At 39.0% G+C, this 115,343-nt stretch carries 98 protein-coding genes, 1 pseudogene and 1 CRISPR repeat array (2 of these 100 cut by a window edge); of the genes and pseudogenes, 43 read left to right on the top strand and 56 right to left on the bottom strand.

What is annotated here, in order from left to right:
- Both GQR54_RS04155 and GQR54_RS04150 read right to left on the bottom strand, forming a co-directional pair.
- Positions 1-564 carry the 5' portion of a lytic murein transglycosylase gene (locus GQR54_RS04155; protein ID WP_166376634.1) on the bottom strand. Its footprint begins 453 nt before the window's first position, so only the first 564 of its 1,017 coding nucleotides appear in the window; it begins with the start codon at positions 562-564; its stop codon lies beyond the left edge, outside the window.
- Positions 557-838 carry a YcgL domain-containing protein gene (locus GQR54_RS04150; protein WP_166376633.1) on the bottom strand — a complete coding sequence of 94 codons (282 nt, stop codon included), beginning with the start codon at positions 836-838 and terminating at the stop codon, positions 557-559. Before GQR54_RS04150 ends, GQR54_RS04155 begins: the two co-directional genes overlap by 8 nt.
- Positions 839-993: 155 nt before the next feature.
- On the opposite strand from GQR54_RS04150, the gene minC reads away from it, so the two are divergent.
- The 3 genes from minC to minE are packed head-to-tail and all read left to right on the top strand — an operon-like array spanning position 994 to position 2,778.
- A complete protein-coding gene (gene minC / locus GQR54_RS04145; protein WP_166376632.1) occupies positions 994-1,698 on the top strand; it encodes a septum site-determining protein MinC in 705 nt (234 codons plus the stop codon).
- Positions 1,699-1,703: 5 nt separating this feature from the next.
- Positions 1,704-2,513 carry a septum site-determining protein MinD gene (minD, locus tag GQR54_RS04140; protein ID WP_007583272.1) on the top strand — a complete coding sequence of 270 codons (810 nt, stop codon included), beginning with the start codon at positions 1,704-1,706 and terminating at the stop codon, positions 2,511-2,513.
- Position 2,514: 1 nt separating this feature from the next.
- A complete protein-coding gene (gene minE, locus GQR54_RS04135) occupies positions 2,515-2,778 on the top strand; it encodes a cell division topological specificity factor MinE (RefSeq protein ID WP_007377619.1) in 264 nt (87 codons plus the stop codon).
- Positions 2,779-2,930: 152 nt separating this feature from the next.
- Here minE and rnd read toward each other — a convergent pair whose 3' ends face one another.
- From rnd to GQR54_RS04120, 3 genes are all read right to left on the bottom strand, one after another.
- Positions 2,931-4,061, bottom strand: a complete 1,131-nt coding sequence (gene rnd / locus GQR54_RS04130; RefSeq protein ID WP_166376631.1) for a ribonuclease D — start codon at positions 4,059-4,061, stop codon at positions 2,931-2,933.
- Positions 4,062-4,112: 51 nt separating this feature from the next.
- The gene (fadD, locus tag GQR54_RS04125) at positions 4,113-5,765 is read right to left on the bottom strand and encodes a long-chain-fatty-acid--CoA ligase FadD (RefSeq protein WP_166376630.1); all 1,653 of its coding nucleotides are present in this window, start codon (positions 5,763-5,765) and stop codon (positions 4,113-4,115) included.
- 115 nt (positions 5,766-5,880) lie between these two features.
- Positions 5,881-6,732 (bottom strand): alpha/beta hydrolase, encoded by an 852-nt coding sequence (locus GQR54_RS04120; RefSeq protein WP_166376629.1) that lies wholly within the window; start codon positions 6,730-6,732, stop codon positions 5,881-5,883.
- Between the two features lie 679 nt (positions 6,733-7,411).
- On the opposite strand from GQR54_RS04120, the gene GQR54_RS04115 reads away from it, so the two are divergent.
- Complete coding sequence (locus GQR54_RS04115) at positions 7,412-8,701, top strand: alkaline phosphatase (RefSeq protein ID WP_166376628.1); 1,290 nt, start codon at positions 7,412-7,414, stop codon at positions 8,699-8,701.
- A 95-nt stretch (positions 8,702-8,796) separates the two neighbouring features.
- Here the strand turns inward: GQR54_RS04115 and GQR54_RS04110 are convergent, their stop codons facing one another.
- From GQR54_RS04110 to GQR54_RS04090, 5 genes are all read right to left on the bottom strand, one after another.
- Positions 8,797-9,126: a hypothetical protein gene (locus GQR54_RS04110; RefSeq protein ID WP_007580633.1), complete on the bottom strand. Its 330-nt coding sequence runs from the start codon at positions 9,124-9,126 to the stop codon at positions 8,797-8,799.
- 68 nt (positions 9,127-9,194) lie between these two features.
- Entirely contained in the window at positions 9,195-9,896 is a 702-nt protein-coding gene (gene tsaB, locus GQR54_RS04105) for a tRNA (adenosine(37)-N6)-threonylcarbamoyltransferase complex dimerization subunit type 1 TsaB (RefSeq protein ID WP_166376627.1), read from the bottom strand.
- Positions 9,897-9,905: 9 nt separating this feature from the next.
- Positions 9,906-11,822, bottom strand: a complete 1,917-nt coding sequence (locus GQR54_RS04100; protein ID WP_166376626.1) for an ATP-dependent DNA helicase — start codon at positions 11,820-11,822, stop codon at positions 9,906-9,908.
- A 125-nt stretch (positions 11,823-11,947) separates the two neighbouring features.
- Positions 11,948-13,807, bottom strand: coding sequence for a M28 family metallopeptidase (locus GQR54_RS04095; RefSeq protein WP_166376625.1), 1,860 nt, complete (start codon positions 13,805-13,807; stop codon positions 11,948-11,950).
- A gap of 69 nt (positions 13,808-13,876) precedes the next feature.
- Positions 13,877-16,066 (bottom strand): M4 family metallopeptidase, encoded by a 2,190-nt coding sequence (locus GQR54_RS04090; RefSeq protein WP_166376624.1) that lies wholly within the window; start codon positions 16,064-16,066, stop codon positions 13,877-13,879.
- Positions 16,067-16,553: 487 nt separating this feature from the next.
- On the opposite strand from GQR54_RS04090, the gene GQR54_RS04085 reads away from it, so the two are divergent.
- Together GQR54_RS04085 and GQR54_RS04080 are read left to right on the top strand one after the other, a co-directional pair.
- Positions 16,554-17,837 (top strand): sodium:proton antiporter, encoded by a 1,284-nt coding sequence (locus GQR54_RS04085; RefSeq protein ID WP_007580638.1) that lies wholly within the window; start codon positions 16,554-16,556, stop codon positions 17,835-17,837.
- Between the two features lie 283 nt (positions 17,838-18,120).
- Positions 18,121-19,977 (top strand): cytochrome c/FTR1 family iron permease, encoded by a 1,857-nt coding sequence (locus tag GQR54_RS04080; RefSeq protein ID WP_166376687.1) that lies wholly within the window; start codon positions 18,121-18,123, stop codon positions 19,975-19,977.
- A gap of 111 nt (positions 19,978-20,088) precedes the next feature.
- Here GQR54_RS04080 and GQR54_RS04075 read toward each other — a convergent pair whose 3' ends face one another.
- Positions 20,089-20,325: a hypothetical protein gene (locus GQR54_RS04075; protein ID WP_166376623.1), complete on the bottom strand. Its 237-nt coding sequence runs from the start codon at positions 20,323-20,325 to the stop codon at positions 20,089-20,091.
- A gap of 419 nt (positions 20,326-20,744) precedes the next feature.
- Between GQR54_RS04075 and hisG the strand changes: the two genes are divergently transcribed.
- The 10 genes from hisG (at position 20,745) to GQR54_RS04025 (ending at position 28,683) form a co-directional block, all read left to right on the top strand.
- Positions 20,745-21,644 (top strand): ATP phosphoribosyltransferase, encoded by a 900-nt coding sequence (gene hisG / locus GQR54_RS04070; protein ID WP_166376622.1) that lies wholly within the window; start codon positions 20,745-20,747, stop codon positions 21,642-21,644.
- A 5-nt stretch (positions 21,645-21,649) separates the two neighbouring features.
- The gene (gene hisD / locus GQR54_RS04065; protein ID WP_166376621.1) at positions 21,650-22,951 is read left to right on the top strand and encodes a histidinol dehydrogenase; all 1,302 of its coding nucleotides are present in this window, start codon (positions 21,650-21,652) and stop codon (positions 22,949-22,951) included.
- A complete protein-coding gene (hisC, locus tag GQR54_RS04060) occupies positions 22,941-24,050 on the top strand; it encodes a histidinol-phosphate transaminase (RefSeq protein ID WP_166376620.1) in 1,110 nt (369 codons plus the stop codon). The genes hisD and hisC overlap by 11 nt, the downstream gene beginning before the upstream one ends.
- The gene (gene hisB / locus GQR54_RS04055) at positions 24,047-25,108 is read left to right on the top strand and encodes a bifunctional histidinol-phosphatase/imidazoleglycerol-phosphate dehydratase HisB (protein ID WP_024598085.1); all 1,062 of its coding nucleotides are present in this window, start codon (positions 24,047-24,049) and stop codon (positions 25,106-25,108) included. The genes hisC and hisB overlap by 4 nt, the downstream gene beginning before the upstream one ends.
- Positions 25,105-25,695, top strand: coding sequence for an imidazole glycerol phosphate synthase subunit HisH (gene hisH, locus GQR54_RS04050; RefSeq protein WP_002960265.1), 591 nt, complete (start codon positions 25,105-25,107; stop codon positions 25,693-25,695). The genes hisB and hisH overlap by 4 nt, the downstream gene beginning before the upstream one ends.
- 33 nt (positions 25,696-25,728) lie before the next feature.
- Entirely contained in the window at positions 25,729-26,463 is a 735-nt protein-coding gene (locus GQR54_RS04045) for a 1-(5-phosphoribosyl)-5-[(5-phosphoribosylamino)methylideneamino] imidazole-4-carboxamide isomerase (protein ID WP_010552951.1), read from the top strand.
- The gene (gene hisF / locus GQR54_RS04040) at positions 26,445-27,224 is read left to right on the top strand and encodes an imidazole glycerol phosphate synthase subunit HisF (protein ID WP_024611092.1); all 780 of its coding nucleotides are present in this window, start codon (positions 26,445-26,447) and stop codon (positions 27,222-27,224) included. The genes GQR54_RS04045 and hisF overlap by 19 nt, the downstream gene beginning before the upstream one ends.
- Positions 27,215-27,829 (top strand): bifunctional phosphoribosyl-AMP cyclohydrolase/phosphoribosyl-ATP diphosphatase HisIE, encoded by a 615-nt coding sequence (hisIE, locus tag GQR54_RS04035; RefSeq protein ID WP_166376619.1) that lies wholly within the window; start codon positions 27,215-27,217, stop codon positions 27,827-27,829. Before hisF ends, hisIE begins: the two co-directional genes overlap by 10 nt.
- Before the next feature lie 108 nt (positions 27,830-27,937).
- Complete coding sequence (locus GQR54_RS04030; protein ID WP_166376618.1) at positions 27,938-28,492, top strand: hypothetical protein; 555 nt, start codon at positions 27,938-27,940, stop codon at positions 28,490-28,492.
- 2 nt (positions 28,493-28,494) lie between these two features.
- Entirely contained in the window at positions 28,495-28,683 is a 189-nt protein-coding gene (locus tag GQR54_RS04025; RefSeq protein ID WP_002960277.1) for a DUF1289 domain-containing protein, read from the top strand.
- A 56-nt stretch (positions 28,684-28,739) separates the two neighbouring features.
- On the opposite strand, the gene GQR54_RS04020 is transcribed toward GQR54_RS04025, so the two are convergent.
- Positions 28,740-29,273 (bottom strand): gluconokinase, encoded by a 534-nt coding sequence (locus GQR54_RS04020; RefSeq protein WP_166376617.1) that lies wholly within the window; start codon positions 29,271-29,273, stop codon positions 28,740-28,742.
- Between the two features lie 150 nt (positions 29,274-29,423).
- Here GQR54_RS04020 and gntU point away from each other — a divergent pair, with 150 nt between their 5' ends.
- Positions 29,424-30,767 (top strand): gluconate transporter, encoded by a 1,344-nt coding sequence (gntU, locus tag GQR54_RS04015; RefSeq protein ID WP_166376616.1) that lies wholly within the window; start codon positions 29,424-29,426, stop codon positions 30,765-30,767.
- 92 nt (positions 30,768-30,859) lie between these two features.
- On the opposite strand, the gene gntR is transcribed toward gntU, so the two are convergent.
- On the bottom strand, positions 30,860-31,870 hold the full coding sequence (gene gntR, locus GQR54_RS04010; RefSeq protein WP_166376615.1) for a gluconate operon transcriptional repressor GntR: 1,011 nt from the start codon (positions 31,868-31,870) through the stop codon (positions 30,860-30,862).
- A gap of 225 nt (positions 31,871-32,095) precedes the next feature.
- Positions 32,096-33,367, bottom strand: coding sequence for an aminotransferase class I/II-fold pyridoxal phosphate-dependent enzyme (locus GQR54_RS04005; protein WP_166376614.1), 1,272 nt, complete (start codon positions 33,365-33,367; stop codon positions 32,096-32,098).
- A 564-nt stretch (positions 33,368-33,931) separates the two neighbouring features.
- Here GQR54_RS04005 and GQR54_RS04000 point away from each other — a divergent pair.
- Positions 33,932-35,092 carry a protein kinase family protein gene (locus GQR54_RS04000; protein WP_166376613.1) on the top strand — a complete coding sequence of 387 codons (1,161 nt, stop codon included), beginning with the start codon at positions 33,932-33,934 and terminating at the stop codon, positions 35,090-35,092.
- Between the two features lie 116 nt (positions 35,093-35,208).
- Here the strand turns inward: GQR54_RS04000 and GQR54_RS03995 are convergent.
- Positions 35,209-35,448: pseudogene (locus GQR54_RS03995) on the bottom strand (S46 family peptidase); the annotation flags it as partial.
- Between the two features lie 210 nt (positions 35,449-35,658).
- Between GQR54_RS03995 and GQR54_RS03990 the strand changes: the two are divergent.
- Both GQR54_RS03990 and map read left to right on the top strand, forming a co-directional pair.
- Positions 35,659-35,865 carry a ParD-like family protein gene (locus GQR54_RS03990; RefSeq protein ID WP_024596935.1) on the top strand — a complete coding sequence of 69 codons (207 nt, stop codon included), beginning with the start codon at positions 35,659-35,661 and terminating at the stop codon, positions 35,863-35,865.
- Positions 35,858-36,634, top strand: coding sequence for a type I methionyl aminopeptidase (gene map, locus GQR54_RS03985; RefSeq protein ID WP_166376612.1), 777 nt, complete (start codon positions 35,858-35,860; stop codon positions 36,632-36,634). Before GQR54_RS03990 ends, map begins: the two co-directional genes overlap by 8 nt.
- A gap of 788 nt (positions 36,635-37,422) precedes the next feature.
- On the opposite strand, the gene GQR54_RS03980 is transcribed toward map, so the two are convergent.
- Together GQR54_RS03980 and GQR54_RS03975 are read right to left on the bottom strand one after the other, a co-directional pair.
- Positions 37,423-39,507, bottom strand: coding sequence for a bifunctional diguanylate cyclase/phosphodiesterase (locus GQR54_RS03980; RefSeq protein WP_166376611.1), 2,085 nt, complete (start codon positions 39,505-39,507; stop codon positions 37,423-37,425).
- Between the two features lie 456 nt (positions 39,508-39,963).
- Positions 39,964-41,751: a PDZ domain-containing protein gene (locus GQR54_RS03975; RefSeq protein ID WP_166376610.1), complete on the bottom strand. Its 1,788-nt coding sequence runs from the start codon at positions 41,749-41,751 to the stop codon at positions 39,964-39,966.
- Between the two features lie 203 nt (positions 41,752-41,954).
- On the opposite strand from GQR54_RS03975, the gene GQR54_RS03970 reads away from it, so the two are divergent.
- The 8 genes from GQR54_RS03970 to ilvN all read left to right on the top strand — a co-directional run bounded on the left by GQR54_RS03970 (position 41,955) and on the right by ilvN (position 51,713).
- Positions 41,955-43,490, top strand: coding sequence for a GGDEF domain-containing protein (locus tag GQR54_RS03970; protein WP_166376609.1), 1,536 nt, complete (start codon positions 41,955-41,957; stop codon positions 43,488-43,490).
- A 62-nt stretch (positions 43,491-43,552) separates the two neighbouring features.
- Positions 43,553-44,896, top strand: a complete 1,344-nt coding sequence (gene ppnN / locus GQR54_RS03965) for a nucleotide 5'-monophosphate nucleosidase PpnN (RefSeq protein WP_166376608.1) — start codon at positions 43,553-43,555, stop codon at positions 44,894-44,896.
- A 10-nt stretch (positions 44,897-44,906) separates the two neighbouring features.
- Entirely contained in the window at positions 44,907-45,680 is a 774-nt protein-coding gene (gene xni / locus GQR54_RS03960; RefSeq protein WP_166376607.1) for a flap endonuclease Xni, read from the top strand.
- 69 nt (positions 45,681-45,749) lie between these two features.
- Complete coding sequence (locus GQR54_RS03955; protein ID WP_024591078.1) at positions 45,750-46,133, top strand: DUF3192 domain-containing protein; 384 nt, start codon at positions 45,750-45,752, stop codon at positions 46,131-46,133.
- An 11-nt stretch (positions 46,134-46,144) separates the two neighbouring features.
- Positions 46,145-47,833 carry a hypothetical protein gene (locus GQR54_RS03950; RefSeq protein ID WP_166376606.1) on the top strand — a complete coding sequence of 563 codons (1,689 nt, stop codon included), beginning with the start codon at positions 46,145-46,147 and terminating at the stop codon, positions 47,831-47,833.
- Positions 47,834-48,039: 206 nt separating this feature from the next.
- On the top strand, positions 48,040-49,047 hold the full coding sequence (locus GQR54_RS03945; protein WP_007580684.1) for an isocitrate dehydrogenase: 1,008 nt from the start codon (positions 48,040-48,042) through the stop codon (positions 49,045-49,047).
- Between the two features lie 444 nt (positions 49,048-49,491).
- Positions 49,492-51,216 (top strand): acetolactate synthase 3 large subunit, encoded by a 1,725-nt coding sequence (locus GQR54_RS03940; RefSeq protein WP_166376605.1) that lies wholly within the window; start codon positions 49,492-49,494, stop codon positions 51,214-51,216.
- The gene (gene ilvN / locus GQR54_RS03935) at positions 51,216-51,713 is read left to right on the top strand and encodes an acetolactate synthase small subunit (RefSeq protein WP_007580691.1); all 498 of its coding nucleotides are present in this window, start codon (positions 51,216-51,218) and stop codon (positions 51,711-51,713) included. The genes GQR54_RS03940 and ilvN overlap by 1 nt, the downstream gene beginning before the upstream one ends.
- Positions 51,714-51,805: 92 nt before the next feature.
- On the opposite strand, the gene GQR54_RS03930 is transcribed toward ilvN, so the two are convergent.
- The 15 genes from GQR54_RS03930 to GQR54_RS03860 all read right to left on the bottom strand — a co-directional run bounded on the left by GQR54_RS03930 (position 51,806) and on the right by GQR54_RS03860 (position 63,087).
- Positions 51,806-52,081 carry an HU family DNA-binding protein gene (locus GQR54_RS03930; protein WP_002962474.1) on the bottom strand — a complete coding sequence of 92 codons (276 nt, stop codon included), beginning with the start codon at positions 52,079-52,081 and terminating at the stop codon, positions 51,806-51,808.
- A 210-nt stretch (positions 52,082-52,291) separates the two neighbouring features.
- A complete protein-coding gene (locus tag GQR54_RS03925; RefSeq protein ID WP_166376604.1) occupies positions 52,292-52,831 on the bottom strand; it encodes a DUF3833 domain-containing protein in 540 nt (179 codons plus the stop codon).
- A 1-nt stretch (position 52,832) separates the two neighbouring features.
- Positions 52,833-53,321, bottom strand: a complete 489-nt coding sequence (locus tag GQR54_RS03920) for a chalcone isomerase family protein (protein WP_166376603.1) — start codon at positions 53,319-53,321, stop codon at positions 52,833-52,835.
- 54 nt (positions 53,322-53,375) lie between these two features.
- Positions 53,376-53,876, bottom strand: a complete 501-nt coding sequence (locus GQR54_RS03915; protein WP_166376602.1) for a DUF2878 domain-containing protein — start codon at positions 53,874-53,876, stop codon at positions 53,376-53,378.
- Positions 53,854-55,116, bottom strand: a complete 1,263-nt coding sequence (locus tag GQR54_RS03910) for a cyclopropane-fatty-acyl-phospholipid synthase family protein (protein WP_166376601.1) — start codon at positions 55,114-55,116, stop codon at positions 53,854-53,856. Before GQR54_RS03910 ends, GQR54_RS03915 begins: the two co-directional genes overlap by 23 nt.
- Before the next feature lie 37 nt (positions 55,117-55,153).
- Positions 55,154-55,891 carry a DUF1365 domain-containing protein gene (locus GQR54_RS03905; protein WP_010552975.1) on the bottom strand — a complete coding sequence of 246 codons (738 nt, stop codon included), beginning with the start codon at positions 55,889-55,891 and terminating at the stop codon, positions 55,154-55,156.
- Positions 55,884-57,140, bottom strand: a complete 1,257-nt coding sequence (locus tag GQR54_RS03900; protein WP_166376600.1) for an FAD-dependent oxidoreductase — start codon at positions 57,138-57,140, stop codon at positions 55,884-55,886. The genes GQR54_RS03905 and GQR54_RS03900 overlap by 8 nt, the downstream gene beginning before the upstream one ends.
- Positions 57,137-57,847: an SDR family NAD(P)-dependent oxidoreductase gene (locus GQR54_RS03895; RefSeq protein WP_166376599.1), complete on the bottom strand. Its 711-nt coding sequence runs from the start codon at positions 57,845-57,847 to the stop codon at positions 57,137-57,139. The genes GQR54_RS03900 and GQR54_RS03895 overlap by 4 nt, the downstream gene beginning before the upstream one ends.
- Before the next feature lie 2 nt (positions 57,848-57,849).
- A complete protein-coding gene (locus tag GQR54_RS03890) occupies positions 57,850-58,278 on the bottom strand; it encodes a nuclear transport factor 2 family protein (protein WP_024592207.1) in 429 nt (142 codons plus the stop codon).
- A gap of 1 nt (position 58,279) precedes the next feature.
- A complete protein-coding gene (gene phrB, locus GQR54_RS03885; protein WP_165728010.1) occupies positions 58,280-59,674 on the bottom strand; it encodes a deoxyribodipyrimidine photo-lyase in 1,395 nt (464 codons plus the stop codon).
- Entirely contained in the window at positions 59,674-60,627 is a 954-nt protein-coding gene (locus GQR54_RS03880; protein WP_165728011.1) for a DUF523 and DUF1722 domain-containing protein, read from the bottom strand. The genes phrB and GQR54_RS03880 overlap by 1 nt, the downstream gene beginning before the upstream one ends.
- An 8-nt stretch (positions 60,628-60,635) precedes the next feature.
- Positions 60,636-61,316, bottom strand: coding sequence for a ChrR family anti-sigma-E factor (locus GQR54_RS03875; RefSeq protein WP_166376598.1), 681 nt, complete (start codon positions 61,314-61,316; stop codon positions 60,636-60,638).
- Complete coding sequence (locus GQR54_RS03870; protein WP_010552978.1) at positions 61,309-61,932, bottom strand: sigma-70 family RNA polymerase sigma factor; 624 nt, start codon at positions 61,930-61,932, stop codon at positions 61,309-61,311. Before GQR54_RS03870 ends, GQR54_RS03875 begins: the two co-directional genes overlap by 8 nt.
- 68 nt (positions 61,933-62,000) lie before the next feature.
- Positions 62,001-62,579, bottom strand: coding sequence for an LON peptidase substrate-binding domain-containing protein (locus GQR54_RS03865; RefSeq protein WP_166376597.1), 579 nt, complete (start codon positions 62,577-62,579; stop codon positions 62,001-62,003).
- Positions 62,580-62,814: 235 nt separating this feature from the next.
- Positions 62,815-63,087, bottom strand: a complete 273-nt coding sequence (locus tag GQR54_RS03860; RefSeq protein WP_166376596.1) for a hypothetical protein — start codon at positions 63,085-63,087, stop codon at positions 62,815-62,817.
- Between the two features lie 299 nt (positions 63,088-63,386).
- Between GQR54_RS03860 and GQR54_RS03855 the strand changes: the two genes are divergently transcribed.
- Complete coding sequence (locus tag GQR54_RS03855) at positions 63,387-65,078, top strand: alkaline phosphatase D family protein (RefSeq protein WP_166376595.1); 1,692 nt, start codon at positions 63,387-63,389, stop codon at positions 65,076-65,078.
- A 60-nt stretch (positions 65,079-65,138) separates the two neighbouring features.
- On the opposite strand, the gene GQR54_RS03850 is transcribed toward GQR54_RS03855, so the two are convergent.
- Together GQR54_RS03850 and GQR54_RS03845 are read right to left on the bottom strand one after the other, a co-directional pair.
- The gene (locus GQR54_RS03850; protein WP_166376594.1) at positions 65,139-66,623 is read right to left on the bottom strand and encodes a cellulase family glycosylhydrolase; all 1,485 of its coding nucleotides are present in this window, start codon (positions 66,621-66,623) and stop codon (positions 65,139-65,141) included.
- Between the two features lie 400 nt (positions 66,624-67,023).
- A complete protein-coding gene (locus tag GQR54_RS03845; RefSeq protein WP_166376593.1) occupies positions 67,024-67,374 on the bottom strand; it encodes a hypothetical protein in 351 nt (116 codons plus the stop codon).
- Between the two features lie 185 nt (positions 67,375-67,559).
- Between GQR54_RS03845 and GQR54_RS03840 the strand changes: the two genes are divergently transcribed.
- Positions 67,560-68,189 (top strand): hemolysin III family protein, encoded by a 630-nt coding sequence (locus tag GQR54_RS03840; protein WP_166376592.1) that lies wholly within the window; start codon positions 67,560-67,562, stop codon positions 68,187-68,189.
- Between the two features lie 26 nt (positions 68,190-68,215).
- A CRISPR array of direct repeats spans positions 68,216-72,741; the repeat unit is 28 nt; unit sequence TTTCTAAGCTGCCTGTGCGGCAGTGAAC.
- A gap of 128 nt (positions 72,742-72,869) precedes the next feature.
- On the opposite strand, the gene cas6f is transcribed toward GQR54_RS03840, so the two are convergent.
- From cas6f to GQR54_RS03795, 9 genes are all read right to left on the bottom strand, one after another.
- Complete coding sequence (cas6f, locus tag GQR54_RS03835) at positions 72,870-73,523, bottom strand: type I-F CRISPR-associated endoribonuclease Cas6/Csy4 (RefSeq protein WP_166376591.1); 654 nt, start codon at positions 73,521-73,523, stop codon at positions 72,870-72,872.
- A 27-nt stretch (positions 73,524-73,550) separates the two neighbouring features.
- Complete coding sequence (csy3, locus tag GQR54_RS03830; RefSeq protein WP_166376590.1) at positions 73,551-74,585, bottom strand: type I-F CRISPR-associated protein Csy3; 1,035 nt, start codon at positions 74,583-74,585, stop codon at positions 73,551-73,553.
- Between the two features lie 26 nt (positions 74,586-74,611).
- Positions 74,612-75,553: a type I-F CRISPR-associated protein Csy2 gene (csy2, locus tag GQR54_RS03825; RefSeq protein ID WP_166376589.1), complete on the bottom strand. Its 942-nt coding sequence runs from the start codon at positions 75,551-75,553 to the stop codon at positions 74,612-74,614.
- Positions 75,550-76,833, bottom strand: coding sequence for a type I-F CRISPR-associated protein Csy1 (locus tag GQR54_RS03820; protein ID WP_166376588.1), 1,284 nt, complete (start codon positions 76,831-76,833; stop codon positions 75,550-75,552). The genes csy2 and GQR54_RS03820 overlap by 4 nt, the downstream gene beginning before the upstream one ends.
- Before the next feature lie 2 nt (positions 76,834-76,835).
- A complete protein-coding gene (cas3f, locus tag GQR54_RS03815; RefSeq protein ID WP_166376587.1) occupies positions 76,836-80,249 on the bottom strand; it encodes a type I-F CRISPR-associated helicase Cas3f in 3,414 nt (1,137 codons plus the stop codon).
- Positions 80,246-81,223 (bottom strand): type I-F CRISPR-associated endonuclease Cas1f, encoded by a 978-nt coding sequence (gene cas1f, locus GQR54_RS03810; RefSeq protein ID WP_166376586.1) that lies wholly within the window; start codon positions 81,221-81,223, stop codon positions 80,246-80,248. Before cas1f ends, cas3f begins: the two co-directional genes overlap by 4 nt.
- A 132-nt stretch (positions 81,224-81,355) precedes the next feature.
- Positions 81,356-82,198: a WYL domain-containing protein gene (locus tag GQR54_RS19750; RefSeq protein ID WP_166376585.1), complete on the bottom strand. Its 843-nt coding sequence runs from the start codon at positions 82,196-82,198 to the stop codon at positions 81,356-81,358.
- A gap of 122 nt (positions 82,199-82,320) precedes the next feature.
- Positions 82,321-82,632 carry an MGMT family protein gene (locus GQR54_RS03800; protein ID WP_166376584.1) on the bottom strand — a complete coding sequence of 104 codons (312 nt, stop codon included), beginning with the start codon at positions 82,630-82,632 and terminating at the stop codon, positions 82,321-82,323.
- Complete coding sequence (locus GQR54_RS03795; RefSeq protein WP_166376583.1) at positions 82,616-83,518, bottom strand: LysR family transcriptional regulator; 903 nt, start codon at positions 83,516-83,518, stop codon at positions 82,616-82,618. The genes GQR54_RS03800 and GQR54_RS03795 overlap by 17 nt, the downstream gene beginning before the upstream one ends.
- 122 nt (positions 83,519-83,640) lie before the next feature.
- Here GQR54_RS03795 and GQR54_RS03790 point away from each other — a divergent pair, with 122 nt between their 5' ends.
- Both GQR54_RS03790 and GQR54_RS03785 read left to right on the top strand, forming a co-directional pair.
- Complete coding sequence (locus GQR54_RS03790; protein ID WP_166376582.1) at positions 83,641-84,723, top strand: efflux RND transporter periplasmic adaptor subunit; 1,083 nt, start codon at positions 83,641-83,643, stop codon at positions 84,721-84,723.
- 2 nt (positions 84,724-84,725) lie between these two features.
- Positions 84,726-87,794 carry an efflux RND transporter permease subunit gene (locus GQR54_RS03785; RefSeq protein ID WP_166376581.1) on the top strand — a complete coding sequence of 1,023 codons (3,069 nt, stop codon included), beginning with the start codon at positions 84,726-84,728 and terminating at the stop codon, positions 87,792-87,794.
- A gap of 109 nt (positions 87,795-87,903) precedes the next feature.
- Here GQR54_RS03785 and GQR54_RS03780 read toward each other — a convergent pair whose 3' ends face one another.
- Positions 87,904-88,236, bottom strand: a complete 333-nt coding sequence (locus GQR54_RS03780; RefSeq protein WP_024592175.1) for a PBPRA1643 family SWIM/SEC-C metal-binding motif protein — start codon at positions 88,234-88,236, stop codon at positions 87,904-87,906.
- A gap of 242 nt (positions 88,237-88,478) precedes the next feature.
- On the opposite strand from GQR54_RS03780, the gene GQR54_RS03775 reads away from it, so the two are divergent.
- On the top strand, positions 88,479-88,754 hold the full coding sequence (locus tag GQR54_RS03775; RefSeq protein WP_166376580.1) for a MetJ regulator of methionine regulon: 276 nt from the start codon (positions 88,479-88,481) through the stop codon (positions 88,752-88,754).
- Positions 88,755-88,796: 42 nt separating this feature from the next.
- The gene (locus GQR54_RS03770; RefSeq protein WP_166376579.1) at positions 88,797-89,381 is read left to right on the top strand and encodes a hypothetical protein; all 585 of its coding nucleotides are present in this window, start codon (positions 88,797-88,799) and stop codon (positions 89,379-89,381) included.
- Positions 89,382-89,403: 22 nt separating this feature from the next.
- Here GQR54_RS03770 and rluF read toward each other — a convergent pair whose 3' ends face one another.
- The 10 genes from rluF to GQR54_RS03720 all read right to left on the bottom strand — a co-directional run bounded on the left by rluF (position 89,404) and on the right by GQR54_RS03720 (position 105,035).
- Positions 89,404-90,441 carry a 23S rRNA pseudouridine(2604) synthase RluF gene (gene rluF / locus GQR54_RS03765; RefSeq protein WP_166376578.1) on the bottom strand — a complete coding sequence of 346 codons (1,038 nt, stop codon included), beginning with the start codon at positions 90,439-90,441 and terminating at the stop codon, positions 89,404-89,406.
- Between the two features lie 86 nt (positions 90,442-90,527).
- Positions 90,528-91,598 carry a DUF418 domain-containing protein gene (locus GQR54_RS03760; protein WP_166376686.1) on the bottom strand — a complete coding sequence of 357 codons (1,071 nt, stop codon included), beginning with the start codon at positions 91,596-91,598 and terminating at the stop codon, positions 90,528-90,530.
- A gap of 24 nt (positions 91,599-91,622) precedes the next feature.
- Positions 91,623-92,846, bottom strand: a complete 1,224-nt coding sequence (locus GQR54_RS03755; protein ID WP_166376577.1) for an HDOD domain-containing protein — start codon at positions 92,844-92,846, stop codon at positions 91,623-91,625.
- Positions 92,847-92,937: 91 nt separating this feature from the next.
- Positions 92,938-94,473: a glycogen/starch synthase gene (locus GQR54_RS03750; RefSeq protein WP_166376576.1), complete on the bottom strand. Its 1,536-nt coding sequence runs from the start codon at positions 94,471-94,473 to the stop codon at positions 92,938-92,940.
- Positions 94,474-94,555: 82 nt separating this feature from the next.
- On the bottom strand, positions 94,556-95,857 hold the full coding sequence (gene glgC / locus GQR54_RS03745; RefSeq protein ID WP_166376575.1) for a glucose-1-phosphate adenylyltransferase: 1,302 nt from the start codon (positions 95,855-95,857) through the stop codon (positions 94,556-94,558).
- A 14-nt stretch (positions 95,858-95,871) separates the two neighbouring features.
- A complete protein-coding gene (locus tag GQR54_RS03740) occupies positions 95,872-98,409 on the bottom strand; it encodes a glycogen/starch/alpha-glucan phosphorylase (RefSeq protein WP_166376574.1) in 2,538 nt (845 codons plus the stop codon).
- On the bottom strand, positions 98,402-100,465 hold the full coding sequence (gene glgX / locus GQR54_RS03735) for a glycogen debranching protein GlgX (RefSeq protein ID WP_166376573.1): 2,064 nt from the start codon (positions 100,463-100,465) through the stop codon (positions 98,402-98,404). The genes GQR54_RS03740 and glgX overlap by 8 nt, the downstream gene beginning before the upstream one ends.
- Positions 100,458-102,728 (bottom strand): 1,4-alpha-glucan branching protein GlgB, encoded by a 2,271-nt coding sequence (gene glgB, locus GQR54_RS03730; protein WP_166376572.1) that lies wholly within the window; start codon positions 102,726-102,728, stop codon positions 100,458-100,460. Before glgB ends, glgX begins: the two co-directional genes overlap by 8 nt.
- Positions 102,729-104,723: a 4-alpha-glucanotransferase gene (gene malQ, locus GQR54_RS03725; RefSeq protein WP_166376571.1), complete on the bottom strand. Its 1,995-nt coding sequence runs from the start codon at positions 104,721-104,723 to the stop codon at positions 102,729-102,731.
- Between the two features lie 9 nt (positions 104,724-104,732).
- On the bottom strand, positions 104,733-105,035 hold the full coding sequence (locus tag GQR54_RS03720; RefSeq protein WP_166376570.1) for an isoamylase early set domain-containing protein: 303 nt from the start codon (positions 105,033-105,035) through the stop codon (positions 104,733-104,735).
- A 383-nt stretch (positions 105,036-105,418) separates the two neighbouring features.
- Between GQR54_RS03720 and GQR54_RS03715 the strand changes: the two genes are divergently transcribed.
- On the top strand, positions 105,419-106,363 hold the full coding sequence (locus GQR54_RS03715; protein WP_166376569.1) for a hypothetical protein: 945 nt from the start codon (positions 105,419-105,421) through the stop codon (positions 106,361-106,363).
- A gap of 31 nt (positions 106,364-106,394) precedes the next feature.
- Here the strand turns inward: GQR54_RS03715 and GQR54_RS03710 are convergent, their stop codons facing one another.
- Entirely contained in the window at positions 106,395-106,823 is a 429-nt protein-coding gene (locus GQR54_RS03710) for an Lrp/AsnC family transcriptional regulator (RefSeq protein WP_165741137.1), read from the bottom strand.
- Between the two features lie 195 nt (positions 106,824-107,018).
- On the opposite strand from GQR54_RS03710, the gene GQR54_RS03705 reads away from it, so the two are divergent.
- From GQR54_RS03705 to GQR54_RS03690, 4 genes are read left to right on the top strand one after another with little or no spacing between them, the layout of a single operon-like run.
- A complete protein-coding gene (locus tag GQR54_RS03705; RefSeq protein WP_166376568.1) occupies positions 107,019-108,224 on the top strand; it encodes an aspartate aminotransferase family protein in 1,206 nt (401 codons plus the stop codon).
- Between the two features lie 46 nt (positions 108,225-108,270).
- Positions 108,271-109,305, top strand: a complete 1,035-nt coding sequence (gene astA, locus GQR54_RS03700) for an arginine N-succinyltransferase (protein WP_007580762.1) — start codon at positions 108,271-108,273, stop codon at positions 109,303-109,305.
- 7 nt (positions 109,306-109,312) lie between these two features.
- A complete protein-coding gene (astD, locus tag GQR54_RS03695; protein WP_166376567.1) occupies positions 109,313-110,779 on the top strand; it encodes a succinylglutamate-semialdehyde dehydrogenase in 1,467 nt (488 codons plus the stop codon).
- 36 nt (positions 110,780-110,815) lie between these two features.
- Complete coding sequence (locus GQR54_RS03690) at positions 110,816-111,619, top strand: DUF1338 domain-containing protein (protein WP_166376566.1); 804 nt, start codon at positions 110,816-110,818, stop codon at positions 111,617-111,619.
- A 71-nt stretch (positions 111,620-111,690) separates the two neighbouring features.
- Here GQR54_RS03690 and GQR54_RS03685 read toward each other — a convergent pair whose 3' ends face one another.
- On the bottom strand, positions 111,691-112,971 hold the full coding sequence (locus tag GQR54_RS03685) for a flavohemoglobin expression-modulating QEGLA motif protein (RefSeq protein WP_166376565.1): 1,281 nt from the start codon (positions 112,969-112,971) through the stop codon (positions 111,691-111,693).
- Positions 112,972-113,116: 145 nt separating this feature from the next.
- On the opposite strand from GQR54_RS03685, the gene GQR54_RS03680 reads away from it, so the two are divergent.
- The 4 genes from GQR54_RS03680 to betB all read left to right on the top strand — a co-directional run.
- Entirely contained in the window at positions 113,117-113,374 is a 258-nt protein-coding gene (locus GQR54_RS03680; protein WP_166376564.1) for a DUF3081 domain-containing protein, read from the top strand.
- A complete protein-coding gene (locus GQR54_RS03675; protein ID WP_166376563.1) occupies positions 113,374-113,688 on the top strand; it encodes a hypothetical protein in 315 nt (104 codons plus the stop codon). Before GQR54_RS03680 ends, GQR54_RS03675 begins: the two co-directional genes overlap by 1 nt.
- A 423-nt stretch (positions 113,689-114,111) precedes the next feature.
- Positions 114,112-114,687 carry a transcriptional regulator BetI gene (gene betI / locus GQR54_RS03670; RefSeq protein WP_197119055.1) on the top strand — a complete coding sequence of 192 codons (576 nt, stop codon included), beginning with the start codon at positions 114,112-114,114 and terminating at the stop codon, positions 114,685-114,687.
- Between the two features lies 1 nt (position 114,688).
- Positions 114,689-115,343, top strand: partial view of a betaine-aldehyde dehydrogenase gene (betB, locus tag GQR54_RS03665; RefSeq protein ID WP_166376561.1) — the beginning only. The gene runs 809 nt beyond the window's last position; the window shows 655 of its 1,464 coding nt (coding positions 1-655); the start codon lies at positions 114,689-114,691; the stop codon falls past the right edge of the window.

Here is a 115,343-nt window from a genome sequence, read left to right as displayed (position 1 = left end):
AGTTGGCATAAATTGCGTTTGCCCCATTGCGCCTGCCCATGAGCCTTTAAATTTATCAAGCGTTATGTGGCCCGATTTTAAAATGTCGAGTGCAGCCCAAAGTTGGCGTTTATAAAGCGCTTCTCGGCGTCCATCAAAAGCAAGTGTAACAAGTGACGAAATAACATTATGGCCACCTTGAATAGCGCCAAAGTTACTTTCAAGTCCCCATAGTGCCACTATAAAGCGTGCTTGTACGCCAAACTCTTTCGCTACTTTTTCAAGTACATCTTTGTTTTCTGCATAAAGCTTGCGTGCGCGGTCTATTTTCCACTGTGGTACGCGTTTTGGTAAATACGTTTCAAGGGTTTCTTTTACTTCTGGCTGGTTTTTATCAGCCGAAACCACTTTTTCTTTATACGTTGCTGTTGCAAAAGCATCATCAATTAATTTGGCTTCATAGCCTTTTGCAATGGCTTCTTGCTTTAAATTAGATAAATAATCTTGAAATTCGGCCTGTGTTTTTGCCATCACAGATGAGCTTAAACATACGCCACACAATATAACTGCCAGCTTCTTAATCACTATCGGCTCCATTTTGCTTTCTAAGTTCACTTAACAAGTTTTGCTCTGGTGGAGGTAGTTGTAAATAATAGCCTTTATCACTTAACTCAGCTTTTACAACTTCTAAATCAGACCCGCCTAAATGCTCACGTTTTGCTAAGTTGATAATCATCACATAATGAGGTTGACCAAGCATAGTCATTAAAGGTTCCGGAACTTTGCTAAAATCATCTCTTTTCTCGACAAATAAGAACGCATCCGCTTTTTTCTTACTTTTATACACTGCAGTTAACATTATGGCCCCATAAATTCTTGCTTAACAATGCTGCACACTATAACATGAGAGTAATAATAAGTTAGAAAAATTAGATTAGAAATTTCATCAAAGGCCTCATTCAGCCTACGTTTATCTAAAATTAATTTCTAATCAGACAATTCAATTGAGCGTGTATGTCGGACCAAATTTTTGAGTTAAAAGGGAATCTTTTTACGTTATCAGTTTTGCATCTTTATAGTACTGATATAAACCTTTTAGCAGAACAGCTGTATGTAAAAATAGCCCAAGCGCCTAGGTTTTTTGAAGGTGCCCCCATTGTTGTTAATTTAATGGAAATTAAAAACAGTCCGCTCGATTTTATTCACTTAAAATCACTAATTGAGCGCATGAGTTTTAATGCAGTTGGTGTGTGTAATGGCTCAGATGAGCAACACACTCAGGCAAAAGCTGCTGGCTTATCTGTTTTAAATTATTCACAAGACGTTAAGAACGAACCTGTTAAACAGGAGGCTAATACGTCTATTGTAGAAAAAACAGTGCATTTGCCGGCGCAAATTATTAGCGGTACCGTTCGTTCTGGCCAACAAGTTTATGCAAAGGACAGGGATTTGATAGTACTTGGCGCGGTAAGTCACGGTGCTGAAGTCATTGCCGATGGTAATGTCCATATATATGGCACGTTGCGCGGTCGCGCTATTGCAGGCGCAAAAGGGTTTAAAAAAGCACACATTTTTTGCCAAAAACTTGAAGCCGAACTGGTTTCAATAGATGGTAACTACTGGATCAGTGATTCGCTACAAGGTGAACACTGGGGAAATGCAGTGCAAATACAACAAAAAGACGAATCATTAGAAATTTCAGCTTTGGTTAAAGGATAAATCTCATGGCAAAAGTAATTGTCGTTACCTCAGGTAAAGGCGGTGTTGGTAAAACAACATCAAGTGCTGCAATTGGCACAGGCTTAGCGTTAAAAGGCTATAAAACAGTTATTATCGACTTTGATATTGGTTTACGTAACTTAGATTTAATTATGGGCTGTGAACGCCGTGTTGTTTATGACTTTGTAAACGTAATTAATGGTGAGGCAAACCTTAACCAAGCGCTTATTAAAGATAAACGTGTAGATAAATTATTTTTACTACCCGCTTCACAAACTCGTGATAAAGACGCATTAACTCGTGAAGGTGTTGAACGCGTATTAAACGAATTAAAAGAAGACTTTGATTACATTGTATGTGATTCACCAGCAGGCATTGAAGCTGGCGCTATGATGGCAATGTACTTTGCTGACGAAGCAATCGTGACAACAAATCCAGAAGTGTCGTCAGTTCGAGATTCGGATCGTATTTTAGGTATCTTACACAGCAAATCAAAACGTGCTGAAGAAGGCCTAGAAAACATTAAAGAACACTTACTATTAACACGCTATAATCCTAGTCGTGTTGAAAAAGGTGAAATGCTATCGGTAGAAGATGTGCAAGATATTCTGTCAATCCCATTATTAGGGGTTATTCCTGAATCGCAAGCGGTATTAAGTGCTTCAAACTCAGGCCAACCTGTTATATTGGATACAGAATCTGATGCAGGTCAAGCTTATTCTGATGCAATTAACCGCTTACTAGGTGAAACCGTCGATTTTCGCTTCTTAGACGTTGAGAAAAAAGGCTTATTTAAACGGATTTTTGGAGGTTAACGTGTCTTTACTTGACTACTTCCGCTCGGAAAAGAAAAACAGTGCGTCACTTGCAAAAGAGCGATTGCAGATTATAGTCGCGCATGAACGTTCTCAACGAGGGACACCGGATTACTTACCACAATTAAAACAAGATATTTTAGATGTGATCCGTAAATACGTGAATGTAAGTAGTGATGCAGTTCAGGTTCAGTTTGATCAGAACGAAGACGATTTAGCCGTACTTGAGCTAAACGTTACACTACCTGATGAAGAAAAGAAGTAATTGAAGAAAGGGCGCTTTATAAGCGCCCTCTTTATTTTCGCAATAACTTTCTAAATATCTACGTTTCAATCCCCTTCATGCAACTAAAACTTTTAACTATGTAACACAAAAACTATAGATAAGTATTACACAGTTAAAGAAAATATTTAGTCTTAAGTATCCCATTCTTTTAAAGCGTCTTTAACGTAGGTATATCGCCAAGAGCTAAGTAAATCAGGCTTTATATGACTCTGTTTTTGCTCATTAGTTAACTTCCAATTCCAACTAATCAGTTGATTGACTTGCTTTTTAGAGGCCATAACATCTTCTGGTATATTGTGTTCTTTAGCTACTTTAGTGATTTTTTGTTTTATATCTTTTGCTACTTTTTTATAAGTAGGAAAATCAATTAAGCGCTTAAGTACATCAGGGTGCTGAGCATCTGGAACTTCTTTGGCAGCTTCAATACACTTTATTATATCTACACCAGAGCGATTAACTTCAATAGCTTCAACCCCTGGAATTTGACGTAGAGCGTTTAAACTTGAAGGACCACGTTTGGCAATTTCAGTCATGTTATGTTCTTTTAACACAAAATTAAGCGCCAAATTTTTCTTGATAGCTTTATTTCTTCGCCATACAGCAAGCTCTTTTAACACCGCTAGTTCGTGCGGTTTAAGTTGCCATGCATTTTTAATATCTTTATATAAAAGCTCGTCAGGTGTTTGAAATGCACGTTTTTTGGCAATCAATTCACTTTCGTTTATTACAATGTCAAAGAAGCCAGCGGCATTAATACGATCGATAATCAGCTCAAAACACGGTAATAAGTAAAAAGTATCAGCAGCCGCGTAGTCTAATTGTTTTTTAGTTAACGGGCGTTGCAGCCAGTTAGTGCGTGACTCGCTTTTATCTATTTCAATACCTTGCAGCTCTTTTACCATAAGAGCAAAACCCATACAGTTACCTTCACCGAGTAGCTGCAACGCAAATTGTGTATCAAATAATGGGGCTGGGACAAAGCCTGCGTACTTTTGAAAAACTTCAATATCTTCTGAAGGAGAATGCAGTACTTTTAAAACTGCAGGATCTTTAAGTATTTCCCAAAAATCAAATAGTGAAAGTTCCGCTAATGGGTCAATAAGCGCTAAATGCTCACCATCAAAAACTTGGATAAGTGCAACTTCTGGATACAAAGTACGACGACGCATAAACTCAGTATCTATGGCTAAAACGGGTTTATTTTTAATTTGCTCAACAAATGTATTAAGTTGATTCTGGGTTTCAATCAATTGGTATTGCACTTAATCTCCTACAATAAAAAAGCCGACATATGTCGGCTTTTTTATAGGTTGCTAATCTTTCAAGGCTCTTCGGAGTATCTTACCTACGTTAGTTTTAGGTAACTCATCCCTAAACTCTACCAGCTTGGGGACCTTGTAATTAGTTAAATTATCACGACAGTGACTTATTATATCTTTTTCAGTTAAAGAAGGGTCTTTTTTCACAACAAAAACTTTAACTTGTTCACCACTTACATCATGAGGAATACCGATAGCAGCTACTTCAAGCACACCTTCGTGCATAGCCACTACTTCTTCAATCTCATTAGGGAAAACATTAAAGCCAGATACAATAATCATGTCTTTTTTACGATCTACAATAAAGAAGAAACCTTCATCATCATAAGTCGCAATATCACCTGTAGCAAACCAGCCGTCTTTTAAACATTCAGCGGTTGCATCTGGTCGCTTGTAATAGCCAACCATTACCTGAGGGCCTTTAACACAAAGCTCGCCAGGCTCACCTTTAGCTGCTTCTTCGCCGTTATCTAAAACCAATTTAATATCAGTGTTAGGCGCGGGCAAACCAATAGAGCCATTATATGCTTCTAAATCAAAAGGACTAATAGTAACTAAAGGAGAGCATTCTGTAAGGCCATAACCTTCCATTAATTTTGAACCAGTCACTTTTTGCCATTTTTCAGCAACAGGACGTTGAACGGCCATACCGCCGCCCAAAGACATTTTTAAATGGCTAAAGTCAAGTTCAGCAAAACCTGGTGTGTTTAATAAACCATTAAATAATGTATTAACACCGGTAATAGCTGTGAAATTATGTTGACCCAGCTCTTTAACAAAACCAGGCATATCTCGTGGGTTTGTAATTAATATATTTAAACCACCGTACTTCATAAATGTTAGGCAATTAGCTGTTAAAGCAAATATATGATAAAGCGGTAAAGCAGTAACAACGACTTCTGTACCACGATTTAACACTTTGTCTAAACAACCTGAAACTTGTTGAAGGTTACCAACCATGTTGCCATGGCTCAGCATTGCCCCTTTAGATACACCTGTTGTGCCACCTGTGTACTGTAAAAAAGCAAGATCAGACAAGCTCATTTCAGGACGCGTATATTTAGCTTCATCTGCAGCTAGAACGTCTGAAAATTTAATTGTGTTAGGCAAGTTGAACTTTGGCACCATTTTTTTAATGTGCTTCACAACAAAGTTAACTATATGCTTTTTAAGCCCGCCAACCATATCGCCTACTTGGGTGACCACAATATGCTTAACATCAGTATGAGCAAGTGACTTTTCAAGTGTGTCAGCAAAGTTTGCTAGGATGAAAATAGCCGTAGTGTCAGAGTCTTTTAGCTGATGCTCTAATTCACGTACTGTGTAAAGTGGGTTAACATTTACAACCACACAACCTGCACGCAAAACACCTAAAATTGTGACTGGTGTTTGTAGTAAGTTAGGCATCATTACGGCAACTTTGTCGCCTTTTTTAAGACCCAAATCATTTTGAATATAGGAAGCAACTTTTTTTGTTGCTGTATCTATTTCATCGTAAGACATCGTTTTACCCATATTCGTAAATGCAGGTAAATTGGTGTAATCACTAAAACTTTTTTCGAACACTTCGAGTAACGAGTTGTAATGCTCAGGATCGATTGTTTCAGGCATACCCTCTGGGTAGCGCTTAAGCCAGATTTTTTCCACTCTTAGCCCCTGTTTATAATTATATTTTTATTAACCTTAATCTAAGTAAGGCACTTTAACAATTGAGCAAATACTCTAATGCAGGAATAATCCCACATTTTACGTAAACTTACAATTAACATGCACCATTTTGCAGCATAAAGTCTTGAATATGCTCAAAACATAGTTCACTGCTTTGCATGTGGCAATGATGCCCACCATCTATATTAATGACCTTCAAGCTGTTGTAATAACTAATATACTTTGCCAAATTTTGTTTTACAAACGAATAACCTTCGTTACCTAAAATTAATTGGCATGGTGCAATTAAATCTTTTATTGCACCAATACATTGCGCCTCATTAAACCTAAAACCTGAGTGATTTTTGAGCTTTGGATCTGTTGCTAGCGCAAAACCATCTAGAACCTGTTTTATATTACGTTGCATTAAGAGCGTAATAAGATCACTATTTAAATCGGTTGTTTGAGCGCGTGCTTCATAAATAAGTTCTTTCGATTTATAAATTCTCGACTTTTTATTTTTTAAACGCGCTCTATTAAGTACCGCACTTTTTAACTGTTCACACACACCTTCACTAAGGGTTGTAACACAACCAATTCCCTCAATAAAGGTAACAGACTTTACATAATCGCTAAAGCAGCTAGCAAAAAGTCCTGCAACCATAGCTCCCATTGAATGACCTACTAAATGTACTTTTTTAACACCAAGCGCATTTATAAGTTGGTACACATCATCAATATAATCAACAAAATAATAGTGTGCATCATCACTTCGCCAAGACGATAAACCGTGCCCAACAAAGTCAATGCAATACCAAGTGTGCTTTGGGTTAACGTTGTTTAACATTGGCATAAAGCTATGGCAGTTGTCTAACCACCCATGCAACGCTATGACTACTTCGTTCCCTGAACCTACTTTTAAGCCATGAATATTTAAATTATTGGTTTCAATATTAAACGGCTGCACGGTAAGTCCTTTCTCAATTTAGAGCATCATTATTTATAGCATACAAGTTGTCAGACCACTAACTTATAAAATGGTGCCAGATTTACTATCCAATTATCTTCATGGTAACAAATATAGCACTAAGTAGAAAACCAAACTCAATATTTTCAATAACTTAAAAAGTGCGTAATAAGCAAAATTTTTTTACATATTAATTTTGAGTTCCTTCTAAACAAATAAAAGGTGAGAGCACCATGTATAGATAGCTTATAGCTAGGGCCTGTTAACCTTTCTGGATTAAAATTTGTTCTAACTAGGGACGATTTAATCACGGCGCGAGGTTTGTAACCTAGTGGGCTAAGTAAAAGCCGAGCAACAAAGAGTTAATCGTCCCTAGGACGAACCTTCAGGCAGCGCGTGTTTGGTATTTATGCTGTGTTATCGCCAATTTATGGGGAATAACCACACTACATAGGCTCTGCCTTGCCTAAATACCAAACACACTGCTGCAAATTTAACCTCGAAAGATATACAGGCCCTAGTATAATTTAAATAAATAGAACTAACAGTGTTAACTACAATTCTATGTATATAAAATCAAAGTATAAATTATAAATATCTCAGATATTCATTTATTTATCATCCTATCTGTATACAATATCAGCGGCTATTAAATAAGGTACACTCATAAGGTACAACCATGAAAAAACAGATCAGCTTATTGGCACTTTTATGCACCGCTACTGGTGCTTACGCAGAATCAGCACCTAAAAATGTAATTTATATGATTGGTGACGGCATGGGTCCGGCTTACACCACGGCTTATCGCTATTTTAAAGATGACCCTGCAACAAAAAAAGTAGAAAGCACAGTTTTTGACACCATTTTAAAAGGCATGGCTCATACCTACCCTGACGACCATACTTATGTAACAGACAGTGCAGCGGGTGCTACAGCGCTTAGTAGCGGTCATAAAAGTTATAATGGCGCGGTTGCTGTAGATACAGATAAAAAACCAGTTAAAACTATGCTTGAAATAGCAAAAGAGCGCGGTATGACAACAGCGCTTGTTGTAACGTCACAAATAAACCATGCAACGCCTGCTAGCTTTACAGCTCACAATGAATCTCGTTACAACTACGATGATATTGCCAACGATTATATTGATAATAAGATTGCTGGTAAATTACCCGTTGATTTAATGCTCGGTGGCGGTACTAAATATTTTATTCGAGATGACCGTAATTTAGTTGAAGAATTTAAAGCGGCAGGTTACCAATACGGTGACGATATTAATAATCTGGGCCAAATTACACAAATACCTGCCATAGGTTTGTATGCAAGCAAAGGCCTGCCATTTGCACTTGATATGAACCCAACTCGCCTTACTCAGTTAACATCTAAAGCGCTTGATTTACTAGATAACCAGAACGAAAAAGGCTTTTTTGTGATGATTGAGGGCAGCCAAATTGATTGGTGTGGTCACTCTAACGATATAGCCTGTGCGATGGCTGAAATGGACGACTTTGCTAAATCAATCGAAAAAGCAAAAGCGTACGTTGATAAAAATAAAGATACTATACTTGTAGTTACAGCCGATCACTCAACGGGCGGCTTAACTATTGGTTCGCACGGTCAATTCAAATGGGAAACAGACGTAATTAAGGGTGTTAAGGCAACAGCTAGTAAGTTGACAGACAAACTTATGGAGTCTAAAGACTTAAAACCAGTATGGACTGCTAACACCAATATTGAATTTACAACGGAAAACCAAATCAAACTTGAGCAAGCTAAAAAAATGGGCGAAAAAACGCTTAATTTAGCTGTTAAAAGTATTATTAGTGATGCGAGCTTTACTGGCTGGACAACCGGCGGACACACCGCTGTAGACGTTCAAGTATTTGCCTATGGTAAAGGCAGTGATCAATTTATTGGTTCACAAAATAATACTGATATTGCAGATAAACTAATCGGCTTTATTGAACAGTAAATTCCACCTCGTTTTGAACACAAAAAGCCCGAACGAATGTTCGGGCTTTTTATTGAATTTTATCGCTGTATTTATCTAAAAGGTTTGAATGAGCTTTAAGCGTATATATCAACGCCTATTAAATTTTGTACTTCTGCTCGGCGCTCTAAATTAGCAAATTCAGTATAAGTAGAAATCGCTTTACTTACTTGAGCTGTCGGTTGGTCGTAAATTGTTTGGCTGTATTCATTGCTTTTAGCACTGCTTTTAAACAGTTGATTAGCCAGTTCGACGCCCTCAACACTGCTTTTTACATAATCGGTATTCGTTTTTTGTGCAGCCGGCTGGTCTAATAAACTCTGTGGTTTATTAGTAACAACTTTAGTAGGGCTAACCCTACCCGGAATATCTCCGGTAAAAAAACCTGAACCAATAGGCAGCGTCATTACGCGTCTCCAACCTTAATATTGCATAAAATTATGATTTAAAAACAACCAATTTGCAAATAATATGATTACTCACGTCCTGGTAGCTTTTTCCACGTTACCGTATCGCGCACATATTTAGGTTGAGCGTCACTCGCTTTTACAACGTCACTCGCTAAAAACGCGGCTTCAACATGCGCTAACATATAACGCGCATCAGGCAATGTAATATCAGTATTAATTGTCACATTTTCAAAATCATTAAGCGCATCAGGGTAAGTTTTAAAGCCCGTGCCCACCGCTACAGATGGCTCTGTAGTCGCTATATAATCATTATTTAGTAAATCAGGTTTTATAACGCATTCTTGGTTAACTAAAAGCATTAAATTATTTTGCGCTTGGTAATGTGCAAAGTATATCTCCCCCATACGCGCATCTATGCTTGGGTAAACACTCAGGCTGTCGTTTTGCTCAAACGCTTGTTGCGCCATAATAGCCAAAGTAGACACACCTACAAGCGGCAAGTTAGTTGAATACGCTAAACCTTGTGCTATTGCTACACTAATACGTACACCAGTAAAACTGCCCGGGCCTTGCCCAAAACCAATGACATCTAAATCTTTTAATTTACAGTTTGCTTTAGTTAACAGCTCATCCACAAGTGGCAATATTTTTTGGCTGTGCTGCTGCGGACATTCTTCAAAATGATGAAATGTTTGGCCCTGAAAATGTAAAACAATTGAAAGTGCTTCTGTTGAAGCATCAAGGGCAAGAATATTACTTTTGATCATTTTATTACTCTAATTAATTTGTTTTAAAAATGTATTGGCATCTTCTAAGCTTCGCGTGCGGCGCATCGGCGGTAAGCTTTTTAAAAATACTTGGCCATATTGGCGTGTAACTAAGCGATTATCGCATATTACAAGTACGCCTTTGTCTTTACTATCTCGAATTAAACGCCCTACACCTTGTTTTAGCGCAATAACAGCCTGCGGTAATTGTATGTGTGAAAAAGGGTCTTTCCCCTGCATTTGGCAATCTTGCATTTTAGCTTGAAGCAATGGATCATCAGGGGCCGCAAATGGCAATTTGTCTATAATAACACAGCTTAACGTGCTACCGCGTACATCAACGCCTTCCCAAAAAGAAGCCGTGCCGAGTAATACTGCATTACCATGGCGGGTAAATTTCTCTAAAATAATACGCTTAGACATTTGCCCCTGCATATAAACTGGGTAGTCTATTTGTGTGGTGAGTCCTTCGGCAACTAAGTGCATCATTCGATAGCTGGTAAATAACACAAAACAACGCCCTTGCGCTGACTTTATAAGCTCAAGTGTTAATTTTACAATTGCATGGGGCATATTATCAGCGTGCGATTCTGGTAAGTAACGCGGTAAACACAGCAGCGCCTGATTAGGGTAATCAAACGGGCTATCTACCATCATGCTTTGCTTTGGTTTTAAACCAAGGCTTGCATTAAAATGCTCTAGTTTGTTGTCGACCGAAAGTGTAGCTGATGTAAATACAAAGCCTGCGCCCGTGTCTTGCATCATTTGAGCAAATTTAGCTGATACATTTAATGGCGTTATATTAATCGTTAAATAACGGCGCGTTGTTTCATACCAGTAACTAAAACCGGTTTGAGCCGTATCAAAAACGCGTTCTAACTGCCCTTTAAATGCCAATGCACGCTCAAACGGGTGCTCTATTTTATCGCTTCTATCTAGGCAAAGTTTAAGTACTTGATAAACAAAATCTAAATCACTGATAACACGATGAAGTGCCGCACATATTTGTTTATCGCTTAGCTTTTCTCGCCAATCGCCTCTACTGCCATCAACACCAAACTGTAATCGTAAATCAGCAACGCTTGTTTCAAGCTTATTTAAGCTTTTACCAAGTTGTAGCATATCGGGAATTTCGGCTCTATAAATAGCACGTAAATCATTAATTAAATCCACCAGCTTTTTAGTACTTACACTTTCACCAAAATAGTCACTGGCAATTTCGCTTAACTGATGGGCTTCATCAAATATATACGCATCGGCTTTTGGCATAAGCTCAGCAAAGCCACTTTCTTTTACGGCCATGTCAGCAAAAAATAAATGATGGTTAATAACAACCACATCAGCATCAGCTGCTGTTAATCGCGCTTTACGTATATAACAGCTTTGAAAGTCTGGGCATTCTTTGCCTAAGCAATTATCGGCTGTTGAATTGACATAAGGCAGTACTTTGGCGTCTTCTTCTATACCAATACAATCGGCTAAATCGCCCGACTGGGTTTCACTGGCAAACTTAGCCACCATGGCTAGTTGATGCATTACGTCGGAGTCGTCAGTAGGTACATGCGCAACATGCTGATTTAGTCGGTAAGTACATAAGTAATTGGCACGCCCTTTTAATAAGGCGGTTTTTTTAGATGCACTAAGCGCTTTTACTAATTGAGGCAAGTCGCGGTGATAAAGTTGCTCTTGGAGAGCTTTAGAACCTGTCGATATTATCGTTCGGCCTTTTGATTTGAGTGCTGGGGCTAAATATGCAAATGTTTTACCTGTACCCGTGCCTGCTTCAACAACCAATTGCGAACTGTTTTTTAATGCATCAGCAACGGCTACAGCCATATCAATTTGTGGTTGACGAGGCGTATATCCATCTAACGATAACGCCAAAGGTCCGGTTGCACTAAACAGCTGTTTGATAATACCAATCACTTTAAAATAAATAATACGCCGATTTTACGTAAGCTAAACATCAAGGGCAAGTAATTAAGTGATAGGCGTTATTTTATAAGTAAGGGAGCCTAGCTCCCCTTATTTAACCTGAACTGTAGTTATAGCTATCGAGCGCTAATGGTTAAGGTCATGCCGCTTGCCACACTATAACCTTTTAAATCTATGTGCCACTTACCTTCTTGAGGGTTTGTAATACTGCACGCTTCAGCATTGCCATTTTTATAAGGCCTGCACAAGTAAACCGACTCAGATGATTGATTATTAAAATTTAAATACAAGTCAGCATCACCCGTACCGCCGGACATGCTTACATTCAGTGAGGAATACCCGGGGCCTAAATCTTGTATGAATCTAGTCCAGTTCCCTGACGATACATTAACATTTGCCTCTACCGTGTTTATCGGCTCAATAATCGAAGCTTCATTGTAACTTCCCTTGAGAGAAACATTCGCTATCGCGTTCCATGCTTCTAACATTACATAATAAACACCGACTTGAGGGCTGCTAATATCACAACTTTCGCTACTTGTTGATGTTGTACTTTTACAATCGAAGCTATTAAGTGTGGGAGGCGTATTAAATTTTACATATAAATCTGCGTCTCCGCTTCCACCTGCTGTAGTAAAATTTAAATCGCTAACATTATTTGGTACTTGCAACGTATAAATAAGTTGTGCCTTAGCATTAGCCGTTATTGCTGATACTGTTACACCATTTTGTAGCTCATTGTTAGCAGGCGGAGCTACATCTCCCGCATTTTTGGCCATTTCGGCCAAGTAACTAACAGCAAGTTTTGCAAATTTACTGGCATGATCAGCATCAAACACTTCGTCATTTTCAGTATGAATTAACGTATTAATATCGTTCATTCTCGATTCAAAAGGGATCGATGCAGCAAAACCTTGTTGATACCAGGATGCATGATCAGAGCAACCATAACCACACTGATCAAATCCGTACGTAATATCAGGTAAATAAGTCGTAATTAGCTGACCTAAATACTGATTTTGAGCCGCAGTTGTGTAGTCAGTCATCATTACTATATCTTCACTGCTGCCATTGTTACCTGTCATATCAAACTGCACCATACCAACAACATTTTTTCCCTGAGATTTAAATGCAGAAGCAATATCTTTGGAGCCTCTTAAACCCACTTCTTCAGCAGCAAAGGCCATAATTTTAATGGTTTTTTGCGGCTTATAGTTTTGCTCTACCACAGCGCGAAGAGCTTCGGTTAGTACTGCAATGCCTGACGCGTTATCATCGGCGCCAGGTGAGCGTCCATTACTTGGATTAGATTGATTTATGGAATCTAAATGCCCGCCAATAATCACAATATCATCCGCTTCTTCATTACCGTTAATAGTCACAAGCACTGATGATTGTGACCAACTATGTGTAAAATAATCTACCGAAATATCACTTCGTGAACTTGTCAGTTGCTGCCAATAGCCTTTTAGCCACTGGGATGCATCAACGCCTGTTTGTGATGTGTAATAACGATTATTAAAATTAGTTAAAGTATTCACTGTATTCGTTAAGTTATTAGCGCTTATCTGATTAATTAACCCTTGCACTGTTTGGCTATTATCAATGGAGTAAGCAAAAGCTGTACTTATTTTCTGATTTTGAACTGATGCTAGCTGGTCGGTATACTGTTTAGCTTCTGTTAACGAATCATGAGCAACAAACCCACCACAACGATTATAGTTATGGTGCATAAACTCGCTCAGTTGTGCAATATTTTGCTTTTCTACCTTTAGTAAATTTACAGTATTGAGCTTTGTATTTTGTACGCTTAATATTTGCTCATTTCGTGAGAGTGCTCTTTGATTTTGCTGATAATGTTTTGCAGCAACGGGGTCAATACTCACCCAAACACTGTCATTACCTTGTGCGTGCGATTGAAAAGCATTCACAAAGGTACACGCACTAAACACCACTACTTTAATTGAATTATTCATAAGTATCTCTTGTTATAAAATACAACTTCAAGCTATAAAAAAGGGAGCTCATGCTCCCTTAAAGTTAGTTTAATTCGCTGAAATACTTAGCGTTATACCATTAGCCGTACTATAGCCTCGTAAGTCTATTGACCATGTACCCGCTTGTGGGTTATCAATAGAACAGCTTTCATTATTGCCATTTTTATATGGGCGGCAAAGATAAGTGCTTGTACTTGAAGCCGAACCAAAGTTCACATATAAATCCGCATCACCAGTGCCACCAGAAATAGTCACATCAAGTGCAGAATAGCCCTCCCCTAGCGTTTGTGTAAAACGGGTCCAGCTACCAGAGGCAACGCTTACATTACTTTGCGTTTTATTAATTGGTGTAACACCGCCGCCAGTGCCTCCATCGTAACTACCTGTTAAGGATACGCCAGAGATTTCATTCCACGCTTCCACCATCACATAGTAAGTTCCACTTTGAGCATTACTAATTGAGCAGCTTTCTGTGCTAGATGAGGTTGTACTTTTGCAATCAAAGTTATTTAACGTTGGTTTAGATGCAAACTGTACATAAAGATCTGCATCACCAGTGCCGCCATTCGTGTTAAACGTTAAATTGCTTGCGCCAGCAGGCACCTCCAACGTAAAGAAAAGTTGCTCTTTAGCTGAGCCACTTATCCCAGTGCGAGTTACACCATTGCTTAGGGCTTCGTCATCACTTGGTGGAGTCGAACCACACGAACTGCCTGAGCTTAAGTTAGAACTGACACCCACCGCATTCAGCGCGGCTTGAACATCACTAGGATCGTAATTTAAATCACAAGCAGCATCCATTACACCATTGCCTGCTAAATCCCAGTTTGTGCTTGCGCTCCAATAAAGCTGATTTGCTCTCGTCATTACAATAAATGCTTTTTTAGTATCCCAACCTGGTGTGGTCGCTAAGTTATAAAATGCTTTATTGAATACGCCAGAACTATTATGAACATCCATACCTGAGTAATAACTTGATTGGTTGTCTATTGAATTACCATCTTGCGTTGGGTTATTCATGTAGCGCAATGCACCATTGCCTTTAAATATGTCTTTACCAACTAACCAGTCATTCGTGCCTTTCATGTAAAATTCAGCGGCTTCACCTGCCATATCTGAAAAAGCTTCATTTAAGCCACCAGATTTTCCGCTATAAACAAGTCCTGAGTTTTGCTCAGTAAATCCATGGCTAACTTCATGGGCCGACACATCAAGGCTAACAAGTGGATAAAAAGTGTTTTGGCCATCGCCAAATGTCATTGCACTGCCATCCCAAAATGCATTTTCATAGTTACTTGAATAGTGCACTCGCATTTTTAGCTGAAACGAAAATGGAGGTGTACCGATCCAGTCGTTATACATATTAAAAATTACATTGCCAAAATAATGTGCATCGTTGAGTGGTGAATACGCGCCGTTTATCTCCTTAAATGTATTTTCAGGACATGTAAATGAATAAGCACTCGTTCCACTTGTGCCGCCATTTAAGTTTATCGTACGAACATTCGCGTTATTCATCGTGCAATTATTACCTGACTGACTAACGTCTAAATTATCAAAGTCAGTGCCGTAAATGTACTTCCCTGTTTTTAAGTTACCACCAGGGCCTGTAGCATCGGCATGTTGTAGGTTATCTAAGCTAAATAATAGCTCACCCGAGTTCGCATCAATGATTTGATATGGACGAGATGGATTACTTCCATAAGTAACATAAGATACCTCGTATACTAGATGCGCTTTACTTTGATTGTCTACCCAAATGGCTAGTTGTGATTTTTCGTTGTGTTTTTTTAGTCCAACCGATTTGGCTGCTGCCGATGATTTTTGTAAACCTTTAGCAATGGCAAGCTTTTGATTGAGCTTCGGCACCACCGTATTTATATCACTTGATATATCGTATACGGCTGCACCGTGCGCATGCTTTAACTCACCATTGCTGCTAAACGTTAGACTTAACGTATCGCCAATTACAGGCAAGCCATTGTAAGTTTGTTGATAACGACGAGTAGTATCACCGTTATTGCTTTTTATTTCTTTTAATACAACTAGTTTGTTTCCTACTCCTAAACCCACTAATTGATCCGGGCTCTGCATTGCAATAAAAGATGCACTATTTTGCATTGCATTGCTTAGATCTGCTTCTTGGTTTAGGTATCTCTTATTCGCAGCTACTGCACTTGACGCTTGTACTAATGTAAAAGCAGCAAGAGTTGCTATTGTGATTTTAGATAAATTCACGTTTATGCTCCGTTAGATTTTTAGTTTGTAGTATTTTTGTATTAACCGAGAACGCCTGTCCCCGATAAGGGATCAGCTTATGTTACAAATTGACTTTTTGTAAATTAAACATTTAATTTACAAATAAAGTATTAGATAAATAATTAAACCCAAAATTTACAAATGGTTAACAGTAATATCTTGGCTACAGCTCTAACAAAAAGGAACAAAGTGTAAACATTAAGTTACTCTTACCTACAAAGTCACACAAAAACATCGTTTTTTAGTTAAATTAAAAACGAAAAAGCAGTTATAAACCTGCCATTAAAAATTTAATTACAATCGATAACACTGGCAATTTCACGTTAACTAAATGTCTCTACTGGACATAATAAAAAGTAACGAAATTGCCATAAACACTGTGACTCTTGCTAGTTACAGGAGTAACATACGCGGGTTTATAATCCTCCTTTTTGTGTGTCGTTTAAAAAATAGTTAAGGTTAATCAATGAATGCTTGGTACCTCATTTGTTTTCTCTCTGCAATTGCAATTTTTATAGCCTTTGCAAACCAGTACATCCTCAAAATGCAAACTACCATTGCCATTACTACCGGCTCTGTGGTTATTTCTTTATTACTGATTATTGCAGTAAAATTATTAGGCGATCAGAACGCATTAGCAATGACCCAAATTGTTTCCAGTATTGACTTTAACGAGTTACTACTTAAAGGCATGTTGGGGTTTTTACTTTATGCGGGTGCGCTCGAAATAAACCTACTTGCCCTGCGTAAGCAGCGGTGGGAAATTACTGCCCTGGTATTGTTTTCAACCATTGCTTCCACATTTATAGTGGGTTATTTGAGCTTTTATTTATTTTCAGTTTTTGGTTTTGATGTCCCTTTTATTTATTGTTTACTGTTTGGTGCGCTTATTAGCCCAACCGACCCTATCGCTGTACTTGCTATTATTAAACAAATGCGAGCGCCAGAAGGCATCTCAGTTCAAGTAGAAGGTGAGTCGCTATTTAACGATGGTATTGGTTTAGTTATATTTACCACTATATTTTCTGTTGCTTTTTATGGCACAGATGCACAATTTGGTGACATAGCAGAGCTATTCTTTGTTGATGCAATAGGGGGCATTGCGTTTGGTTTAGTCATTGCATTAGTTGGCCACTTTTTAATTATTAATAGCCGCGATGTAAATATTCGCTTATTAATTACCTTAACTATCCCAACAGCAGGTTTTGCTGCAGCAAATATTTGGGAAATATCTGGCGCACTTGCCATGGTAACCAGTGGCATATTAATGGGTAATATTACCCGCACTAAAGCAACCGAGCGTACGGGTCCCGAAGACACGCGCTACGTAAAAGATTTTTGGCATGCAACCGACAGCTTTCTAAACGCTCTACTGTTTTTAATAATAGGTATGCTAATAGTCACTATGCCAATCACGCTTGGCGAAATTGGTTTAGGGTTATTAATGGTACCTGTTGTACTGCTAGCACGCTTTATAAGTGTAGGCGCACCATTTGTAATTTTTAAACGCTTTAGAACTTACGATAAACACAGTGTTAAAATTTTGACCTGGGGTGGACTACGTGGTGGCCTTGCTCTGGCAATGGCGGCAGCAATCCCACGCGAGCAAGTTTTTGTAGGCGGTTCAGACCTACATAACCTAATCGTTATTGTTACTTACGTAGTGGTTATATTTTCTATTATTGTACAAGGATTAACTATTTCGCCGCTTATTCAAAGCAGCATTAAGTCAGCTGAGCAAGCCAAGTAATAAATGCTTTGTCTGCAACGCATTCAGTAACCAAGTTATTATAAAAACCACTTGGTTACTGTTACTCATGTGTTACAAAAACACTTTAAAGTTCTATAAATTGTTATTCTTTTTATTTATCTGCTTTGTTTAAATTAATCCGCTTGAAATGCAAATGAAAACAATTATAATTTTGACTTTTCCTCTACAGGGCTTTTCGATGTCCATAAATAATTCTCACATGTTTTTAAATTTGGTGTCTCTGAGCAAACGACAATTTCAATGTTTTTTTATGCTTTTTATAATGGTCATGGCAAGCTTTAGTGTTTCAGCCTCGCCTAATGAGCAAACAAAAATAAAACAAATTGCACAGCTTGCAGAGTATGTAGGTGTTGATTACGTGGCAGCTGTTGGGAATGGTGAAATACTTGATCCTGACGAATATCAAGAAATGACTGAATTTTCGCACGTTATTATTGAGCAAGCTGGACAGCTATCAAGCCAAACAAATGAGTTTGATACAGTAAAGGCACAAGCTAAAGCCCTGCATACAGCGATTGCCAATAAAGCGAGTGTTGCCGATGTACGTGCAGCAAGCTCAGCGCTTCGTGAGTCGCTACTTACCTTTATGCCGCAACTATCGTTACCTGCATCACTACTTCCTGTTGAGCAAACCAAAGCGCTTTTTGCTGCTAACTGTTCAATGTGTCACGGCCCTAGTGGTCAAGGCGACGGCCCGCTTGCAAAAAGCTTATCGCCAGAGCCTACCAACTTTACCGATGAAGAACGCGCAACTAACCGCTCATTAATGGGTTTATTTGACGCTGTAAGTAACGGTATTAACGACACGCCAATGGTTGCTTTTACTCAATTTAATGAACAACAACGTTGGTCTTTAGCTTTTTATGTAGGTAGCTTGGCATTTAAAGATGTTCAAAAACCACAAAATCTAGAGCAAAACATTACCGCTTCGCAGATTGTAAACTTAAACCCTGCACAATTATCGGCAGGTCAAAGTGAAGCACAAGCACATTACGTTAAATGGCTTCGTGGTAATCCAGAGCAACTATTTACCGGTAAAAAGAATCCGTTAACGGTTACTCGCACACAGTTGCTTGCAGCGCAAGCCGCGCATGCTAAAGGCAATTACTCACAAGCAAGTGATTTAGCAATTAGCGCTTACCTAGATGGCTTTGAGCTTGTTGAAAACAACTTAAATGCCTACGACGAAACACTGCGTAAAAACATCGAAGTACAACTGATGAACCTGCGCCAAACATTTAAAAACGAGAAAGATGCAGCCATCGTTGACGAAAAAGTAAGTTCAGCGCTAGCTCAACTCGCTAAAGCAGATAGCATGCTAAACGAAACCAAACTAACTGATGGTGCACTCCTCTCAGCGAGTTTAGTTATATTACTACGCGAAGGCCTAGAAGCACTCCTCGTTATTATTGCCCTTATGACCGTACTTATTAAAACTAAACGCCAAGACGCACTTAAATATGTACATGTTGGTTGGGTAACCGCACTTATTGCTGGTGGCTTAACGTGGGCTGCGGCGCAAACATTAATAGAAATAAGTGGTGCAAGTCGCGAAGTTATGGAAGGTGCTGGTGCATTGTTTGCCGCTGTAATTTTACTTTATGTTGGCGTATGGATGCACAGTAAAACCAGTGCGCAGCAATGGCAAAAATACATCAAAGACAATATAGATAAGCGTCTTGAGTCGGGTACATTATGGGGTTTAGCAGGGCTTTCGTTTATAGCCGTATACCGTGAAGTATTCGAAACCGTACTGTTCTATCAGTCTTTATTAACGCAAAGCTCGCCTGCTCAATATTCATCTATTGCTTCGGGTTTTGCGATAGCTGTAGCAATACTGGCTATTATTACGTGGGTATTAATTAAGTACTCAATTAAATTACCGGTTGCTAAGTTTTTTGCAATTACCACTTACCTATTATTTGCACTCTCGTTTGTACTTATGGGCAAAGCCGTTATTGCATTACAAGAGGCCGACATAATAGGTATTGCGCCGCTACCAATGAGCTTTGATATTGCATGGCTTGGTATAAAGTCAACATGGCAAGGTATTGTGGCTCAAATATGTGTGTTCGCTATATTTAGCTTTTATATATTTAAAAGCAAAAACCAAGAGTAATGCCAATCTGCTTAAGAGTTTAAGCTAATTGGCGTAAGCAAAATACATAGTAAAAAGGCCCGCAGGGCCTTTTTGAGTTGATTGCTTATGTATTTAGTAAAGTTGGTATTATCAAGCCCATGTATCTAAATGGGTGTTTTCGTCATCATCTAGGTTGGACTTTTTTTTACTATTTTGATCATCAAGCATATTGAGCTGTTTCTTTTTTTGTAACTCACGCCTTTTTTTATTCTCTAGTTCAACTTTTTCAGCGGCAGCGCCACTTTGCACACCCGCAATATGAAAAGCACTTTTTGACTCAACTTCTAGCCTAGTTATTCTTCCTAAATAAGGGATCATAATATCCATAAGTACTTCCTTATTTTTTCATTTTATAAATTAACCACTTGGTTTGAGTGGTAAACAACCAATTGTTGGCGAAAATTGCGCTTATTATCTTAATATTATCGACAGTTATAACATATGCTTTAATTAAGCTAAAAAAAACTTGCCATAATATAGCTGTTTATGTTTTTATGAATGCGAAATTTATTTAAACAGATAACAACTGCACGTTAACAAAACAACGGGCAGTTACATAGGATAAAAAATGCGCTTAAACCTGACAACAGTACATCATCACCACCATTCACCGGAATAACCTGTCAGGTCTTTCGCTGAGAGGTTATTCCTAAAAGGAACCTCTGGCGATTCAAATAACATTGATTCATTTTCGCCCTGAGGTTCCCCTCGGGGTTTTTAGTTTTTAAATTAAAGGAAAATGAATAATGAACAACAGTAATCGTCTACGTATCGCCATCCAAAAAGGCGGCCGCCTATCTAAAGATTGTCAAGATCTGCTTAAACAGTTAGGTGTTAAACTCAACCTTCGTGAACAACGCTTAATTGCACACTCAACTAATATGCCAATTGACGTACTACGTGTGCGCGATGACGATATTCCGGGTTTAGTAATGGACGGTGTATGTGACTTAGGCATAGTTGGCGAAAACGTACTAGTAGAAGTTCAAGCAGAACGGATGCGCCAAGGTGTTCCAAGTGAAGTAACCAAACTTTCAAAACTAGACTTTGGTTACTGTCGCCTTGCACTTGCATGGCCACAAGAGCTTGGCGCTCGTGATAAGAGCTGGTTTGAAGGCAAACGTATTGCGACTACCTACCCAGAAATTTTAACTCAGTGGTTAAAGCGCGAAGGTATTAACGCAAGTACAGTAATGCTTACGGGTTCTGTTGAAGTAGCACCGCGTGCGGGTTTATCTGATGCAATTTGTGATTTAGTATCTACTGGCGCAACACTTGAAGCTAACGGCTTAATTCAAGGCGAAACAATTTTAGAATCAAACGCGTGTTTAATTCAAAATAAAGATCTTCAAGATGCTGATAAACTAGCACTAATCAATAAGCTTATGCCGCGCCTACGTGGTGTTAGACAAGCTAAAGAAAGCAAATACATCATGCTACACGCACCAAAAAACAAACTTGATGAAATTTGTGAAATTTTACCTGGTTCTGGTCAACCTACTCTACTTGCCCTTGCTGGTAACGATGAATACGTAGCACTTCACATGGTAAGCAGCGAAACATTATTTTGGGAAACAATGGAGCAGTTAAAAGCCCTAGGCGCTAACTCTATTTTAGTTATGCCAATTGAAAAAATGATGGAGTAAGTGCCATGCTTCGTTGGAATGAGGAATCTTCACAAGTACAAGCAGCGGCGCTAATGCGCCCTGCAGTTTCTGCCAGCGCCAAGGTTGAAGCTATATGCAAAACTATTTTAGCTAACGTAAAAGAGCAAGGCGATGAAGCCTTACTTAGCATGGCTAAAGAGTTTGATAATAGATCTAACCCTCGCTTATGTGTTCCGCTTGATGAAATTAACGCATCAGAGCAAGCACTAAGTGCAGAGCTTAAATACGCAATTGATACCGCTTATGCAAACGTTAAACGTTTTCACGAAGCGCAATTGCCAAAAGATATTAAATTATCGACCCAACCAGGCGTTGTATGTGAACTGAAATATCAAGCCATCGAAGCAGTCGGTATTTATGTACCCGGTGGCAGTGCTCCACTGCCATCGTCGGTTATTATGCAGGGTGTATTGGCGCAATTAAGCGGCGCAAAAACCGTTGTACTTGCTACACCAGTACAAGGTGATAAAGCCATTAACCCTGCTATTTTATATGCAGCTAAGTTATGCGGTATTACTACTTTAATAGAAAGTGGTGGCGCAGGCGCAATTGCAGCAATGGCGTATGGCACCGAATCGGTTCCTAAAGTGAACAAAATATTTGGCCCAGGTAATAGCTTTGTAACAATGGCTAAACAGCTTGTTGCGCAAACTATTCCGGGTATGGCAATTGATATGCCAGCAGGTCCGTCTGAAGTACTTGTTATTGCAGATGAACGTGCGAACCCAGAATTTATAGCCGCCGATTTACTCTCACAAGCAGAGCACGGTGCAGACTCGCAAGTTATTTTATTATGTAACAGCGAGAATATTATAGAACAAACACAGCAGGCGCTTACACGGCAACTAGCTAACTTAAGCCGAAAAGACACGGCCGAAAAAGCGCTCGCTAATTCATCGCTTATTTTAGTTGATTCAATTGAGCAAGCATTTGACGTATCGGCGCAGTACGGACCAGAGCACTTAATTTTACAGTTAGCTGATGCAACACCATACCTAGATAAAGTTAAAAACGCAGGCTCAGTATTTGTAGGTGACTACACGCCAGAATCAGCAGGCGATTACGCATCGGGTACTAACCACGTATTACCAACGTATGGCTACAGTGCAACGTACTCAAGCTTAAACTTACTTGATTTTTTCCGTACTTATACAGTGCAAACAATAAGTAAAAGTGGATTAACTGAGCTTTCGAAAGCTATTTTACCACTTGCAGATGCAGAAGGCCTTGATGCCCACGCTAATGCGGTTTCAATTCGTTTAGAGGCAATTAAAAATGAGCAGTGAGAGCGCACAAGCGACAAGCTTATTACCTAAAAATATTGCAGCCCTTGCTGCATACAGCTCTGCAAAAAGTGAAAAGCTAACCGGTACTACGTGGCTAAATGCTAACGAAAGCCCGTATGCTAAAAATCTTGAACTGAGTATTGAAGATTTAAATCGCTACCCTGATCCACAACCGCAACTGGTTATTGACCGTTACGCCGCTTATACAGAGCTTGAAAGCGAAAATGTATTAATGACGCGCGGCGCAGATGAAGGCATTGAGCTTTTAGTGCGCACATACTGTGAGCCAGCTAAAGACAGCATCGCGTTATTTTTACCAACCTACGGTATGTACAAAGTAACCGCCGATACACACAACGTTGGCATTAATGCGCTTACGCAAGAATTATTATTAAGTGGCAGTGCTGACGAAATAGTCGCAGCTGTTGGCAGCTCAAAACTAGTATTTATTTGTAACCCAAATAATCCAACGGGCAGCTTAACGCCACTTGATAAAGTAAAAGCAATTGCAACGGCACTAACGGGTAAAGCACTGGTAATTGTTGATGAAGCCTATATAGAGTTTTGCCCAGAGCAAAGCGCGACTAAGCTTGTTAATGAATTTAGCAATGTAGTGGTTTTGCGTACGCTTTCTAAAGCCTTTGCACTAGCAGGCCTCAGAACAGGCTTTACCCTTGCACAAGCAGCAACTCTTGCGCCAATTCGTAAAGTCATTGCGCCGTATCCGGTATCTGGCGTAATAGCAAGCATTGCAGCGCAAGCAATTGCACCTGATGCAATTGCATCAATGCGTCGCCAAGTGACTATTTTAAATAGCTTAAAAGCTAAATTGGTAGATTGGCTAAACGCCTCCCCTGCTGCATTAAAAATTCTCACTGGTGGAGGTAACTTTGTTACTTTAAAATTAGCCGATAAAAACTACTTTAAAATTGCACTTGAGCAAGGTTTGGTTATGCGCGCTTTTACGCTATACGGTGAAGACGACTGGCTACGAATTTCAATTGGCAGTGAACAAGAACTTGAACAAGTAAAAATTTGGTTAGATGGCTTACAAACGCCAGCTACCGCAGCATCTTTAGCAGGAAACGAAGTATCATGAGTAACCCCTATTTATTTATCGACCGCGACGGCACTATTATTGAAGAGCCGATTACCGACAAACAGGTAGATAGCCTTGAAAAGCTAGCATTTTTACCTGGCGTTATCCCTGCGTTATTACAATTACAAGCTGCAGGTTACCGTTTAGTTATGGTATCTAACCAAGATGGTTTGGGCACAGATAGCTTCCCGACTGCTGACTTTGATATTGCACAAGACAAAATGATGGACATAATGCAAAGCCAAGGCATTAGCTTTGAGACCGTATTAATTTGCCCTCACTTTAACGAGCAAAACTGCGATTGCCGTAAACCTAAAACAGGCTTACTTACCGAGCTTATGCGCTCAGGCAAAGTAGATTTAGCACGCTCTTTTGTTATTGGCGACCGTGAAACAGATATTGGTCTTGCTCAAAATTTATGTTGTGAAGGTATTTTATACGACGGCGATTGGAGTGCAATAGTAACTAAATTGACCACTGCAAACCGCGAAGGTCGTGTTACACGCAACACTAAAGAAACCCAAATTGATGTAGCCATAAACCTAGATCAAACTAAAAATGGCAGCATTGACACCGGACTTGGCTTTTTTGATCACATGCTTGATCAAATTCGCACGCACGCAAACATTGGTTTAAACATTAAAGCCAAAGGTGATTTACACATAGACGAGCACCACCTTGTTGAAGACATTGGTATTGCCTTAGGTGTCGCACTTAAACAAGCCCTCGGTACTAAATCGCAAATTGCACGCTATGGTTTTGCGCTACCTATGGATGAATGTAAAGCTGAAGCACAAATTGATTTATCGGGCCGTGCATCGTTTGTATTAAACGCTAACTTTAGCCGCGAAAAAGCAGGCGATTTAGACGTACAAATGGTTGAGCACTTTTTCAAGAGCTTAAGTGATAACGCCGCCATTAGCCTTATTTTATCGGTAAGCGACGGTAACTGCCATCACCAAGTAGAAGGTTTATTTAAAGCATTTTCACGCGCTCTTCGTATGGCAGTAGCACAAGACACGACCCAACAAACAGCCAGCTCTAAGGGATGTTTATGATTGCCATAATTAATACCGGTTGTGCCAATATAAATTCAGTACGTTTTGCGTTTGAACGCTTAGGGCAAACACCAACAGTAATTACATCACCAGAGCAATTAGCGGGTTTTGAGCGCGCTATATTGCCAGGCGTAGGTCATGCATCGGTTGCTATGAAACGCCTAGTCGATAACGGCTGGCAACAAGCTATAAATGAATACCAGCGCCCGCTTATGGGTATTTGTTTAGGTATGCAGTTACTGTGCGAAAGCACCGAAGAAGGTAACGTACAGTGCCTAGGTAAAATACCAGGACAAGTAAAAGCGCTTGATGTAGGCAATTTAACGTCGCCGCATATGGGTTGGAATAACTTAAGCGTTAACAAAGAGCATGCGTTAACTAAAGGGCTAACGCTTGATGAGCAAGTGTATTTTGTTCATAGCTTTGCGCACACTGTAAACGACGCCACACTCGTGAGCGGCGAGTACGGTCAAACCTTTTCAGCCATTGTTGCTAAAGACAATTACGCGGGCATGCAATTTCACCCAGAGCGCAGCGCAAAAGTTGGCGCACGTTTATTACAAAATTTTGTTGATTGGCAGTTGTAAGCTGTCCATTAACTAACAAAAAAGAGATTATTTGTGATTATTCCAGCATTAGACGTATTACAAAATCAAATTGTGCGCTTGTACCAAGGTAAATACGACACAGCACAATTTTACCCTTTCGAACTTGGCGCGCGTTTAAAAGAATACGCCGACAGTGGCGCAGGTAAACTACACCTTGTAGATTTAGAAGGTGCACGCGATCCAAGTAAAAAGCAGTGGAAACATATTCAAGCTGCAACCAAAGCACTTAACGTACCGTACCAAGTAGGTGGCGGTATCCGCTCAGAGCAAGATGTAAGTGATTGGCTAAAAGCCGGTGCAAACCAAGTTGTTATTGGTTCAATGGCAGTAGAAAAACGCGAACAAGTAAAAGCCTGGATTGAGCAATTTGGCGCAGAGCACTTTGTAATTGCTCTTGATGTAAATAAAACAGCCACGGGCTGGGCACCTGCAACGCACGGTTGGTTAAGTGAATCTGAATTTGGTTTACTTGAGCTGGTAGATTTTTACGTGGGCTTAGGTGTTATTGACTTTTTATGCACGGACATCAGTAAAGATGGCACCATGACGGGTCCATCATTTGAGCTTTACGAAGATCTAACTCGCCACAACAGCACAATTAAAGTGCAAGCCTCAGGGGGCGTAAGCTCACTTGACGACATTAAAAAGCTTAAAGAGCTAGGTGTGGGCGGCGTTATTTTAGGTAAATCATTGCTTGATGGCGCATTTAGCGTTGAGGAGGCATTGGCATGTTATCAAAACGCATAATTCCATGTTTAGACGTTAAAGACGGCCAAGTAGTTAAAGGCGTTAAGTTTAAAGGTCATGAAGTTGTTGGCGACATTTTGACAATGGCTAAAGCCTACAGCGAAGCTGGCGCCGATGAACTGGTTTTTTACGAAATCAGTGCAAGCGTTGAAAAACGCCTACTTGATGTAAACTGGGTAGAGAGCATTGCACGCAATATCGATATTCCATTTTGTGTAGCGGGCGGTATTAAATCGGTCGCTGATGCAGCGCGTGTACTTGAGCGCGGTGCTGACAAAATAAGTATTAACAGCCCTGCTATTGCACGCCCTGAACTTATTAAAGAATTACACGATGAGTTTGGTAAGCAATGTGTAGTAGTCGGCATAGACAGCTTTTTTGATGAAACTACTGGCGAGTATTTAGTTTATCAGCTTACTGGCGATCCTAATGCATCAAGCCGTACGCGTTATAAAACACAAGAATGGGTTAAACGTGTACAAGATTTAGGCGCAGGCGAAATTGTATTAAACTGTATGAACCAAGATGGCGTTCGTAACGGTTACGACAACGAGCAGTTAAGTAAAATTCGCGAGCTATGTAACATTCCTTTAATCGCCTCTGGCGGTGCGGGTAGTATGCAAGATTTTGTTGATGTATTTAAACAAAGCAAAGTAGATGGTGCATTAGCCGCCAGCGTTTTTCATAAAAATGTGATTAACATTGGCGAACTAAAACAATTTTTAACAGATAACCAAGTGGCAGCAAGATTATGCAAGTAACACAACAAAACCAAGCTCAAGTCGATTTCGCTAAAAGTGAAATGATCCCTGCTATTATTCAAGATGCCCGCTCTGGTGTTATTTTAATGCAAGGCTTTATGAACAGCGAAGCACTCGCTGTTACGCTTGATACCAATAAAGCGACGTTTTACTCCCGTTCAAAATCGCGTTTATGGACTAAAGGCGAGTCATCAGAAAACTACTTAAACGTAGTATCTGTGCATACCGATTGTGACTACGATTCAATTTTAGTACTTGCCAACCCAGAAGGCCCAACGTGCCACTTAGGCACACAAAGCTGTTTTGGTGATGAAGCAAAACCAAGTTTAAGCTTTTTAGCACAGTTAGAAGATGTGATTGTAGCGCGTAAAAACGACGACCCTGAAAAAAGCTACACAGCGTCATTATTTGCAAAAGACTTAAGCCGTAGTTGTCAAAAAGTAGGTGAAGAAGGCGTAGAAGTTGCCCTTGCCGCTATGAAACACGATAACGATGAGCTAACAAACGAGTCTGCTGATTTAATTTATCACCTTACCGTATTGCTACAACGCCAAGGCTTAGCCCTTGAAGATGTAGTTAAATGCTTACAAGGTCGCCATAAATAGCATTAGTTGTAACTAACAAAGAGGCTCATATTTATATGGGCCTTTTTATTTTTACAGTAAATCACGTGTGATATAGTGCGTGGCTAAATTAATCGGTTACTGTGAACTATGAAAAACTATATTATTCCTTCTATTGTCGCATTTATTTTAGTTATCGCGTTTATTTTAGCGGGCTGTACCAGCAAAACTAATCAGACTACAACTACAGCAACCACTACTACAACGAATCAGTCTGTAAAAACCACAGTAACACTCGATGAATGCAGCACCATAAATAACCTAATAAATGGTTATGAATCTGGTTTTAATTCAATAAAAACAGATAAAGTAAATAACCAGTTTACTAATAAATGGCGTACTAATACTCATATTATTGGAGCAACCTGTACGGTTACTTTAAATAAGTCAGAGCAAACAAGCTACCAATGCCAAACACCTGTTAATACACAAACGCAAACCGTAAAGTCCCATCAAAAACTGGCTAAGCAATTACGCCAATGCTTAACCACAACAGGTTGGTTTGAAAGCCAAAAAGAAACAGCAAGTTCAATTTACAGCACCTTTGTACTTGATACTAAAACCCCTGTCATTACACTCTCTACCAATCAAGAAGGTAATGGGTTCACTACTCGCTTTGAAATTGCACCACCGTTAGGACTTTAATAATGCGCCAATTAAATCAAAACAAAAAACCATCTAAATTTAAAACTGATTGCCTAGGAATATGCGAAAGGCGCAGCGGTTACTGCACCGGGTGTGGGCGTACCAACGAAGAAATTTTTGATTGGATAATATTATCTGAAGATGAAAAAAAAGCGATTTTAGAAACACCACGAGCAGATGCTAACTCATAACAAATAAAGCCCCTAAATGTTAAAAGTTTTTAGTTAACTGATTAACTAAAAACTTTTTACTTGTTGTGGCTATTCATTTTAGTTGCGCTAATACAACTTTCGACTACTTGCTCAAATGAGTTATTAATATCTATATTTATAACATTGGGCTCATCTTCTTTTGGTACTTCTAGCGCTTCAAATTGGCTTTTGAGTAAATCAACAGGCATAAAATGCCCTTTTCTGTCCTGCATACGGTTTTTAACCAGCTCAAAATCACCATAAAGATGTAAAAAGGTAATACCTATATTTCCGTCACATATTTGTTCTCGGTATTTCTTTTTTAATGCAGAGCAGACTATTACCGCAATTTCATTTTTCTTTTCAATGCTAAATGCAGCATCACGTATTCTTTCTAGCCAAGGCACACGATCAGCATCGTTTAAAGGCTGCCCAGATGACATTTTTAATATATTAGCCTTGGGATGTAAGTCGTCTCCGTCGATAAATTTAGCGCCAATGCGCTTTGCTAATGCATCACCCACACTTGACTTTCCTGTGCTTGAAACCCCCATTACAATATAAACACGACCTACATTTGTGTTACTCATGTATTTACCCTCGCCTTAATTTAATAATTAATTATTTTCAATGTATATATTATATTGAGTTACGGGTAACATGTTACTCGTAACAAATGCGAAAGTGAAGTTAAACACACACTAAACATCATAATTCACACTGAATATAAGTAGGGAAAAATGTCAGATTTATCATTAATACTAACAGCGGCAGGCTCCATATTTTTATTGCTTTTCTTAGTAATGAAAGTACGACTACATGCTGTCGTCTCTTTGATCCTTGTTTCTATGATTGCAGGATTATTCTCAGGAATGAGCCCTGAAATAATTGCCGCTACAATTCAAAAAGGAATGGCTGGAACACTAGGCTTTGTAGCGGTGGTGGTCGCTTTAGGCGCCATGTTTGGCAAAGTAATGGAAGAAACCGGCGCGCTGGATCGTATTGCCCACACACTTTTATACCGTTTTGGAGAAAAAAACGCTAATTGGGCGCTTACCTTTACGGGCTTTATTTGTGCCCTCCCCCTGTTTTTTGATGTGGCCGTTGTACTTTTAATCGGTATTGTTTTTGCTGTGGTAAGAAAAGGCGGTGGCAGCGTTGTTAAAATTGGTATTGGGCTACTTGCTGGGATAGCGTCTTGTCAGGCGTTTCTTATTCCTGCGCCAGGGCCGATTTTGGTTGCCTCTCAATTAGGCGCTGACTATGGTTATATGATTTTATTTGGCCTTATTGCTGCCATACCGGCAATGATTATAGGAGGTCCAATTTGGGGCTCTATTATTTCTAAATCTATTCATGTAGAACTCCCACAACACGAACAAATCGACGATAACCAAAGAGTTGGTAAAGGCACACCTAGTTTTGGATTAGCATTAGGTTTGATTGCTTTGCCATTAATTATGATTAGTTTAAATACTATTGGTAGTCGCTTTGCTGAAAAAGACTCTGATTTATATAATTGGTTAGCCTTTATAGGTCATCCATTTACTGCAATTTTAGTTGCCTGCCTAATGGCATTTTATTTGCTCGGCGCAAGGCGCGGTGTCCCTAATGCTAGAATCATGGAAATTTGTGGTAGTGCCTTACAACCTGCGGGAATTATTATTCTTGTCACTGGTGCCGGTGGGGTATTTAAACAAGTATTAGTTGATTCAGGAGTAGGTACGGCACTGGGTAATTACTTAGCTGGCTCAGGCTTACCGATTGTAATACTCGCTTTTGTATTATCAGCCGCTGTGCGGGTTATTCAAGGCTCAGCGACAGTAGCTATGCTTACAGCGTGTGGCTTAATCATTCCAATGCTTCAGCCTTTAGGCCTTGATGGAGCGCAGCTTGCCGCTGTCACTATCGCTATTGGTGGGGGCTCTATTGTGCTCTCCCATGTAAACGACTCAGGATTTTGGTTAGCGAGTCGCTATCTCGGTTTGAGCGAAATGCAAACTCTTAAAACATGGACGGTAATGGAAACCATTATTGGTACTGTTGGCGCACTTGTCGCTATGATTATTTCTCTGTTTTTGTAAAATTACAGTGCGTAGAGCTATCACACATATAAAAATTACCTGAGCCTTTTGTTATTTAGGCTCAGGTAATTAAGCTCATGTAATTTGAGTATTTAAACACTTTTACCTAGATGAACTATATAACCAGTATCAATTACTTGCTTATAATTCATGCTCGTATCCAAATCGGAATTAATCCGGCTCAACAATTCTCTTCCCGCAACATTACCTATCTGATAACGAGGTGTGATCACACTTGCTAATTGAGGCACCATTGCTTGGCCAATATCATGGCCATGAAAACCCACAACCCCCATTTGGCTAGGCACTAAAATGTTGTTTCGCTGGCACTCAAAAATAGCCCCAATTGCTAAATCATCATTAGTACAAAACAAACAGTCAGTATCTGGATAGTCAGTACGCGCTTTTTGTAAAAGTTCAGCGCCTAAACTGTAAGATGAAGCTTGATCAGTCATCACACTTTTAGGCGTAAAGCCTTTAGCTAACATAGCATCTGAATAGCCTTGAAATTTTAGGCGTGTTCGTACATCGAGCCTTGCTCCAATATAAACAATATTACAATAGCCTTTATTTAAAAGTGCTGTCGTCATATCAAAAGCGGCTTTAACGTTATCAAAACCAACCGCTTGCTGCATAGGAGAGTGATGAGTATCCATTATTTCAATCACAGGTACGCCTGACATTTCAATCATTTTTAGCGTTCTGTCTGTGTGTGTGGTTTCTGATAAAATTAAACCATCAACGTGGTACGACAATAAATACTCAACCCGTTTTTCTTCAATTTCAGGGTTGTAACCATAATGGGCCAACATTGTTTGGTATCCTGCAGGCCCTGTTACATCTTCAATGCCTTTTATAACTTGAGCAAATACGTGGTTCGTTAACGATGGAACGAGTACACCAATAGAGTAGCTTTTAGCATTAGAGAGTAAATCAGGGGCTTTATTTGCAATGTAACCTAGCGTATCAATAGCTGCACTAATTTTAGTGCGAGTAGACTCTGATACTTTTTCGGGATTACGTAAATAACGACTCACCGTCATTTTGGTTACACCAACCGCATCGGCAATATCTTGAAGAGAAGAACGTTTGTTTTTTTTCATCACACACAATTAAATAAAATGTTACTTGTAACATACCAACTATTGTGAAAAATCACTACTTTTAGCCATTTTTATTTAGGTTAAAATAATAAATATTTAGCCTACCGCCTGTATTTAAACTGTTGCTAACTGAATGGTTAAAAAAGTTTAGAAAACCTAAACCTTTTTAACAAACGATACTGTATTTACAGTAAAGCTGAACAAGCATTTCTAAATAATGTAATTTTAAGCTTTATCGAGCGCTTGGCTTACATCGGCAATTATGTCTGCAATGTTTTCAATACCAACCGACAAACGAATTAAATCGCGACTTACGCCCGCATTAGCAAGTTCTTCATCATTTAGTTGGCGGTGTGTGGTTGACGCAGGATGGCACGCAAGCGACTTGGCATCGCCAATATTAACTAAGCGTAAAATCATGTTTAGCGCATCAATAAAACGAGTACCTGCTTCTAGACCACCTTCAATACCAAAGCTTAAAATACCCGATGCTTTGCCACTGGTAATTTTTTGGCTCATTTCGTTATACGGGCTTGATTTTAATCCTGCGTAATTAACCCAAAGCACTTTTGGATGATTTTCTAAATACTCAGCCAGATGCTGTGCATTTTCGCAGTGGCGATCCATTCTTAAGCCTAAGGTTTCAAGGCCGATTAAAATGTCAGATGCGTTTTTAGGCGCAAGCGCTGCGCCGGTATTTCTAAGTGGCACTACTCTACAACGCCCAATAAATGCAGCTTCAGCAAAGGCTTCGGTATAAACCACATTGTGATACGACGGATCGGGCTCGTTCATCATTGCAAAACGTGTAGCATTCGCTTTCCAATCAAATTTTCCTGAGTCGACAATCATGCCGCCAATAGCAGTACCGTGCCCGTTTATATACTTTGTAAGTGAGTGAACCACTATATCGGCGCCCAGCTCAAATGGGCGGCATAAATACGGCGTAGCCACGGTATTATCAACAATAAGCGGCACACCTTTGCTGTGTGCAATACGTGCTAAACGTTCAATATCAACAATATTACCTGCAGGATTACCAATAGATTCACAAAAAACAGCGCGGGTGTTGTCGTCAATTGCATTCTCGAACGCGGTAAAGTCATCGGCCTTTATCATGCGTGCTTCAATACCTTGCCTAGGTAAGGTATGTGCAAATAAGTTATACGTGCCACCATATACTTGGCTGGTACTCACAATATTAGTGCCTACTTCGCACAAGCATTGAATAGCATACGTAATAGCGGCCATCCCAGAGGCCACGGCTAGCCCACCAATACCCCCTTCCATCGCAGCAATACGTTGTTCAAGTACGGCATTGGTTGGGTTCATTATGCGGGTGTAAATATTTCCAGGTACTTTTAAATCAAATAAATCAGCGCCATGCTGCGTATTATCAAATGTATAAGAAGAAGTGTGATAGATAGGCACGGCTGCCGATTTGGTCGTAGCCTCAGATTCGTAACCGTGGTGCAGAGCTAATGACTCTAATTTCATAATTATTTCCTTCAATTAATTTACCACTAAGCTAGCACTTCTTGGCTATAAAATGCACATGAAATATAGTAAAGAATGCTGAGGTGGTTTGATTTAAGTTAAAGGCAGTGATTAGCAGACATTCCAAGGCTAAATAGCAACTAGTCAGCCCTTTTACTAACAATATAATAACCCACCCCAAGTATAATATTTATTATTGGTAATAATTTACACAATTTGCTATTAATAGAAGCCCATAAAATAAGGATATTCCAGCGTAAAAAATAAAAGTATCCTTCAATAAACCTGCAGTGTAATAAAAGGAGTTATTAGTATGTCAAAAGTGTTCGAGTTAAAATAAAACAAAAATATTGCCATAAAAATGAGTTGTGGAGTGACATTAATTTGCGCTACATACATATCATTCCATAACATATTTGTAGGACTAGGTTTAGCTGTCGTCTCTATTCTCATAACTTACTCTGTATTAAGTAAGAAAGGTAGTTGGTTCTCTTAGTTATAACTTGAAACTATTTGCGTAACGTTATTCATACCAAGCAATCAAAGTAAGGCTATACAATATTAATGAATGCTGAAAACGCCATAGAGAGCCATCACCGAAAGCTCTCTGATATTTTAAATAATGAGTTCGAAAATCTTTACGAATCAATTAAGAGTGACAAGTTAAGAATTTTATTCTCTACGCTTCACTCTAGCGTCACTAGTCTTTTTGATTCGATGAATAATAGACTTCCGACAGATGAAGACTCGGCTCACTTCTGGGCAGAACCGAGTAGAGATCTCATTAGCTCTATAGAAACCATTGAAGCTTTAGAGAGATCTTTAAAGAACTCTGAACATGCATTCTCTATCGAGGAGTACCACCGAGACAAGCTTACTTTTTGCAAGAGCTTTTTAAGCAAAAGTGGTGGGAGTACAATTCCCGCTTATACTGAAAAGTTAGAGCTCTATTACACTATCCCGATATTTTTTCCACAAAGCTCTGTAAAAATTGAGAATAAAAATAATACAGCTGACCTAAAGGCGCTTGGTAGCGGATCTTATGCAAACGTCTATAAATATTTCGACAGTTTCTATCTTAAAAATTTTGCTTTAAAACGAGCAAAGAAAGATCTAAATGCAAAAGAAATTGAAAGGTTCAGGCGTGAGCACGAACAAATGAGCATGCTAAGCTCACCATATATTCTCGAAGTTTATGGGTTCAATGAAAAAAACAATGAGTATGTTATGGAATTTATGGACAGCTCTTTAGATAAATACATGTTAAAAAATAATTCCACGTTGTCGTTCCAAGATCGCATTAAGTTAGGATTACAAATCCTCAGAGCTTTCTCGTACATACATTCCAAAAGTATTTTACACAGAGATATTAATCCTAAGAATATCTTACTTAAAGAATATGATGATGTAGCAGTAGTGAAAATAGCAGATTTTGGACTAGTGAAAATCGTTGATAGTGAACTAACTTCGCCTGATTCAGATTTTAAGGGGTACTATAATGATCCAAGCTTAGTTACGGAAGGCTTTGATAGCTATAGTATTTTGCATGAAACATACGCGTTGACTCGCATTTTATATTATGTGTTAACCGGAAAAAGTAAGACTGAAAAGTCACCAGAAAATGTCCGTGATTTCATTAATAGAGGTCTTAGCAGCGATAAGGCTATTAGATTTAAGAATATTGACGAATTAGGCAAGGCTTTTCAAACCATCACGCCAATGTGATTTGGCCGCGTACCATAAAAAGCCCTGCAATTAGTAGCCATAAATAAGCGAATCAAACACCAACAAAAAAGGCGCTTCCTTTACGGTAAGCGCCCTTCTCTTATCTCACTAATTACTTATTTTACGATTGTCATTTCGTCTAACAAGTTTTGTGCATTATCTACTTTATCCATTACCCACAGCATGTAGCGTGAATCAACGTGGATTGAGCGATTAAGCTCTGGGCTATAATTCCAATCACCAATAATACTTTCGTAAACACCGTCAAACAGTAAGCCTACAAGCTCTGCTTTACCGTTAAGTGTTGGCGAACCTGAGTTACCACCTGTTGGGTCATCATTTAATAAAAAGTTAACAATCATTATTTTGAGCGAAGTAAACTCCTGCCTACAGGCATACTATAATCATTAAATTTATTAACCTAAAAATACAGTTTAAGAGTGCTAGCCGTATAATTAAATATAAACACAAAGGGTAGTGAGCAAAAACATACTGTAAAACGTCTATGTTGACATAACAACCCTCAATGTATACGATTTACATATAAATCATATACGGTATATATAATGGGAATAGTGAAAATATCAGATGGGCTGCATGAAGAAATTAGAAAATCGAGTAATATCATGTCCAGATCTATCAATTCACAAGCAGAGTTTTGGATTAAAATAGGCATGCTTGCTGAGTTAAATCCGACACTTACCTACCATGAAATAATTAAAAAACAACTTATAAAAGAAAAGCTTACTATTCAGGATCTTTTACATGAGTAAAGCAACAATAAAGACTGATGCAGAAATTGAGCTCATGAGAGAATCAGGAAAGCTTTTAGCTCAGGTATTTAAAATGCTTGATGATTTTATTTGCGAGGGCATAACTACGTTAGATATAGACACTAAAGTAGAAAGCTATATTACCAATGTGTTACATGCTCGTCCTGCCAGTAAAGGCCAATATGGCTATCGGTATTCATTGAACTCATCTGTTAATGACGTAGTGTGCCATGGTGTACCCAATAATATTTATAAATTAAAAAACAAAGATATTTTAAATATTGATATTACCTTAGAGAAGAATGGTTATATCAGTGATTCAAGTAAAATGTATACTTTTGCAGCGACAAGCTCAGAAGCCAAACGTTTGGTTAAAACGACTTATGATGCTATGTGGGAAGGTATTAAGGTGGTAAAGCCAAAAGCAACGCTTGGTGACATTGGCTATGCTATTCAAAAGCACGCTGAATCTTCTGGCTATAGTGTAGTACGTGAATATTGCGGTCATGGTATTGGTAAAGAAATGCATGAAGAGCCGCAAGTTTTGCACTATGGTAAACCTCATACAGGGTTAGTACTTGAAGCAGGTATGACCTTTACTATAGAGCCTATGATCAACCAAGGTTCCAAGAAGGTAAAAACTAAAAAAGATGGATGGACCGTCGTAACAAAAGACAAGAAACTTTCTGCTCAATGGGAACATACCGTTCTAGTAACAGAAACGGGCTTCGAAGTTTTAACACTTCGCGATGAAGAGAAGAGTGCTTAGCAAAACTAAGCATTATTTGCGCGAGGTAAACTCCCGCCTACAGGGCTGGCGTTATATTTGTAGGCGGGGCTTTATGTCGCGCTTTTGCGTTTCTGTTTTACTGCGCGCGAGGTAAACTCCCGCCTACAGGGCTGGCGTTATATTGTAGGCGGGGCTTTATGCCGCGCTTTTGTGGTTTTCCTATATTTGCGCGAGGTAAACTCCCGCCTACAGGGCTGGCGATATATTTGTAGGCGGGGCTTTATGCCGCGCTTTTGTGGTTTTGCGTTTCTGCGCGCGAGGTATACTCCCGCCTACAGGGCGGGCGTTATATTTGTAGGCGGGGCTTTATGCCGCGCTTTTGTAGTTTTGCGTTTCTGCTTTACTGCGCGCGAGGTAAACTCCCGTCTACAGAGCTGTTGTTATATTGGTGAGCGGGGCTTTATGCCGCGCTTTGCGGTTTTCCTATATTTGTGCGAGTTAAACTCCCGTATAAAGAAGAAAAACAATTAATTAATCAGTTAACTCCCTACAAAAAGGCGCTTCCTTCACGGTAAGCGCCCTTCTCTTATCCACTTATTACTTATTACTTATTACTTATTTTACGATTGTCATTTCGTCTAATAAGTTTTGTGCGTTATCTACTTTATCCATTACCCACATTATGTAGCGACTAATGTAGCTACAAGAGGTTTTAAACGCATTATAGAATCCTTTTTATTTGTTTCTATAACAGGTTACTCGTCAGTAGCTAATTAGGTCAATAGCCGTGCAATGATATGTTACAATCAAGTGTTTAATCTTATTAATTATTTAAAATTCATTGAAAAATCAAGAAACTGTTTTGCTGGTATTGGTTTGCTAAAGTAAAAACCTTGCATAAAATCACAGCCCAACTGTTTTAATAAAGTATGCTGCTCTTTTGTTTCTACACCTTCGGCTACAACTGTCAGTCCTAAACTGTGCGACATAGCAATTATTGCTCTTACGAGGTTAAAATCTTCTTTATTTAATACGATGCCATCAATAAAACTTCTATCTATTTTGAGTACATTAAAAGGGTACTCTCTCAAATAACTCAATGATGAATAACCAGTACCAAAGTCATCCAGTGATAAGTTAATGCCTAATGCAGTGATTTCAGTCAATATATCAACAACATTAGTATGACAACTCATCAATACTCCCTCCGTAATTTCAAATTCTAAACTTTCGGGATTTACATCAGCGTCGATCAGTGAGTTTTGAATAAAACGAAGTAATCCCTCATCTCTAAACTGACGAGGAGATAAATTGACTGCCATTGTATATTTTTGCTCGTGTTTACAACTACCTTGCCACTCATTTAAGAAGTGTAATGCTTGGCTAATCACAAACTTGCCAATAGGCACTATTAACCCAGTATTTTCAGCAATAGGTATAAATTCATCTGGTGTTACGTTGCCTAATACGGGGTTATGCCACCTTAATAAAGCTTCTGCGCCAATAATATGTTTATTTTTAACATCAAATTGGGGTTGATAGAATAATTCGAACTCATTGCGTTCAAGCGCTGAACTCATTTGCTCTTCAATTGCTAAACGCCGTTGGATAACTACGTTCATTTGTTTTGCAAAAAAAGAATAAGTATTTCGGCCGAATGCTTTAGCTTGATACATTGCGGTATCTGCATTACGTAGTAAATCCGAAGCTGAACTGCCGTTTTCAGGATACATAGCAATGCCTGCACTCAACGTAACCATTAATTCGCGGCCTTCTATTTTAAATGGTTCTCTAAAGTTTTTAAGTAATTTATCAATTATAGCTAGCGCACTTTTTGCACAGGTTAAGTTTGGTAATAATACAATAAACTCATCGCCTCCTAGTCTTCCTACCATACCGCTATCACTGATAGTTCCCTGAAGCCTTGCAGCTGCTTCAATTAATAGTTTATCGCCAACTTCGTGCCCAAGTGAATCGTTTATTTTTTTAAAATCATCTAAATCAAGAAAACATACAGCGGCATTACCTTTATGTTCATTTGCACTTTTCAAAATTTCAGATAACTTATCTAAAGCTAAAAAACGATTAGGAAGTGATGTTAAGCTATCAAAATAGGCTTGATGGCGTATCAGTTCATCTGATTTATGTTGTTCAGTAATATCACGTACAATAACCATAACTTGCTCATATTGAGGTACATGATTTATACGAGCTTCAAAATATACGGTGCCTTTAGGCAGTTTTAGTTCATATTCAAAGCTAACCATTACTTTTTGTTTTAGTGCTAGGGCAATATTAACCTGAAATTTAATCGCAATTTCATCAGGTAATACTGCAAACATTCTTTTACCAATAAATTCATCTGGATTAACATATAGGTTATTCTCATTGCTGGCGTGGTAGTCAACTATGGTGCCATCTTCTTGCATTAAGAAAAATAAATCAGGAATTGCTTCGAATATGGTTTCAAGCATTTTTTCTTTGAAGACAGCCTGCCCTTGGGCCTTTTTTACATCGGTTAAATCAATATCTATGCAATACATTTGTTTAATATTATATTGATTTATAAACATTACATGACTTGAAAAAACACACACCTGCGCGCCATTTTTACGCTGCAGAATAAGCTCCGCTGCAGGGATTTCTTCATCATTATTAAGCCAATTTGTATGAGCAGATACAACCGCATCTTGCATTGGGGGAGGAATAATTAAATCTTCAAGTTTTTGTCCAGAAGCTTCCTGTGCACTATAGCCATAAAGATACTCACTACCTTTATTCCAATAAATTACACGTCGTTGTTCGTCATACCCTTGCACAGAAATAGCATTAACCGCATCAAATAATTGATGGAGGGGGTCATTTGTAACAAATTGATGAGTTAGCGCATTTACAACTTTATCTATTTTCATTTCGATGACAGGGATCAAGAAGAACTTACTAATAATAATAGTATTTAATGACTAATTTTTCTCTAAAAAATGCGCTTAAATTAGTAATTAGTTTGATTTTAGCAATAAAACAAGATGATCGTTTGTTTTTCATACAGCAACTTTATCTAAACAGATTCTGTTTGAGTCAAAATGTAGCTGTATGCTCTGAATTATCAGGCCTATAGCTCACTCTATTATTTTATGATACTAATTTAGTCTTGAAATTACTTTTGATAAACTCAGTGTAAAGAACATGACAACTTTCCTCTGTTAACATTATTTCATTTTTTTAACATACCTAATTTCAATACACTAAAATTCAAGATTTACTTATCTTTATATATGAAACTAAAACTACACCAACACATAACATGATCCACACTGTAATACTGTGAATCACGTTATGAAATCAACATAACAATATAAGTATTATAGTTATTTGCTAATTATATCATTTGGATGCTCTACGCCTATCCACGCTTTAAATAGCGCTTTTTGCTCATTTGTTGCGTCTTTATTGACAACTACTTTTTTAGGTTTATCAAAATCTTCTGATAATACTAATGTTAAGCTTTCAAGAGCATCGCGACGAAGATAGTCAATGGTTACTTTATCGCCTTTTTTAAACGTTTCTAAGCTGGTTTTTAAATCTTTACCTACGTGATGCTTGTTTATTGCGACAATTTTATCATCGGTAGTTAAACCCGCTTTCCATGCGCTTCCATCACGGCGAACGTAACTTAGCGTAAGTAACTCGCCCGTGTTTTTAGCAGTAGCGTCAATACTTGCAAGCGCTTTTGCTTTTTCAGGCCGCTCAAATTTCAAGCCTACTTTTGAAAGTAAGTCATCAAAGTTGATACTGGCAGGCGACTCTACATTGTCTTGCCACCAGCTCGAGTAATCACGTCCTGTTAAATCTTTTAAGATATTAAGCACGTCTACGTCTGTAAAACCAGCTGGCATTTTATAATTGTTATAAAGTGCTTTGTGAACGTCGCGATAGCTTATTTTACCTTGGCTTTTTTCAAGTAGGTCGATATCTAAAGCTAAAGAGAGTAACGAGCCCTCTGAGTAAATGTTGGTGCTGTAGTTACGTGCATGATCGCCACCTTGGTTAATCCATTTATCAAAGCTTGTTTCGCTTGCGCTTTGCACTTCACGACCCGGTGTTTGTAAATGGCTATTAATGGTTTTGCTCATCACTTTAAAAAATTCATCTGTGGTTTCAATACCAGAGCGAACCATCAAATGGTCTTCAAAATAACTTGTTGAACCTTCAGCGATCCACAGTAGTTTTGAGTAGTTCATGTTTGTGTAATCGTAAGGCACTAAACCCTGTGGCCGATATGCTTTGACATTCCACGTATGAACAAACTCATGCGCAGCGGTACTTATAAAGGCTAGGTAATCTTCGCGGCTACCAAATCGGTCTCGTGGACGTTGTATAATCGTTGAGTTTAAATGCTCTGTAGCACCACCCGCTCCCGATGTAGCATGAACCATAAATACATAACGTTCATACGGATAGCCATCCCAAATTACATTGCCAGTAGCAACTAATTTTTTAAGATCGGTAAGCATTTGCTCTACGTCGTAGTTACCCTCGCCCCATATAACTAAATCATATTCACGGCCATCTACTTCGAATGTGTGTAGTTGGTTAATGCCCGTTTCGATTGGTGAATCAACAAGCACGTCGTAGTCGGCTGCTTTAAATGAATTTTTACCTTTTAAATTGTCCATACCCGACACAGAGCGCCACTTTTTAGGCACGTCTAAATTAACGGTTACTGGCTCTTGGCGAAATGACTCGCTAAACATAAAAAAGCCTGACGCATCTATAAATGCATGACTGTCGTCAATGTGGCGAGCGCGCTTACCAAGTTCGTTTGCATACACTTGATAGTCAACATTAACTTCTGTTGGCTCATTGAGGTGTATACGCCATGTGCTATGGTCAATTTTTTCCCACTTTAACTCTTTGCCGGCTTCATCTTTAGCTTTGAAATAACGAACGCCATTGGCAAGGTTCAGCATTTCATAGCGACCTGTTCGCCAAGCTGGAAGTTTTATATCAAGATGTGCTTGCGCTGTTTTTGGAAACTCTACACTTACATCACCTAAATGATGTTGTGGTTGCGAGATTTCTAAAGAATAATTTACGTCGGCAAATACAGGCGCTGAGCATGCAGCTAGAATAGAAAGGACTAATAACTTTTTCATAGAGACTCTTAGTGGAAACTTAATTGCCACAAGACTAACAAGCCCCTACCTAAAAGCGAATTAAATACGATAAATTACCTCATATACAAGTTTATGTGTTCTAGAGCATTAAAATTTTTAAGTTTTTTACTGGATTACTACACTTAACAAAAATTTGTTGTAAACTAAAGATAATAAAATTAATTTTATGGCGGTATGCTTAGGTGTCCGAAAGTTCTAATGCAACAGAAAAAAAACTCAAACAAGCAATTGATGCTCGTATGGCTGTTGAAAGTGCACGTAAACATCAAGTAGATATCCTGTGTGATTTTACGGCAAAATTATCGTTGAGCTGTAAAGGGCTCGATACTGAATTAGATAACCGCCTTGCAAAATTTAGAAGTGCGCTAAATAAGGGTGTAAGCTTTGAACACCTCTCTCCGCTTATTAGTGAAATTTTAACGCTACTTAAAAATCAAGAGTCGACTCAACAAACTCAGCAACGAGATCTGTTCAACAGTGTACAAAATGCAGGCAAGAAATTACAAAAAACCAAAGGTTTACCTGACGATACTCGCAGAACACTAAGAAACTTAATTGATAACGAAATTAATAATGTCCAGTCAACTCATGGCTATATCCCACTTCTTGATCAACTTATTACTTTTTATCATCAGGCTTTAATAACTAAACAAGACCCTGAGGTTGATAAGAAACGCCGAGCGAAACAAACTCATGCAAAGAAGCTGCTTGAGCTAGCTAATGAACTTGTTCTTGAAGAAGAAGCTACACTGCAAATTAATAATATAAAAAATAACATTACTGAAAGCGACACAGTCGATGCGTTACTCGACGTCGCGATCAACATAATTGAAGTCGTAGTAAAAAACATCAGTAAAGAGCGTAAATCGGCGCAAAGCTTTTTAGTTTCATTGAATCAAACCCTCGAGGACTTACATAATTCCATTGTCTCTACTAGCAGACACTCTGAGTCGATGAGTATTGAATTTGATTCGTTAAATAAAAGCATTGAACTAAAAATTAAAAACCTCAACAAACAAACGCAAAAAGCAACATCAATTTCATCTTTAAAAGAACTCGTGGATAACGAATTAAAATCACTAAGCGAAGACTTTCTAGTAAAAGAGAAGCTAGAGCAAAAAGATAGAAAAATGCTTAGCACTAGCTTTGGTGAAATAAATAAACGAATTGTTACTTTAGAAGAAAAATTAACAACCTATAAAAAACGCCTAAACGAACAGCGTTTTAAAAGCTTACTTGATGGATTGACGAAATTACCAAACCGAGCTGCATTTGATGAACGCTATAATCACGAAATGCATTTGTTTAATGTGCAACCCTCAGATGTTACGCTTGCTGTAATTGATGTTGATCACTTTAAATCAATAAATGATAGATTTGGCCACACCGCAGGTGACATAACCTTACAGGTTATATCTAAAGCGTTACAAAAGTCAGTTAGAAACTCTGACTTTATAGCGCGTTACGGTGGCGAGGAGTTTGTACTTTTAATGCCAGGATTGTCGCTAGAAAACGCAACCTTACCCTTGGATAAAGTAAGAGAAGCAATTAAAAGTATACCCTTCAAATTCCGAGATAAACAAATTGAAATCACTATTTCAGTTGGTGCAACTCAATTTAAAAAAGGCGATACCCCGCTCATAGCATTCGATAGAGCCGATGACGCTCTTTATAAGGCCAAAAACTCGGGACGAGATAGACTTTGTACCAGTAAATAATGTCATAGCTATTATAACTTTATGACAAGCAGTTTTACGATTTAGCAGTAAGGAGAACGTCTATGTTAATACAGTTAAACCCAACAGGTGTTTTAGATTTACTGTCGCAATTAGAAGTTGATTTATTAGAGCAATCTTCTGCTAGTGAGCGTTATAAGTTATTTAGAAACTGCGTACTTGCAGTACTTAATGTAGGTAGCCATACCGACGAAAGTAACGATATTTACGACAAATACCAAGATTTTGATATTCGTTTAGTAAGCCGCGAACGAGGTATTAAAATTGAACTTGAAAACCCACCCGAGACAGCATTTGTTGATGGCGAAATAATTACCGGTATTCACGAGCATATATTTTCTGTTATTCGTGACATTTTATTTATTTGTCAAAAGTACGAAAAAGATTTAAAAGAGCAAAAAGCCATTACGCACATGGTATTCGATATGCTCAGAAATGCTGGTGCGTTGCGTGTTAAAAGCGAACCTAATATGGTTGTTTGTTGGGGAGGACACTCAATAAGTGAAGTTGAATATAAATATACAAAACAAGTAGGTTATGAGCTAGGTCTACGTGGATTAAATATTTGTACTGGCTGTGGCCCTGGTGCTATGAAAGGCCCAATGAAAGGCGCCACTATTGGCCACGCTAAACAGCGTAATATCGATAACCGTTACTTAGGTTTGACAGAGCCAAGTATTATTGCAGCCGAGCCACCAAACCCTATTGTAAACGAATTAGTTATTTTACCTGATATTGAAAAACGCCTTGAAGCTTTTATAAGAACAGCTCATGCTATTATCATTTTCCCTGGTGGCGCAGGCACTGCTGAAGAACTTTTATATTTATTAGGTATATTACTGCACCCAGATAACACCAAACAATGTTTACCTGTTATTTTAACTGGCCCTAAAGAAAGTGAAGCGTACTTTAAAGAGCTGTGTGAATTTGTTGAAATGACGCTCGGTAAAGAAGCATTAGATAAGTTTGAAGTTATTATTGATAATCCTGAGTTAGTTGGGCAAAAGCTAAGATCGGCTATGGCCAATGTTCGTGATTACCGTAAAAGTGAAGGCGATGCCTACTACTTTAACTGGACGTTAAAAATAGATAACGACTTTCAACAACCTTTTGCACCAACACATGAAAATATGGCAAGTCTTGATTTACATCTTGATCAGCCAAAGCAGTTATTAGCGGCTAATTTACGCAGAGCTTTTTCAGGTATTGTAGCTGGAAATGTAAAAGACGAAGGCGTTAAAGCCATTAAGCAAAACGGTCCATACATTTTAAGTGGCGAGCCTGCCCTTATGGAAAATATGGATACGTTATTACAAGCATTTGTTGATCAAGGCCGTATGAAACTCCCTGGCAGCAAATACATTCCGTGTTACAAAATAAAAGCATGAGTTTTATAGTTTGAAACCCCATTTACTTCTTATTGATGCGCTTAATTTAATTAGGCGCATTTACGCCGTTGACGCTAATCAAAAACATCAAAGCGATGAGCAAATGATACAAACGTGCTGTGCACGTGTAGCTCATGCGTGTAAAAAGCTTTTAGATACAAGTAATGCAACCCATGCGATTGCGGTATTTGATGGTGACAAAAGCTGGCGTTATCATTTTTATAAAGACTATAAACACTCCCGTGCCCCAATGCCTCAAGTGCTAAAAGATGCCTTAGAGCATTTTAAAACCTCAATAGAAGAAACCGGTATTGTTGTATTTGAGCCTATTAACGATGAAGCCGATGATATTATTGCAACGCTTGCGTTTAAAGCATCAAATAATCAAATAGCTAACACTGTTGTTTCTACTGATAAAGGCTTTTTACCGTATATAGGCCCCTATATTACAGTTTATGATTATTTTAAAAAACTCTATTTGGATGAAACAAGTATAAAAGATCGTTTTGGTGTTGAGCAAAATAAGCTCGTTGATTTTTGGGCTTTGGCTGGTGATAAAACAAATGATATTCCGGGAGTAAAAGGGATCGGTACTAAGTCTGCGCAGCAAATAGTTAATAACTATAATTCAATTGAACAAGCGGCAGAAGATGAGTCCCTAAGCCCAAGTATTAAAGCAAAGTTAGCCGCTAATATGGATATGTACGTAATTTCAAAACACTTAGTTAGTTTACGCACTGATATAAACTTAGGTTTTAGTTTAAAGCAGCTAAGACTTCATTAATCGCAAGTTAATAGCCTCTAAACATTACAAAACGTATACTATTATTAGTTACCGGAGTCAGAGTAAACCATATTGAAAAAATTTATCCGATATTTAATCTTAGGTTTAGGGCTATATGCACTGATAGCAGCGTTGGTGATCACCTTTTATAAAGACGATCCTCAGGCTATGATCTGGCAAGACCGAGAAGCTTTTAATAAACGTTATATCGAAAAACTATCACTTGAGCAGCCAACAACACTAAATACTGTGCTTGATTATTTAGGCAGCCCCGACCTTACTTATGCCAAACGAGATGGTGAACAGGTATTTCAGATTGTTTTTTACCGTACACAGCATAAAACATCTGACGGTATAACCACTATGGATGAATGTACTGGGTTATTATTTAAAAATGGGCAGCTATTTTTATGGGGTCCTAGTGCATATAATAAATATCAAGAACAAAATTAGGTGAAGGTTTAATGGATGAAGCTGTTTCAACTACTTTAGAGCAGCTGCTTAATAATACGCAGCTGTTTTTAAGCTATTATAACAATAAACAAAAATGGACAGCCTTATACCCCATGGCAAGTAAGCTAGCTGAGCAATATAGAGTGCTCTATAGTGAACAGCCATTCGCATTACAAGCTCGTTTAACACTTTATAATCCTAATTATTCTTATGCCACCAACTTAGTTGTTAGTCAAAGTGTAATAACCGCTGCACTTTGTAAATCTCAACACTATAACAATGCCCTAAGCGAGCTATACATAGCGGCTTCACTCATTGAGCATTTATGTGTTGGAGCGCAATTAAACAAGCTCTGTGAGCAAACACCTTTTCAAGACTCTGATAAAAACATATGGAAAATGCGTCATCAGTTAGCTGCTAAAGTAATGTTATCCAGTGGCGATTCTGCCAAACCCGTTACGCAATTATTAGCTAAGTTAAGTAAATATAAACAAGCATTGGTAAGTGCTCCTAAAATAATGCTTTACGATGGGGGCATAACACTAATTGCTTTAGCAAATATTATTAGTATGAACATTACTAGTAATACGGCTAATAAACACATGAGTTTATTTAAAGCACTTACTGACTTGTATATTCGCACACCAAATTTGTTTGCACTGCAGCTAATCAAATCACTTATAGCCCATTTGGGGCCACTATTACCGGGAAGCCGCGTTTTTTATGCCGAGCAAACCATGATTTATTTAGCGACTGATGCGCAGCAAAGGCATGTTTTAATTAGTACCGAAAATGCAAGCAAATTAGCTTGGTATAGAGTAAAAGCAACACTTAACGATAGTCCAAAACAATGGCATTGCACTGATAAAAAAATTAGCTTCAAAGTATTTAACAGTGAGCATGTAAAATTTAAAAGTACGATTGACGTTGATAAAGCACACTCTTTACTTGAACTAATAAGTAATATTAAGCTGGAACACGAATATAGCTATAAAGGATTAAGTCGTTTGTTGGCTGCTCATCCTCACGTGATTGCTAATTTGTGTGAAGCGGTAAAACCTTATAATAAAGAACACCAGGCTGCTAGAGACTTAAAGCATAGTTTATCGATGGTCGGCTACTATAATGCGCCTGCAATAATTCAACGGGTTGTTTTTGAAGAATTAGTTAATGTTACCCCACACCCTTTACAAGTCTATGTTGCTAACAGATTAAATGGATTTGTAAAAATAATGGCCTTATTGATGAGCAAAAATAATCACGACCAATTTGAGCACATTACTTTACCTTTATACGCTTATGCCCATTTTTTATTAACACAATGTAGTACGCAGCTTTCTCGTAAAACACTCATTGATGACACACCAAATAAAACCCTAAGTGCGCCTATTTGTTCGTTTTTTGGGGTAAATTCAATTAACAGCGAGCAACTAACACAACAGCTTACTCATTTATTGAGTGATAACCCATGGACAGCAGCACTATTAGAAGCAGAGCAAACACCTAAAAAACACTTAACTGACTCTCATAAAGTTTGGATCACACTTAAAATTGTTGCTCAGAATGTGTTTAAACCAGAAATTTCGCTAACTCCGTGGCAGCAGCAAACGTTGAATGAACAGCTAAAAATACTCAATTGGCACAATCCAGCAGATTTTTATCAAAATTTAGAATCTCTTGAGCTATTTGATAGTATTTGATTTATGAAAACCTATTTAACGTCTTTATACCCATTATAACCTTGGTGTATACCCAGTATTTTTTGTATAAACTAGCAAAATGGGTGATAAACTGGTATAAATGCGCCCTTAAATTTTCAAGCACGTTCACATAAATGATCTAACAAGCGATTACCCTCTCAGGGTAATAATTTATGTGCAAATCAAACTCTTTAAAGGAAAAGTCAATGGCCAAACAAACCATCACAGTGATCAAAGGCGACGGCATCGGTCCAAGCATTATCGACTCAGCACTTGAAATATTAAAAGCCGCAGGTTGCGATTTTGATTATGAATTTGTTGATGCTGGCCTAGCTGCACTTGAAAAAACAGGTGAGTTACTTCCACAAGACACGGTTGATACAATAGCTAGAAACAAAATCACTCTTAAAGGCCCATTAACAACGCCTGTAGGTGAAGGTTTTACATCTATTAACGTAACACTTCGTAAGCAATTTGGTTTATACGCTAACGTACGCCCTGTTAAATCATTTGTTGGTACTAAAGCGCGTTACGACGATATTGATATCATTACTATTCGTGAAAACACGCAAGGTATGTACTCAGGTGCAGGCCAAATTGTAAGTGAAGACGGTAATGAAGCAGAAGCAAAATCGATAATTACGCGTGAAGGCGCAGAAAAAATCGTAACTTTTGCATATGAGCTAGCGGTACGTGAAGGTCGTAAAAAAGTAACTGCTGTTCATAAAGCTAACATTTTAAAATCAACATCTGGTTTGTTTTTAAAAGTAGCACGTGAAGTAGCTGAGCGTTACCCACAAATTGAATCAAATGAAATGATTGTTGATGCAACATGTATGAAACTGGTAATGACACCTGAAGAGTTTGACGTGATAGTAACGACTAACTTATTCGGTGATATTTTATCTGACCTTTGTGCTGGTTTAGTTGGCGGTTTAGGTATGGCACCAGGTGCTAACATCGGTGAAGACGCAGCAATTTTTGAAGCTGTACACGGTAGTGCACCAGATATTGCTGGCAAAAACCTAGCTAACCCTACATCTGTAATTTTAGCATCTATCCAAATGCTTGAGCATTTAGATATGGGCGACACGGCAGAGCGTATTCGTAGTGCTGTTGCTGATGTAATAAAATCTGGTGACCGTACAACCCGTGATTTAGGCGGCAGCCACGGTACAACTGATTTCACTCAATCAGTAATTGACCGTCTGTAATATACAGTAAACTGTTAAAGTAAAAAGCCAGCATATTAGGGTAACTTAATATGCTGGCTTTTTTGTTTTTTGTACATATCACATACACCCAACTTCAACCTGCATAATTTTGTCAGTCTAAGCCAAACTGAACTATAAGCTTTGGTACTTTCACATTAAAAAATGATAAAAAATGAAATTTTAATGCAAATAAAGCATTTTAAGGTTGACGTGACGCCTCAAAACCCTTAAAAATAAACCTATACAGAATTTTTAATTTAAAAGCAGTGTTTTGCTAAGTAGAGTAAAAACTATGAACACACAAATAAACCTTTTAGTCGTACTCGTACTGGTCTTAGTTATAAGCCCAGCGGGGATGTATTAAAAGGTGATACTGCTTTTTAAAAACCCTCGCACTACGCGGGGGTTTTTTTATGCATAAAAAAAGCGCACAGAGGAATGAGGATGAGCAAACAAGAATATAATGGCTCTGAACTAGTAGTTCAGGCATTAAAAGAATTAAAGGTAAAATACATATTTGGCTACCCCGGTGGTTCGGTTTTAGACTTATATGATGCACTTTTTCAGCAAGATGATATTGAGCATATACTAGTACGTCATGAACAAGCTGCCACACATATGGCTGATGGTTATGCTCGTGCTACTGGAGACGTTGGTGTTGTACTTGCAACCTCGGGCCCTGGCGCTACAAACTGTATAACAGGTATTGCAACGGCCTATATGGATTCAATTCCTATGGTTGTATTGTCAGGCCAAGTGCCTACAAGCTTAATTGGCGATGATGCATTCCAAGAAACTGATATTGTTGGCTGTTCTCGCCCTATAGTTAAACACAGCTTTAACTGTAGAAGTGCTAAAGAAATCCCAACAATCTTAGCTAAAGCCTTTTACATAGCCAGTACAGGTCGTCCTGGGCCCGTTGTAGTTGAGCTTCCTAAAGATATGCTTAACCCTGCTATTAAGTTTGAATACGAATTTCCTAAAACAACAGAGCTAAGAACATACAGCCCTAATACTAAAGGGCATTCAAAACAAATTCGTAAAGCGGTAACAACTATTTTAGAAGCCAAAAAACTGGTTATCTACTCTGGCGGTGGTATTGTTATTTCAAATACGTCAGAGCAATTAACGCATTTAGTTGAGTCGTTAAATGCGCCCATTACCAATACACTAATGGGGCTTGGCGGCATATCAGGTGTACATCCAAACTTTGTAGGTATGCTAGGCATGCACGGTACGCTTGAGGCTAACAAAGCAATGGCAAACGCCGATGTGATTTTAGCGCTTGGTGCTCGTTTTGATGATCGAGTAACTAATAACGTTAAAAAGTTTTGTCCAAATGCCACCATTGTACATGTTGATGTCGATCCAACTTCTATTTCTAAAACAATTAAAGCGCACATACCGGTTGTAGGTTGCTTAGCAACAGTACTAGAACAACTACAAACGGGTATTGATAAAAGCCCAATTAAAATAGATCGAAGCGCGCAAGAAGATTGGTGGCGCCAAATTATCAGCTGGCGTGAACAAAAATGTTTAAGCTACAACACAGATGGCGACAAAATTAAGCCACAAGCCGTTATTGAAGCGGTTTACAAAGCAACAAATGGTGATGCTTATATCAGCTCAGACGTTGGTCAGCACCAAATGTTTGCAGCGCAGTATTATCCATTTAAGCACCCTCGCCAATGGATTAACTCAGGCGGGCTAGGCACTATGGGCTTTGGTTTACCTGCAGCTATGGGCGTAAAGCTTGCTTTTCCTGATAAAGAGTCTGTATGTATTACAGGTGATGGCTCTATTCAAATGAATATTCAAGAGCTATCTACCTGCTTGCAGTACAACCTAGCTGTAAAAGTTGTATCACTCAATAACCGCTCTTTAGGTATGGTACGCCAATGGCAAGATATGGTTTACGGCGGTCGTCATTCATCATCTTACATGGACTCACTGCCTGATTTTGTTAAGTTAGTTGAAAGCTACGGGCATGTAGGCATACAAGTAAACACACTTGATGAGTTACAACCTGCTATCGATAAAGCTATGAGCATAAACGATCGTTTAGTCTTTTTAGATATTCTTGTAGACGAGAAAGAACATGTATACCCAATGCAAATCAAGTTAGGTGGCATTGATGAGATGTGGTTACGTAAAGGAGTAAAAGCATAATGCGTCGTATTTTATCTATTCTATTGGAAAACGAACCAGGTGCACTGTCGCGTATTGTTGGGCTTTTTTCACAACGTGCATACAACATCGACAGCCTAACTGTTGGCACAACTGATGATCAGTCGTTATCACGTATTACCATTACCACCATGGGTGATGACAGAGTGGTTGAGCAGATCACAAAGCAAGTTAACAAATTAGTCGACGTGCTTAAAATTATCGATTTAACAGAAATGAGTCACATTGAGCGAGAGTTATTGCTTGTTAAGGTATTTGCTCAAGACGAGACGACTCGTGCAGCGGTTACCCGCGTAGTTGATGTGTTCCAGGGTGTTATTTTAGATATGGGCCGGCAAAGCTATAGCCTGCAACTAGTGAGCAGTACAGACAAAATAGAATCGTTTTTAGACACACTTCGCCATGAAACCGATATTATTGAAGTTGTACGTTCTGGTGCTGTTGGCATTGGCCGAGGCGATAAAGCCTTAAAAGCATAAATTTATAATATAAAGGCATCAATTGATGTCTTTATTAAACATAAAAAAAAAGAGCTAAATAGCTCTTTTTTTATTTTAATTCGTTAAACCTATTAAGGGTTTACTTGGTCTTTAAGACCTTTACCTGCTTTAAAGCTTGGGATAGTTGCCGCTGCGATTTGGATCTCAGCACCCGTTTGTGGGTTACGGCCAGTGCGAGCTGCACGTTCTTTTACTGAGAAAGTACCAAAACCAACTAATGCTACTGAATCACCTTCTTTTAAAGAAGAAGTTACAGCACCTGTAAACGCGTCAAGAGCACGAGTAGCAGCGGCTTTAGAGATTTCTGCATCAGTAGCAATTTTTTCAACTAATTGAGCTTTATTCATTGTTAGATTCCTATTCGTTATTATTTTGCCTTCGCAAAACCTATCTTTATGCATTTTTAAAGAGTTAGCAACAGCAAATTGCATTTTTTGCTTAAATTCTTAAAAAATGAGTAAAATTTAAATAATTCTCGGTAGAATACAGCGTGTTGGGTTAACAAAGACTTAATTTGAGTACAATTTTGGCGCAAGTTAAGCAACTGGGTAAATAAGCTATATTTTTTCGATAACTAAGGTCACTTCCCCGACCTCGACTCCAAACTTAACAATAGATGTGCGGTTTATCAAGCGCGATTGTGTAACCAGGTACATCCAATCGTCAAAATTGACTTCTAAAGTGCTGCCATCGTATGGAAGGGCTACATTGTAATTCCAATGAAATACGCTACCATCGCTTTTGCCTTTTGCCGTACCTATAACATCGGCCGCTGTCCCCGTTAAACTATTGTCGTTATTTAACGTTATTTTCCAAATACGCTTTTGAGTTTCGCCATCGTCGTAAACAAAGTCTTCTTCAATAACGCCCTCATTACCATCCCAAGTCGCATTCATGTCTACAACAAGCTTTCGGGTCAGCTCGCCTTTAAAGTCTTGTACAACACCATAGGCTTTCAAATTTCCGCTAAAAAAGGTTTTAAAATCGAAATTTGGCGATGTATTTTTATAATGTTCAACTTTTGGTGCCGAACAGCTAATTAAAAGTAGAGCCGAGAGGCTCATAACAGCTGCTTTTAACGTGTTTAATATGTTCATATTAATTCCCTAATAATTGCTTTCGTAATTTTGGCTCAGAGGTTTTTTCATCAAGCCAAATGGCTAAAAAGTCACTCGAAAATTGAAGCTCATTAATTTCACCAATTTTTTCATCATTATGATAAAAAGTGCTCATACCCTGCTCATTTGTGATTAACGTTAGCGAATCACCTTGTTTAATATCAGGCCAAATCGACAATAATTTACTGTCGTATTTATCTGCCAGCCCTGTTTTTCCAATATGCTCCCACTGCTCATTTGTCGCTTTCACTATTTCTGTAGCGTCAAAGTCTCGTAAGTAGGTGAGCTTAAATTTAACAGGATGTGTTCCTTCACTGTAATTACCGGAAGGGGTAAATAGCACAGCGTCATATACATCCCAAAATAAATACTCCATTCGCGCCTCACCCACTTTACTAAACTGTGTGTTGGCTAAAACAATTGAAGTTGTAAGCAAATAAAAAGTAACTGCCTTTAGTAAAAATTTCAAAATGAGCTCCCTTTGAATAACTGGGTAATGTTACGAAATAGAAATTGTGGAAGATCAGCGATTGATGAATAACTTGATTTTTTGGTTTATAAAAAGAATAACAGTAAACACTGTAGACCAAAGCGCCCCGTAAACAAGCCAAAATTGCCATAAAGGTAATTCTAGGCTTATTACTTCAAAACGAGCACCGGCCCAATAACTTGCAGGCGCAAAAGCCATGCATACTAAAAAGGCTTGCCAAAGTTTTAATCTGCTTAAAAAGAGCATAGAGGTGTTTAAAGAAAGTAATAATGCAGCCCATAAAAAGACGAGCCATAGAGGGAAGGGATAAACTTTAAATTCTAACAAGCCTAACTTTACCGCTATAAATTCTAACAATAGTGCTAAAGGTAGGGCTTTAATTAACAGTAAAGAGTCTTGTTTTTTCTGCTTTGACAAACAAAACATTAAAACAATAATCAAGCCACTAAAAAGTAGCGAATTGGCTTCAAGCAGCAGTGATAAAAACCACACTGCTTGAAATAAAACAAAATTAGTAACCGAGCGCAATATCATCGTTATCACTAGTAAAACGAGGTTTACGCGCCATTAAATGTACTGTACTTGTTGCTCTGGCTCTAAACGCACCTTCACAATAAGCAAAGTAAAATAACCATAAACGGTAAAAGCGTTCATCAAATTTAGAGCGGTCCAAATCAGGCCAGCTTTTTATAAAACGAGTTCGCCAATCTGCTAATGTTCGAGCGTAGTGAGCGCCAATATCATTAACGGTATGAATAACCATATCGGTGCTGTTTTTAATTTGCTCACTCATTTCGTTAAGTGACGGTAAGCACCCACCCGGAAAAATATACTGTTGAATAAAGTCAGAGTTTTTTAGGTAATGCTTATAACGCTGATCGCCAATAGTAATTGCTTGTATAAGCATGGCGCCGTCGTCTTTTAGGAGCTCACCACACTGAGTGAAAAAGCTCGGCAAATAATCATGACCAACCGCTTCTATCATTTCAATAGAAACAAGCTTGTCGTATTTACCTTTTAGTAGTCTGTAATCGAGCTTAAGTAATGTTATTTTACTTTCAAGACCAAGTTCAACAATCTTGTTAGCTACATAATCATGTTGCTCATCAGATATGGTTGTTGTTGTTACATGGCAATCGTAATGTGTGGCAGCATATATAGCAAATGCCCCCCACCCTGTACCAATTTCAATTACTGAATCATTTTTTTGAAGCTCAACTTGCTCACAAATGCGTTTAAGCTTGTATTGCTGAGCCTCTTCAAGTGTGGCTTCTTTTGTAGGATATACAGCACTTGAATAGAGCATTTCTTTACTTAAAAATGATTCGTACAAATCATTACCTAAGTCGTAATGAGCAACAATATTTTTCTTAGAACCCGATTCTGAATTTTTGTTTTTTATGTGATTAAACCGGTGTGCGATATTACTAAAAAATGCGAATTTGTTTTCAAACTCATCAAGTTGCTTTTCATTTATAGCAAATATCTCAATGAATGAAGTTAAGTTGTCACAAGACCAATGTCCCAAAATATACGCTTCGCCAGCGCCAACGCTTCCAGATAACGCAAACGCTTTATACATAGCTTTATCATTAACTGTTACTGTTGCTTTTAGTGCTGACGATGCATCACCAAAAACTGTACGTTCATTTGCGTCAATTAAAATTATTTGACCTGTTTTAATTGACGCGAAAGCCTTAGTCACTAATTTTTTATATATATTAGTTAACCAACTCGTACTTTGCTCGCAATTTAAGCTCGACACTTTATCCATTAAAATACCTATTAATTGTCCTGACTATCGATGTGCTTTATGGCTTACCTGAGTGACCTAAAAAAGGCACTCGCTTTATAAACAACTTTAACGCTTGATAATAAATACCTTTGAAAATAGACCATGTCATGGCCGGAAAACGTTTAAACAACTTATTAATCTCTTCGTTAGTGAGTTCTTTACGTTTCAAGCGAAGTGTTGCATCAAATAATAACTCTTCATTTCGCTTATTTTCAATGTGTATCAATGTTTTATCAGGCGATTGTTTAACATGCCAATGATAGTTCATATCCAGATTCATAAAAGGTGATACGGAAAAAACCTTCTTAAAGTTCACTTTTTTTTCTAAAGGGACTAAATAATAATGACGTTCGTTCCATGGTGTATTACTCACTTCAGCTATCATGTACTTAAAACGGGTGTCGTTGTGGCCAAAAAAGTAAAAATTAACAGGGCTAAAATACACACCAAAACAACGAAACTGCCCTAACATGTAAATATGAGAAAAGGTTTCAGTAATACCTAAATTGGCAAGTTGATCATGCGCACGCTCAATAAGAGGTCGTTTCGCAAGTTCTGAGGTATCTTTAAGATAATCAGCTTCATTAAATTTTAACGCTTTTAAGCCTGATGTACCTATGTGCTTATGCACACCATTTAGTTGTTGAGGATTATTTAAATCTACCCACATCATATACAAAGGGTAACTAAAACGATGTTCTTTAACAGCAAAACGGCGATGTTTTACATCGCCTAAATACACTGCACTAGTCAAATTCGACCCCAAGTTGCTTGGCTACATCTACACCACTGTGTACGCCATCTTCATGGAAACCATTGTACCAATAAGCACCACAAAAATAACTATTGTTTTGTCCATCAATACTGTGTTTAAGCTTTTGAGCAGCAATTGACTCTTGGTTAAATACAGGGTGATGATAAGTAAACTCGCGCAAAATTTTACTCTGGTTTATTCCTTCAAGATGATTAAGCGTTACACAAAACTGTGTATCCGATTGTATACCTTGCAAAATATTCATTTGGTAAGTAACAACAGCTGCTTTATCAGTGTTGTTATTAAGTAGGTAGTTCCAACTTGCCCATGCCGCTTTTCTATCTGGTAAAAGATTTGTATCGGTGTGCAGCACAACTGAGTTCTCAGTGTAAGCTATTGCACCCAATACTGACTTTTCTTGCTCAGTCGCATCACCAAGTAGTGCAAGCGCCTGATCTGAATGACAAGCAAATATTACTTTATCAAACTTACTTAATTCACCATTGGCAAACTCTATTGTTACCTCATCATTTTGACGCGTAACAGATTTAATATCTGTATTAAGTTTAATTTTATCAGCAAAGCCTCTGATCAGTGGCTTAATATACTGACGAGAGCCACCTGGTACTACATACCACTGTGGTCTGTTTGTTACATCTAAAAGGCCATGATTAAAGAAGAACTTAACAAAAAATTCAACGCCTACATTGTCCATTTCTTTAATACTGGTAGACCATATAGCCGCGCCCATCGGAAGAATATAATGGTATTTAAAAAAGTCATTAAAGTGATTGTCACTAAGCAGTTGCCCTAATGATTGATCAGACTGGTAATCATCTTTTTCATGTAGTGCTTTACACAGTTTGTTAAACCTAACAATGTCGTACAATAATCGCCAAAACTTAGGTCTAAAAATATTACGACGCTGTGCAAACAGGCTTGTAAACGTATGGCCATTGTATTCAAAGCCAGTGGCTTCGTTATGAACACTAAAGCTCATCTGCGTTGTTTGTTTATCTACACCAATACGCGATAGTAACTTTTCAAAGTATGGGTAAGTTCTGTCATTAAATACAATAAAGCCAGTATCAATTGCGTATTTTATGCCGCACACATCAACATCAACCGTTGCAGTGTGACCACCTATATAATCATTTTTTTCAAATACGGTTACATCGTAATGTTTATGAAGCAAATGCCCACATGTTAAACCAGATACACCAGTTCCTATTATTGCTATTTTTTTCAACGGGCTAATCCTTTTGCGATTTTAAGCCAAATCGGGAGTGGTAAAATACGTAATGCTTTTAATATAAGTGTAAAACGGTACGGAAAGTGAACATCTTTTCGGCGCTTATGTATTCCCTTAATCATATAATCTGCGGCTTTTTCAGCGGTAACGGCCATAGGCATCGGGAAATTATTTTTATTAGTAAGCGGAGTTTTCACAAAGCCAGGGTGAACTAAAGTTACATCAACATCATCTAAATCAACAGCTAAGCTTTTTGCTAAGTAACTTACACCCGCTTTTGATGCACCATAAGCTTCTGAACGAGGTAGCGCAAGATAGGTAACACTTGAGCTGACCAAAACAAGCTGACCACCTGAATTTATTTTAGGAAGTAGCGCCTCAAGGCAATACCCCATAGAGAGTAAATTTACGTTTATTACACGTTCAAACAATGCACTATCAAAATTTCGGGCGTCATCTATATATTCACAGTTACCCGCGTTTAAAATAACACGGTCAAAATGAGGAAAGCCAACTGTCGACTCTTTAATATCTTGCAAGTTAGTTGCGTCAAATTTACATGCTTGAATATTGTCGTATTTAGCAAGTTCAGCGAGCTTTTCACTATTACGGCCACAAGCTATAACAGTGTCTCCCAACTGCGCATATTTAATTGCTAACTGCTCACCAATACCAGAAGTAGCACCCGTTATAAGTGTGATCATAATTAACCTGCCCTTTTATCAATTAGCTTTATAACACTACCAAGTAAAGGAATATGTTTGTACAGCAACTCGCCCACATTAAAGTAGTCTCTGTGCTTGATAATTTTGCCATTTTCAAAAATAAGCTTGCTATGACCTTCTACCGAAATAGTTTTACCTGATGAAAGCTTTGGATGTGCATAGTGCATAGTCCAATAGATAAAAGCATTGTTGCCGCTATCAAACGAATCATTAATATCAAACTGACAGTGCTTAACATTGCTATATAAGTTAGCAAAGTACCTGCGCAATTCTACAATGCCATTAATTTCATGCATCGGGTCTATAAACTGTATGTTGTCACAGTAAATATCACTCAATAAATCAAGATTAGTGCTATCAAGCTGTTGGTATATTTCAACAAATTTATCTACTGGTAACTGGTTATCCATATCACACCTTAAATGCAGCAAGTGCACGTTCTCGTGCCGCTTTATGATCAACTATTGCTGGCCAGTAACATTCTTTATCTTTACCTATTGTGGCTAAATAAGTGTGAGGAAAATGAATGTGTTTATCTGGCACGTTTTCAAGCTCTGGTAAATACTTACGGATAAACTTGCCTGTTGGATCAAAGCGCTCGCTTTGCCTGATAGGATTAAACACTCTAAAATAAGGCTGAGCATCACACCCCGTACTAGCTGCCCACTGCCAACCACCGTTATTTGAAGCTAAATCGCCATCAATTAAGTGCTGCATAAAAAAGCGCTCACCTTCACGCCAATCTATTAATAAATGCTTGGTTAAAAAGCTCGCAACAACCATGCGCAAACGGTTATGCATCCAACCGGTTTGCTTTAGTTGTAGCATTGCAGCATCCACTAACGGGTAACCTGTACGCCCTTCGCACCATGCTTTAAATTCACTTTCGTTTTTACGCCACACTACCGCGTTATACTTTTCGTTAAAGTTATCGCCGCGCGAAAGCTTAGGAAACTCAGCAATTAAGTGTCTGTAAAACTCACGCCATATCAGCTCGTTAATCCACGTAAAGGTTTTACTTTTCGACGTAGTTAAAATATCTGGATAACGCTGTTGAATATTAATAAGTAGCTGCTTAGTACCTACAATACCCAATGCTAAATAAGGGCTTAAACCCGATGTACCCTTTATGCTAGGAATATCACGCTGATCGTCGTAGCTTGTTAGCTTATCGCATATAAAGTTATCGACCACGGTTGCTAGTGTTTCATCGTCAACCGGCCACTTATCAGAGCTTCCATCACTTTTTAGTAAGTCACTTTCATCAAACTTTATTGGCTCAGAAGCTAAAGGCCATTGTGGCAAACTAAAGTGTGTATCTTGGTACTGCTTTAACCACGCTCGCTTAAACGGAGTAAACACTTTGTACATTTCATTACTTTGGTTTTTAACCGTGCCAACAGGTGCAATTAAATCGCCTTCGTACAAGGTAAAAGTAATAGAAAGCTCATCGCATTCATGCAAAATTGCCTTATCGCGATTTACTTCATTAAGCTCGTATTCTGCATTAGCTATTACATGTTTTACATCGTTTAACTTACAAAAATTAATAAGTTCACGCTCACAATCGCAAAAGCTTGGCGCTTCAATAATGTGTAAAGTAATACCGACATCAGCAAGCTGTGATTGAAGGTAAGCAACTCGGCGCTTGAGTAGGTCAATCTGAATAGGCGCAGCTTGATGTTGTTGCCACTGTTTTTCAGACACAAAAAAAATGGCGTGTTTAGCGCCATTATTAAGCGCTTGAATTAACGCCTCGTTAGAAAAAAGGCGCAAATCGCGCCTAAACCAAAATAATGTATCCATTAAATACCAAATCGTAATTTTAAATCGTGAGGATAAGGGTTAAAAAACACTTGTTTTTCAAGGTACTCATTTGGGTGAACCTTCAAATGATGTTTTAACAAGGTAAGTGGTACATATAATGGCACCAACCCTTCGCGATATTCATCTATTGCATCACGAAGTTCTTGTTTTTCAACCTTCGATAAAAATGTTTTAAAGTAACCTTGTAAATGCATCAGCGTGTTGCAGTTATTTCTTCGAGAAGCTGGCTTTTTAAGACCTGTCATCAAACCTAAAATATATTCATCAGCAACTGCGCTTATATCGTCACCTACATATGTTCCTAGTAGGTTACCTAAGTCGCGATAAGCTTGGTAATTATGAGCCATTAACAAGTACTTATACTGAGAATGAAATTGAGTAAGCTTGTGAACCGACAGCGGCTCTTGTACTAGCTTTTGCCAATTTTTAAAAACGTAAATTCTCATCACAAAGTTTTCACGTAAGTGCATGTCGTTTAAACGTCCATTTTCTTCACATGGCAACAATGGGTTATGCTTCATTATTTGCTCAGCAAAAAAACCAACACCTTCTGAGGTATTGCCTGTACCAGCTTCGTTGTATATTTTAATGCGCTCCATGCCACAGCTCGGGCTTTTAGCACAAAATACGAATCCGCTTAGTTCTTTAGCTTGTTCAGTTGCAATTTTTTTACCATATTCGGTAAGTTGTTGCCCTACTTCGCCGCTACCATCTGGGCGACATACTTTAATAGTATCGCCTACTTTAACTTGACGAATAGTTGGACGAGGTATCGGTAAACCTACTGCTACCTCCGGACAAAAACGTGTATATTCAACGTGTTTGCCTAATTCATCCATGCAAAAATTAGACTTTTTATGTCCTGTGTCAAATCTGACTTTTTCGCCTGCTAAGCAGGCGCTTATACCTATTTTTATTATATCTGTTTGCATATGTTCTCTTAGTAAATCAAATTACCGATTGGATTTAGTAACTTGCTGAAGCCCTTATTAAAATGTAGCGCACTACTGACAACTGTAAAGCATAAACATCCATCTTTCGTTAAAGGTGTATGTTGATGACTACCATCTTGCCAAATAAAGTCGCCTGGTACGTAATTACCATCTTCATCACTAAACTCACCGTCTAGTAGTAAAGTAACTTCAAATCCGGTATGTGTATGCTCAGGAATTTCACCACCAGCATCAATATGCAATAAGCTTGAACGCAGCGCGCCATCATCTAATGCAACACGAGAACGCGCTAGCTTACCAACTTGTGTAAATTTGCTATGAGAAATACGTGTTAAAGCACGCGGCAGCTGATAGTTGTGTTCGTTAATACTTACAGACACAGGCTCAACTTCATAAACCTCATCGATAGAATCATCAGACATGATCATATCAAGTACGTTTAATTCAAATTCTTCAAGTAATTCAGATTGCTCAGTTTGAGGTTTCTCAAATTTGGCTGGCTCTTCACTAAATAATGCGTCCGCATTACTTGCTTCAATTTTGGCTACTTTAGCTTGGCACGCAGGGCACATATCTACATGTATAGATACGGCTAAACTTAGTGATGTAGCAAGTGATGCATCGCAATACTGTGTCAGTAAAGTTTCACTCGGGTGATGTTTAATCATGCTGATCTCCCATTTCATTACGTAATTTTTGCAAGGCCAAACGTAATCGTGATTTTACCGTGCCTACTGGAATATTAAGTTGATGCGCAAGTTGCTCTTGCGACATGTCTTGAAAATAAACGCCTCTTACCACTTCGCGTTGAGCAATAGGTAATTTATCGAGGTAGCGTTTAATTTGCTTATCTTCTAAATGATCACTGTATTCGTGATGTGTATCTTGTGAGTCGTTTAATAACGGCCAAATGTCTTCGCTTATATTTTCTTCTTTATTACTTTTCATTTTACGAAGCATATCGAATGAAGCGTTACGCATAACGGTATAAACCCACGTAGTCGCCGCACCTTTTTCACTGTGATACAAATGTGCTTTACGCCAAACTGACGTTAGTGTCTCTTGCACAAGCTCCATAGCTTGCGCTTCAACACCAAACTGCTTAATTCCAAAGCGTTTAATTTTTGGCGCAAAGTATTCAAATAAATAGGAAAATGCTTTTTTATCGCGTGATTGCGCAACATCTATAAGCGCTTGCATGAGCTCTTTACTCGGCGTTTCTGGCATGGCAGTGTACTTACCTGTATTAGGTTCACAACGTGGTGACTGTTGTTGACTTACCATAATAATTTATCCCGTTATTGCTTTTGTATTAAGTAATACGGGCAATAATTAATTTAGGATCATAAAATTTAGGCAAATTCGTTATTAATCACAGTATGGAGGAAACTCAGCAAGTTATCAAAGTTCGTTTCAAACGCAAGTTGCTGTTTTTTCTCAATTGATATAGGTAGGAGCTCAAGCCAACGTGCTGCAATCCAAGGCAACTTGTCAAAATGAGTTTTTTTGTACAATAAATTAAGCTCTGAATTACCTGCAAATACGTTTTTAAGCGCGTCGTGTAATAGGTAATGATCGCCAATGTCGTTGTTAGAATCCTTATACCAATAAGGCGTATTGCAAGGCGACACTAAGCCATGACGTAGTTCGTCTTCGTCTTGGTAAACATCGTTTATTTGCACATTTTGCGAGGCAAATACATCAATTAATAGTACGTCGTTATCGTCTTGGTCAAAATCGATAATATCGACAAGGCAACCTTGCGCACTTATATTAAATGGCGTGTCGTGCTCAAATGTACAAAGCACAAACCCTGAATTATTTTTTAATGCGGTTTTAACCATATTTAAATAACGAGGCTCAAATATGCGTAATCGCGTAAAACCTTCAGGTAACATAAAAATGGGTAATGGAAAAATCGCACGTTTCATAAAGTCTACTTATTTCAAACACTCTGCCTTTATTTACGTGCGCTTTTGCTAAGTCGATCAGCTTTGTATGAATCGAATTAATTACCAGCTATATAATTGGTTAAAGATTAAACCAACCTCCCATAGCTTTAAACACTTGAACCGAGTAATAAGCGCTAATCATGCTTACTACGGGTGCTAACATTAATGCAAATAATCCAAGTTCACTGCTCATCGTTTTAATCCTTTAAGTGGTTTATTTTACGTTTTTAACGCTAGCGTCAGTATTTTTAAACGTTGCGCTATCTGTTAAAACGGGCTCATCTAATAACCCCTCTAAAACAGTTTTAGCATCAAAATAAAGCGTTTCCTTTAGTGATTTTTCAAGCTCGATTGTGGTTTGCTTTACGTAGCTTGCTACACTTTGAGTTAATATATCAGTTACATCTAGGTCAACTTCTACTGCATGAACTTGCGCAGAACCTAATACTAATAAACTTGCCATAGCGATTTTAATTGAATGTTTCATAATGGTATTCCTTGTTTGTGTATTGTTTAGACGTAGTTATATACTCAAGGGTTGTGCCAACATAAAAATAAATCGTAAGCAACTGTAATTAAACAACTTTACATTGATTGCTTTAATTTAATAAATTCATACCTCGTTAATTTAACCATTTAATTTAATTTTTTGACTATTTTTTAGTTAATAAATAAAAGAGTTTTAAGTGTATTAATACCGTCACAGTAAATACATTTATCGTTTATAAAAACGTCATATCTAACCATTAAAGTGCGCACCACTATTAATAATTAAAAAAGTGCAGTATGACCCTTTCATCTCGTCGAAATTTCTTAAAAACCTCAGCTGCAAGCATATTTACAGTTGCGGTATCGAGCGCCATTACAGGTTGTGCTCAAACATTAATGAGCAAGCCTCTATCAGCAATTGAATTTAAACACGGGGTAGCGAGTGGCGACCCGCTTAGTAATGCTTTAATAATATGGACACGCGCAACAACTTCTCAATTAACGTCAGAAGTAACTGTTGCTTGGGAGTTGGCAAGTGATTCTAAATTTAAAAATATTATTTGCAGCGGGCGCGAACAAACCGATAAAAGCCGCGACTTTACAATAAAAATAGATGTGCAAGACCTTACTCCAAATACAGAATACTTTTATCGCTTTATTGGGTTAAATACACAAAGCCCTATTGGCCGCGCTAAAACTCTGCCGGTTAGTAATATTGAACAAATAAAAATGGTTGTTGTGTCTTGCTCAAACTACCCTGCGGGGTATTTTAATGCCTACACAGATGCCGCTAAGCAAAAAGATTTAGATGTAGTACTGCATTTGGGAGATTACATTTACGAATACCCAATGGGCGGGTACGCCACACAAAATGCAGAAAACATTGGCCGCCAATTAGCAGCTGATAACAGCGGTGAAATTATTACCCTTAGCGACTATCGTAAACGCTATGCTATTTACAGAACAGACCAAGGCCTTCAAGCACTTCACGCTGCAGCGCCTTTTATCGCAATATGGGATGATCACGAAGTTACCAACGATACCTATAAAAGTGGTGCTGAAAATCATACCCCTGATGAAGGTGATTTTTTTAAGCGTCGCGCAGCAGCTATTCAAGCCTATTACGAATGGCTGCCAATTAGGCCACCTATGGGCGAACAAAGCCCGCAAATATATCGCACCTTCGATTTTGGTAATTTAATAAGCTTACATATGCTAGATACGCGCGTAATAGCACGCGATAAACAACTCGCTTACAGCGACTACAAAAACCCCGAGACCAAGCAAATGGATGTTGCGCGCTTTGTCAGTGATTTAAATAATCCAAAAAGGCATTTACTAGGTAACACACAACTAAACTGGCTCACCAGTGCAATAACTAAATCAAATGCAAAATGGCAAGTATTGGGCCAGCAAGTATTGATGACTAAAATGTGGCTACCTACTGAAATATTCTCGCAATCCGATCGCACTAAAATACCGCAGGTGTTAAAAGAGCTTGTTGCCATTAAAAAAGCCGTGTTAGAAAATAAAGCGGTAACACCCGCGCAACTCGCACGCGTAAATACTTTAATGCCTTATAATTTAGATGCGTGGGATGGTTACCCAAGCGAACGCGAAGCATTATATAAAAGCGTTACCGCATTAAATAAAAAGTTAGTCGTGGTTGCAGGTGATACGCACAATGCGTGGCATGGCATATTAAAAAATGCAAAAGGCGAAAGCGTAGGAGTAGAGTTTGCAACACCTGGCGTTACATCCCCGGGTATGGAGCATTATTTAGCGCTTAATACAGCACAAGCAAAGCAAATGGCTGACTCGCTTTCATTGTTAATAAACGACTTAAATTATTGTGACCTATCGCACCGCGGATATATGATACTGACAATTACAAACGAGCAAATCACAACCGATTGGCGCTATATAGATAACATAAACTCACCAAGCTACAATATTGTTGAACAACACCAAAGTGTTTATAAAGGCTGATACTTTTAAAAAGAAGGTAGATGTATTATTTACCTTCTTCGCATATTTTATTTAACGTGCTTAATTACAAGTATAAAGAAGCGTCCACGAAGCATCACTTCCTGGAAGGCTGTTTGTATACCAATTTGCGCTGTATGCATTACCTTGATATTGCATTTTATCGTCAGTGTTATTGTGAGTAAACGGACCACCTGAGTAATCTTTGTTCACCCAATTAGGGTATGCATTAATACCATTACAATCTGTTGAACTTACAACACTGCATCCATTTGTATCAACACTTGTACCAGCGGGTGTATCTGGGCACTGATCAATATCATCATTCACACCATCGATATCCGCATCGCTTTGTGGCTCAACTACTTCAACAACACAACCTATATTATTAACAGTTTCACCTGCAGGTGTATTAGGGCATTGATCAACATTATCGCTTATACCATCGGCATCGCTGTCAGTTACTGCACAACCAATACTATCAACCGTTGTACCTGCGGGAGTATTATTGCACTGATCAAGGCTGTCACTTACGCCATCCCCGTCGCTATCTAAATCAACATTGCTACTACCACCACCCCAACCTTGAATGATCTCTTTAACTTTAGTGCCTGACGATGTTAGTGAATTCCAACTACCGCCTGGAGTAAATAACGAAGCACCTTCGTTTTTATCGTTTAAAGCCCAGTTAGCGTGGCTAATATTGTTTGTTTTAAAAAATGCCATCCATGCATCGGTTTCATTAATATTAACACCACCATTACCATCAGCATTAACTGTTCCCCACTCTGTGGCGAATAGTGCAATGCCGTTATCGAGTGCTGTTTGTGCTTTATTTCGATACGATTGACCATGCGTGCCAGCATAAAAATGCAGAGTGTAAGCAATATTGGCGCGATCAATTGGGTTTTGTGATGCCACATCAACATCTTGCGACCACGTAGGCGTTCCAACCACAATTAAGTTATCAGGATCGATTGCTCTAATTTTATCAATAACTGTTTCTGCATAAGGCTTAATATCGTTAACCCACGAGATTTGTAACGGCTCGTTATAAATTTCATAAATAACATTGTCGTACTGCCCATATTTGGTAGCTACGTCTTCAAAAAAGCGAACTGCAGTTGCTTGATCGGTATGTGCTTCATGGCTATGAAAATCAATAATAACGTACATATCTTCGCTAATAGCGGCATTTACAACAGTATCAAGACGGCTCATATTGCCCTCCCAATCAAAGTTCAAACTACCACCAGTACTCGTACCATGGCCAATAGCGGCACGAATTAATGTTGCATTAAATTCAGTTTTTGCCTTTGCTACTGTTTCTGCTGTATAAAATTTTTCAGCGCCCCACCCCGTGTTACTCCAAAATAGGCTAGGTCCTGCAAAGCTTGTGCTTTCCCCACCTGCAAGAATTTGATTTCCACTCACCGTTAACTTTTCAACAGCGGCATTGGCCATTGTTGAGCATCCTAATAATAAAGCTAACGATAAGCTCGCCACTTTAAAATCCTTTCTTTTGTGATTATTTGAACTGTTATTCATCGTATTTCCTTAAATTGAAATTATCAGTCGTCATTGCTTGACGTAATAAATTGACACCAAACCAATACTTAATAGCCAAATAAAGTTAATTTGGCGAGCAGAAAGTACCATTTATTTATTAACATTAAATGAATAAAAAGGTACAAAGATAAGGATTTTAGTTAACTAAATATCAACAAGTGAGCGATTTAACGAGGTTTGAGGATTTTACTGGGTATATACAGGCATTTACACGATGTTTACATGATGCGGGCAAAAAATTTCGGTTACAAAAAATATGTATAAAAATGAAAAGGCGGTAATAATAATTATTACCGCCATCAATAATAGCTAAATATCAGGGATAAATATGCGGGAAGAAAATTAATAAGCCAACCAAACCGAGTTCTAATTAAGTGGCTTATTTTTTAGTGGGCAGCGCTTTTCTTCCCAAACGGTATGCATCCATCATGCTCAGCACCCAAATTATAATCATTAAAGGTAAATATTTATATTCAGCGAGTTGAGCGCAAGCGTCAGATGGTTGTTGCGCAGCTTTTAAAATGGCCGTAACCGACATGGGGATTTTTCCGTTTACAATTTCATTTGCAGTACACTGTGCAATCGCAAATATATCTTGTAGGGTTAAAATTAAAAGAACAGAAAATACACCTGCAAAAATAGCGCCTATAAGGTGTTTTTTTAAAGAAAAATGCCCCGCTCCAGGATAAACAATGGCGGTAAGTAAAGCAGCTTTTAGATCTTGTTTCATGGTTATTTCAGCTCGTAATATGTATTACACTAGACACCAACATAGTGAATTAATTCTCTTTAAAATCAAGTAAAAGCTAAAGTAGCGTATCAAATAAAGTTATTTAGAATTACTCACAGCTAAGATTGAAACCTTCAGCGTACAGTTGTACACTGAAATTAATTCCAATAGTGGTAGGAACAGTTATGTCGTTAGAAACGCCTTATTCCCGTAAAGAAGAGAAATTAAACGTAATCAGCCATGCACTCGGTATTATATTTGCCGCGTTTGTTATGTGGGATTTATTTAGCCAAGCCACCAGCACTAAAGCGTATATTAGTACTGCAATTTATGGCAGCAGCCTATTTGTGCTGTTTTTGTCATCCACTTTGTACCATGCCAGTATTCAACCGCGCTTAAGAGCCTTTTATAAAAAGTGCGATCACTGCGCCATATACTTATTAATTGCCGGCACCTACACTCCCTTTTTATTAATCTCATTAACCGGTGCTTGGTCATGGGCAACACTTACATTTATTTGGACTGTTGCACTAGCAGGCGTTGCGTACAAAGTATTTGTAAAAAACGGTAATAAAAAAATATCGCTCGCCACCTACTTGCTCATGGGTTGGTTTGCACTGGCTATTGTATATCCGCTTTATTCAAGTGTTGATGTAAAAGCACTTTACTGGCTACTTGCCGGCGGCATTTTTTATAGTTTAGGTACATTATTTTACAGCGCTAAAAGCACCCAATTTAGCCACGCAATTTGGCACTTATTTGTTATTGCTGGGTGTGTTTGCCATTATATTTCAATTAGTAATTATGTTTATTGAATAAGTTAGAGAGCAAGTTAATTGACCTCTATAGCTGCATATGCTGCAGTGAGCTTGACCCAAAGTGAACTCAATTTTCTAAGCTGCCTGTGCGGCAGTGAACGAAATTGCTAAATTATTACTCGCAGATCCACGTTTCTAAGCTGCCTGTGCGGCAGTGAACTCGCAGCGACTGACGGCACTGACGTTATCTTATTTCTAAGCTGCCTGTGCGGCAGTGAACTAGTGCTGCTGATATTTGAGAGCTTTGGGGTTTTTCTAAGCTGCCTGTGCGGCAGTGAACATGTACGTCCCCCCAAAGTTGGGTTCTCCTGCTTTTCTAAGCTGCCTGTGCGGCAGTGAACCATCATTTGCATTAAACTCACGCTTCCCGTAATTTCTAAGCTGCCTGTGCGGCAGTGAACATTACGGTATTGAGGATGGTCTGTTTTTATTTTTTCTAAGCTGCCTGTGCGGCAGTGAACCGCTCGGCACAGTTCCAGCGGTCACGGTAGAATTTCTAAGCTGCCTGTGCGGCAGTGAACATCGAATCTGCGCGCGCTCAAAGCCTCGGTTTATTTCTAAGCTGCCTGTGCGGCAGTGAACAAGCAATCTGTTGTCGCTTACGCTAGTGGATTTTTCTAAGCTGCCTGTGCGGCAGTGAACGGCTTATACAATATAAGCAAAGCACCAGTAGATTTCTAAGCTGCCTGTGCGGCAGTGAACACAGACAAGGACCCCGACGACACGTCGAGCATTTTCTAAGCTGCCTGTGCGGCAGTGAACATTATTCGCGCCCTAAAGCAGTTCCGCCGACTTTTCTAAGCTGCCTGTGCGGCAGTGAACCTGTATGCAGTCTCTATGGTTATTTTGTTTATTTTCTAAGCTGCCTGTGCGGCAGTGAACACCCAGCATTGAAAGCCAGCTTTTGCACATACTTTTCTAAGCTGCCTGTGCGGCAGTGAACCGTAACCTAGCCACACCTCGCGGTTGCCAAAATTTCTAAGCTGCCTGTGCGGCAGTGAACTAGTGAATAAGCCTTGTAGAAAAGCGCTATCATTTCTAAGCTGCCTGTGCGGCAGTGAACCTAAAGCAATTTGTGAAACTTACATTACGAACTTTCTAAGCTGCCTGTGCGGCAGTGAACTAGTTACTCAACGATAACCAATCATCCTGTGTTTTCTAAGCTGCCTGTGCGGCAGTGAACGTGTGCTTATCACTGGTGCTAAATTCCTTACTTTTCTAAGCTGCCTGTGCGGCAGTGAACTGCCCAGTTGATCGTTGAGTTATCTACAGCAATTTCTAAGCTGCCTGTGCGGCAGTGAACGGGCTAAGCTTTGCTCGTCGTCTTGCTCATGTTTTCTAAGCTGCCTGTGCGGCAGTGAACAATATATTGTACGTACCTTTCCCAGCGCTTTCTTTCTAAGCTGCCTGTGCGGCAGTGAACCGGTTGTTGTCTCGTCTTTAATAGACCCGTTATTTCTAAGCTGCCTGTGCGGCAGTGAACACCAAAGCATAGACAGCGCAAGCAATGCTGCAGTTTCTAAGCTGCCTGTGCGGCAGTGAACCGGTTACACGCATGTTCGGTACGAGCGCTAAGTTTCTAAGCTGCCTGTGCGGCAGTGAACGCTGATAGGTCGTTGTCGTTTAATCCTGCTATTTTCTAAGCTGCCTGTGCGGCAGTGAACCTAAAGCGCACCCTGCTTATACTTTTTGGACGTTTCTAAGCTGCCTGTGCGGCAGTGAACTTACTGTGGAGCATTTTATTAATTGCGTAACATTTCTAAGCTGCCTGTGCGGCAGTGAACATCAATAGCTTTTATAGTAGCCTTTGCAGATTTTTCTAAGCTGCCTGTGCGGCAGTGAACGAAATAAAACAAACCGAGATGGGTTACTCTCATTTCTAAGCTGCCTGTGCGGCAGTGAACAGCGCACGCCTAACATCGACCTCTTCTTGCATTTTCTAAGCTGCCTGTGCGGCAGTGAACGCTAAAGAGCGATCTGAAAGACTAGCTAGCGATTTCTAAGCTGCCTGTGCGGCAGTGAACCTCCAATTGATTATACGTACCAGTGGCAATTATTTCTAAGCTGCCTGTGCGGCAGTGAACATACATGAATAACAATGAAGAGAAAAAGTCGAATTTCTAAGCTGCCTGTGCGGCAGTGAACATTTGCTATCTGTTTATTTGTAAACTCCTTATTTTCTAAGCTGCCTGTGCGGCAGTGAACAAGCTTTTCATACATAGCCTTAGATTTAGCTATTTCTAAGCTGCCTGTGCGGCAGTGAACCCAAGTGGCCCGCAAGATTATTACGGTGTAATTTTCTAAGCTGCCTGTGCGGCAGTGAACTAATTACGTATACGATATTGTTATAGTATATGTTTCTAAGCTGCCTGTGCGGCAGTGAACAATTTTGGCAGTGAATCTCATTTTGCAATACATTTCTAAGCTGCCTGTGCGGCAGTGAACGCTGCGGCCTTGGTTGGTATCGGAATTCAGACTTTCTAAGCTGCCTGTGCGGCAGTGAACTTTGATGAGTTAGGTAAAAAGGTTCGCATAAATTTCTAAGCTGCCTGTGCGGCAGTGAACGTAAATCACCACAAGAGTTTTCAATGTTAATCTTTCTAAGCTGCCTGTGCGGCAGTGAACCAGAGTGGTCCGTATAACGAAAATGTTATCGATTTCTAAGCTGCCTGTGCGGCAGTGAACCCAGCACTCTGGGGTGGATTCGGAAGGCAATATTTCTAAGCTGCCTGTGCGGCAGTGAACTTTTAGCCATTTCTGACCAGTCAGTTTTCCACTTTCTAAGCTGCCTGTGCGGCAGTGAACGGGTATGAAATAGCCCTCTTCTGGTTTGTTAATTTCTAAGCTGCCTGTGCGGCAGTGAACTGTACCAACATTTGCCCACTCTGCTTTTTGCTTTTCTAAGCTGCCTGTGCGGCAGTGAACAGTGTCAGACGAATACGAAAAGCTTTACCACATTTCTAAGCTGCCTGTGCGGCAGTGAACTTAGCTTGAATATTTCATTTGTTAACACTAAATTTCTAAGCTGCCTGTGCGGCAGTGAACCCAATTATTTGCAGCGTCCCTTCCTTGCCTGTTTTCTAAGCTGCCTGTGCGGCAGTGAACCAGGAGTTAGATGGGTGGAAGTCCGTTCTGATTTTCTAAGCTGCCTGTGCGGCAGTGAACGAATGCTCACAAGGAAATTAAAGCACCGTTTTTTTCTAAGCTGCCTGTGCGGCAGTGAACGGGCAAGTAAATCCAGAATCATTCAGGGGGTTTTTCTAAGCTGCCTGTGCGGCAGTGAACTTTTATCTTTCCACTCATACATCACCCCTGTAGTTTCTAAGCTGCCTGTGCGGCAGTGAACTACTATCAACGAAAGCGGCTTTTCCATCAGTATTTCTAAGCTGCCTGTGCGGCAGTGAACGGTAATCAAGCGTGTATGTTGCACCGCCCTCTTTTCTAAGCTGCCTGTGCGGCAGTGAACCTGCCTAAGCCCTAGCGCAGTGTTTTGCATTATTTCTAAGCTGCCTGTGCGGCAGTGAACTTCTGTACAGATTTCAGACAGTTGGTTTTATTTTTCTAAGCTGCCTGTGCGGCAGTGAACAGCCGATCCGGCCGATGCAGCTTACCTTGTAATTTCTAAGCTGCCTGTGCGGCAGTGAACTTTGTATTGATCGCCTTTAAACTGCCTTCTTTTTTCTAAGCTGCCTGTGCGGCAGTGAACCTTTGATGCTAGCTACTATTGCGAGTATGACGTTTCTAAGCTGCCTGTGCGGCAGTGAACATTTAGTAATGTCACTGCTGAGGATATTTACTTTTTCTAAGCTGCCTGTGCGGCAGTGAACATAGCGAGATCTTTATTCAGCTTGGCCTTGATTTTCTAAGCTGCCTGTGCGGCAGTGAACAAAGCAGGATAATGGGCCAGCTCTTGGTGTTTTTTCTAAGCTGCCTGTGCGGCAGTGAACTATTTACAATATCGCTAATCGTGTAGTTTGTATTTCTAAGCTGCCTGTGCGGCAGTGAACTACATCGAGTATTTGATTGTTCACGCTGGCTATTTCTAAGCTGCCTGTGCGGCAGTGAACACTTAACGGGAACTCTTGAGTTGTTTTTAAGTTTTCTAAGCTGCCTGTGCGGCAGTGAACAAGCGCCAAAACGGTGAGTAAGACGAGTCGTTTTTCTAAGCTGCCTGTGCGGCAGTGAACGTGATGAGCTTCAAGATGCGCTTCTGCAGTATTTTCTAAGCTGCGCCTGTGCGGCAGTGAACATATTTATTTGCAGGAAGCCAAAGCGAAGAGCTTTCTAAGCTGCCTGTGCGGCAGTGAACTCCTTATCCAGCGCGTTAAATATTAACGGGTCTTTCTAAGCTGCCTGTGCGGCAGTGAACTCAGCTATTGAAGTTGTTGAGCCAGCCTCGTTTTTCTAAGCTGCCTGTGCGGCAGTGAACTTGTTGTTTATGGCGGTACGCCGGGCACACTTTTTCTAAGCTGCCTGTGCGGCAGTGAACTTTACTCAAAAATAACAGGAGTTGAGCCTCGTTTTCTAAGCTGCCTGTGCGGCAGTGAACAATAGAATATCACGCAAAAAACAAGTTACAACAGGTGATTAAGGTAAAATATGAATTTTTACCTTATTTTTATCGTTTGTTGTAACTTGTTGTTTTAGTTTTTTATTTTTAAAGAACAAAAATAAAGGTTAAAACTGGGGGATACTTGCCAGTTTTTCTTTATGGTTATGATTTACACTCAAACCATAACAATTAAACTTTCCAAATTGTTGCTCAGCAACGTCTACCTTTTTGATAAACAGTGGAAATTTTCTACTGCTAGCTAAATCACGTTGTTTCGTTTCTTGGCTTTCTAACCAAATAAAAGGTGCGTTGTTATTCGCTTTAGGTTTACTTTTTTCAAGCTCGGCTAAACAAATATCAAGCGGTTGTCCAGATTTTTCAGACCAACGCTGCGCTTTGCTGAGCATATCTTTTTCTATACGTGCTTCACCTTTGACTTGCACCCTAACAAAACTCACATGCGTCACCTTTTCTGGTACGGGTTTTATTGATTTTATATGCACGTAATCTTCAAAGCGATTAAGCCACTTAGCTATGTTTAATTCAGTTAGTTGCGACTCTGCATCTGCCAGTAATCTTAATTGATTACCTAACGGAAATACTTGCTCAGCACTTTTTTCAGCATTATAACGAGGGAAACTAACGGCAATAGCCGACTCATTATTTGCTACCTTGTTATCAACCAAGGCGATATGCACTTGTTGGTAAACCTTTTGCCAAATGAAGCCAAGGGTGATGTCGGCTTCTGGCAATAAGGTTATATCGAGATAATATTTCATTTTCTTTGTTCCTATATGAAATAAAGGCTATTTGTCGCTTTCCCCAAACACACCGCCACGCACTAAAATAGCCATAACATAGTGCTCATCTTCCACTCGTTCTAACTCTGTGCCGCGTGCCCATTTATCAAAAAAGGTGTAGAAGTCTTGTTTATCTTTAGGGGTTCTGTACGCTTTTCCTAAATTGGTCACTGCGCCATAAGGTTCTATAGCGATAGGGCCTGCTGTTTTTTCTTCATCGTCAAACTCTGGATACCACGTATCAATACTACGTAGCGCATTACCTAACTTTTGAGAATGCATAGCGGCAATGTCGTGCACTGAATAAAGAATTTTGCTTTTTTTACCTTTTCCTTTATCAAGCACTAACTCCTCACTTGGGTAGACTTCTTGTGCTTTACCTACTTGTACAAAGCAATTGACTTCCAACATTAGAAAATCGTCTTCGCTTGATAGTGCAGCTGCGATACGTTCGCCTAGTTCAATAACTTGCTTGTCATCATGATTAAAGTGGCGCGTACTAAATTGTGTTGCATCAAATACCCATGACTGTTTGCTGTTTTTATTTAAGGCGTTTACTTGTACTTCTATATTTTCAGCGCCAACACGGTTACGCCATAAAAAGCGCGCATTAGCTAAGTTAAGTGCATAACGTTTACCGAGTTCTTTAAAGCTTTCTTTTTCAATGTAGGTATTTACCGCTTTAGTGTAACTTTCTTTAAATAGTGCATTGTTACAAGCAGAAGGGGTTTGCACGCCACCCAATACTTTTAGGGTGAAATGCAGCTTTAACGTGTCTTGCTCGGGTGCAAGTGCACAGCTGTCAACGGTTTGTAAATTCGCTTTTTCTACTTCCGCATTTAACTTTACAGGATCACTTTTAATTGCTGCTTTTAAGCGGTTTGAAATAGTACCGCGCACTGACTTTTCAATAAGTTTTAACGAAACTTGGTTGCTTTTGTTATTACGTTCTTCCCATTGTGTGCCATACATATAACCGTCTGACGGTACTAATTTCTTTTCAAATGCCAATACTGATGCGGTGTCTTGATTCTTAGCCATGATAATTTTCCTTTTAATAAATTAAGTTATGCGTAATAAGCGTTTTCAATTTCTTCTTCGGTTTGAACAATTTTTTGATTTTGAGTACAAAGATATAAGTTATTGCTTTGATCTGTTTGATAGCGCCACAAGATTTCGTCGATTGATTTAATTTTATGAGGCATTTTAAATTCACCTAGCGTCACCACACTTTCAGCAAAGCGATGCGGTGTGTTTGGATCTCGTTGATTTTTGGCTTCACCTAATTCTGTTAAACCGTGAAAACCTGTTGCTATGGGTACAATCCAACCTTTATTTTTTCGCTTGCTCGTCCATTTAAAAATTTCATCACTTTCAGGTAACGATTCATCACATTTATGATGAATAACGAGATTATCTAACAGCGCATCCATTGCGTCTTGCCCTGATCTCATTGCGTCAATCATTAAGTCTCGACGCTCAATTAATGCATAACCGGGCATAAGTTTTCGTGTTAACGCGCTAAGATCTGTAGTATTACCATTTTCAACCTTGAAAAACTGCGGCGCTTTAAACGTTAAAATATCACCGCCAGCCATTTTCATGTTGCTGTTCAGCAAATGCGTAATTTTTTCTTGTATGACGGCTTCATCATCTTTTTCAATACCGATGTACTCAATCACTAATGACACAGTTAAATGACAACGTGCTTCTTCGATAAAAGCACTTCTTGCCCCTGTTTTATCTAACGGGTTACCTGTACCAATAATTGAATGCACAAAATCATCAATACCTTTATGGGTTTGTAAGTCACATTGATGGTTAACCACAGCAACGCTATTAAATTTAATATCACTATAACCTTGCGCATTTAACTTTCGTTGCAGTGCGTGTACCGCGCCAAGCCATGCCGTCATCGCAGGAAAGCCAATAGTAAACGGACTAGAAAGTGCATTAGCGTTATGTACTTTTATATGGGGTAATAGTAATAATCGTTTTAACTGGTTCATTTTAAAAACTCCTTATTACGTTCAATCACTTCGGCAAAGTGTAAACGTTCGGCTTCACCTAATTTGATTGCTTTTTTGTCTAATACCTTTTCATAACTACGCGTTAACCATGCAGATATTTCAGTGATGAGTGAATTTAGCCATTGCTCTGATTTTTCTCTTTCATCAGCAAAGTCATCATGTAACCAAGTACGTTGAGTACTTGATAGTGAAAAAGTGTCTGCGTGGTATTGCGTTTGTGAAACCGCACGTACTGACCACATTTTCTCAATCAGTAAATCTATGATTTGTTGAAGGTTACGATCTCTTGCATCGCGAAGTTTGATGTTGTTGTAGTCAGCCTGAAATAATTTATGCAGTGCTTTGAAATTGGCAGCATATTCATATTTTTTAAATGACTCGGTAAAAAAATCACTTTTAGGAAAGTTAACATTTCGCTTTTCAATACTCGGCGGTAATGACGATAAAAGATGCGCTTTACCGCCATTTTGATTATTTAACACGCTGATATTTTGTGGTTTTGTACCGCCATAACCTATGGTGGTTAAGCCATATATTTCACTATAACCTTGCTCGCTAAATTCGTTTTTACGCTTTTTATCTCGAAGTGCTTTAACTTCTTCTGAAAAACGTAATTTATCTAATCGAGAACGCAATTGATAAACCATGCCCGAATTAGTTAGCAGTGATAGTTGGTGATAATCATCGTCAACGGGGAAATACACTTGTTTTATTTTAGAACTAGTTTGAGGTTCAACATCCTTAATCATTGATAATAAACCTGCTTTCAAATCATCGTATGGCTCGGCGCAATAATTTAATATGCTCCTAGCTTGTTCACTATCCTCACGCAAGTGCTCAAAAAATCGCTTACCATCAGCTAAAGCTAAAGACAGAAAAGATCCTATTTCACCAATACTACCCACTTCAGCGCCATTACCTGTCGAATCTAAATTAATGCCTATAACATTTCCTGTTTTTAGAAATCCATCATTTTCAAAGCTTCCTAGATGAATAACAGGTGATACATAAGTTCTCTTTTTGATATTGGTATCGGAAGCTCCAACATCTGGATGGGTAAATTTACTAGGGTGACTTGAAAGTGCCCTTTTAACAGCTCTATTTGATGCATAAGATAACCAATGGTTAAGAGAATAATGTTTATCACACTCCTTTATTAAACCCTCTTTTATCTCCAAAGACATTGCAGGTTTAATTTTTTTTCTTTTCCAATTTTCTTTTAATTTTTCAAAAAAATTATCAACTTCTGTTATTAACATTATTAACCTCCTTTTTTGTTCACTTTAACTAACCCAAACTGGTCGTTATATTCATACTGTGCATTTTCACGCTCTGCCATATTTATTTCTCCGTAGCGCAATGACACCCATTTTCGCGTAGTTAAGCTCGATTCACCGATGTAATTTGCTAATAACTGTTGGTAGTTGCGCTCAAACCATAAGTTTTGTTTCTGTTTATCTGTTAATTCTACCTGCTTAATATTGTGTATATTTTCTCGATTAATGGCCTGATAGTTCATATCTAACAAAGGCTTACCTGCATCATCTTTTTCAGTGAAATAACAGGTATCTTCATTCTCGTTATAAAAGAGGAATAAATTAATGCTCGCTTCACTTTTTCTAAAAGGGGTTAATACTTGTGGTAAAGCTGTTAAGTACCATGTTTCGGTTAAATAACCTTGTAAGGTATTTGCGCCAAATGCAGAAAAGTTTGTGAGTTGTTGCGCGGTTACTTGATGTTCCATAAATGCTAATAACTGTTTATCTGCTTGGGTGGGTACTTTTATCCTCGGAATAGCATTTAAACTTTCGTTAATACGTGCTTCATTGACTAATTTATTAAGATTGTGGCTGTGTAGTGTTTGAGCCCAACCATCTTCATAACCCGGTTTAATGAAATACTTACCATCTTGCTTATCATTAGCTTTAAATGCCTTGAGGTTATATTGCATTACACCAATATTGGCTGATGCTACTTCTTCAGATCTATGTCGTCGTACACGCCCAGCCAGTTGTACAATGGAGCGATAAGATGAGGGTTCGATAATTGCCCAGTCAAAATCATGATCTCGCCCTACTTCTTCAACAGGCGTCGCCACTAAAATAAACAGTACATTGTTAATACGGCTATTATTTTTAGCGCATGATTTTTTTGCACATAAGTCGAGATGGTTGCGGATCACAGGGTTGGAAAATGCTTGTTGAGGCTCTCCTGCTTTTTCTTTTCGTTTTAACACCTCATCAAGGTGTTTTTCTTGTTCATGACGCAGTAGCAAAACTTGTTGGCTGTGATATGCCATTACTTTTACTTGGGTATCTTGTGGGTAGTCGGCTTGTAGTAAATATTTGGCTAAATCAACACAGGGCGAAATATTAGCGACGCGAATAACGCCAAATGAAACCTTGATTGCTGTTTTGCTATCAATGCTATGTTGTTGTTGATGCTTGGTTAAAGTAGCTTGTTTTACTACTGAAAAATAATGAGATTGTTTACTTTCTTCACATCCATTTTCAGGTGTTGTTGCTTCTATCGATATTAGTGGGCAAGGCAGAATGTCAGCTTTACGTTTGGCTACTTGCTTATTTAGACTGTTAATACGTTTATCGATAAAGTTATTGTGATTAGCCTGATATTTTTCAAGCGCGCTATTAGCTAGTGTTACGTTGCTTTGTACTACTTTGCTTTGTGTAACGTTAACGCTATGCACGTGTGTGGTAAATTCATCTATCCATGCGCAGCCTATTTCAGCTTTTGCTTGGTCTCGACTTTGAGTAAAAATTTGCCAACCTTTTTTGTAGGCATTGAAGTAACCTAATGCTAAATCGGGTGGAATAGTTGCCGATGAAATCATGACTTTTCTACCTAGCATGCCTGCTAAATGAATAAGTCTGCCAATGGCGATTAAATCATCACCGGTAAAGTCGTCTATTTCATCAATCACTAAATCTGACGACATTAACCGCAAACTCGGTAAAATATAACGTCCGCCACGCTTTGTTTCTGTTGCCGCCATTAAGTGATCAATGGTGCACGCGAGTACTGGCGCGTATAAAAACTGTTTATCTCTAGTGCACGTTAGTACAGTACTTAGCCCTTCTTCAGGTATTTCGCAGTCATAATCAATAAACTCCTCTAACAAGGCCTCTTGTGATTCAGAGCCTAACACCTCATCTGTTATTTCATCTTGTTTAATTTCTCGTTGGTTGTGCAGTTCAGCAACCGCCCTTGAGCCTATTAATACCGCAAGATCTGCATTGGTTAAGCCTATTCGGTCACGATATTCATCACCTGTTTGCAACGTTAATGTACGTAACCCCAGCGCAAGAATATAACGCAGACTTTTGCCGTCAGCCGATAACGCACGCATAACCTTAGCGTTGGCAAAGGTTTTACCACAACCAGTACTTGCCATGTTCACCGCGAAAAAACCTGTTACTTTTTTGTTTTGCTGTGTTTTCCAGTCATTAATTTTGGTTACGGCTTTATCTTGCCATTTATATTTAGGGTCTGAACTTACCCGCCTTAATGCTTGAATGTCAGTTGCCACGGGGGGCTCTTTTTCAAATGCTGGTAATAAATGTGCGGTGTCTAAGGCATTTTTTGCCACGCCTACCAAGTGCTCATCAAGCTTTTGCTTTAGTTCGCTGGTATCTCGATCGGTATTAGCGAATAGCCCTGTGCTATTTTTCCAGTTTTTTGCAGCATCTTGTGATGAATAAAAGTGATCACCTAGCATTAAACACAAACGCGCATGGTGCAATACCAAACGGTAACTTCCGTCTTTCATCGCTGATTCAAGCAAAGGTAAATTATTGAGTAGGCTAGTAGCCCAACGTTTTATTTTTTGAGTCCACTGTATTGATTCAGATAACAAACCATTGGGAAATTCAAAACAATGCTTTACCCGTTTGTTGTATTCTGTTTCATCTATCTTGTTTTCATAGCCCCATTCTTGCGTTATACGTTTGAGCATAGCGGATATATCAGGTGCTTTTTCATCACGCCAATCACTTTTTATGTAAGGTAAACGATGATGAGAGACTATTAACCAAGCCAACAATTTAGCACCACTGGGAAGCTTATCTAATGGTGTTGAATTTTGTGTTTTAATCGTTGTTTTTAACTGTGATTCAGTAAAACCGTTTTGCGCTAATTCGGTTAACCATGTTTCATCACTTTTACTATTCACTAAAGCATTAAGTAATAAAACAGAAATCCATTCATGCCTTAACGGATCACCTTTGAATTTATTTTTACTATTAGGACTTAACTTCTCTTGAAATAAACGAGACGCTTTTCCCCAGTCATGGAGTAACGCTGATAGCGCTGAGAGTGATTTAATTAACGGTAGATATTTCCAATCATTTTCTATTTCACTGTTTAACAAGTTTTTTCTCGTACTATTTACAGGCACTATGCCCTGTTCATTAAATTTATGTTTATTACCCACCACCCAAATAAACTGACTACGCGATCGGCTTCGTATCCAATGACAACTGACTGCTGTACTTTTGCTTGCGGTTTGCTTGAGCATTTTTTTAACGGTTAATAAACCGTCTTCAGTGATTAAGGTTTGCCAGGTGTTATCACCAATACGATTGGCGAAAGCGTCGAGTACACGGCGTGTTTTTTTGAGCGCGTTTTTTTCGCACTGTGATACAAACGTGACCATCATAAATTGTGTTCCTCTATGTGGTTTTGTGAGTAATTTTGCAGTGCAATTGCTTTAATCGTATCAAACATGTAGTCGAGTGCTTTGTGATCTGTAAAGGCTTGTAATGCTTGTTGGCGAAACTCTTGCTCTGTGGCGTTTTCTTTGGCGCATATAAATGCCCAAGGTAGAACAATGGCATCTTTTATTAAATCTGCTACATCAAACACTAAGGCGCCGCGTCTGGTTTTTCCATGCATTACAGCAAAACCATGAGGAATGCCTAACACCCATAAACAGCTTGCCGCTAATCCGTAGGCAAGGTAGTTACCATGATTTAAAAAGTCGTTTGCTTTGTCGGTGCTTTGGTGCTGGCGTTTAAATGCTGCGGTGCTGGTATTATTAGCGGCGTATTTATAAAGTACTTTGGTTAATTGCGCTTCAGTAAGGAGTAACTCTGATTGTTTAGTTGCTGCACTAGTGCGTGCTTCAAACGTACTTAATGCTTTTTGCATTTTTTCACTATTGAAGTCAAACCCTTCGTTTTTTAAGTCGCGGTCTTTGTTCCAAACTTTTTGTAAGTAACTAATGCGGGCTTGTTGCATTGTTTTCGCGGCTAATAGTCGTTTTTCGTCTTCAAACCAAAACTGTAGCCAGCCATGCAAATATTCGGTTGGTCTATATTCGCTTTGTGGTGTAAACCACTCGACCTCGCACGCCATATGTAAAGGAGTGCCTCCGCCACCGGTAAAACCAACAAGCACGCCTGCTTGGGCTAGCATTCTCATTGCTGCTTGCGTTATTGATGTTCCATTTCCTAGTAATAGTACGGTGGTATTAGCAATAGGTACGTTAAAGTATTGGTTTTCGTTTTTAGCTTCGGTAAGGTACAAAACACGCCCATCTTTTTGCATAACACGGCAGTATTCTAGGTAATACATATTGGCGCGTTTTGAGTGTAAAATTGTCTTTAAGTCGCTTGGGCTAAAATCGTCCATTACTTTCATCCTTTATTGTCATTCCCTTTAAATTACTGGCTGCTTAGCTTTTGAGCAACACTGTACGTTTATCACCTGTCGTAATTTTAGGCATATTTTTAGTTTATTATTATTTACGTTGCTCGTTAAATACTATGGCATGTAAGGCTGTAAGTTAGCTAAGCAATTGGGGCTGAGTATAATTTGTTGCGCTTCGGGGTTTGCTTGGTAACTGTCTACACGTAGTTGTTTTAATAGATAAAGTAATAAAGCGGCGCGTATTTTTATATTGCGTGTGTAATGGCCATTTGATTGCTGATTCATTTGGTGATCGAGTGCTATTATTCTTGCTTTATTAGCGGTTAATCGAGGGTCGGGCTCTATGCTAACGGTAAGTTGGGTTTGCCATAATGTGTCGTGTTGTTGGTCGTACTCTGCGGGTCCTTCTATTTCACACTCGCCATTAAAACGAGTAAGAACAAAGTCTCTAAAATCTCGATTTTTTTCACAATACGCACGTACATGCCAACGGGTACCATCAAAAACTAAATTATGCGGACTAATAATACGTGATTCGAACTCAGGACTTGATACAGAAGCATAACCTACATCAATTCGTTGCTTATGTTTTAGTGCGTGTAATATACCACTCACCCTTTGAGGGTTTACTGGCACTAGGGGGGATTGCATTGCAGTAAAGTGATTATAGTATTCACTTTGAATACCTTGCTGGGTAAAACTTAAATAAGTACCAAGATCGTGTTCACCATACTCTGGTATAAAGTATTTTGTCGCTTGATATCCTTTTTTTGAGTTGTTGTAAATCAAAAAATCAGGATGCTGTTTTAGGTAATTTTGTATATATTTAGATGCACTTGAACGGCTTATATTAAAATGTTGTTGTATGTGCTTTGTAGTTAAGCGATTTTCCCAAAATACAATAAGTTCTATAAAATGAAAACGCTTAATTAAATCGTAATTTGAATGTGTTATCACGCTGTTCCTTAGCTGTTTTTTCCTTTTTACAAAGTATCAAATTAGGTAAAAATAACAATAAAAATTTACTCTTTGTTATCTGCATCGATATAGATGAAAGCCGTTAGTAGTTCACGAAAGCTTTACTCCCACCGGCACTGCCGCATATTCACTTTGTCGTTATTAAACAATACGCCTTCTGATAATAACTTTTCGCGTTGTTCTTGGTATTTTTCGCTGCCCGCTGGGAATGATATTTTACCTTGGCTGTTTACCACGCGATGCCAAGGTATAACTGAGTCGTTTGGCATCACTTTTAATAAGCGCCCAACCAATCGTGAGTTTTGAGGATAGCCAGCAAGGCCTGCAACTTGCCCGTAGCTTGCTACTTTACCCACTGGTATGCCTGCGATAACAGTATAAATAAGAGTTTCTTTATCAATATCTGCGTTCATTTAAATACGCCTCACTAAGTACTTTAAATTGCTCCCAAATAGTGCGCGCTACAGGGCCGTGATGCACTGCATGTTGTCTAAAGGCTCTAATTTGTGCACTAAACTTATGCTCTCGGTCAGTTATGTGTATTTCTTGAAGTAAGCCTGCTTTTATTTCAGGAGCACAGTGTTCTAGGCTCATCATTGCCCAACCTGCGCCTGAGAGTAAAAACGATTTTAAGGTCGATACATCATCAATTTTCATCATGGCGGAGCCTTTTGAGTACGATAATCTGTCGCTGTCGATACTCAAGTCACTTTCAAACATGGCTAAACACGGATACGTTTGCAGTTCGCTATAGGTGAGTTTTTGAGGGAGTACGCCTTTAGCGCTCACAATGCCAATATCGAGCCTGCCTATGGGTACGCTTTCTAAATCACCTGTCGCATGAAATAAATCAAACCACGGGCCAATGCCTAATTCGGCTTGCCCACTGTTTACTTGCTCTAATGAGATAAAGCGTTTTCCGCTTGTTAAGCTAAATTCTGTGCTTGTAAACAACCTAAAAGTATTACTTATGATCTCGTTGTAACTTTGCATATGGCAAAGTTGTTCGTAACAAATTCTAAATTGGGGCTCATTGCCCAATGCTAATTCTTTAGCGAGTTGTGCCAGCTCATCGTTGGCATGCAAAAGTTGCTTCGCTTCGCGGTGAAAAATACGCCCTTTTTCAGTAAGCTGTAATCGGTACTTACTTCTGTCTAGTAACTCAAACCCTATTTTTTCTTCTAGATTTTTAATCGCGAGTGTAAGCGCTGGTTGCGTTTTATGTAGCTTTAGTGCTGCCCCGCTTAAGCTCGCGCTTTGCACTATGGCATCTAAAATTATTAATTGATTCAGCTTCATATAGCACTCTGTAACATTATAAGTAAAACTTATTGAGTTTCTAAAATTTAATGATTTTTATTTTATATGTTTGCAGCGTATGCTGCACTTAATTATTTTGCCATCATTGCAACGGAGAAGACATGAAACTCTTTCGTCTATGTTTATTAACTACGACACTACTAAGCTTACTTGCCTGTTCTGAACCAGAACAACAAGTTAAAGAAGAGCCCATTCGCCCAGTTAAATTATTCAACATAGGTCATGATTCTCAAACTAACATTCGTAGTTTTCCTGCTGAGGTGGTTGCAAACCAAGGCTCTTACCTTGCTTTTAGAGTAAATGGCGAACTTATTAAGTTTCCTGTGCTTGCTGGTGAACACGTTGAAAAAGGTGATTTATTAGCAAAACTAGACCCTGAAGATTTTCAGTTACAGTTTGACGAGCGCAAAGCGCGCTTTGAATTGGCAAAATCACAACTTGGCCGTATTGAGCAATTATTTGAGAAAAAAATCACCAGCCAATCAGAATTAGATCAAGCCACTGCTAATATGCAAATTGCTGAATCTGCATTTAGAATTGCACAAACGAACCTTGAGTACAGCGAGCTACGCGCACCATTTTCAGGCACTGTTGCTAAGGTATTTGTTAAAAACTTTGAAAACATTCAAGCCAAGCAAAATATTTTACGCTTAGAAACACGCGATTTAATGGACGTAGAAATCCAGGTTCCTGAAAAAATAGTCGCTCGCTTTAAAAAAGGCACCGATTACCACCCAACTGTAAAGTTTGATGGCTTTGACGATAAACAGTACACACTTGATATTAAAGAGTGGGATACCCAAGCTGATCCTGCAACGCTTACCTATAAAGTTGTGTTTACGCTACCTGTACCAGAGGACTTTAATTTACTAGCCGGTATGACGGGTAGCGTGCTTATCGATTTAAGTAAAGTAACGCGCTCACAAGTTTCATATACTATTTTACCTATTGAATCGGTATTTTCTGAGCCGCAAGAAACAATTAAAAATAACGCTTACGTATGGCTTTTTGATTCAAATACTGGCCAGGTTCATAAACAAGCTGTAAAAATTGGCCAATTGCATCGTGATGGAATTGAAGTGTTAAGTGGCATTGAAGAAGGTCAAATTGTGGTTTCTGCCGGTGTGCATTCACTAAAAGAAGGCATGAAAGTAAGAGCATGGAATAAAGAGCGAGGCTTATAATTATGAGCTTTGCACAACTCTCCATAGAGAAAAAAGTAATCAGCTGGATGTTTACGCTGCTGTTATTAATTGGCGGTAGTGTATCGTACTTTGATTTAGGACAACTAGAAGACCCTGAGTTTACCCTTAAAAAAGCCATGGTTATTACCATGTACCCTGGTGCTTCGCCGCAGCAAGTTGAAGAAGAAGTTACTTTTCCAATTGAAAACGCGATTCAGCAATTGCCTTATGTTGACTACGTTACGTCTATTTCGTCTAACGGTAAGTCGCAGATTTCGGTAGAGATGAAAAGCAATTATCGAAAAGAGCAGCTTCGCCAAATTTGGGATGAGATGCGTCGTAAAATTAACGACCTTTCTCCGTCATTACCCAGTGGTGTTTACCCTAGCACTATTTTGGACGACTTTGCCGATGTTTACGGTGTTATGTATTCGGTAACCGGTGATGGTTATTCGTATGATGAGCTTAAAGATTACGTCGATTTTTTAAAGCGCGAACTAGTCCTTGTTAAAGGTGTTAGTAAAGTAACGGTTGCAGGGCAACAACAAGCTCAAGTAATGGTTGAAGTATCTACCCGTAAACTTGCTCAATTAGGTATTGCACCAAGCCATATTTTTGCATTATTACAATCACAAAATACGGTTTCTAACGCGGGTAAAATTCGCGTGGGCGATGAATCAATTCGATTGCACCCTACCGGCGAATTTAAAGATGTAAAAGAGCTCGAAACACTATTAATTTCAAAACCGGGTGCCAATGAGCTTATTTATTTAGGCGACGTAGCAAAGGTTTACAGAGAGTACGCAGAAGTACCTAACAATATTATTCGTTATAATTCTCAGCAAGCTTTGCTTATTGGCGTGTCGTTTATGTCGGGTGTTAACGTGGTTGATGTGGGTAAACACATTGACGATCACTTAGCCTCACTTGAGTATCAACGCCCTCATGGTATTCACATAAATTCGGTATACAACCAACCACAAGAGGTTCAAAAATCGGTTGATGGTTTTATTATCAGCTTACTTGAAGCCATCGCGATTGTTATTGTAGTACTGCTCTTATTTATGGGATTAAAAAGCGGTATTTTAATTGGTGGTATTTTACTGCTTACCGTACTGGGTACGTTTATATTTATGAAGTTGTTTGCTATCGACTTGCAACGCATATCGCTTGGGGCACTTATTATTGCTCTTGGTATGCTGGTTGATAACGCAATAGTCGTCACTGAAGGGATACTAATAAACCTCAAACGTGGCCAAACAAAACTCAAAGCGGCTATTAATATTGTTGAGCAAACAAAATGGCCATTACTAGGGGCAACAGTCATTGCGGTTACTGCGTTTGCGCCAATTGGCTTAAGCTCTGATGCCAGCGGTGAATTTGCCGGTAGCTTGTTTTGGGTGTTGTTTATTTCGCTTTTATTAAGCTGGATCACAGCGATTACCTTAACGCCATTTTTTGCTAATTTAATGTTCAAAGAAAACGAATTTAAAAACGAAGAAGGCCAAGAAGATGAAGACCCATACAAAGGGTTTATTTTTAATGGTTATAAAGCGATTTTAGATTTAGCACTGCACTTTAGAAAAACCACACTGATATTAATGATTGCTTTACTGTGTACTGCGGTTGTTGGTTTTGGCTCTGTAAAACAGTCGTTCTTCCCTGCATCTAATACACCTATGTTTTATGTCGATTACTGGCAAGAACAAGGATCTGATATTCGCTCAACTATTGAGGGCGTTAAAAAACTTGAAGAATTTTTACAAAAAGAAGACCTTGTTGAAGAAGTAACAAGCACAACAGGGCAAGGTGCACCGCGCTTTATGCTTACCTACGCACCAGAAAAATCATACCCGGCGTATGGGCAATTGATTATTCGTGTTGCCGACAGAGAAGCCGTAGCAACTGTAATGCAAACAGTGCGCGATTATTCAGACAATCATGCGCTTTCTGCACAGCTTAAAATTAAACCGATGGAAATTGGCCCCTCTACTGATGCAAAAATAGAAGCACGTTTTTCGGGCCCAGACCCTGTTGTTTTAAGACAACTCGCCGCTACAGCCGAAGAATTGATTGGTAGCGACGATGGCGCGTATAATATTCGTGATGACTGGCGCGCACGTACCAAAATGATTCGCCCACAATTTAACGAGCAAAAAGCACGTCGATTAGGTATTAGTAAATCAGACCTAGATAATGTATTACTAACAAGCCTTTCAGGTAAACAAGTGGGTGTATATCGCGATGGTACGCAATTGCTGCCCATTATTGCTCGCTCTCCTGCTAACGAGCGCTTAAACGTAGAAAGCGTACACGACCTTCAAATATACAGCCCAGTATTGGGTGTATTTGTACCAGTGACTCAAGTTGTAGACGAATTTGATGTGCAGTGGGAAGACAGCCTAATAATGCGCCGCGATCGCAAACGTACTATTACAGTAATGGCCGATAATAATGTATTAGGGGATGAAACACCTGCAAAACTATTTGCCCGTATTCGCGGTCCGATAGAGAACATGGAACTACCGCGTGGTTACCAACTAGAATGGGGCGGCGAGTTTGAGTCATCAAGCAAGGCGCAAAAAGCAATATTTGGCTCATTACCGCTGGGTTATTTAGCGATGTTTGCAGTCACGGTATTACTTTTTAACTCACTTAAACAGCCACTTGTCATTTGGGCAACTGTGCCGTTGGCTATTATTGGTGTAAGCGCGGGCTTGTTAGCGATGAATGCTCCGTTTAGCTTTATGGGGCTACTTGGTTTGTTAAGCTTAAGCGGTATGCTAATTAAAAACGGTATTGTATTAGTTGATCAAATAAATCTTGAATTAAGGGAAGGTAAATCGCCCTATGAAGCCGTGTTTGACTCTGGTGTGAGCCGTGTACGACCGGTTGCAATGGCAGCTATAACCACTATTTTGGGTATGATCCCGCTGTTATTTGACGTGTTTTTTCAGTCAATGGCGGTAACAATAATGTTTGGTTTGGGCTTTGCTACCATACTAACCCTCATTGTAGTGCCAGTACTTTACACGGTTATATTTAGAATTGATTACGAACCGCGTAAATAATTAAACATATAATTGGTTAACATTAAAAAATGCCACTGGCTCAAGGTCAGTGGCATTTTTATTTAATACCGATGAAAAAAGAAAGGCTACATATTTAGTTGTTAAAAAACTAACCGCAACACTTTTTATATTTTTTGCCGCTACCACATACACAAGGTGCGTTACGCTCTGGTACTTTATCAAATACTTGTGGTGTTGACTTGCTAAGCGCAAAGTCTAGTTCGCGAATATCTTCTGGTACTTCAGCTTTAACTTCAATTGAAGCAAACAGCGAATGCTCTTCTAGTATTGCTTCTATTTCTGATTGTCGTTCAGCTGAGTTTACAATTAGCGTTAACGGGTGTAACTCTGTGCCGACCTTTGCGGTACGATTTGGCGCAAATCCATTACTGTTATTTTTACCCATTATGTCGGGCTTACCCATAAAGAAAAATTTTGACATGTTACTTCTATAACCTTTCTACATTATTAAGACGGCGCATCTTAACAGCTTACCCAAAATATAACTAAGGTGTACTTGCTAATGCACAATATAAATCAGGCTTTACTGTATATACGCCCAATATAGCGACATAAAGAGGCCATTTAATGGATTTAGGCAAAATTTGAATTCGAAATATAGTAAAATTATGTTGGCTAGACTTAGTGGCGTTTTAGTATCTAACTCAATATTATGGAAAAGCCTTGGAAAACTTTAAAATTGCAGTACTAATAGCGGGCAGTCTTTTTATACTTTTTGTTTATTTACGCTTTATAACTGACAATAATGGTAACGTGAACTTAAACAACTACCGATTTACAGGTGGTTTACTGTTTATGATTTCAGGCATGGTTGATTGTACACGCGACATAGCTAAACACCTGCGCTCTAAAAACGCATTATCGGCCATTGCAATTTATTTAGGTATACTCTTATTTTATATTGGCTTTAACATTTTAAAGCTAAACATTAAGCGCTAATTTGATCTTTATACACAGCAATATTTTATAAGCGGATAACCTGTGACCTTTAAACAACTATTCAATAGCGCCCTGTTATTTTTAACAACGGCTCCCCCACTGTTTTTGCTTACATGGGATGAACAAACCGATCCCGCTTTTATTTCCAACGGTATATACGACACTTTAACATTTACGCTATTTCCTATAATGACGATAGTGTTGTCGGTAATTTTTTTTAGGCACTTATATAAAAAATATAATAATAACTTTGAATTTAAACATACAGTTAAAGATTATATTGATGTACACGGAAAGTTTCGCTCGGTATTTCTACCAATCGGTTTACCTATTTTAATTTACTTATGGTTGTGGACGTCGGTATGTATTTCAGTAAAGTTACTGGCCAATAAATACAGCGATAATATATGGCAGCAAGAATATCAGTTACTCGAAGTAGGTACTTGCCCAACTGATTATGAATACAGTTGCTCAAAGCTGACTGTGCTTGACTTAAAAAGCTACAGAAAACACAGTTTTAGGTGGTATTTAGATAAGAGTAAGCTGGTGAGTTTGCAAAATAACAACGTAAACTTAGTGGGCGTTAAAAGCCCACTGGGCAATATAGTACAAGAAATACAGTGGTAGTAGAATACCACTTAGCTGCACATTATTTTTTTAGACTGAGAATACGGTCCGAACTTGGTTTTGCGTCTGATTTAGCATTAGACGATTTGTTTTCTTTAATGCTTTTTGGCTTACCCACATATGTAGTAGAACGCTTTTGATATGGCGTGTTACTACGCTCATTTTTACGTTCGTCGCTAGTATTAGTACGTTGAGAGTTACGATTTTCATTGCGTTCAGTACTGCGCTCAGCATTTAGATCGCCGTTGTTAAATCGGCGTGGGTTTTCGCCCTGAAAATCGCGTTTTTTAGGCGCTAAAGGTGTATTATTTTCTGATTGTTTATTAGTATCAAGCGAGTGCTCTTGGGTTTTACCAGAATCAGAAATTGAATCGTTTATTTGCGCCATTTCAATATCTGACAAATGACGCCACTGCCCTACTTTTAAACCTTTAAGTGTTACGTTCATTATGCGCGTACGTTTTAGCGTTACAACTTCGTAGCCTAAATACTCACACATACGGCGTATTTGACGGTTTAAACCTTGAGTAAGTACTATTTTAAATTCTTTTGGGCCACTTTGCGTTACTTTACATTCTTTAGTGACGGTATCTAAAATAGGCACGCCATTCGCCATTTTTGTAACAAACTGACGATTAAGCGGTTTATCTACCGTAACTACGTATTCTTTTTCGTGATTATTACCCGCACGCAAAATTTTATTAACGATATCGCCTTCGTTAGTTAAAAATATAAGCCCTTCAGACGGTCTATCTAAGCGCCCTATTGGGAATATACGCGTAGGATAATTTACCGCTCGTATAATGTTACTTTGAATTTTACTTTCGGTAGTACACGTTATACCAACAGGTTTATTGTAGGCAATGTAAACGCGCTTTGGCGTCGCTTTAAGAGGCTTACCATCAATTAATACAACATCGGTAGCGGCTACTTTTACGCCCATTTCTGGTGAGTAGCCATTAACGCTGACACGACCTTGCTCAATATATTTATCGGCTTCGCGGCGTGAACAAAATCCTGTTTCACTAATAAATTTATTTAAACGTTTTAATTCGGTCATGGCACTTATAGCGTAGTAATTTTTAAGGCGAGTAGTGTAAACCACCCACACTATTTTTTCGCCCCTAATTTACTATTTATAGACGTTTAAGCAGTAATTTTTGCTTTCGTTAATTTACGCCATACAAATTCAAGCGGGCCTTGGTTAAAATAGCGGCTGTATATAAAGGTAAATATGAGCTGCAGTGCAACTAAACCCGTTGCTACTAACCAGTAATCAATACGATTAAAACTGAGCACCCAGTGTGTAAATAGCACTTTATATAACAATAGTTGTATGAGTGTTTGGCCAATATATAAAGTAAATGCTAAGCGCCCCGCTTGTTGAATAAGCGTGCCAACGTGTGCGCTGTTATTGCAAAATTTAACAATTAAATGAATATACAGCGTAGCCATACCTAGGGCCGCAAACATATTTACAAATTCTTGCACCCCATATCCTAAGCTGCCACTAAGCTGTGATGCATAAAGCCTAACACCACAAAAAACAAGGGTCACTGTACCGCAAACTATTAATTGCTGAGTCGTTAAGCCTTTACTAAAAACATCTTGTTTATATAAATAAATGCCAATGAGCATAAGACCCACGCACATCCACATTGTCATTATTGGCACCATAACAAGCATCAATGTGTTCATGGCGAGGTTACTAATAAAGTAATCAATATAGTGTGGGTTATATAAATCTATAAACTGTGCTGAATCGCGGTAAATTACTTCATCGGGTACGCTAAATATAACGAGCACGGTAGCTACACCCGATAACAGAATAAACCCAAGTCCTCTTTTTAAAAGAACAGTGCTATCACTCTCTAAATATTTAATAACAAACCAGCCAGATACACCGTAAACAAATAAAATATCACCTGCCCAAAGTAGAAACCCATGCGCTAAGCCAAAGAGTATTAGCCAATAAAGCCTACTTTTTAACTGCATCTCAGATTTGTAACGTTGCCACTGAATGTAAAGCCCAGCACCAAAAAGCAAGCTAAACAATGTTCTAAAACGCCCGTCTACAAACAAGCTACTAAAGTTGTGAATAAATGAGTCGCTAACAGGAGGATTAGTTAAAGAGGTATACCCGTATTCAAAAAGGCCGAAGGCGTAAGCATTCATGTAAACTAGGCCAAGCACGGCAACACCGCGAATAAAGTCCATATTATAATTGCGCATAAACAGGGATTAATATCCTTTAATATTATTTTTGTAGTTATCTGCCCAATCAACTGCTTGCTGATATATAGCTGGTAATTCTTTACTATCAATATTTAGTAAAAGAACTGCTTGCTCGAGCGCCCACCAGCTTCCTGTTTCGTAATTTTTTACAATATTAACGATATAATAGAGGGTGTTTTTTTCTTCTAAAAGTGCTGCTTTTATGTCATTAGGGAAAGGTAATTTTTCAACAAGTAAACTCATTGGTTGATCAAGTATTGCATCAAGCAGTGAAAATAACCCTGTTAAAAATGCTTCACCTACTTGTTGCTTTGCTACTTTTTTAGCTACCAACTCACAAAAACGGGCTCTTACAACGCACATTTGCATAAGTTCTGAAGGCTTTTTACCTGCGGTATGAGCGGTAACTATCAGACTCACAAACTTTTTAAGACGTTCATGCCCTAAATACACAAGTGCCTGCTTTAATGAGGATATTTGGCTTTGTATAGGAAATACGTCGCTGTTTATTAATCTTAGTAACTTATAAGCTAATGCAGCATCTTGTTTAAACAGGCTTGCAATCGTTTCGATGCTTGGGCTTTGTTTCATTATTTCTGCGTATACAGCAACGACTAGAGCATAATTATAATCAATATCATTTTGTTTGATCATAGTTGGCTTAGCAAAAAAATAACCTTGAAAATAATCAAATCCCATTTTATGAGCTAATTCAAAGTCTTCCTGTGTTTCGAGTTTTTCAGCTAACAACTTAATTTTGCTATGTTTCTGTAGCTTTTTTATTATAGGTGCTATTTCATTAAGCGGTGTGATTGTAATATCAAATTTGACCAGTTTAATTAGCTTTAAAAAACGATCCCATTGCGGCTTATAGACAAAATCATCAAGTGCTAACTTATAATTACGATGGAATAAATCTCGGCATAACTTATAATTACAGTCATTTGGCTCAATCGTCTCTAGCAATTCAATAACGACATCTTGGCAAGGTAAAAAAGCACACAAATCGAGTTCCAAAGACTCAGGACCTACATTTATAAGCGCTTTTTTTCCTGAAGTAATATGGCGAGTACCAAGATTAAGTTGGTTCTCCATGATAAGGCGAGCTGTTGCCTTACCTTCGGCAATTCCAGGAAAGTAATTTTTCGGACTATCTCTAAATAGCAACTCGTAGGCGACTACGTTTTGACGACGATTAAATATTGCTTGTCTTGCAACAAATACAGGCACATTACCTACTTCTTTAAATTTACATCAGACTATGTAACTAATAACTTAAATAGACTCTGATGTCACTTTACTGCGATGAAATAGTTACCATTTAACTATATAAGTTCGATATATAATCAGTTGCAACTTGGGTCCACGAAAAACGTGCTTTCTTAGCATTAGTTTTAATTTTTCGCCATTTTTTAGGGTTTTCCTTTTGCAGTATCAGCGTTTCACGCAGACATGTTAATAACGCATGCACTTGTTCATTTAAAGATGCAGCATTAAAGCTAAAACCATTTTCGTGGTGTTTAACTGTATCTTTTAGTCCGCCAACACTGTGAACTAAACACGGTTGCCCCGCACGCATTGCTAGCATTTGGCTAATACCGCAAGGTTCAAATGAGCTTGGCATTAAAAATAAGTCACCTAATTGATACATTAAATCGCCAACACCTTGACCATAACCTTTCAAAAATAAAAGATTGGAATTACGTGCCATTGCTTTTGTAAATATGCTCTCGAGTTCTTTGTCACCCGAGCCTAAAACAATAAGCCTGCCGTTATATTCATTAATTACTTGGCACACTTTATCAATCGCTAAAGTTCCATTTACCTGCTGGCACAATAACAAAACCTTTTGCTCTGTAAGCCGGCCAACGCTTGTGACTAGTGGCCCATCATTAGCCACAGCTTTAAATTGTTGTAGTCGTTGATGAGCAATATAATAGCCGCTTTGTAACTGCTCGCTATTTGCCATCCAACCAAACAATGTGTTTTCTGCTTGGCTATAAAAATCAGCGATTGTAGCCTCTTCTAAAGTGTTACTTGGGTATTCACAGCCATTTAAAATACCAACAAGCTTACCTTGCCTTGCTGCGTTTTGAAGATCTTGCTCAAGCCCTTCACCACCAAAAAAACCATGCTCGTAATTGCTAGGTTCAAGTACCTCTTGGCTGTAGGTTGGTGATACAACATGTATTTTATCGCAAAGATTTATTGCACTGCGCATAGGATTAAAGCAATGAGGGTAACGCGGGTCGCATAGTTGCTGGCCATTATAACTAAGTGACGGAAACCATGCCTCTAAGCTTGAGTCGTCGTGTTTAAAAGGTCTTATACCTTGCAGTGCAATATTATGCACTGTGTAGGCAATCGGTAAGGTATTAAGTGAGCTATAACGTGGCTCAAACTTAAGTAAAACTGCAACGCAGGCGCTGTGCCAATCATGTAAATGTAGCGCTGTAGGGCGCTTTAATACACCTTGTAATAATGCTTCGCAGACAGCTGCATTAAATAGAGCAAATTTTGTGGCATCGGTTGCAAAAGGCCTCCCCGGTGCATCATTACAATATACACTACCTGATTCACTAAATAGCGGGTGGCTAATAACAATTTGGCTTACATTATTTTGGGCTTGTTGTACTTCAAAAACTGTTAATACATGCGGTTGAGCATTAAATGCAACGGTTACTTCACCTATATAAATACGCTCAAGCGGCTCAAACCCGTAGTCAGGAATAACAACGTCAACCGTTATACCTTGCTTTGCGAGCGCCCTTGGGGCATCGCGTACTACATCTGCCACACCGCCTACTTTTGCGCCTGGTAACGCGTCATTTTCTGCTGCAACCATTAATACATGCATTAATTTACTACTTCCTTTAGACCTGTGTGGGCTTGCTCATGAATGAGCAAGCTTTGTTGTCGTGCTTAATATTTAACGTATTTTACGCTAGCTTTTTATTCTCACGCGCTTGGCGCTCTAACTTTTTTGCAAGCTCAGTGAGCATATCACGGGTAACAAGAACGATGCCTTTTTTAGAGACCCTAAAGCCGTTTTCTTCATCTGTTTTTTTGTCAAAACCGATTTCAAGACCTGCAGGTATTTCACAGCTTCTATCTATTATTGCACGCTTAATTTTACAACCTCGGTTTATAACTGCACCAGGTAAAATTACCGACTGCTCAATGGTACAAAAAGAACGAACATGCACATTAGAAAACAATAAAGACTTTCTTACTGCAGAGCCCGAAATAATACACCCACCCGACACGGTAGAGTCTAATGCCATTCCGCGTCTGTCATCGTCATCAAAAATAAATTTAGCAGGTGGTAGTTGCTCTTGATATGTCCATATTGGCCACGTTGGATCGTATAAGTCGAGTTGTGGCTCTGGCATTACCAGCTCCATATTAGCTTCCCAAAACGAGTCTAGCGTACCTACATCGCGCCAATAAGGTTGCCCTTCTTGGTCTGGATCTCTAAACGGAAAAGCAAATACATTATGCTCTTCTATAATCGCCGGAATAATATCGTGGCCAAAGTCGCGGCCTGAGCCTTCATTTTCAGAATCTTTTTTAAGTTGCTCAAACAAAAATTCAGTATTAAAAATGTAATTCCCCATTGATGCTAAACAAGTACCTGGCTTACCCGGTACAGAGCTAGGCATGGCTGGTTTTTCATCAAAACGACACACTCTGTTTTGCTCATCAACGGTCATTACACCAAACGTATCTGCGGCTTCCTCTACGGGCACTTCAATACAACATACGGTCATATCAGCGCCTTTTTGCACGTGTTCAGCCAGTAAAGCACCATAGTCCATGCGATACACATGATCTCCAGACAAAATCATCACATATTTAGGCAATTCGTGACGAATAATATCTATATTTTGAAAAACTGCATCTGCGGTTCCACAGTACCAATCATCGCCTTGACGCTGAGATGCAGGGAGTATTTCAACCGACTCACCCAGCTCTTTTTTAAAGTGCCCCCACGCGCGGTTTACATGGCGAATGAGTGAATGCGACTTATATTGTGTGGCGATACCAACGCGTCTCACACCCGAGTTAATACAGTTTGATAGTGGAAAATCGATAATTCGATGCTTACCACCAAAGTAAACTGCGGGCTTTGCTCGCCAATCGGTTAGCTCATACAGGCGAGAGCCGCGACCCCCTGCCAGTATTAACGCGTAAGTTTCTCGGGTTAAGCTACTTATGTAGCGATTTGCATAATTAGGCATAATACTCTCTCCATTTAGTCTAGGCTGTTAGTGGCATGGCTTTTAGTTGTCGTTAAGTCTGTTTCACTAATATTGAGGGGTTCTAAATGCCAAATGTCTTCACTGTATTGGCTTATGGTTCTATCACTTGAAAACATTCCACTGGCTGCCGTATTTAAAATACTCATTTGTGTCCAGTAGGTTTGATCTGCGTACGCTTTATCTACTTCTTTTTGAGCTGCTACGTAACTTTCAAAGTCGTGCGCAACAAGCCATGGATCGTGCGGGCTTTTAATTGCATTGGTTATATCGTCAAATAAGCACGGCTCAAACAAGTTAAAATGACCGCTTTCGAGTAGTTGCATTACATTATTTAAATCGCTATTTTGCGCGATTAAATGCTCAGGATTATAGCGCGATTTAATATCATCAATTTGATGCGCTTGTGCGCCAAACAAAAAGAAATTATCTGCGCCAACAGCGTCCCTAATTTCAATGTTAGCACCATCTAGCGTGCCTATCGTCAATGCACCATTCATCATAAACTTCATGTTGCCAGTACCAGATGCTTCTTTACCTGCGGTAGATACTTGCTCTGACAAATCGGTTGCAGGACAAATCACTTCCATAGCGGTTACATTATAATTAGGTAAAAAGGCGACGCGTAAATACGGGGCCGCTAACGGATCTTTATTTATAACCTCTGCCACGTTATTAATAAGCTTAATAATTTTTTTAGCCATGTAATAACCAGGCGCTGCCTTACCACCTAATAAAACGCAGCGAGGAACAAGCCCTTGTGTATCACCACGGCGAATACGGTCGTATAAATGAATCACATGAAGTATGTTTAATAGCTGACGTTTATATTCGTGAATACGCTTTACTTGTACGTCAAACATCATTGATACATCAAAATCTACATCGCAGCGCGCCTTAACTAAATCAACTAAACGTTGTTTGTTTTCACGTTTAGCGTTTTGCCATTGCCCATGAAATGCTTTGTCATCAAAAAAGCGGCGTAGGTCACTAATAGTTGAAAAGTCTTTAACCCAGCCATGACCAATTTTTTCGCTGATTAATTTACTTAAAACGGGATTACAATGTGCAAGCCAACGTCTTGGGGTAACACCATTTGTTTTGTTATTAAACTTATCTGGCCAAAGCGCGTAAAACTCTTTAAATAAGCCCGCTTTTAACAGTTCGGTATGCAGTGCTGCTACGCCATTTACAGAGTAACTACCTACAATGGCTAAATAAGCCATACGAATTTGCGGCTCGTCGCCCTCTTCAATTAACGATAAGGCACGTTGTTTATTAACATCACCCGGCCATTGCTGTGCTACTTGTGCTAAAAAGCGTGCGTTTATCTCGTAAACTATTTCTAAAATACGTGGCAATAGCTTTGAAAATAACGAAACTGACCACTTTTCAAGCGCTTCAGGAAGTAGCGTATGGTTTGTATAGGCCATTGTTTTAGTAGTGATTTGCCAAGCATCGTTCCAATCAAGTTCGTAATCATCAATTAAAATGCGCATCAGCTCTGCAACGGCAATACTTGGGTGCGTGTCGTTTAACTGAAAAACATGAAAATCAGCAAAGTCACTAAAACTCTCGCCATGTTGAGAAACCCATTGATCTACTACATCTTGAATACTCGCAGATGATAAAAAGTATTGTTGGCGCAACCTAAGCTCCTTACCATTTTCGCTGCTGTCATTTGGATACAGCACCATGGTAATTTGTTCAGCTAGGTTTTTTTGTGCAACGGCTTCTGAGTAACTACCGGCATTAAATTCGGTTAAGTTAAATTCATCCGTCGCTTCTGATTTCCACAAGCGTAACGTATTTACAATATTGTTTTTATAACCCGGGACAGGAACGTCGTAAGGGACTGCTAATACATCTTGTGAACTCATCCACTGGCGATGCTCTCGGCCAAATTTATCTGTGTAACTTTGCACGTAGCCGCCAAATTTCACACGTTTAGCGTGCTCTGGTGCGCTTAGCTCCCACGGGTGTCCTTCGCGTAGCCAATTATCTGGTTGCTCAATTTGATTGCCATCTTTGATTGATTGGTTAAACATGCCGTATTCGTAACGAAGGCCATAACCAATGACAGGTAACGCTAGACTTGCACAACTATCTAAAAAACAAGCAGCTAGGCGGCCTAAACCACCGTTACCTAAACCTGCGTCGTGCTCGGCATCTTCAAGCGTTTCTACTGTTGTGCAGTATTCTTGTAATGCAGCAGCAACTTGGTCGTCTAAATCTAGGTTTAGTATTGCATTACCTAGCGCACGTCCCATTAAAAATTCAAGAGAAAGGTAAGCCGTTTTGCGGCGTTTCTCTTGCTTAATTTGTTGATTCGTTTCTCTGCAGCGGGCAACAAGTCTGTCGCGAATAGTCAGCGCTAAAGCATGGTATAAATACAGTCTTGATTCGCCGACCTTATCGCGGCCGAGGGTATAATAAAAATGCCGTGTTAAGTCATCTTTAAGCGTACTTTCATCTATAACAGGACCTTCTTGCCAGCCCTTTACTACACATACTTGATCACTTTGTTTAACCATGACTTACATCCTCTAAATTGGCACTAAAAACCCAGCTGCTTTGTGCTGTAATTTCAACCATCGCATCTTCATTACTACTCACAGATGCATTATTTACACTTGATAAAACCATTTGCCACGGTGCATTTATAGGCGAAGGCGGCATTTGGCAAAAAACTGTTTTTTTACTGGCATTAAATACCATCAGTAATGCATGATTATTTTGCTTATCAAGTAAGCTATACATTAAAAACTGCCTGGTATCTTCATGCCAATTCGCGTCGGTCATGGTTTTACCTTGTTCGGTAAACCACTTAACGGTAAAACGCTCGTCTATATCATCTAAAAATACACTGTGTTTAAACGCACGGTGTGCGCGTCTAATTTTTAACGCGTCATCAATAAATCGTGTTAGCGAATGATTAAGCTGAGAATCTTTCCAGGCAAGCCAACTCGTACGATTATTTTGGCAATAAGCATTGTTATTACCCCCTTGCGAGTGCGCCATTTCGCTGCCAGCGGCAATCATGGGTACACCTTTTGAGAGTATCAAAGTAAGTAAAAAGTTTTTTTGTTGTTGTAAGCGCAGTGCGTTTATTTTTGAGTCACTGGTAAAGCCTTCAACTCCGCAGTTAAACGAATGATTTGCACTGTGCCCATCTCTGTTTTGTTCACCATTAGCCTCGTTATGTTTTTCCTCATAACTCACTAAATCAGCAAGCGTGAAACCATCATGACTCGTTATAAAGTTAATACTATTGAGTGGTCCGCGCTGGCTGTGCTCAAAAATATCAAACGATCCATGCAAACGTTTTGCAACGCTTGCTATAATGCCTTTTTCACTTTGCCAAAAACGCCTAATTACATCGCGGTATTGATCGTTCCATTCTCGCCACGGCGGCGGAAATGCACCCAACTGATAGCCACCAGGGCCGATATCCCACGGCTCGCTTATTAGCTTAACCTTGTTTAGCACTGGGTCTTGAGCTACCACTTGTAAAAAAGTATGTGCAGAGCTAAAGCCTGCTTTCGACCGCCCTAAAATGGTCGCTAAATCAAACCTAAAACCATCAACTCCCATTACTTCAACCCAATAACGAAGGCTATCAAGTACAAGTTGCAGTGTTTTAGGGTGATCAATATTTATGGTATTTCCACAGCCGGTATCGTTTATATATACATTAGGCTGACCCTCTACTGTGCGGTAATACGCTAAGTTATCAAAGCCTCTTAGCGATAATATTGGGCCATCGGCCCCCGCCTCTGCTGTATGGTTATAAACAACGTCTAAAATAACTTCTATGTCAGCAGCATGAAGCTCGCGCACCATTTGCTTAAACTCGTTTATATCGTCGTTTACTAAATAGTCTTTATGGGGGGTAAAAAAGTTAAGCGTGTTATAACCCCAATAGTTTTGCAGCCCTTTTCCTGTTAAAAATTGCTCACTAATAAAAGAATGAACAGGTAAAAGCTCAACTGCTGTAATGCCAAAACTTTGTAAATGCTCAATAAAGCTTGGGTGGCTTAACCCTAAAAACTTTCCTTGTAGAGATTTAGGTATTTTAGGATGACGACACGTTGTGCCTTTAATATGGCACTCGTAAATAACCGTGTTTGACCAACGGTGGTTTGGCTTTTTATGCGCATACAACGTAGGGGGGGCTACTTTTGACTTAGGTATATCAATCGCATTATTTACGGTGCTTTTAGTGCCAATTGGCATTTGCCCATAATGGCGTTCGCTCCATGTAAACTCACCAAACAAGTCTTTTGCGTATGGGTCTATCAGTAGTTTATTTTCGTTAAATAGTTGACCATTTTTAGGGTTATATTCACCCTCAACTCTAAAGCCATAAAGTGCGCCTGCGCTTAATGGCGAAATATGAATACTCCAAATACCCCCTTCGTTGATATTCATCGCCATTTTTAGGATTTCTGAATGGCCACTTTTATCAAACAAACACACATAGGCTTGGCTTGCACCTGGCGCATAAAGCGCGAAGTTAACCCCATTATTAATAACACTAGAACCTAGCGGTTCTACATTACCGGGGGCTACATCAAATTGGTTACTCATCATCAACCTTTTGTAAGTAAATAGTTGTTAAGCCACCAATGGCAATTGAAATACTGTGTTTAAAGCCATGATTTGATTCATTTATTGCCTGAACTATCTGCGATGAATCTTTAGTTACCTCAACGCCAGAGCCAAAAAACTGAGTATCGTCTGTATTTAAAACAACTTTATAACGCCCTTTACTCGGTACGCCAATAACGTAGTTTTCATATGACGCGGGGGTAAAATTAGCAATAACAACCACAAAGTCTTTTGCGTTTTTAGCATAGCGAACAAAGCTTAAAATGCTCTGCTGATTATTATTGTTATCTATCCAGGTAAAACCAGCCGCGCTCGAATCTAACTCATACAATGCGGGTTGGTTTTTATAAACGGTATTGAGCGCTTTTACGGTGTGCTTTATACCGTTATGGCTTTGGTGCTCAAGTAAATGCCAATCGATAGAATGATCGTGTCCCCACTCTTTTCGCTGTGCAATTTCACCGCCCATAAACAAGAGTTTTTTACCCGGATGTGCCCACATAAATGCGTAGTAAGCGCGTAAATTAGCAAATTTCTGCCAATCATCGCCTGGCATTTTTTCAATTAACGATCCTTTACCGTGGACTACTTCATCGTGGCTTAATGGCAATATATAGTTTTCACTAAAAGCGTATACCATCGAAAAAGTCATTTCGTGATGATGATGCTGACGGTATAAAGGGTCGTGCTGCATGTAATGCAAACTATCGTTCATCCAACCCATATTCCACTTATAGCCAAAGCCTAAGCCGTTGTGCTCAACACTTTGGGTGACACCCGGCCACGCTGTTGACTCCTCAGCCACCATCATAATGCCTGGGTTGTTTTTATAGCTGCGCATATTGACTTGCTTTAGGCACTCAATTGCACCTAAGTTTTCGCGCCCGCCATAACAATTAGCAATCCACTCGCCTTCTTTTCGGCTGTAATCTAAATACAACATAGAGGCTACGGCATCTACACGCAGACCATCTAAACCAAATTGATGTAACCAATACATAGCATTTGAAATCAAAAAGCTTTTAACTTCAGGGCGGTCGTAGTTATAAATGTAGGTATTCCAATCAGGATGAAAACCTTGGCGCTTATCGGCATGCTCATATAAATGAGTGCCATCGAATCGATGTAAGCCATGCGGATCGCTGGGGAAATGCCCAGGCACCCAATCAAGTAAAATACCTAAATTAGCTTTGTGGCATTGCTCTACAAAGTATTTAAAGCTGTTGTAATCGCCAAAACGACTGGTAGGTGCAAATAAACCAACAGGCTGATACCCCCACGAACCATCAAACGGGTATTCACTTATTGGCATAAGTTGAAGGTGGGTAAAATTCATTTCAAGGGCGTAGCTAACGAGTTTGTCAGCAAGCTCTGTGTAACTTAAATAGCGGTTGTTTTCAGCGCGTTGCCATGAGCCTAAATGCACTTCATAAATACTAATTGGCGCATCAATATGATTACGCTTTTGTCGGTTTTGAAGTGCCTGAGCGCCGAGCGTTATAGGTTCTGGTTTATACTGCAGTACACTTGCAGTACCTGGTGCTTGTTGCATTTTAAATGCATAGGGGTCAGCTTTTTCGAGTACTTCTCCACTTTGGGCGGTAATTGCAAATTTGTAGCACATGTCGGCTTTAAGACCTGGTACGAATAACTCCCATACACCACTTGCAGGATGGAAACGCATAAAGTGGCGATTAGCTTGCCAAAAATTAAACTCACCAATAATAGAGACACTTGCTGCATTAGGCGCCCATACACAAAAGCGCACACCCTCTACATTTTGTTGAGTGCTAAAATGTGCACCAAAATGAGAGTAAGCATGTTCAAGGCTGCCTTCGTTAAATAAATACATTGCCTCTGCATCAAGTGTGCTTTCAAAGCTGTATTCATCATAAAAGGTAGTGCTGCTATTTGTGTACTGAGCAATGCATTGATAAGGCGCAGTGGGCAGCGCATCAACTTTGACTATAAATAAGTCACTTTGTTGGTAGCGCTGCGCCTTAATACTTTTATTATTTAATGTAACACTCACACTTATTGCACAAGGTAAGTAAAAACGAATTTCAACCTCAGCATCCGTTTTATGTGACCCTAAAAAGCTAAATGGGTCTTTAAATCGTCCGGTATTTAATGCATGTACTTGTGCATCGTAACTATTTTCATGTACTGAGCTGTCCTGTAATGAATTAGCAAGCTCTGAGCTGTCCTGCGCTGAAGATTTTTTATTAATTGTACTGCTCATTTAACCTTTCCTTATTGAATCGATTGCAGCTAAAAGTGAGGCATTTTTGGTAAAAATTTCTTCACTGGTATGCGTTAATACACGTCGCCAATTAGGATATTCTTTGTCTGTCCCGGGGATATTAACCGGATACTTCTGCTCATCTAAATCATCTATTTGTATTGCAAATAAACGCGATTGAGAACCCGCCAAACATAATGCTAGTGCGTTATATACTTCGACTGAATTACTATGTAATAGAAGCTCGGTTGTATTGGTATGGCGATTAATAAATCGTAGTATCCTATGTTGCTCTTCTATTCGTTGTTGCTTTAATTGCTCGTATTCATTGCAAGTAATAAGCTTGTATTGTTGCTTAATATTTAAATCAGCATGCTGCCACCAACCTGTAAAAGGCGGTACATCATGATTGGCTATCATTAACAAACACTGTGTTGCTAGCTCATCAGTCGATAAAAACTCACCACTGTGTTGTTTTTCAAAATAAAATAAGCTGTTAGAAAAAATACCGCTAGATGCCAAAGCCTGTCTTACCTCTGGCGGCACAACGCCTAAATCTTCTCCAATAACAATACTCTGATTAATATGTGATTCAATTTTTAAAATGGCGAGTAAGTGTTCAAACGGGTAGTAAACATAACAGCCATCTTGCTCGCCATTGTTTTCAAAGCACCACCATAGGCGCCTAATAGCCATTACGTGGTCAATTCTAAGTCCACCTACGTTTTGCATGTTTGCGCGAATGAGCGAGCGATAAAATTGGTAGTGATTATTACTAAGACTTTGAGGATTTAGTGCTGGAAGCCCCCAGTTTTGGCCAGCTTCGGCCCATGGATCAGGTGGAGCACCGACACTTGCACCTTGGCTAAACAGTGGCTTTTGATTTTTAAATTCAGCTCCATCACCCGCACAACCAACAGCTAAATCATTGATTAAGCCAATAGCCATACCTCGCTCTGCACAACTTTTTTGACACAGTGCCAATTGCGTATGCGCTTGCCACTGCAGGTAATAATCAAATGTTAAGTTATCTGATTCGAGGGTGTTTAACGTAGTTGAATGAGTATTACAAAAATCAGTAAACGCTTGGCGACGCTCATCACTTGCCGTTAATTCAAACTGATTATAAAGCGCTTCAAATAACGCATACTTTATACGGCTTACATTTTCATAATCTATAAATTGATCATTACTTTTTATAAGTGTAATTACATCGTCTCGTTGCATGAGATCATGCAGGACTGCGTTATTTTGTGCGTCTTCGCTTAATACTATAGAAATATAAAGAGGGTTTAATAAAGCCCGACTACTAGGACTATAAGGGCTTGCACGCTCAGGTATATCAGCAAATAACAAATGCAGTGGATTAAGTAATATGTAATCCATATTTTGCGAGCTACATAATTTTGTAAGCGTTAGTAAATCGTCAAAGTCGCCAATACCTAAATGCGCTTTATTTTTTAATGTGTAAAGCTGAATAGATAACCCAGTGCGCTTCGTGTCTTCAACTTGATAAACTTGCTCAGGCACACACCAAAGTTGCGTAATTGCATGCTGTTCACCTACTTGAACATTAGCGTCATGATAACCAATCGGCATAGTTTCTATGGGTAGTGCCAGCTCAATATAGCGAACGCCATGCAAGTAATATTCACCAGTGACAACCAAGTTATAAAGGTTGTCAAATGCTATATGCATTCCAAGTGAAGGGACATTAATGGTAGCAGATAAATACTGTTGACGTTCATCTATACGAAGCTTTAACAAACATGCACTTTGCTCGACTAAACTCACGCTCGGTACTAAATCCAGCCAAAGCGATGCATCTAAATCATAAGTTAATTGAGTTATTTCGGCTTCGTTATTTGTATCAACACCACAACATTGCAAAGCACGTTTACGCGTGTCTTCGCTAAAAAACACTTGTTCACCCGTATACTTAGTGAATTCAAAGCCAATACCATGCAGGTAAAACAACTGCGAGAGAGCATCCATTGAATCGCCTTAATTAGTGCGTTGAGTATTTACTATGCTGTTTTCTGTGCCAAATGTATTGCCGATATAACCGTCAGCTTGGTGGTCGTTATCCCAAATGTCTCCATTGATCAAATAACGAAAGTGAAATTGTTGATCGATAGGTAAGCGTTGCTTAAATCTAAACACACCTTGTTTTTTATTAAGCTTCATTGGCACAGGTTGCCAGTCATTAAACTCACCTAATAAACAAACTTCTTCTGCCTCAGGGTGAGAAAACTCAAAGGTTACTTCAGTTTCATCTTTTGTTTTAAAAAAACGTTTATTCAACATAGCAGGCTCCAATTAAACCAAAAAGGGTACTTAATCTTTGCCACAGGCCATACAACTAAACAAAAAGGCGATGTGGATTACATAAAAAATCATTAAACACGTTCTAAGTTAACCAAAACTTTATTTACGCATTATTACAGTGCAACAATTCATTTTTTCTGCACCTAAAAAGTGCGGTTAGTATATAAACAATCTTTTTTAAAAAGCTCAGTAGTACAGAGCAATATTTGAACCAACTAAGCGTACATCACATATTATTTATTTAATCGGATTTAAAGTTAAACAATCCAAAAGTATTACCTAAATTTATAAAATTCTTTTGTTATGTACTTTCATCAGCGATAATACGCAGTATCTTAATACTCTGAAATATAATAATTTTCATGTTGAAAAAAAGCATTCTAATAACTATAACCATCGCCTTTTTAATAATAGCCACACTTGTTGGTTCTTCAATCTATACCCTTTATAGTAAAAAAGAAATCTCAGTTGATCCCAAATTAAAAGAAATCTCAGGCATCGAATTTGATAAACAAAAACGTCTATGGGCTATTAACGACAGTGGTGACGATCCAAAACTATACCGGCTAAACAAAGATGGCTCCATTGCTAAAGAAATTTTAGTGACTAACGCTAAAAATATTGACTGGGAAGACATGACTCAAAATAAGTTTGGGCACTTTTTTTTAGGCGACTTTGGTAATAATAAAAACGAGCGCAAATGGCTGACTATTTATAAAATCGAAAACCCTATTGATATTAAAGGCGACACCACCGAAGCGGAAATTATAAAATTTACGTATCCTGATCTCGATGGCTCACCTGTAGAGCCCGATAAACGCAACTATGATTTAGAAGCTTTTGTTGCACTGGGGCGTCACTTATACCTATTTACTAAAAACAGGACTGAGCCATTTGATGGGATCACAAATGTATATAAGGTAGGCGATCATGCTGCTAATTTTGATGCAGAGCTAGTTGACTCATTCAAAACGTGTACCACGCTTGAAAAGCTATGCTGGATAACCTCTGCAGCGCTTAGCCCCGATCGTAAAAAATTAGTATTACTTGATTCAACGAGTCTTTGGTTATTTGAAAACTTTAAAGGTGATAAGTTTTTCTCTGGTGATGTATCAAAAATAGATTTAGGGATTGTTACCCAAAAAGAGGCAGTCACCTTTTTTGATGACAACACCATTGTATTTACCGATGAAGAGTTTAAAGGTATTGGCGGTAATGCTTATTTTATTAAATTAGATGAAGCAACCAAAGAAGTGATTAAAAGAGCAAAAACAACACCTACAACCACCAATACAGCAACAAAATAACTTGCTGTATTGGAATTATAAGTACTTTGGCTCATCGCTTAAATTTGGTCTCTAAAATAACAGACGATGTAGTGCGCTCTACTCCATCAAGATTACCTATATCGTCTAGCAAATGACTAAGCTGCTCTAGATTTTGCGCTTGTACCACAGCAATTAAATCAAACTCACCACTTATGGCATAGAGCTGAGAAATTGCATCTATTTGCTTAAGCTCTATGTTCGTTTTTGTCGTTAACTTTTGCTTAACCTTAATAGACACATGAGCTGATACCATTTTACTTAAATAGTCATCCCCATAATCAACGCTATACCCTTTAATCACACCCGTTTCTTCTAATTTAAGCATACGGCTTTGTACTGTTGAACGAGATAAATCGAGCATGCGAGCAAGGTCAGAAATACTGGCTCTAGCGTTTGTTTTTAGTACAGAAAGTAGTTTCTCGTCTTGTAGAGTTATCATAATGCGTATTTATTTCGTTAATTTGACTTTTATTCTAACCATTTTTCACAAAATAGCACTGCAAATTTAACTGTTAACCTTCGATAATGACCCCTACAAAAAATAATAACGTGTTTGCTGAAGAATAAAGGCTATATTCTTCTTTAATTTAGCAACTAATCATTTATCTAAGCCCATTCAATTTAGGTGTACAAAATGCAAGTAACAAGAGACTTATTTAACGACGTAATGGTACCAAACTATAACCCTTCAGCTATTATTCCTGTTCGTGGCGAAGGCTCTCGTGTGTGGGATCAAAATAACAACGAGTTTATTGATTTTGCAGGTGGTATTGCCGTTAACTGTTTGGGTCATTGTCACCCGGCGCTTGTTAAAGCATTAAAAGAGCAAGGCGAGAAAATTTGGCACTTATCAAATGTAATGACGAATGAGCCAGCACTTCGTTTAGCTCAAAAAATGGTTGAAGCAACATTTGCTGACAAAGTTTACTTTGCAAACTCAGGTGCAGAAGCAAACGAAGCGGCGCTTAAACTAGCCCGTCGTTTTGCACTTGATGTGTACGGCGCTGAAAAATCGCAAATAATTGCATTTAACAAAGGCTTTCACGGTCGTACTTTCTTTACCGTAACTGTTGGCGGACAGGCTGCTTACTCAGATGGCTTTGGTCCAAAACCTGCTGACATAGAACATTGTGACTTTAACGACATTGCTGCATTTGAAGCGCTGATCAGCGATAAAACATGTGCAGTTATGATGGAGCCATTACAGGGTGAAGGCGGTATTATTTCACCAACAGATGATTTTGCTAAAAAAGTACGTGAACTGTGTACTAAACACAACGCACTACTTATTTTTGATGAAGTACAAACAGGTGTTGGCCGCACAGGCGATTTATACGCTTACGAAGGCTTAGGGGTTGTACCTGATATTTTAACAACGGCAAAAGCATTAGGCGGCGGTTTTCCTATTGGCGCTATGATCACTCGCACACACATTGCTGAGCATTTAAAAATTGGTACGCACGGTTCTACTTACGGTGGTAACCCACTTGCTTGTGCCGTAGCCGAAGCTGCATTTGATACCGTAAATACACCTGATGTATTAAACGGTGTTAAAGAGCGCGAACAGCTATTCCGTGATGGTTTAAATGCAATTAACGAAAAATACAACGTGTTTAGTGAAGTACGCGGTAAAGGCTTACTAATAGGCGCAGTACTAAATGAAAAATTTGAAGGCCGTGCACGCGACTTTTTAGTAGCAAGTGCTAATAATGGTTTAATGAACCTTGTAGCTGGCATGAATGTAATTCGCTTTACGCCATCTTTAGTTATTCCGTTTGAAGATATTAAAGAAGGCTTAGCGCGCTTTGAAAAAGCCGTTAGCGATGTAGTAAACGGTTAATAAAATTTAGCGCGTTTAATAAACGCGCTATTGGAGCAAGTAATTAATGCAAGTATTACGTCCTATTACCGCCAATGATTTTGACGCGCTTAAACAAATAGCGATTGAGTCCGGTCATGGGTTTACCTCTTTACCTGTTGATGATGCACAGCTAAAAGAAAAAATTGAACGCGCTGAAAAAAGCTTCGCTAAAAACATTAATCAGCCGTTAGATGAAAGCTACTTATTTGTTTTAGAAGACAGTGAAACAGGTGACGTTATTGGCACAACCGCGATAGAAGCCGCAGTGGGCTTGTCGGTACCTTTGTATCATTATCATTTAGGTAAAACCGTACATCATTCGCCTACTTTAAATGTATACAACACCGTTGATATTTTAAGTATGTGTAACGACTACACAGGTTGCTCTGAAATATGCACATTGTTTTTGCGCGAAAATAGCCGCAAAGGGCTAACGGGTCGATTTTTATCGCGTTCACGCTTTTTGTTTATGGCGCAGCATAGCGAGCGTTTTGCCGATACTGTTATTGCAGAAATGCGCGGCGTGAGCGACGAAGATGGGCACTCACCTTTTTGGCAATGGCTTCAAGAGCATTTTTTTAGTATCGAATTTCCAGAAGCGGATCACTTAGTGGGCTTAGGCGATAAGGTATTTATTAGCGAGTTAATGCCTAAATACCCTATTTATGTGAACTTGCTTAGCAAAAAAGCCCAAGCAGTTATTGGGCATGTGCATGAAAAAACAAAACCTGCGCTAAAGCTACTCGAAAAAGAAGGTTTTGAGCACAGAGGCTACGTTGACTTATTTGACGCAGGTCCAACGGTTGAAGCAAAACTTGGTAATATTCGCAGTATTCGCGACTCTCAAGTTTGCCCTATAACAATTGGTGAGCTTGATCACATATCACAAAATAGCTCTGATACGCTGGCTGTATGTAATCAAGGTGTAAGTGGCTTTAGAGCAACCTTTACCAAAGACGCACATTACAATCATGCAAAACATACTCTCGTCATTAGCCAAGATGTGGCTAAGGCGCTTAATTTAAGCCAAGGAGATGCAGCGCGATTTTTCCGCCTGTAAATTATTTATGAATACACACCTAATTAATAACCAATGGCATACAGGCCTTGGCCCTGCATTTGAGTCAATCAACCCAAGTAATGGTGATGTGGTTTGGCAAGGTAATGGCGCAAACGCTGATCAAGTAGATTCAGCTATAAAAGCAGCCAGAGCAGCGCAATTACAATGGGCCGACAAACCACTTGAAGAACGTATAGCTATTTTAGAAAACTTCGCAGCACAATTAAAAGAACACAGCGAAGAGTTTGCTAGCATAATTGCACGCGAAACTGGAAAGCCATTATGGGAAACCCGCACCGAAGTGGGCGCAATGACAGGTAAAGTAGCTATATCTGTAAAAGCATACCATGAGCGTACAGGTACAACCGAAAACCCAATGCCTGGTGCTAAAGCGTTTATTAGACACAAACCGCATGGCGTTGTTGCTATTTTTGGCCCGTACAACTTCCCTGGGCATTTACCAAACGGGCATATTGTTCCTGCAATTTTAGCAGGCAACACCGTGGTATTTAAGCCATCAGAACTGACGCCGCACGTTGCAGAATTTACGCTTTCACTTTGGCTAAAAGCGGGCTTACCAGCGGGTGTTATTAACCTTGTGCAAGGTGAAATTGAAACAGGTAAAGCACTTGCCTCTCATAAAGATATAGATGGCCTGTTTTTTACCGGTAGCTCAAACACAGGTCACTTATTACATAAGCAATTTGCTGGACACCCTGGTAAGATTTTAGCGCTTGAAATGGGCGGTAATAATCCACTGATTGTAAAAGACGTGAGTGATGTAAGCGCTGCTGTGCACGATATTATTCAATCTGGTTTTATTACCTCAGGCCAGCGCTGTACGTGTGCACGCCGCTTATTTATTGAAAAGTCGCTCAATGGCGATGCTATTTTAGAAAAGCTAATAAGCGCGACTAAAAACATAGTTGTAGATGACAGCTTTGCTACAGAGCAGCCTTTTATGGGTGCAATGATAAGCGAAAAAGCAGCATTAGGCATGGTTGCTGCGCAAAGTGAATTAGTATCAAAAGGCGCGCAAATCCTTGTTGAACTTAAGCAATTAAAACCAGGCACAGGTTTTGTAAGCCCGGGTATTATTGATGTAACACACGTTACCGACATGCCAGATGAAGAGCATTTTGGACCGCTGATTAAAGTATATCGCTTTGACGATTTTGACAGCGCCATTGCTGAAGCCAACAACACAAGCTTTGGCTTATCCGCTGGTTTACTTAGCGATAGTGAAGATGATTACACTCACTTTTTAAAGCGTATTCGCGCCGGTATTGTTAACTGGAATCGCCCTATTACGGGTGCCTCAAGCGCAGCTCCATTTGGCGGTATTGGTGCCAGTGGTAATCACAGAGCAAGTGCTTATTACGCCGCTGATTATTGCTCATACCCTGTAGCGTCTGTTGAATCAGACAAAGTGAGCTTACCGCAAACCCTAGCGCCGGGCTTAATAATTGAATAAGCAATAAAACCAAATTTTAAGATTTAAGGATTTGATATGCATACTGATGTAAACACATTATTTAATAACCTTTGGGAAAACTACTTAAACGTAACTCCATCGGCAGACAAAATTCATGACCTTTTAGGGTCAACGCAAAAAGATGACATTATTAACGATCATATTGCACTGCGTACATTTAATATTGAAAAGGTCGGCCTTGAAAAACTCGCGGCTCACTTTTTAGCGATTGGTTACAAAGAATGTGGTGAATACCACTTTGAAGCTAAAAAACTCTACGCAAAGCACTACGAGCATAGCGATCCTAATCAGCCAAAAGTGTTTATCTCTGAGTTATTAGTCGAAAAATGCTCACCTGAGTTACAAGCTATCGTAACCGATATGGTAAGCAAAATTGACGAAAACGCCGTAACTGCAGATGATTTTTTATACTCGGGCACACATTGGCAAGTAAGCACCGATACTTACAAACAGCTGCTTGCTGAGAGTGAATATGCAGCGTGGATGTCGGCGTGGGGTTACCGTGCTAACCACTTTACTGTAAATATTAATACGCTTGCTAAGTTTGATAATATTCATGATGTTAATCAAGCTCTGAAAGATGCTGGCTTTTCGCTTAATACATCAGGCGGCGAAGTTAAAGGCTCACCAGAGGTGTTACTAGAGCAATCGTCAACACTTGCTGATGAATACTCAGTTACTTTTAGTAATGGCGATATGAGCATTCCTAGCTGCTTTTATGAGTTTGCTATTCGTTACCCTAAAGCAGACGGCGAGCTTTATACGGGTTTTGTTGCAGCCTCAGCTGACAAAATATTTGAAAGCACGAACGCTCGATAGCTAAACCTAAAGTACTTTATTCTAAAAGCCCATTATGGGCTTTTTTTATGTTGGTAAGTTATGTTGATTAATTATAAAAATAACGGTTTATAATCGTTTTCTAACTTTTCAAACGATAGGTCACCAATAAAGCGACCAAAGCTTAACCACGTTGCCAAACCACGTAAATCTTTAAAGTGTGGTGGTACAAACTGCGGGCTCTCTATTACACCTAAATCATGAAGCTGCGATATTAATCTAAAATCATCTATCGATATTTTACCTACTAGTAATAAAGGCAGTCTATCGATTCGACCCAACTGTATCGCCACGCGAATTAAGTTATATACCAGTACAAAGCCTTTAATGTAGGCAATATCTTTTGTAAAAGGCAAACCCGTTGGCGTGCTACCTCTAAATACTCGCTGCGCGAGTGTGTAACTGTCATCTTTTGATAAGCCTTGCGCTACGTAATCACGGTATATATCTACAAACTCAGCGCCATCTATTACCTTTGTAACTGCTTGAATCCGGTTAACTAATTTAGATAAACGCCTTGGGGTCGATTTTAATGTAATAATTTCGGTAAGTACCGCCAAACCTTCTTGAGTAATAGTGGAGCTTGGCGTGCCTTTACTCAAACACGTTAAATACGGCTGTGCTAAACCATTTTGAGTGGTGCCTACATGTATCCACCCTTCGTGGACTTCTAAAATATCAAGTTCACGCTGCGAAAACTTAACATCTTGATTAAGCTTTATATTATTAGCACCGGCGGCTGCATCACTGACAATACCATCGCTAAGCATTACCTCTACGTTTATACCTGCCATACTGCTATTTACTTGCTCAGACAAAATACGCACAGCGTCTACAGCATCAATATTTTTAGGATCGTCGGGCAATATGTCGGCTATAAGTAAATTTTGCAGTGGTTTATCTAGCATATTAGCGAGTTCAGAAAGTGATGGCTCACCCGCATGAAATAAATCTTTAGGATGACCAAATAGCTCCACCGATAAATCATGAAACTCTGGCGTACCACGATATTCAAGCATACTTAATACTGTTTTATATTCAGTGCACATTTTTCCCATATATTGAGCAATCGGATTCAACTGCCCCAATTGGTTAATAATGTTACGGTGCAAAGTAGAAAACGCTTGGCGTAACTCGCTAGGGACAAAACCAAGGCCGCGCTGTTGATAATAAGCACGATCGATAAGTGGATTTTTTTGACATTTTTGTCTAAAAAACTCCTCTTTAGTTTGTTTATCCCAATTAATAGCATCGAGTATCCTAATTGGCGTTTGCAATGCAATTAATTGATCCGATAACTCACGAGTTTTTAGTAGTAACGCCTTGTCTATCATGGTGTAAGCTCAACATTAAATGAGTTTTGAGCTTAATTTAAAAAGGCTAAATTACAAAGCAATATCACACATTTTTAGCTATTGTTTTTAAGATGATCGACCCTCATATCCTTATCGTATGAGGTATTAAATAAAAGGGTGAAGTATGAAAAACGAAATTGACAACAAACAGATTTTAGCCGTGTATGAACGCATCATTCAAAAAGGCGAAATGACTGACGAAGGTAAACATTATCAAGGCATTACTGCTTATTCAGATGTAGATGGTTACACTATATATTTGCAGGGAAGCGGTGTTGAATTACGCTTTGGTTTTCATAATACCTACCACCTTGACTACGAACACGAAAAAAATAAAGATGATTTTTTAAAAAAATTATACAACATTGCAAACGAGAGCTAATGCACCCACGAAAACTCAGGAACCGCCCTTCTAATACAAGCAATAAGCTCAATACTACTTTTATAAACCAAGTAGTAGAAGAGCTTAAAGCTGATCCAAGCAAAGTCTCAATTATTCAACACAATTTAGAACAGTACCGTGCGCAAACTCATTTAAAGCGTGGATTTTTACTTGCTATAGAGCGCTTTGATTGGGTTTTTGAAGCAAGCGAAGATATTGATTTTATTTGCCAGCAAATTTTAGCTGATGACTATATTGGCAATAGATTAAGACGTTATCCCCTCCTTTTTAAAGGCGTTATCAATAATGCCTGACCTTTCAAAACTTAACTTTTCAAACCAAGCGCTTTAAAACGATAAAACCGCAAAGCTTACTCTTGATATAAATTTATTAGAGCACTAAGCAATTGCAGGTTTAGTGTACTTCTGCATTAAAATAATACTATTAGTACTCTAACCATTACTGCACTAACGATTTTTACACATTTTATTCATTTATTGCTGTAAACAAATCATTACTATTATTTAATTTCAAAATAAACCTCACAACCCAATGTTTTATATACAGTTAAATAAAATAAAACTTTATCTTCTTTATCTCATTAGTTGCGCTTTTATTAATGATTCATCTACATTTTGGCATCTAGATGTTTACCTCAGCCTTGAATTGTTAGAGCTATTACCTTAAGCTTATCTTTATTGAACGTTCAATTAATAAAAATTATGCCTAAAGTTGGAATGGAACCTGTCAGGCGTCAGCAGTTAATTGACGCAACTATAGAATCTGTTGCAAGCAAAGGTCTGCAAGGAACGACTATAAACAGCATTAGTAAAAATGCAGGTTTATCGTCGGGTATTATTAGTCATTATTTTGGTGGTAAGCAGGGGCTGATTGAAGCCACTGTTCGATACTTACTAACAAGCTTAAAGCAAGACTTGATAGGTAAAGTAAACCATCAAACAAATGCGACTGAACGTTTAATGTATATTGTCGAAGCCAACTTTGCGCTTGTACAACAACGCAATGATACAACCCGAACGTGGTTGAGTTTTTGGGCACAATCGATGCACGATAAAGAATTACACAGACTACAAAATGTAAACAGTAGACGCTTGCACAGTAATTTAGCATTTTCTTTTAAGCAATTAATGCCTATTGAGCAAGCAAAGCAAGCTGCAGAACTTAGCGCCGCAATGATCGATGGCCTATGGTTAAGAGCAGTACTGAGTAAATCAGACAATAATCAGTTTAAACACAGTGAAAAGTTAGCAAAAAGCTACGTACTTTCACTTATCAAGCAATATGGAGCCTAGCGTGACTACACCTGTCTATCAAAATTTTATTAACGGCCATTTTCTTGCAAACCAGAGCGGCAAAACATTTGATGTAACAAACCCAGCTACGGGCGAGGTTATTTACGCAGTAGAGATTGCCGACGAATTTATTCAAAACGCAGCCATTGCCAGTGCAAAGCAAGGCTTTGCTCAGTGGTCAGCGATGACACCCATTGAACGCAGCCGCATTTTATTAAAAGCAGTGGCTATTTTACGCGAGCGCAATGATGAGCTAGCACTTGTAGAAGTACTCGACACCGGTAAACCAATGCAAGAAGCAAATTGTGTTGATATTGAAACCGGCGCTGATGTAATTGAATACTTTGCAGGCCTTGCGCCTGCACAAGTAGGCCAACAGCAAATGGTGGGTGATGACTTTTATTACACACGTAAAGAGCCACTAGGTATCTGTGCGGGTATTGGTGCATGGAACTACCCACTACAAATTGCATGTTGGAAGTCGGGCCCTGCCCTCGCTGCTGGTAATGCATTTATATTTAAACCATCTGAGGAAACACCACTTGGCGCTATTAAGCTTGCTGAAGTGTTTTTTGAAGCTGGCGTACCTGCAGGTGTGTTTAATGTTGTTCAAGGTGCTGGCGATGTAGGTCAGTGGCTAACACAGCACAGCGACA

Origin of the sequence: Pseudoalteromonas sp. Z9A4 (genome assembly GCF_011378845.1) — a bacterium.
GTDB classification, from domain to species: Bacteria; Pseudomonadota; Gammaproteobacteria; order Enterobacterales; family Alteromonadaceae; genus Pseudoalteromonas; species Pseudoalteromonas arctica.
This window is presented reverse-complemented; position numbering and strand designations above follow the sequence as displayed.

Coding starts and splice junctions, on each gene's coding strand:
- hisH (WP_002960265.1), top strand. CDS start 25,105: ATGATTGCCATAATTAATACCGGTTGTGCCAATATAAATTCAGTACGT.
- csy2 (WP_166376589.1), bottom strand. CDS start 75,553: ATGAACCAGTTAAAACGATTATTACTATTACCCCATATAAAAGTACAT.
- minC (WP_166376632.1), top strand. CDS start 994: ATGTCGGACCAAATTTTTGAGTTAAAAGGGAATCTTTTTACGTTATCA.
- GQR54_RS04115 (WP_166376628.1), top strand. CDS start 7,412: ATGAAAAAACAGATCAGCTTATTGGCACTTTTATGCACCGCTACTGGT.
- GQR54_RS03690 (WP_166376566.1), top strand. CDS start 110,816: ATGCATACTGATGTAAACACATTATTTAATAACCTTTGGGAAAACTAC.
- GQR54_RS03795 (WP_166376583.1), bottom strand. CDS start 83,518: ATGAAGCTGAATCAATTAATAATTTTAGATGCCATAGTGCAAAGCGCG.
- malQ (WP_166376571.1), bottom strand. CDS start 104,723: ATGGATGCTCTCTCGCAGTTGTTTTACCTGCATGGTATTGGCTTTGAA.
- phrB (WP_165728010.1), bottom strand. CDS start 59,674: ATGGATACATTATTTTGGTTTAGGCGCGATTTGCGCCTTTTTTCTAAC.
- ilvN (WP_007580691.1), top strand. CDS start 51,216: ATGCGTCGTATTTTATCTATTCTATTGGAAAACGAACCAGGTGCACTG.
- GQR54_RS04150 (WP_166376633.1), bottom strand. CDS start 838: ATGTTAACTGCAGTGTATAAAAGTAAGAAAAAAGCGGATGCGTTCTTA.
- GQR54_RS04005 (WP_166376614.1), bottom strand. CDS start 33,367: ATGAAATTAGAGTCATTAGCTCTGCACCACGGTTACGAATCTGAGGCT.
- astA (WP_007580762.1), top strand. CDS start 108,271: ATGCAAGTATTACGTCCTATTACCGCCAATGATTTTGACGCGCTTAAA.
- cas3f (WP_166376587.1), bottom strand. CDS start 80,249: ATGATGGTCACGTTTGTATCACAGTGCGAAAAAAACGCGCTCAAAAAA.
- hisIE (WP_166376619.1), top strand. CDS start 27,215: ATGCAAGTAACACAACAAAACCAAGCTCAAGTCGATTTCGCTAAAAGT.
- GQR54_RS03800 (WP_166376584.1), bottom strand. CDS start 82,632: ATGAACGCAGATATTGATAAAGAAACTCTTATTTATACTGTTATCGCA.
- GQR54_RS03865 (WP_166376597.1), bottom strand. CDS start 62,579: ATGAAACGTGCGATTTTTCCATTACCCATTTTTATGTTACCTGAAGGT.
- GQR54_RS04080 (WP_166376687.1), top strand. CDS start 18,121: ATGGTCATGGCAAGCTTTAGTGTTTCAGCCTCGCCTAATGAGCAAACA.
- gntU (WP_166376616.1), top strand. CDS start 29,424: ATGTCAGATTTATCATTAATACTAACAGCGGCAGGCTCCATATTTTTA.
- GQR54_RS04110 (WP_007580633.1), bottom strand. CDS start 9,126: ATGACGCTGCCTATTGGTTCAGGTTTTTTTACCGGAGATATTCCGGGT.
- GQR54_RS03860 (WP_166376596.1), bottom strand. CDS start 63,087: ATGAAACATTCAATTAAAATCGCTATGGCAAGTTTATTAGTATTAGGT.
- GQR54_RS03875 (WP_166376598.1), bottom strand. CDS start 61,316: ATGATTAAACATCACCCGAGTGAAACTTTACTGACACAGTATTGCGAT.
- astD (WP_166376567.1), top strand. CDS start 109,313: ATGAATACACACCTAATTAATAACCAATGGCATACAGGCCTTGGCCCT.
- GQR54_RS03715 (WP_166376569.1), top strand. CDS start 105,419: ATGTTGAAAAAAAGCATTCTAATAACTATAACCATCGCCTTTTTAATA.
- GQR54_RS03940 (WP_166376605.1), top strand. CDS start 49,492: ATGAGCAAACAAGAATATAATGGCTCTGAACTAGTAGTTCAGGCATTA.
- GQR54_RS03855 (WP_166376595.1), top strand. CDS start 63,387: ATGACCCTTTCATCTCGTCGAAATTTCTTAAAAACCTCAGCTGCAAGC.
- GQR54_RS03685 (WP_166376565.1), bottom strand. CDS start 112,971: ATGATAGACAAGGCGTTACTACTAAAAACTCGTGAGTTATCGGATCAA.
- GQR54_RS03990 (WP_024596935.1), top strand. CDS start 35,659: ATGGGAATAGTGAAAATATCAGATGGGCTGCATGAAGAAATTAGAAAA.
- map (WP_166376612.1), top strand. CDS start 35,858: ATGAGTAAAGCAACAATAAAGACTGATGCAGAAATTGAGCTCATGAGA.
- GQR54_RS03840 (WP_166376592.1), top strand. CDS start 67,560: ATGTCGTTAGAAACGCCTTATTCCCGTAAAGAAGAGAAATTAAACGTA.
- gntR (WP_166376615.1), bottom strand. CDS start 31,870: ATGAAAAAAAACAAACGTTCTTCTCTTCAAGATATTGCCGATGCGGTT.
- GQR54_RS04000 (WP_166376613.1), top strand. CDS start 33,932: ATGAATGCTGAAAACGCCATAGAGAGCCATCACCGAAAGCTCTCTGAT.
- GQR54_RS03845 (WP_166376593.1), bottom strand. CDS start 67,374: ATGAAACAAGATCTAAAAGCTGCTTTACTTACCGCCATTGTTTATCCT.
- hisG (WP_166376622.1), top strand. CDS start 20,745: ATGAACAACAGTAATCGTCTACGTATCGCCATCCAAAAAGGCGGCCGC.
- GQR54_RS04095 (WP_166376625.1), bottom strand. CDS start 13,807: ATGAATAATTCAATTAAAGTAGTGGTGTTTAGTGCGTGTACCTTTGTG.
- GQR54_RS03750 (WP_166376576.1), bottom strand. CDS start 94,473: ATGCATGTATTAATGGTTGCAGCAGAAAATGACGCGTTACCAGGCGCA.
- ppnN (WP_166376608.1), top strand. CDS start 43,553: ATGTTAATACAGTTAAACCCAACAGGTGTTTTAGATTTACTGTCGCAA.
- glgB (WP_166376572.1), bottom strand. CDS start 102,728: ATGAGCAGTACAATTAATAAAAAATCTTCAGCGCAGGACAGCTCAGAG.
- hisF (WP_024611092.1), top strand. CDS start 26,445: ATGTTATCAAAACGCATAATTCCATGTTTAGACGTTAAAGACGGCCAA.
- GQR54_RS03870 (WP_010552978.1), bottom strand. CDS start 61,932: ATGGTAAGTCAACAACAGTCACCACGTTGTGAACCTAATACAGGTAAG.
- GQR54_RS03910 (WP_166376601.1), bottom strand. CDS start 55,116: ATGGATAAAGTGTCGAGCTTAAATTGCGAGCAAAGTACGAGTTGGTTA.
- GQR54_RS03890 (WP_024592207.1), bottom strand. CDS start 58,278: ATGGATAACCAGTTACCAGTAGATAAATTTGTTGAAATATACCAACAG.
- GQR54_RS04030 (WP_166376618.1), top strand. CDS start 27,938: ATGAAAAACTATATTATTCCTTCTATTGTCGCATTTATTTTAGTTATC.
- GQR54_RS03710 (WP_165741137.1), bottom strand. CDS start 106,823: ATGATAACTCTACAAGACGAGAAACTACTTTCTGTACTAAAAACAAAC.
- GQR54_RS03895 (WP_166376599.1), bottom strand. CDS start 57,847: ATGATCACACTTATAACGGGTGCTACTTCTGGTATTGGTGAGCAGTTA.
- GQR54_RS03790 (WP_166376582.1), top strand. CDS start 83,641: ATGAAACTCTTTCGTCTATGTTTATTAACTACGACACTACTAAGCTTA.
- GQR54_RS04020 (WP_166376617.1), bottom strand. CDS start 29,273: ATGAGTAACACAAATGTAGGTCGTGTTTATATTGTAATGGGGGTTTCA.
- GQR54_RS03780 (WP_024592175.1), bottom strand. CDS start 88,236: ATGTCAAAATTTTTCTTTATGGGTAAGCCCGACATAATGGGTAAAAAT.
- tsaB (WP_166376627.1), bottom strand. CDS start 9,896: ATGATCAAAAGTAATATTCTTGCCCTTGATGCTTCAACAGAAGCACTT.
- rluF (WP_166376578.1), bottom strand. CDS start 90,441: ATGACCGAATTAAAACGTTTAAATAAATTTATTAGTGAAACAGGATTT.
- GQR54_RS03785 (WP_166376581.1), top strand. CDS start 84,726: ATGAGCTTTGCACAACTCTCCATAGAGAAAAAAGTAATCAGCTGGATG.
- hisC (WP_166376620.1), top strand. CDS start 22,941: ATGAGCAGTGAGAGCGCACAAGCGACAAGCTTATTACCTAAAAATATT.
- GQR54_RS03925 (WP_166376604.1), bottom strand. CDS start 52,831: ATGAACATATTAAACACGTTAAAAGCAGCTGTTATGAGCCTCTCGGCT.
- GQR54_RS04075 (WP_166376623.1), bottom strand. CDS start 20,325: ATGGATATTATGATCCCTTATTTAGGAAGAATAACTAGGCTAGAAGTT.
- GQR54_RS03720 (WP_166376570.1), bottom strand. CDS start 105,035: ATGTTGAATAAACGTTTTTTTAAAACAAAAGATGAAACTGAAGTAACC.
- GQR54_RS03950 (WP_166376606.1), top strand. CDS start 46,145: ATGGATGAAGCTGTTTCAACTACTTTAGAGCAGCTGCTTAATAATACG.
- GQR54_RS03980 (WP_166376611.1), bottom strand. CDS start 39,507: ATGAAAATAGATAAAGTTGTAAATGCGCTAACTCATCAATTTGTTACA.
- GQR54_RS03740 (WP_166376574.1), bottom strand. CDS start 98,409: ATGGTTAAACAAAGTGATCAAGTATGTGTAGTAAAGGGCTGGCAAGAA.
- hisB (WP_024598085.1), top strand. CDS start 24,047: ATGAGTAACCCCTATTTATTTATCGACCGCGACGGCACTATTATTGAA.
- GQR54_RS03760 (WP_166376686.1), bottom strand. CDS start 91,598: ATGGACTTTATTCGCGGTGTTGCCGTGCTTGGCCTAGTTTACATGAAT.
- cas6f (WP_166376591.1), bottom strand. CDS start 73,523: ATGAAATATTATCTCGATATAACCTTATTGCCAGAAGCCGACATCACC.
- hisD (WP_166376621.1), top strand. CDS start 21,650: ATGCTTCGTTGGAATGAGGAATCTTCACAAGTACAAGCAGCGGCGCTA.
- glgC (WP_166376575.1), bottom strand. CDS start 95,857: ATGCCTAATTATGCAAATCGCTACATAAGTAGCTTAACCCGAGAAACT.
- GQR54_RS03945 (WP_007580684.1), top strand. CDS start 48,040: ATGGCCAAACAAACCATCACAGTGATCAAAGGCGACGGCATCGGTCCA.
- minD (WP_007583272.1), top strand. CDS start 1,704: ATGGCAAAAGTAATTGTCGTTACCTCAGGTAAAGGCGGTGTTGGTAAA.
- GQR54_RS03930 (WP_002962474.1), bottom strand. CDS start 52,081: ATGAATAAAGCTCAATTAGTTGAAAAAATTGCTACTGATGCAGAAATC.
- GQR54_RS03915 (WP_166376602.1), bottom strand. CDS start 53,876: ATGATATTGCGCTCGGTTACTAATTTTGTTTTATTTCAAGCAGTGTGG.
- cas1f (WP_166376586.1), bottom strand. CDS start 81,223: ATGGACGATTTTAGCCCAAGCGACTTAAAGACAATTTTACACTCAAAA.
- GQR54_RS03705 (WP_166376568.1), top strand. CDS start 107,019: ATGCAAGTAACAAGAGACTTATTTAACGACGTAATGGTACCAAACTAT.
- GQR54_RS04085 (WP_007580638.1), top strand. CDS start 16,554: ATGAATGCTTGGTACCTCATTTGTTTTCTCTCTGCAATTGCAATTTTT.
- GQR54_RS03880 (WP_165728011.1), bottom strand. CDS start 60,627: ATGCAAACAGATATAATAAAAATAGGTATAAGCGCCTGCTTAGCAGGC.
- GQR54_RS03675 (WP_166376563.1), top strand. CDS start 113,374: ATGCACCCACGAAAACTCAGGAACCGCCCTTCTAATACAAGCAATAAG.
- GQR54_RS03680 (WP_166376564.1), top strand. CDS start 113,117: ATGAAAAACGAAATTGACAACAAACAGATTTTAGCCGTGTATGAACGC.
- glgX (WP_166376573.1), bottom strand. CDS start 100,465: ATGAGTAACCAATTTGATGTAGCCCCCGGTAATGTAGAACCGCTAGGT.
- GQR54_RS03820 (WP_166376588.1), bottom strand. CDS start 76,833: ATGTTAATAACAGAAGTTGATAATTTTTTTGAAAAATTAAAAGAAAAT.
- GQR54_RS03850 (WP_166376594.1), bottom strand. CDS start 66,623: ATGAATAACAGTTCAAATAATCACAAAAGAAAGGATTTTAAAGTGGCG.
- csy3 (WP_166376590.1), bottom strand. CDS start 74,585: ATGGCTAAGAATCAAGACACCGCATCAGTATTGGCATTTGAAAAGAAA.
- betI (WP_197119055.1), top strand. CDS start 114,112: ATGGAACCTGTCAGGCGTCAGCAGTTAATTGACGCAACTATAGAATCT.
- GQR54_RS04025 (WP_002960277.1), top strand. CDS start 28,495: ATGCGCCAATTAAATCAAAACAAAAAACCATCTAAATTTAAAACTGAT.
- GQR54_RS03975 (WP_166376610.1), bottom strand. CDS start 41,751: ATGAAAAAGTTATTAGTCCTTTCTATTCTAGCTGCATGCTCAGCGCCT.